This window comes from Nonomuraea sp. NPDC051941, assembly GCF_044593615.1.
The window spans coordinates 1-98,693 of record NZ_JBIUCF010000054.1 but is presented as its reverse complement, the minus strand read 5'-3'; the positions used below and the strand labels follow the sequence as shown (position 1 = coordinate 98,693).

Below are 98,693 nucleotides of genomic sequence, written 5' to 3'. Positions count from 1 at the left end.
CCGCCTGACGCCTGCCTCGCCACTAAACCCTGACCGACGATCACCGGCCAGGGTTCGCTGCCGCCTGCTTGGCTGAGGTGGATTCACGTGTCAGCACCACCCGGCGCCGGGCTCGCGGACGTTAATCCCGGGCGAGTCCGGGCATGCGCGAGCCATGCCAGAACGACCGGACAGTATGCCACCCGCACAGAAACAGCCATACCCGGGACACACCGGACGCATGGAGCCCGAGCCGCGTGACGAGATGCGTCACTACACCGGCAGCGGACTGCTGGCAGGCAAGCGCGCCCTGATCACCGGAGGTGACTCCGGGATCGGCCGGGCGGTGGCCGTGGCCTTCGCCAAGGAGGGCGCCGACGTCGCGATCGCGTACCTGAGCGAGCACGAGGACGCCGCGCACACGCTGAAGCTGGTCGAGGCGGAGGACCGGCGATGTGTGCTGATCCCGGGCGACCTCGCCGACCGCGACCACTGCGCCTCCGTCGTCGAACGGGCGGTCTCGGACCTCGGCGGCCTGGACATCGTGGTGAACAACGTCGCCTACCAGCAGCCCGTCGAATCGCTGGAAGTGCTGTCCGAGGAGCAGTGGCAGCACACCTTCGACGTCAACATCCACAGCTACTTCCGCATCACCAAAGCGGCGCTGCCGCATCTGCGCAAGGGCTCGGCGATCATCAACACGTCATCGGTGAACGGGCTGCGCGGCAACAAGGCGCTCATCGACTACGCCACCACCAAGGGTGCGATCAACGCTTTCACCTATTCGATGGCGCAGAGCCTCGTGGAGCGCGGCATCAGGGTCAACGCGGTGGCTCCGGGCCCTGTCTGGACTCCTCTCATCCCGGCGACCATGCCGGAGGAGAAGGTGGAGCAGTTCGGCCGGCAGGTCCCGATGCGGCGGGCCGCCGACCCCGACGAGATCGCCCCGTCGTACGTGTTCTTCGCGGCCGGTCGCCTCTCGTCGTACTACACGGGCGAGGTCCTGGCCCCCATCGGCGGGGAGACCCTGCCCGGCTGAGCGGGTTACCGGGTCTGACGGAGGGCAGGCGAAACGTGAGTCGTCGACCGAAGGAGGGGGCATCATGGTCGTCGAGCCCACCAAGAGCGAGCCCACCAAGAGCGAGCCCACCAAGAACGGGCACGGCAGGCGGATCGCCTTGCCCGTGGTCGGTACGGTGCCCCTGCCGGGCCCCCAGCACCTCGTCTTCTACGCGGTCCTGGTCTCTCTGGGGATATTGGAGATCGTGGAGTGGCCCGTCGTGGGCATCGTCGCCATCGGCCATCTGCTGGCAGGCCAGCACCGCCACCCCAGCCTGCAGCAAATCGGAGAGGCCGCGGAAGCAGCGTAAACCGTGGTCACCAGGTCCACATCCCCACCCGTACCGGCACTCCAGGGGAGGCATGCAGGACGGGAGGCTCCTCGCGGGTGGGTAGCCCCGCCGCCTGGATCAGGTCCTGATCCAGGCCGATGAGGTGAGAGTGGTGCAGCGGCCACGGCGGATGCTCCACCTGCGCGGTGGCCGGCCGACCGGCCACGACGGTGAACAGGCGGTAGCGGGCGGTCAGGAAGTGCGCGAGTTCGTCGCGTTCGCGTTCCGCCAGGGGCGCGCCTCGCTCCGCCTCCGCGTCGCACCGCGCGCCGGCCGGGCCGGGCCAGCGCCGGCGGCAGCGGTAGCGGGTGCGGCCGTCCCTGGTGTCCACCGACATGTCCGACCAGAAGTAGGGCAGCCTGTAGCCGCCGCGGCCACCGATGGCCGCGAGCAGGCGTCCGGCGTCCAAGGACAGGAACCAGATCCCGGTACGGCCACGAGGGTCGCGGACGTACGTGCGCAGGTTCGTCTCGGGGAAGGTGGACAGCCACGGGAGGGCGGGCAGGCCGGGAAACCGGACGCCACGCATGAGAAAGGGCGTGAGCCCGACCCACGCCGCCCCGTCGAAGGTCTCCACCGTGAGGCCGCCCGGCACCAGAGCCTGCACGCACGCGGGCGGATAGCGCCAGTGGATGAAGGTGATCTCCGACCAACGGTGGTACATCACCGGCCGATGGACGCGGGGCGACGGTGGAGCTCGCACCCTGGACCTCTGCCCTCGTCGTGCGGGCGGGAACAGGCTGTCAGGCGCGCGCGCCCGGGGCGAGCGGCCGGACGTCGATCCGCCCGGAGTCGCACGCCATCGCCGTGAACGGGATCTCCAGGTGGGCCACCTCGTCCGGAGGGATGATCATCAGGCGGGCCGAGGTCGGGCATCGCTTCTCGGCTCCGGTCTGCACCATCACCCAGTGCAGCCTGGCGTGGGCGGAGGCCTTCGGCTTCAGCACCACCCGTTGGGGCCGGACGTTCTCCCTGCGCACCCGCGTCCGCATGGCGTCGCCGTTGCCGTCGAACATGACCAGCCCGACGAAGCCGTACACCCAGCAGGTCTGGGCGGAGGTGTTGGTCAGCACCAGCGGCGCGTACACGTTTCCCGCCCCCGGGTCCTGCCGCCCGAGGTGCGCCGAGAGGGCTTCGGTGCGGCAGCGCCCCGGCGCCGACCCTTCTCCGCGGGCGGAGGCCGCCGCGAGGCCGATGTTCGTGGTCGCCGGGCCCTGCGCACTGACCGCGGTGGCCTCACCGGATGCCGGAAGGCCGCACACGGCCAAGGTCAGCAGTGCGCTCGCCGTCATCGCCGATCCGGCACGTTTGAATCGCTGCATGCTCTGTTGGATGAGCGTCACGCGTGTTTTGTTGGCAGGCCGTCACGGTGGTCGTGGCGCCGTCCCCAGGTCGGCCTCGGTCGACCTGGGGACGGCGCGCCCGTTCGCTCAGCCCTTCGACCGGCCCTGGAGGTCGGCGCCGGCGCTGGTGGCGGCGCGCTTGGTGGTGGCCGCCGCGCGGGTGTCGGGGCCGGGCAGGTCGGAGGTGAAGCCGTAGACGACGGTCGCCGTGGCGATGGCGCCGGTGTTCAGCGCGAGCGCCTTGTCGTTGATGTTGGCGATGGTGTCGCAGGCCTGGTGGTAGCAGGGGTCGTACGGTTCGCCGGCGGTGCCGCCGAACAGCGCGGCCTCTTCGGCGGTCTTGATGCCCTCGGCGCCGGTGAACAGGCCGCCCGCCGGGATGCCGGTCGCGATGAACGGTCCGTAGTCGGAGCGGCCGTCGAAGTCGGTCCCGTTGTGGCCCTGGCGCAGCGTGTCGAAGTACTTCTCGAAGAGCTTCTCGATCTCGTCGGATCCGGGCGGGCCGGCGGGGGAGCCGACGGCGTCGCTGTTGTCACCGTCATAGATCTTGAACGCGTAGTTGGTGGAGCCGATCATGTCGTAGTTGAGGTACAGCTTGATCTTGGCCAGGTCGGCGGCCGGCAGGGTGTCCACGTATTCGGTGGAGCCGAGCAGGCCCAGCTCTTCGGCGCTCCACCAGGCGAAGCGCAGCTTGTTGCGGGTGGGGACCTTGCCGAGCGCCTCGGCCACCGCGAGCGTGGCGGCGCTGCCGGAGCCGTCGTCGTTGATGCCCGGCCCGGCCGGTACGGAGTCGAGGTGGGCGCCGGACATGACGACCTTGTTCGGGTCGCCCCACTTGGAGTCGGCGATCACGTTGTGGGTGGTGCGGATCTCGCTGATGGTGTCGGTCTTGAGGTGCACCACGCTGGTGGCCGAGGCCAGTTCCTGGCCGACGGCGAAGCTGGCGCCCAGGACGGGGATCGACACGGGCTCGCCGAGGTTGCCGAGCAGGGTGTCGGTACGGCCGGGCTGGCCCTCGTTGAAGATGATCGCGGCGGCGGCTCCGGCGGCCTGGGCGTTCTGCGCCTTGACGACGAAGTTGCAGGTGCCGCGCTGGAGCAGGGCGATGTTGCCGGGCGTGAAGCCGGCGAAGTCGGAGGCCTCGCAGCCGGAGCTCGAGCTGCTGGGCGTCGGGCCGGGCGGCAGGACCAGGTCGACGTTCTGCAGGGTCCCGGTCACCTCACCGGAGCCGGAGTAGCTCATGGTGGCGAACTCGCCGACGGAGGAGCCGTCGGGCGGCGTCGGGGCGAAGACCCGCGGGTTGGGGGAGGTCCGCTCCAGCAGAGCGGTCGACTTCTCCTCGAAGAAGGCGAAATCGAACGGCTGCACCGTCACGGTGTAGCCGGCCTTCTTGAGCTTGCTGACGACGTAGTCGCGCGAGGCCGCGTGCCCGCTCGTGCCGGCCGCCCGGTTGCCGCCGTTGGCGTTGGCGATCGTCTGCAGGGCCTGCAGGTGCTTCTTGACCGCGGGCGCGGTGATGGATTCGATCAGCTTCCTCTGCGCCGTGTTCGGTCCCGGGTCCGCCTGCGCCGCGGCGGGGACGAGCGAGAGAGGTAAGGCGAGCGCCGCTGCCATGGTGAGGACGCGGTACGCACCTCGGCGCGAGGTGATGCGCATGTGAGCTCCTTTGACTCGCAGGAATCGGTGCATTCTGCCCGAATCGGCGGCATAGGAGAACGTAGACCGCCATACCCGCCCTCGGGAAGGCCCGAATCGCACAGCCGCCGGTCTCCGACTGTTCTTCTCGAGGCCGAGGATCCGTTGGTGGCGCGTCACGTGTGATGGATGGACTCGTGCGGACATATAGCGCCCTTTTGAGAGGAACTATCCTCGATGTCCGCTTCTCCAGAGAACGAGCTCGTGACACGACGGCGGTTGCTCGCCGTCACCGGCGGACTGGTCGGCGCGGTCGCCGTCGGCGGCCTGACCGGTCCGGCCTGGGCCGACGACCGGCGCCCCGGCGGGAGCCGCCGGCGCTGGCTGCCCGGCGACCACCATGTGCACAGCGAGTTCAGCGTGGGGTACGACAACTCCACCACCCCGCCCAAGCCGATCATCGGCGGGGACGCGATCTACCCGTTGTCGGTCAACGCCACGCACGCGCAGCAGTTCGGGCTCGCCTGGATCGTGTCGACCGACCACGGTGGCCCGCTGCACTCCAAGCTGGACGCGGAGCAGAGGTACCCGAGCCTGCTGGAGGCGCGCCGGTCGGTGCCGCGGGTGCTGCAGTTCTACGGCATGGAGCTGGACACGCCCGCGGCCGACCACTCCAGCCTGATCATCCCGAAGGTGTCTTCCGAGCGCGACATCCTGTTCCAGCTGGAGAGCCGCTTCTCCAAGCGTGACCCGTTCCCCGCGGACCCGTCGTTCGACACCGAGCAGAAGATGCTGGAGGCGCTGCGCGTGATGCGGCAGCTCCCGCACAAGCCGCTGCTGTTCGCGAACCACCCCGCCCGCTCCGCCTCCGGGCTGGGCGTCTACGGCCAGGACACCCCGGCGGAGTTCCGCAACTGGAACGACACCGCGCCGGAGATCGCGCACGGCTTCGAGGGCGCCCCTGGCCACCAGGCCGGCACGCTCAGGAAGGACGGCAGCATCGACCCGGACGGCGAGCGCGGCGGCTACGGCAACTACCCCACGATGGGTGGTTTCGACCAGATGACCGCCCGGCTCGGCGGCCTGTGGGACTCGCTGCTCGGTGAGGGGCGCCGCTGGTGGATCACCTCCACGTCCGATTCCCACCGGCACTACAGCGACGGCGGCAGCGACTTCTGGCCGGGCGAGTACTCCAAGACGTATGTGCACGCCGGCTGGGACTACGCCGACATCCTTGACGGGCTGCGCAGCGGCCGGATCTTCGTCGTCATCGGCGACCTGATCGACCAGCTCGACCTCACGGTCTCCCGCGCCGGCCAGGCGCAGGGCCAGGCCGAGGGCAACACCGTCAGTGTCGGCGAGACCCTCACGCTGCGCGGCAACGACCGTGACGCCGAGGTCGAGGTCCGCTTCCGCGTGCCGCGTACCGCCAACGCCAAGGGCGAGCGCCCGCAGGTGAAGCGGGTCGACATCATCACCGGCCGGGTCACCGGCCCGGCCAAGGACCGCTCCTCCGACACCAACCCCACCACCAAGGTCGAGGCCCGCTACGGCGCCGGCCAGTGGCGGCGCGACGGTGACGAGATCGTCGTCCGTCACACGGTGCGCGACATCGACGGCCCCATGTACGTCCGCGTCCGCGGCACCAACACCGACGAGCTCGAGCCCCAGCCCGACCCGAAGGGTTCCGACCCGTGGGCCGACCTGTGGTTCTACTCCAACCCGGTGTTCATCGAGCGCTGACGCCAAGCTGGGATGACCGGGCGCGGCGCGGCGCCCGGTCATCCCGCCACCGGCCTCGACCCCGTCGTCAGAGGGTGACGCGGACCGGTCAGACGATCACGGCGCGGATCCGTCCCGCTCGCCCAGCGCCTCCCGCAAGGCGGCGGCCACCTCCGGCGTCACCGTGCCGACGAAGCGCTGCACGGCCGCCGCGACGTCGCCCGCCTCGTCCAGCGCGGCCCGCATGGCCTCGGCGACGAACGCGTCCTTGCCGTCGGTGGCCTTGTAGAGGTGTGCCCGGCCGACGCGCTCGCGGGAGACCATGCCCTTGTGGGAAAGCCGCCCCCCTGCTGTGTCCTGCTCCCGGCTGGCAGATTACCGCCCCTATGCCGCCTGTGGCCGGTCGCCGAGCACGGCGGTCCGGCAGGCGGGGGAGAGCCGGCCGCGCCGGTCCAGCCGCCGGACGGCCGCGGCGGAGGCCAGCCCCGCGACGGCCAGGAGCAGCCACGGCAGGCCGGCCCACCCCGTTGAGCGGGCCGTGTCGACCAGAGCGCCGGCCATGAGGTTGCCGGCCAGGATCCCCAGCCCGGACAGCAGGTTGTACAGCCCGTAATAGGTGCCGATCAGCCGATCTCCCGCCATGTCGGCGATGGTGGCCATCTCGAACGGGAAGGCCACCAGCGTGCCCAGGGTGAGCAGGAGCACGCACATCACGACGGGCACCATCGCCCACACCGGCGCGAGAGCCGGCTGGGCGAGCGCCGCGGGCGGCAGGAAGGCGACCCCCATGAGCGCCAGGCCGCGGCTGATCGCCTGGCCGCGCGTCCACCGGGCCGAGCTCCAGGCGGTCAGGCGGACCTGGCCGGCGATGCCGAGCAGCGCCGAGAGGGCGTACAGGGCCATCACCCCCGCCTCGCCGCCGCCGAGGCGCTGCACCTCGAGCGGCAGGGCCAGATACATCTGGTACGACAGCGCGTACGAGGCGATCATCGCCGCGGCGAAGGACACGAACGCCCGGTCTCCGAACGCCCGCCGCCACTCCCGCAGCACCGGCTGCCGCTCCTCCGGCACGGGAGCACGCCGGGCCGGAAGGCACAGCCCCTGCAGGACGGTCAGCACCGCGAAGATCGCCGCGGCGGACAGGCACACGGCGGTGAACCCCGTGTGCAGCAGGGCGAGGCCGGCCAGCGGGCCCAGCAGGATGCCGCCCTGGTAGAAGACGTTGAACACGGCGAAGGCGGCGACCTTGCGCTCCCCGGCCGCGCAGGCCAGATAGGCCCGCGCGGCGGGGTTGAACAGCGCGCCCGCGAAGCCCGTCACGGCGGCGGCCAGGACCAGCAGGGGCAGCGAGGTGGTCAGCCCGAACAGGGCGAATCCGACGGTCCGCAGCGCGCACCCGAGCATGATCATCGGCTTGTGGCCGAGCCGGTCGGCCAGGGTGCCGCCGATCAGGAACATGCCTTGCTGGCTCATGTTCCGCAGGCCCAGGATCAGCCCGATCGTCCAGGCGGCCAGGCCGGCGCCGGCCGAGAGGTGCTGGGCGAGGTAGGGCATGAGCATGTAGAAGCCGAGGTTGATGCCCGCCTGGTTGATCTGCAGGAGCTGGATCGGCCGGTCGAAGGAGCGGAACTGCCGCAGCGTGTCCCTCATCGCCGGCCTGCCAGGGGGTCCGTCACGGTGGCGCAGCGCGTCCAGCGGTGCACCTCCCGCTCGGCCGGCTCGCGCAGGAGGTCGGGCTCCTCGGCCGGGACCGTGCCGAGCAGGCCGTTGGCGTGGCAGTAGTCGTCGTCGAAGATGCTGTTCCAGTAGCGCCACGGCCCGTCGGGGAAGACCGCCACGACGGTCTGGTCAGGCGCGGTGCGGGCCAGCCAGCGCGCCACCAGGGTGACCGCGCCCGTGCTCCAGCCGCCCGAGACGTAGTGACCGGCGGCCAGGGCTCGGCAGGCCCAGACCGCTTCGGCCGGGCTGACCCAGTGCACCTCGCTGAAGGCGTCGTAGGCGACGTTGCGAGGATGGATGCTGGAGCCGAGCCCGCGCATCAGGCGGGGCCGGGCGGGCTGGCCGAAGATGGTCGAGCCGACGGTGTCGACGCCGACCAGCTTCAGCCGGGGGAAGTGGCGGCGGAGCACGGCGTGGATGCCGGCGCTGTGCCCGCCGGTGCCGACGGAGCACACTAGCGTGTCGATGTGCGGCAACCGGCCCAGCAGCTCGTGGGCGAGCCCCGCGTAGGCGTCGGCGTTGTCCGGGTTGTTGTACTGGTCAGGGCAGTAGGAGCCGGGAATGTCGGCCAGCAGGCGCCGCACCCGTTCCCGGCGGGCCTCCTGCCAGCCGCCGGCCGGGTGCGGCTCGCGGACGATCTCGAGGCGTACGCCGTAGGAGGAGAGCAGCCGGCACATGAGCGGCTCCATGCCGGGGTCGCCCACCAGCACGACCGGATGGCCGAAGACGATCCCGGCCAGGGCCAGGCCGAGCCCCAGGGTGCCGCTGGTGGACTCGATGATCGTCGCCCCCGGCCGGAGGTCCCCTCGGGCCCGGGCCTGGCGCACCATGTGCAGCGCCGGCCGGTCCTTGATGCCGCCCGGATTGAACCCTTCCAGCTTGGCCCAGAACCCTCCTCCCGGTACGAACGGCTCGGAGATGAATGCCAGCGGCGTATTGCCGACGGCGAGGGAAAGCGACGAGAAACCGGTGGGCGGCGTCTTCTGCGGACGCGCGAAAGTAGCTTGTGATGACATTGGTGAAATCCCCGAAGTGAATGGCGCAATTCGCGGCATGACCGAATGGCCGCGAATCCGGACGGACATGGACGGCTGATGGACGTCGCGGTCCTATATGCGCATCACGCAGAGATTTTCCAGATACGGCGCGGCGGTCCCGGCGGCGCGCGCCGGGACTGTCGTGGCCGCCGCGGCGGCCTGCGCCGACGGGACGGACGAGGCCGTGGACATCGCCGCGAAGATCGGCGTGTCGGCCGGGTTGGTCGCCGAGCAGTCCTGCTCGGTGCCGTGCTGGTGGCGCGGCGGCAGCTCGCGGTGCAGGCATCGCGCGCTGTAGATGGCGGTGTTCTTCAGATCGACGCTGTGGGCGACCGGCTCCGACAGCTCCACGGCCGCGCACGCGCCGCCATGGGCGAACACCACGCCGATGAGCAGCACGAGCGCGAGCACCGCATGCGCCGCCGGCCGGCCGGGCGGACGGCGGGAACGGGTGGTTCGTGTCGTGAGCATCACCGGTGATAATGCCCGCGAGGCCGCCGGCCGCGCCCGGAGAATTCAAAGATTCCGGTAAAGCCGGTAGGCGCTTTATGGAGAGTGCGGGGCAATCCGCCGCACCTGCTGCCGACACGGGGAAATGAACCCGCGGTTTGCCGCGACCGACGCCACACTGGGGATTCGCGTGTCCCATTGATGTCAGGTGGTGAAGCCGTCCATGACCGTCTCGAGACGCCGGGTCGTCGCCGGACTCGGTGCGCTGGCCGCCGCTCCGGTCGCCGCCGGACCGCCGGCCGTCCGGCACGGCGTCACCGCCGAGCGGCTGGCCCGGGACGAGGATTTCTGGGCCGCCGTCGCCCGCCGGTTCCGGGTGAGCCCGGACTTCGTCAACCTGGAGAACGGCTACTACGGCGTCATGCCGGAGCCCGTACGGCAGGCGTACCACCGCAATGTGGACCTGCTCAACGAGCAGAACTCGCACCTGCTGCGCACCACGTACAAGGCCGGCGCCGACAGGATCCGCGATCGCCTCGCGGGCATGCTCGGCGTCACCAGGGACGAGATCGCGCTCACCCGGGGCGGCACCGAGGCCCTGCAGAACCTGATCTCCGGCTACCGCCGCCTGCGCCCCGGAGACCAGGTGATGTACGCCGACCTGGACTATCACAGCGGCCAGTACGCCATGAACTGGCTGAAGGACCGGCGTGGAGCCGAGGTCGCGCGGATCGTCATGCCCGAGCCCGCGACCTGCCAGGCGGTGCTGGACACCTACGAGCGCGCCCTGCGCGAGCACCCGAAGACGAAGCTGCTCCTGCTCAGCCACATGAACAACCGCACCGGCCTGGTCACGCCGGTACGCCGGATCGTCTCCATGGCCCGCGACCGGGGCGTCGACGTGATCGTGGACGCCGCGCACTCCTGGGGGCAGCTCGACTTCACCCTCCCCGACCTCGACGCCGACTTCGCCGTCTTCTCGCTGCACAAGTGGATGGGCGCGCCGCTGGGCGCCGGGTTCCTCTACGTCCGCGCGCAGCGCCTGGGCGACATCGACCCGCTCTACGCCGACGAGACCTACACCGCCACCGACATCCGCTCGCGCGTCCACTCCGGCACCATGAACGTCGCGCCCTTCCTCACCGTCGACGCCGCCCTGGACTTCCACGACGCACTCGGGGCGCAGGTGAAGCAGGCCCGGCTGCGGTTCCTGCGCGATCGCTGGGTGCGCCCGCTCCGCGACGTCCCGAACGTGGAGATCCTCACCCCGGACGAGCCCGGCATGTACGGCGCCATCACCGCCTTCCGCCTGCGCGGGCTCACCACGGAGGCCGACAACACCGCCATCGCCGACCGCCTGATGCGCGACCATCGGATCTTCACCGTCGCCCGGACGGGCATGGCGGGCGGTGGCGGCGTCCGCGTCACGCCCGCCCTGTTCACGTCCGCGGCTGACATCGACCGGCTCGCGGCCGCACTGCGCGACCTCCGCGCACCCTGACCTGCCGGCCCCCCGGACGGCGGGCTGTGCGACGGCCGGAGGCGTCGGAGCCGCCGTTACGAGGAGCGGCCTTACGGCTTCTTCCGGCCCTGGGCGAGGATCAGGCCGGCCACGCCGGCGGGGTCGTCGGACATGGGGACATGCCCGCTGCCGGCCAGCCTGACGTGGCGGGCGGCGGGGAGCAGCCTCCGCGCCCGGCGGGCCTGGCCGCCGATGAGCAGCAGGTCCCGGGTGCCCCAGGCGATCGTGATCTCCTCCTGATCGATGCCGCGGCCGCTGCCGAAGAAGTAGCGCCGGCTGTACGGCAGGATCGCCCGCACTCCCGGGGCGTCGGCGAAGGCGCGCATGGTGCGCAGGGCCTCGTCCGCGGTGAGCCGGAGCGGGTGGGCGAAGTACAGGCCCATCGTCGTGGCGCGTACCACGCTGCGGCGCACCAGCGCGGGCAGCAGCGGGGCGAGCAGGCGGGCCAGGCCGCGGGAGCCGCGCAGCGCCGCCACGACGTAGGCGACCTCCAGGCGCGACCAGAAGCCGATCGGCGCCAGCGCGACCACGCCTCGGGCCCTGCCCCGGCGCGCCAGTTCCAGCGCGATCGCGCCGCCCAGGGAATTGCCGGCGATCAGCGGGGAATCGAGGTGGAGCTCGTCCAGCAGGTGTTCCACGCGATCGGTCAGCTCGATGACCCCGAGGGGACCGCCGCCGTGGGAAAGCGGGGAGCCGCCGTGGCCGGGAAGGTCGGCCAGCACGAGCTCATGGTGGGGCGTCAGCCGATCCGTCACCGGATCCCAGCCGTGGCGGTCGTGCCCGATGCCGTGCAACAGCACGACCGGCGGCCCTTCCCCTCGCCGTTCGAAGGCGAGCTGTCCTGCGTGGCCGGTCGTCATGGCGCCCCTCCTGGAATGCGTTCGGCACCGTTCGAGATCATAACCTGAACATCGATGTACAAGTTAGCGGGCGCGCCGCCGGGAAGAGTAGCCGGACCGGGCACGACAAGAGAGAAAGGTGACCTCATGACCGACAACCTCACCGTGAGCGTTCTGGGCACCGGGATCATGGGGGCCGCGATGGCCCGCAACCTCGCCCGCGCGGGCCACGCCGTCCGCGCCTGGAACCGCTCCAGGGACAAGGCCGAACCGCTGGCCGCCGAGGGGGTGCACGTCGCCGGCACCCCCGCCGACGCCGTGCGCGACGCCGACGTCGTCCTCACCATGCTCTACGACGGTGCCGCCGTGCTGGAGGTGATGCGGCAGGCCGCGCCCGCCCTGCGCCCCGGCGCCGCCTGGGTGCAGTCGACCACCGCGGGCCTCGACGCGATCGGCGAGATGGCCGCCTTCGCCCGCGAGCACGGGCTGGTCTTCTACGACGCGCCCGTCCTCGGCACCCGCCAGCCCGCGGAGGCCGGGCAGCTGCTCGTCCTGGCGGCGGGACCCGGCGAGGGCCGGCAGAGCGTGACGCCGGTGTTCGACGCCGTCGGCGCCCGCACCGTGTGGACCGGCGAGGACGGCGCGGCCGCCGGCGCCACCCGGCTCAAGCTCGTGGCCAACAGCTGGGTCCTCGCCGCCACCAACGCGGCCGGCGAGGTCCTGGCCCTGGCCAAGGCGCTCGGCGTGGACCCGCAGAGCTTCTTCGACGCCATCGAGGGCGGCCCTCTGGACATGGGCTACCTGCGCGTCAAGACCGGCCTGGTGCTGGAGGGCCGCCTCACGCCGCCCAGCTTCGCGGTCACCACCGCTGCCAAGGACGCCCACCTGATCGTCGAGGCGGGGGAGCAGCACGGCGTCCGCCTCGACGTCGCCGCCGCGGGGGCCGCGCGCTTCGACCGCGCCGCCGCCCAGGGCCACGGCGACGAGGACATGGCCGCCGCCTACTACGCCAGCTTCGACGACGATCCCGCTACCGCCTGAGCGTCCCCGACCACTGGCCCCGTGCGTCGGGCCCGTGCGTCGGGCCCCGGCGTCCCTGGGCAAAGATCCACACGCTCACCCCTCTCGGCGCGGACCTGCTCAGGGCCGATTCGGGCCGTCGGCCGCCGCGACAGGCTGGAGGAGCCGGTCGATCGTGATGGGCAGCGAGCGGATGCGCCTGCCGGTGGCGTGGTGGACCGCGTTGGCGATGGCGGCGCCCATGCCGACGAGGCCGATCTCGCCGACGCCTTTGACCCCGACGGGATTGAACCGGTCGGGCCGGCCGACGAAGCTCACCTGCATGTCGGGGATGTCGGCGTTGACCGGGATCAGGTAGTCGCCGAAGGTGGCGTTGGCGATGCGCCCGGATCCCGGATCGGTGACCGTCTCCTCGAACATGGCCATGCCGATGCCGCCGACCGTACCGCCGATGATCTGGCTGGTGGCTGTCTTCTCGTTCAGGATGCGGCCTGCGTCGATCACCGAGACGACCCTGGCCACCCGCAGCAGTCCGAGATCCGGGTCGACCCGCACCTCCACGAACTTCGCGCCGAAGGGTCCCGCGGGCGCCAGGCCCAGCTCCCGCGAGTCGGCCGGGGCGCTGGCGCCGTGGGCGCTGAGCTCCGTCAGCCCGTGCGCGACGAGGATGTCGGTGTAGGCCTCGCCGCGCTCGGGCGATCCCGTCCGGTGGATGCGACCGCGGCCGACCCCGACCTCGTCGACGGCGCACCCCGCCAGCGGCGAGGTGGGATCGTCGCGGACGGTGTCCAGGAAGGCCTGCACGAGATTGCGGCAGGCGGCGTGGATCGCGCTGCCGAGGCTGGCCGTCAGGCCCGAGCCGCCCGCCACGGCCCCCGGCGGCAGGTCGGTGTCGCCGAGCTCGAAGGTGACGCGCGGCAGGTCCAGCCCGAGCAGCTCGGCCGACAGCTGGGCCATCACCGTGTAGGTGCCGGTTCCGATGTCGGTCACCGCGCTGCGCACCAGCGCCGTCCCGTCCGCGCGCAGGGTCGCGGTCGCCTGGCACGGCTTCTGGAACCAGAAGAACGAGACGCCGGCCAGGCCGTACCCGATCAGCCAGTCGCCGTCGCGCATCGAGCGGGGCTCGGGTAGGCGGCGCGACCAGCCGAACCGTTCGGCACCGACCTCGTAGCACTCGCGCAGGGCCTTGCTCGACCACGGGAGGCCGAGTTGCGGTTGGCTCTCGGCATAGTTGCGCAGCCGGAGCTCGAGCGGGTCGATGCCGAGCTCGTAGGACAGCTCGTCCATGGCCGACTCCAGCGCGAAGTTGCCCTGTGCCTCGCCGGGAGCGCGCATCGAGTTGCACCAGGTGACGTTCAGCCGGACCTGCCGGTCACGCGTGGAGACGTTGGGGCAGGCGTAGGCGTAAGCCGTGCCGGAGGCGCACGGTTCGAAGTTGTCCCCCTCCATCTGCAGCGTCGTGGTGCTCTCGTGGTCGATCGCGACCAGCCGCCCGTCGCGGGTGGCGCCGATCTTGATACGCTGCTCCGTGGCCGTGCGGTGACCGACCCCGGTGAACATCTCCGGGCGGGTCAGCACAAGCTTGACCGGCCGGCCCACCGTGCGCGCGGCCAGGGCCGCGAGCATGACATGCGGCCACACGCGCAGCCCCGCCCCGAAGCCGCCGCCGACGAACGGGACCAGCACCCGCACGCCGCTCTCCGGGACGCCGAACACCTGCGCGAGCGCCGTGCGCAGAGCGTCGGGCCACTGGGTGGAGTCGTGGACGGTGAGGGCCTCGCCGTCCCAGGCGGCCACGGTGGTGAAGAGGCCCAGCGGGTTGTTGGTGTTGTCGACCGTGGTGTACGTCGCCTCGAACGTCACCTCGGCCGAGGCCAGGGCGGCCCCGACGTCGCCGCGACTGGAGTCCAACTCGAACGGGTCGGTGAGCACCTCCGCCCTGGGGTCATGAAGGTCGAGGAGCGGCTCGGTCGCCTCGTACTCCGCCTCGACCCGGCGGGCCGCGGCCGTCGCCTCCTCGGCGGTGCCCGCCACGACCACGGCCACGTACTGGCCGTAGTGCAGGATCCGGTCCCCCTGCAACGGCGGCGGCGGGGCCGACAGGATCACCGTGTCGGACGCGCGCCCCAGCGAGGGCGCGTTCTGGTGGGTGATGACCGCCAGCACGCCGGGCGAGGCCTGAGCGGCGCTCGTGTCGAGCCGGCTGATCCGCCCGGCGGCCACGGTGCTGCGCACGAGCGCGGCGTGCGCCAGGTCGGGGAAGCTGAAGTCGTTGGGGTAGTGCGCGGCGCCGGTGACCTTCAAGGGGCCGTCGACCCTGTCCACTCCCTCGCCGACCAGGTCGATCTGCTCGACGATCGTCATGACGCACCTCCGGCGGCGGTTCGCAGGGCGCGCACCAGGGTGCGCTTGGCCAGCTCGACCTTGAAGGCGGTGCCCTCCACGGTGAACGGGTCCCGGACGGCGGCCTCGGCCGCCGCGGTGAAGACCTCCAGACTCGGGGGCAGCCCCCGCAGGGCCTGCTCGGCCTCGGGCGCGTGCCAGGGAATCGTCCCGACGCCGCCCAGGGCGACGTGTGCCTCCCCGATCACGCCGCCGTCGAACCGCAGGGCCACCGCGGCGGAGGTGAGCGCGAACTCGTAGGAGACCCGGTCGCGGATCTTGAGGTACGTGGAGTGCGCGTCCGGCGGGAGCAGCGGGATGTCCACAGCGGTGATCAGCTCACCGTGGGTGAGCACGTTCTCCACGTCGGGCGTGTCCCCCGGCACGCGGTAGAACTCCGTCAGCGGGACCGAGCGCTCCCCGCCCGTCCCGCGCAGGTGCACGACCGCGTGCAGCGCCACGAGCGGCACCGCCATGTCCGAGGCGTGCACGGCGATGCAGTGCTCGCTCGCGCCCAGGATCGCGTGCATCCTGGCGGCCCCCCGCACCGCGGCGCACCCGGAACCACGGTGCCGCTTGTTGCACGCGAGGACGGTGGGGTCGCGGAAGTAGCGGCAGCGGGTGCGCTGCAACAGGTTCCCGCCGATCGTCGCCATGTTCCGCAGCTGGACGGACGCACCCAGCAGCAGCGCCTCACGCAGGAATGGCAGGCGCTCGGTCACCGTGGGCTCGGCGGCCAGCTCCTCCATCGTGGTCAGCGCACCCACGCGCAGCACATCGCCGTCGCGGGTGACGCCGGCGAGCGGCAACCGGGTGATGTCGACCAGCCGGTCCGGCTCCAGGACGCCGTCCTTCATCAGGTCGATCTGAGTCGTGCCGCCGGCCAGATAGGACGCGTCGGGATCGGCGGTCACCGTTGCCACGGCCTGGCCCACCTCGCCCGCCCTGACGTACTCGAACTCACGCATCGCGGTCACCCGTCCCCATCCGGTCGCGGACCTCGCGGATCGCCTTGACGATGTTGGGGTAGGCGCCGCACCGGCACAGGTTGCCGCTCATGAACTCGCGGATCTCCGCATCCGAACCCGCGCGCCCCTCCGCCAGCAGGCACACCGCCGACATGATCTGCCCGGAGGTGCAGTAGCCGCACTGGAAGGCGTCGTGACGGACGAACGCCTCCTGCACCGGATGCAGGACGCCGTCGGCTGCGAGGCCTTCGACGGTGGTGATCGCCCGGCCCTCGCACTGCGCGGCCAATGTCAGGCAGGACAGGACCCGCTTGCCGTCCGCCATCACGGTGCACGCGCCGCAGGCGCCCTGGTCGCAGCCCTTCTTGGTGCCGGTCAGCCCCAGCCCGTCGCGCAAGGCGTCCAGCAGGGTCACGCGAGGGTCCAGGTCGAGCCGATGATCGACGCCGTTGACGGTCAAGGTCACCGCGACCCGCGCGATCGTCGGCGCGGGACTCCGGTGAGTCGTGTCATGAGCCATAACCCCTCGATTCCGGCACGGCACGAGCCGCGCCCTCACGGGGGGAGGTCCTCACCGACTATACGCCATTGAGGAATGAGTACGAACGATCGTACTATTTGTTTGGTGACCACTTGCGTAGAAGAGTCCGATCCCTACTGCCTGCCTGCCCGCCGCGCGCGCCGCGGACCTGCTCGCCCGCGCACCCTGGCGCCGCTTCGCCACCGTCGGCGACAGCCTGGCGGCGGGCACCGGCGACCCGAGCCCCGGATACGCCGGCCTGGGATGGCCCGATCGCGTCGTGGACGTGCTGCGCCGGATCCATCCCGATCTGGCCTACCTGAAGGCCGCCGAAGCCGGCGCGACCGCCTCCCGGACGGTGCGGACGCAGCTGGACCGGCTCGGCGAGTTCGGCCCCGACCTGGTCCACGTGTCCTGCGGGGCGAACGACCTGTTCCGGCCCGACCCCAACTACGCGGCCGTCGAGGCCTCGATGGGGCGGGTGTTCGACCCGGGCAGGCGGTGCTGGCCACCGAGATCGTCAAGGGCCTCGCCCGCCTGCTCGGAGCGCAGGCGCCGTCCCTCAGAGCCTGGCGCTGATGATCGGCGCCAGGCGATCGGCGATGACCACGTGGCCGCTGTCGTTCGGGTGGACGTTGTCGGACATGTTGGCGCTGGTCAGCCAGCCCTCGGTGGGGACGTAGTAGACCTTGGCGTCGCCCGCGGAGTTGCGGGCGGTGACCGCGGCCCGGGTCTGCGTGGCGTACCGCTTCGTGAAGGTCTCCAGCGCGAAGATCGACGCCCCGGGGTAGGCCGCCCGCACCTCCTGCAGCAGGTGGGTGTAGGACGCCTGGAAGGTGGTGGTGCTCACGCCGTGCCCCACGTCGTTGGTGCCCAAGTTGATCACGACCGCGTTGGCCTGGTAGCGGGAGAAGTTCCAGTCCGGGGTTGCGGCGTTGGGGTTGAGCTTGGGGAAGCGCGCCTCCAGGCCGACGCAGCCGTCCGCGGTCGCCACCAGGCAGGCGCCGCCCTGGGCGATCTGGGTGTGCCGGGCCCCGAGGCGCTCGCCGATGAGCCAGCCGTACGCGGTCAGGGCGTTCTTGGAGGTGGTCGTTCCGACGGTGATGGAGTCGCCGACGAACTCGATCAGCTTGGACGGGGGCGCGATCGCGTACGTCGTGGCCCCCGGGTCGAGCACGAGGCCCTGGAAGACGGCGTCACCGTGGTAGGACCCGGCGACGACCCGGTAGGAGACGCGTAAGGTGTGGTTCCCCGCGGCCAGGGGCGTGGGGGTGAGGTTGACCGAGCCGCGTACGTTCTGGATGTAGACCCACGCGCCGCCGTCGACGCTGTAGAACAGGTCGATGGTGTTGCGCTGGTTCAGCCTGACCGTCCTGCCGGTGAAACCGGTGGTGAGGTAGGCGCCCGCCCAGTACGGCACGTACGCGGTGGAGGCGGTGGTGTCCCACCGCCCGGTGAAGGAGATGTTGGTGTCGGTGGGGGAGCCGTCGCCCGCCGCCGCCTCGGCCCGCGGCGTGACCGCTGTGACCAGGGCGATGACGAGCGTGCTGAGCAGCAGCCGTGTCCTCATCAGAGTCCGATCCTGGGGGCGACGATGGGTGCGGGCCGGTCGGCGACCGTGATGGCCGGCAGAGGGCTTGCGCACCAGTGGACTCTCGGTCATGAACGACCGTCAACGAGATCGTTCGCGCGGCGCGTTTCCGGGCAGGTCAGTGACGCGTACCCGGTGAAAGGTTCATGCCTTCAGAGAGGCTGGCAAACCGGGCACCAGACGGTCGTACGGCCGGCGATCCGGCAGCGCGACAGGGGCTTGCCGCAGCGCGGGCAGGGACCGCCGGGCTCGTCGCGCGCGCCGGTCAGCCAGGTGTCACGTGCGGGCACGCATCCGGCCTTGATCGACACGCGCAGGACCCGGCGCATCGCCCCGTACAAAGCGGAGCGTGCGGCCTCGTCCAGATCTGCCACGGCACGCCGGGGATCGACGCCGGCGTGCCAGCAGATCTCGTCGGCGAGCAGGTTGCCCAGGCCGGCGAGGAACGCCTGGTCGATCAGCGCCGGCTTGAGCCGTCCCCGGCGACCCGACAGCAGTCTGGCGAAGCACGCGTACGACACCTCGCGCGCGTCCGGGCCGAGGCCGCCGAGCACCCGCTCGGCCTGGGCCTCGTCGGCGGCGAGGCGGATGCCCTGGAGTTTGCGCATGTCCCGGTAGCGCAGCTCCCCGTCGTCGAACTGCCAGACGACCCGGTCATGCCGGTGCCACGGCTCCTCGGGGGAGTGCCAGGACAGCGAGCCGGTCATGCCGAAGTGCAGCATCAGCACCGGCCCGCCGGCGGGCGCGATCAGCCACTTGCCGTGCCGCCGCGGCCGCTCGAACCGGTGTCCGCGCAGCGCGGCGGCCAGCCGCCGGGCGCCGATGCCGCGCAGGACCCCCGGGTCGCGAACGCGCACGGCCCTGATCGGCTCGCCGGTGTGCTCCGACAGCACCTGGCGGAAGCCCTCCACGTCGGGGAGTTCCGGCATGGGGAAACCCTGCCCACCAGGGCCGCCTACTTGCTCAGATCGTGACGGCGAGCTTGCCGACGGTGCCGGCGGTGAAGTCGGAGACCGCGCGCGGCGCCTCGGCCAGCGGGTAGGCGCGGGCCACCGGCACGCGCAGGCGTCCCGCGGCCGCGTCGGCGGCGAGCCGGGCCAGGGTGTCCGGGTTCGGGTCGGCCATCACCGCCGTGGCCTTGAGGTCGCGGCCGGGTTCGTCGGGCACGTAGTGCAGGGTGGAGGCCAGCCGCCCGCCGTCGGCCAGCAGGGCGGCGACCGCCGGGCCGTCGCCCGCCAGGTGCAGCGCGGCGTCCACCCCGCCCGGCGCGATCGCGCCCACCTGCGCCGGCAGATCGGCGTGGTCGACGGCCCAGGTGGCGCCCAGCCCGGTGACGAAGGCGGCTTCGGCTCCGGGCCTGGCGGTGGCGATCACCCTGGCGCCGCGCGCGGCGGCCAGCTGGATGGCGAACGCGCCCACGCCGCCGGTCGCGCCCGAGATCAGGACGGTCTCGCCCGGTGCCGGGGCGACGGCGTCGACGGCGTCCATCGCGGCGGTCCCGGCCAGCCCCAGCACGCCCGCGCGGGTGTGGCCGAGCCCTTCGGGGATCCTGGCCAGGCCGTACTGCTCGCTCACCACCACATATTCGGCGAAGCCGCCCTGGCCCAGGGTCGGGCGCATGACCACGCCGAACACGTCCGCACCCGGCGACAGGCCGGTCACGCCCTCGCCGACGGCCGCCACGGTGCCGGCGAAGTCCTTGCCGAGCACGACCGGGAACTCGTAGTCGTACACGCCCTTGAGGTAGCCGCCCAGCACGCCCAGGTCGAAACCGTTGACCGAGGAGGCCAGCACCCGGACCAGCACCTCGCCGGGACCCGGTTCCGGCACGGGCAGGTCGGCGGCGGCCAGGTCGGCGCCGAAGCCGGTGAAAGCCATGGCACGCATGATGATCACTCCGTTTCCGTGGAAGCTGTGGTGGCCTGCCGCCAGGAGGCGCGCAGGACGGCGCGGGCGACGGCCAGTTCGGCCTCGTCGCGCGGGGCGTAAAGCATCACGATCGTGTCGGGCCACTCGGGGCGCCGGCTGATCGGATGCGGCTCGATCCACCCGGCCCGTTCGAGCGGATCGATGAGCGGCGCGGGCACCGTGAGGTGCAGGAAACCCGAGCGGTGGATGTGGCCGAACTCGTCACGGCTGGGGTGCAGGAACGCCGCCCACGGACCGGCGGGCTCGCGCAGCCGCAGCGCGAGTGAAGCGGGCTCGGACACCTGGCTGGGGCCGGTGAACACGCCCGCCAGCGCCTGCGCCTCCGCCACCAGGGCGGCCCTGATGCGCGGCGGGGAGAACTGGTCGAGCTGGTCGTGCGGGATCTCCAGACCCGTGGTCCGCGGGCGAGGGCCGGGCCGGGGTGGGGGATCGGTCAAGTCGATGCTCATCACAACAGCACTTTCTGTGCGCTGGTTACTTCTTGTGCGCGCATCGAGTCTGATCCAGAATGCCGTCATGACGGAAGAAGGCACTTTGACCCGCGTTAGGCACACCGATGTGCGTGAGACGGTCGGCGAGCATCACCCGTCCTGCCAGTTGCGCGACATCCTCGACCGCGTCGGGGACAAATGGAGCGTGCTGGTGATGGACCTGCTCGGCGGCGGCCCCAAGCGCTACTCCGAGCTGCAGCGCGCCATCGAGGGCATCTCCCAGCGCATGCTCACCCTCACCCTGCGCAGCCTGGAGCGCGACGGCCTGGTGGAGCGCACCGTCACCCCCACCTCGCCGCCCCGGGTGGACTACGACCTGACCCCGGTCGGCCGGACGCTGTCGTCCCAGGTGGCCGGGCTCATCGAATGGGCCGAGCGGCACCGCGAGTACGTGGCCGCCGCCCGCGGGCGCTACGACGCGTCCTGACCGGGCCCTGCGCCGCGCGCTGACGGGTGCCGCGGCCGGACTGCCGGGTCACCTGATGGCAGCGATCGCTCATCCGCGTTATCATCGCTATATGGCGATTGATAACGACGGTGGCCGCTGTGTCAGTACCGACATCGCCGCCGGGGTCCCTCCGGCGGCGGCGCTGTTCCACTCGCTGGCCGACGAGACCCGGCTGCGCATCGTGCAGCGCCTGGCCAGGGGCGAGGCGCGAGTGGTGGACCTGACGGCCGAGCTCGGGCTGGCCCAGTCCACGGTCTCCAAGCACCTGGCCTGCCTGCGCGACTGCGACCTGGTGGACTACCGGGCCGAAGGCCGCCAGTCGTTCTACTCCCTGACCCGGCCCGAGCTGATGGACCTGCTGGCCTCCGCCGAGCAGCTGCTGGCCGCCACGGGCCACGCGGTCACCCTGCGCCCCGCCCCGGTGGGGGAGGCCGGGTCGTGACCGCACAGAACCTGGGCCCGGCGCCGGCCCGGCGCGCCGTGCTCCGGCGCCGGATCCGGCTGCTGGTCGCCGCCACCATCACCTACAACGTGATCGAGGCCGTCGTCGCCATCACCGCGGGGACCATCGCCTCCTCCACGGCGCTCATCGGCTTCGGGCTGGACTCGGTCGTCGAGGTCGCCTCCGCCGCCGCGGTGGCCTGGCAGTTCTCCGCCGCCGACCACGAACGCCGCGAGCGGGCCGCGCTGCGCGTCATCGCGATCTCCTTCCTCGCCCTGGCCGCCTACGTCACCGTCGACGCCGTACGCGCCCTGCTCGGCGCGGGAGAGGCCGGACACTCCACCCCGGGTCTGATCCTGGCCGCCCTGTCCCTGGCCGTCATGCCGTTCCTGTCGTACGCCCAGCGCCGCGCCGGTCGTGAGCTGGGCTCGGCCTCGGCGGTGGCCGACTCCAAGCAGACCCTGCTGTGCACCTACCTGTCGGGGGTGCTCCTGGCCGGGCTCGCGCTCAACAGCGCCTTCGGCTGGTCCTGGGCCGACCCGATCGCCGCCCTGGTCATCGCCGCGGTCGCGGTCAAGGAAGGGCGCGACGCCTGGCGCGGAGACGCCTGCTGCGCCGTGCCCGCCGGCGCCGAGCCGGACGGCTGCGCCGACGGTTGCTGCTCGCCGTCATAGGCGCGGCAAGCGATTTGGAGAAATGTTGACCCTGGTGGGCGCGTTGGCGTGACCGTGGGGGAAGGGGTTACGTATTCAAACCTCCACGCGGTATGGGGAAGGTGGTGTGGGACATGGCTGATAGTCCACTCCATCCGAAACTCGACATGGGTCAGCACCCGGACATAGCGGCCCTGCGAGCTCAATACGACATGGCTGCGCAGAGCCCGTCGGGGCAGTCCGTCAGCGGACTGACATTCCTGAGCGGTCTCTATCTCGCCATCTCACCATGGGTGGTGGGATTCTTCGGGCGCTCGACCCTGACCGTCAACAATCTGATCACCGGTATCGCCCTGGCGCTGCTGGCGGCCGGGATAGCCTCGGCGTACGGCAGGATCCACGGGCTGGCATTTGTCGTACCGGTCATCGGAGTGTGGACGATCATCGCCCCGTGGGTGCTGCCGCCGCACACAGCCAGCGCCGGCACGATCATCAACAACGTCATCACGGGGATCGTCATCGTCGCATGCGGCCTGGCCTGCGTCATGCTGGGCTCGATGTCCCTACGCCGGCGTTGACGCCTCCGGGCGGACCGCCGGTCCGCACCGAGAAGCGGCACGCCGCCGACTGCGTCCCGTCTCCTGGAGGAGAAGGGGACGCAGTCGACTGTCCGGCGCCTGTGAGTTATCCGAAAAGTGTGGATCCGACGCTTGAGCATGATCCATCCTTGGCCGTGCAAGACGGCCCCGCCGAGGCGGGGCCGTACCGTAAGGCAAGGGAGTTTCATGGCCAACCGATATCGGACGTTATTGGGGGCGGCGGCGGGCGTCGCCATGCTGGCGACAGCCGCTGTGGCCCCTGCGCAGGCGTCCGCCGTCGCCCCCGTCAGCGTGACGTTCGCCGCGGCGGAGGACGTGTTCGTCAGCCAGGCCGAGCCGGCCAAGAGCTTCGCGACCGCGACCTGGGTGAGCGTCTGCGGCACCGCGTGCGGCAGCGCCACCGCGGGGCAGCGCGCCGCCCTGACCCGCTTCAAGGTGACCGGCATCCCGCAGGACGCCGAGGACGTCAAGGTCACGCTGGACGTGGTCTCGGCCAGAACGACGGACACCACCGTCTCCGTCCGCCCGGTGACGGGCGCCTGGACGGAGGCCGCCACCACCTGGAACACCCGTCCGGCGCTGAGCGCGCCGGTCATCGGCTCGCACACCGGCTTCACCACCGGCGCGACGGCCAAGCTGGACGTCTCGTCGGCCGTCAAGGGTGATGGCACGTACGCGTTCGCCCTCACCGGGACCGACGCCACCACGACCGTCCTGATGTCCTCACGTGAGAGCGGGGATCGGGGGCCGAAACTCACGGTCACCTATACCGAAGGCGCCGGGGACGAGCAGACCGACGGGCCGCTGCCCTTCACCCTGGCGGGCACCGCGGCGCTGCGGGCCTCGGCCAAGAAGGTGTTCGCGCACTACTTCAGCCCCTATCCGATCTCCCTCGACAACCAGGCTCCGGCCGGCGACTACTACGCCAGGAACTACCTCAAGCCGGACGGCGAGAGCGGCAAGCACGCCGCCTACGGCGGGCTGCTGCGCGACCGGCCGCTGGGACGCGACCCGATCACGGGCGACTACGCGCTGGCCGACCTCAAGACGGAGGTGCGGCAGGCCATCGCCGCGGGCCTGGACGGCTTCACCGTCGACGTCCTCTCCGTGACCAGCGCGCAGTGGACGCGGGTGCAGAACCTCGTCAAGGCGGCCGAGGCCGTGGACCCCGGCTTCAAGATCGTGCTCATGCCGGACATGAACGGCCTGTCCTCGGTGGACAGCGCCGCCTTCGCCACCGCCATGGCCAAGCTGGCCGCGTCGAAGTCGGTCTACCGGCTCGCCGACGACCGCCTTGTCGTCGCGCCGTTCAAGGCCGAAGGCCGCACCCCCGCCTGGTGGTCGGACTGGATGAAGACCATGGAGACGCAGCACGGCATCAAGGTCGCCCTGGTGCCCACGTTCGTCGACTTCAACAAGTACCGCGACGCCTTCGCCTCCATCAGCTACGGCTTCTCGAACTGGGGCAGCCGCAGCCCCGCGGCCAACGCCGCTCTGACGACGAACATCGACCGCGCGCACGGCATGGGCAAGATCTGGATGCAGCCGGTGTCCGTCCAGGACGAGCGCCCCAACCAGAGCATCTTCGACGAGGCGGGCAACACCGAGAACCTGCGGGCCACCTGGAAGGGGGCCATCGACGGCAAGGCGGAGTGGGTGCAGCTCACCACCTGGAACGACTACTCGGAGAACACCCAGTTCGCCCCTTCCAGGAACGCCGGCTGGACTTATCTCGACATCAGCGCCTATTACCTGACCTGCTACAAGCTCGGCTGCCCGAAGATCACCAACGACACGGCGTACCTGACCCACCGGGTCCAGCCGGTCGCGGCCGATCCGTCGTACGCGCAGACCAAGCTCATGAAGCTGCGCGCGGGCAGCACCGCGGCCCGCGACACCGTCGAGGTGCTCACCATGCTGACCGCGGCGGGCAAGGTGTCGGTCACGATCGGCGGCACGACGCAGACCTACGACGCGCCCGCCGGGGTGTCCGCCAAGACGTTCCCGCTGAAGGCGGGCACCGCTTCGGCCTCGGTCACCAGGAGCTCGGCCGTGGTGGCGAAGGTGGTCTCGCCGTACGCGATCAGCGCGACGCCGTACGTGCAGGACCTGCACTACCGCGCGGCCTCCAGCGAACGCTGACGCGGCGCGCCGGATCCCCGGGCCGGGTTGCCCGGGGATCCGGCGGTTCCACGGCCGGCGCCTCTCTCAGGCGCGCAGCCTCTCCAGGCGGAGCGTGTCGCGCAGCAGCGGGCGTGCCGCCAGGGCCACGAGCACCGCGGTGAGAACCCCGATGCCCGCCATGGCCACGGCCCTGCCGACCGCCCAGCTGAGCCACCCCACCTGGTAGACGTCGGCGAGGGGCAGGATCACCACCACGGTTCCCCCGACCGCCGCCACGACGCAGATCGGCAGCGCGGCGATGACCGCCTGCCGTACGAGGACCCCGCCCAGCGCCCGCTCCGGCACCCCGGAGGCGGCCAGCGCGGCGAACGAGCGGCGGTGATCGAGCAGCTCCTCGGCTTGGTGCACCACGAGGGCGGCCGCCGACGTCACCAGGGCCACCAGGAGCGCGGCGTCGACGAGCGCATGGGCGTGGTGGTAGCCGATGCCCGCCTGCTGGGCCCCGGCGGCCGCGCCGAAGAACACCGTCAGGCCCACCACGGACAGGGCTCTGGCCCGGGCCCTCGGGTCCGCCTCGACCAGCCGCGCGGCCAGCAGCATCTCGGGCGAGCCGGCCCGCCGGGCGGCGCGGCGCGCGTACACCCTGATCACCCAGGTCGTGGCCAGCGTCACCCCGAACAGCATGAGCACCATCCCGGCCGTGATGGCCACGGTCGCCCCGTACACCCCACCGGGCAGAGAGCGCCCTTTCGTCACGTATCCGAGAAAGAAGAGGCAGGAACCGGCCACGAAGCGGTACAGGTCCGCCGCTCTCGGCCCCCGCAGGCGTGAACGGCGAACCAGGCCCAGCGGTGAGGCGATGACGTTCCGGCCGGCGCGCGCCCCTGACAGGGCTCCGCCCAGTGCCATCACGGCCACGACCACCGGCACCTGGGTCAGCGGCCCGGAGAGATGGGTGACCACGTAGACCGCTGCGCCGGCCAGCGAGCCGGTCAGCGCCTGCCCGCCGCCTTCCAGGGCGCCGAGCAGGCGCACGTCGCCCGGCGTGGCGCCGGCCAGCCGCAGACCGGCCAGCCGTCGTTCCCTGGTGGCCGTGCCCAGCCGGTTGGACTGGTGCACCAGGCCGGCGACCGGCAGCGCCAGCAGGGCCAGGGCCAGCCCGGTCAGCGAGCCGCCGTCGTCGTTGAAATCGGCCAGGCTGACGGCCGTGCAGACCAGGAACGTCGCCAGCCCCGTGCCGGCGGCGACCAGCCAGGCGCGGGCTCGCTCGGCTCGCGACCGTCCCCTGTTCAGCATGCGCAGGACGATGATCATTGGCTGATCCCCGTCAGCAGGGCCCCGTCGCGCAGGGCGAGTTCGCGGTCGGCGTAGGCCGCCACCCGGTTGTCGTGGGTGACCAGGACCACGGCGGTGCCGCCGGCGCGGGCCGCGTCCAGCAGCGCGCTCATCACCTGCTCGCCGCCGAGGGTGTCCAGCGCTCCGGTGGGTTCGTCGGCGAAGACCACGCGCGGGCCGGTCACCAGCGCCCGCGCGACGGCCACCCGCTGCAGCTGGCCCCCGGACAGCTCGCCGGGCCGCTGGTCGGCGCAGTCGGACACCTCCAGCCGGGCCAGCAGGTCGGCCGCGGCGGTCATCGACTCCTGCCGGCCGTGCCGGTTGAACAGCATCGGTAACGCGACGTTCTCCGCCGCGGTGAGCTCGGGCACCAGCTCCCCGAACTGGAAGACCACGCCGAAGCTCTCGCGGCGCAGCTTGGTCAGCGCCGCCTCGGCCAGCGTGTCGATCCGCCTGCCGTCCAGGACGACCTCGCCGGACTCCGGGCGGATGATCCCGGCCAGGCAGTGCAGCAGCGTCGACTTGCCCGATCCGCTCGGCCCGGTGACCGCGAGGATCTCGCCCTCCGCGAGCCGGAGGGAGACGCCTGTCAGCGCCCTGGTCCTGCCGTACGACTTCACCAGGCCTCTGGCCTCAAGCATCGTTGTCCCCCTTCAGCCGCGACAGTGCGGTCTCGATCCAGCGCAGGTCGGCGTCGAGGTGCTGGAGCGCGAAGTCGGCCGCCAGCACCTGGGCGGGCGGGCCGGCCGCCTTCTCGGCGGTCAGCTCCCGCATGCGGGCCAGATGCGCCTCGCGTTGCCGCAGCAGATAGCCGTCGGCGTCTCGTCCCGCGACGGCGACCCGGGCGAACAGCGAGCTGGCGACATACGGCGCCGGCGGCTCCACGGTGTCCAGCCACCGGGCCAGCTCCTCCCGGCCGCTGCCGGTGATCGCGTATATGGTCCGCTCGGGGCCGCCCTCCTGCTGCGTCTCCGCCACCTCCGCGAAGCCGTCGCGTTCCAGCCGCTGCAACGCGGCGTAGACCTGCCCGTAGGCCAGCGGCTTGGCGCCGGCCAGGCGATGATCGTGCTCCTTCTTGAGCTCGTAGCCGTGTTTCGGGCGCTCCGCGAGCAGCCCGAGCATCACATGAGCCGTGGACATGATCGCAACTATACATTCAATGAATAGTCGGGCGAACGACGGACTTCGAGGAGGCGGACGGCTAGCCCGCGAGGCCGTCGAGCAGGTCGTCCAGGGCGGACTTCACCCGTTCTATGCCCGTCTCCCCGAGCCGGTGGGCCAGCAGCGGGGCGGCAAGGGGCGCGAGGAGGGCGTCGGCGAGGCAGTGGGCGTCCGCGCCGGGGCGGAGCCGGCCGATCAGCATCGACAGGTGGCCGTGGTAGGCGTCGTACGCGCCGCCGAAGCGGGCCAGCGGGCTGGCCGTCTCGGCCATGAGCAGCAGGTCGAGCTGCTCGGCCGTCCTGTCCGCCAGGGCCCGCAGGAACGCCTTGGCGCGCGCGGCCGGCTCCGTGCCGGGGCCGAGCGGCGGCGGCCCCTCGATGAACGCCGCCTGGAACTCCCGCTCCCGCCGGTCGATCAGCGCGTACGCCAGCCCGGACCGGTCGCCGAAGCGCCGGTAGAGCGTGCCGACGCCGACCCCGGCGGCCGCGGCCACGTCCGCCATCTGGAGGCCCTGCACGCCGCGGGTGGCCACGATGCCCTCGGCGGCGGCGAGGATCTTCGCGCGATTGCGGGCCGCGTCGGTGCGCTCGCGTGTCACGGCTCCCATCCTGGCACCCCTTGTCAACCGGAACTGATTCCGGTTACGTTGAACCGGAATTGATTCCGCTTCAACGGGATGGAGGACGCATGGCACGGAAGGTAGCCCTGGTCACCGGGGGCAGCAGGGGGATCGGCGCGGCCGTCGCGCGGCGGCTGGCGGGTGACGGGTTCGACGTGGCTCTCACGTACCGGAGCGCGGGCGACCGGGCGGCGGCGATCGTCAAGGAGGTCGAGGCGGCCGGCGCGCGGGCGCTCGGGCTGCGGGCGGAGGCCGCCGACGCCGGGACGCTGGTCGCGGCCGTGGAGCGGACGGTCCGCGAGCTGGGCCGGCTGGACGTCCTGGTCAGCAACGCGGGCATCGCGCCGTACGGGGCGCTGGAGGAGGTGACGCTGGAGGAGGTCGACCGGCTGCTGGCCGTGCACCCCAGGGCCTCGTTCGTGCTGGCGCAGGCGGCGGCGCGGCACATGCGGGACGGCGGCAGGATCGTCCTCATCGGCAGCAGTCTGGCCGAACGCGTGCCCTACCCCGGCTGGACGGCATACGCGATGAGCAAGTCGGCGCTGACCGGGCTCGCCAAGGGGCTGGCCAGGGACCTCGGGCCGCGCGGCATCACCGCGAACGTGGTTCACCCCGGATCCACCGACACCGAGATGAACCCGGCGGACGGGCCGGGCGCGGACGAGGAGCGGCGTTACACGGCGCTCGGCCGCTACTGCTCGCCCGACGACATCGCCGCCACCGTCGCCCACCTGGCGGGGGACGGGGGTCGCGCCATCACGGGCGCGGCCGTCTCCGTCGACGCGGGTGTCACCGCCTGAGGCGTTACGTCACCTTCCGGTCATCGCCGGAAACCTCCGCGTAACCCTTGACATGTCCGCACGCCTCCCAGCACGCTTGTCATGAAATGGAAAGACTTTTCACTGTGTGAAAAGACTGGAAGGCGGCTACACCCCCATGAGCCATGAACAGGCGTTCGCCGAGCATGCCCCCGCCCCCGACGACCAGGCCGCGGCCGCGGCGGCGCGGGCTTCCGACGCGAGGCTGAGAGCGGGCGCGCAAGTGGTTCTTGTCGCGCTCGCGTTCTCCATCGCCGTCGAATCCCTGGGGCTCGGCCTGTGGACCTCGTTCGGTCCCGGGCCGGGGTTCTTCCCGTTCGTGCTGGCCATCGCGCTCGGGCTGCTCGCGCTGGCCTGGGCCGCCCAGACGAGGCGGGCGCGTGCGGACGAGGACGGCCCGGCCGAGCGCACCGACGTGGGCCACGCCGCCGCCGTGCTCGGCAGCCTGGTGGTGCTCGCGGCCGCCATGGACCTGGCCGGCTACCAGATCAGCGTGTTCGCGTTCCTCATGTTCCACCTCAAGTGGCGCGCGGGCCGGAGCTGGGCGCTGTCGCTCGTGCTCTCCCTCGCCGGCAGCGTGGGCATCTACCACGGCTTCGACCAGGGGCTGATGGTGCAGCTGCCGCCGTCGGCGATCCCGCTCCTGGCCGGCTGGGGCCTGTGATGGACGTCCTGGCCGACCTGCTCGGCGGGCTCGCCACGGCCCTGTCGCCGCAGAACCTCCTGTACGCGTTCATCGGCTGCCTGCTCGGCACCCTGATCGGGGTGCTGCCGGGCATCGGGCCCGTCGCCGGGGTGGCGCTGCTCATCCCGCTCACCCTCAACCTGGACCCGACCAGCGCCATCATCATGCTGGCCGCCATCTTCTACGGCACCCAGTACGGCGGCACCATCACCAGCGTCCTGCTCAACACCCCGGGCGAGGCCGCCTCCGCGATCACCACGATCGACGGCTACGCCATGACCAAGCAGGGCCGCGCGGGAGTGGCGCTCACCATCGCGGCGCTCGGCTCGTTCGTCGGCGGCACCGTCGCCACCGTCGGGCTCGTCGTCGCCGCCAAGCCGCTCGGCGACCTGGGCCTGCGGATCGGGCCGCCGGAGTTCTTCGCGCTCATGGTGCTCGGCATCTCCCTGCTCGTCGCGCTCGCCGGCCGCTCGATGACCAAGGCGCTCATCTCCGGCGTGCTCGGCCTGCTGATCTCGATGGTCGGCATCGACCCGGTGGCCGGGGCGCCGAGGTTCACCTTCGGCAGCGAACGCCTGCTCGACGGCATCAGCTTCGTCGCCGTCATCATCGGGCTCTTCGGCCTGTCGGAGATCCTCGTGGCGGCCAGGGGCGGCACCGCCCAGGCGGTGGCCCCAGGGCTGCGGGCGCTCCTGCCGGGCCGTGCCGACCTGCGGCGCAGCGTTCCGGCGATCGCCAGGGGCACCGGGATCGGGTTCGCGCTCGGGCTCGTCCCCGGGATGACCGGCTCGGTCTCCTCGCTGCTCGCCTACGGCGCGGAGCGCAGGTTCAGCAGGCACCGCGCCGAGCTGGGGTCGGGCGCGGTGGAGGGCGTCGCGGGGCCGGAGACGGCCAACAACGCGCACGCGAACGGCGCGCTCGTGCCCCTGTTCACCCTCGGCATCCCGGCCTCACCGACGATCGCCGTGCTCATGGGCGCGTTCCTGCAGCAGGGGCTGACGCCGGGGCCGACCCTGTTCGCCGAGCACGCCGACGTCGCCTGGGGGATCATCGCCAGCCTGTTCGTCGGCAACGTCATCCTGCTGGTGCTCAACGTGCCGCTGGTGCGGGTGTGGACGTCGATCCTGCGCATCCCGTACCCGGTGCTGACCGCGCTGATCCTCACGTTCATGGTCGTGGGGGCGTACACGATCAACTTCTCCGTCTTCGACGTGTTCGTCATGGTCGCCTTCGGGCTGCTCGGCCTCGTGCTGCGCCGCCTGGACATCCCCCTGGCGCCCCTGGTGCTCACCCTCGTGCTCGGGCCCCTCATGGAGCGTTCCCTGCGCGAGTCGCTGGAGCTGTCGCAAGGCGACCTCACCGTCTTCCTGACTCGTCCGATCTGCGTCGTCCTGCTGGTGATCGCGCTCGCCATCGCCGTGAGCCCGCTGCTGAGCCGGCTGCTGGGGCTGCGCAAACCCGCCGTCCTGGCCGAGGACCCCGAGGCCTGAGGCCACCACCCCCCTAGAAGGAGCCATCGTGAAAGTCAAGATCGCAGCCAGGGCCACAGTCACAGTCGTGGCCGTGGCGACGGCGCTCGCCGCGTGCGGCGCCCAGCAGTCCGGCGGCCCGGAGTCAAACACGGCGGGCGCCTGGCCGCGCAAGGGGAAGCCGGTCACGCTGATCGTCTCGTTCGCGCCCGGGGCGGCCGTCGACGCGGCGGCCCGCGTGGTCGCACCCGTCCTGGAGAAGGAGCTGGGTACGAACGTCGAAGTGCTCAACAAGCCGGGCGCCGGGGGACAGATCGGCTACACCGCGCTCACCAAGGCCAAGCCCGACGGCTACACCATCGGAGCCACCGGCTCGCCGTCCGTCGTCGTCTCGCCCCTCGACCCGAGCCGGGGCGCCACCTACACCCGGCAGAGCTTCCTGCCGCTGGGCATGCAGGTGCTCGACCCGATGCTGGTCGGGGTCGCGCCCGGCAGCCCGTACAAGGACCTGAAAGCCCTGATCGAGGCGGTCAAGGCCAAGCCGAAGAGCGTCACCGCGACCACGACCGGGGTGCAGACCGGAGAGCACTTCGCCCTGGCCGACATCCAGCAGAAGACCGGGGCGGAGTTCGCCCCCGTGCACTTCTCGGAGGGTGCGTCGTCGGCCATCGCGGCCTTCCTCGGCAAGCACGTCGAGGCGTACGTCGGCAACGTCAGCGACGTCAAGGACCTCGTCGCCCAGGGCAAGATCCAGGTGCTCGGCGTCATGTCGGCCGAGCGGAGCCCGTTCCTGCCGGACGCGCCCACCTTCGCCGAGCAGGGCTACCAGGTCGAGGGGGCGACCGCCCGCGGCTACTCGGCGCCCGCCGGGCTGCCGGACGAGGTCCGCGTCAAGCTCGAAGGCGCCCTGAAGAAGGCGATCGAGGACCCGGCGGTCGTCGCCAAGATGAAGGACCTCGGCCTGGCCACCGCGTACAAGTCCGGCCAGGACTACGGCACGTACTGGGCCGACCAGGAGACCACGGTCAAGCAGGCCCTCCCCCTCGTCCGCAACACCAAGAGCTGAAAGGCGCCTTCAATGAGCGAGACCTCCCAGGACGCGCTGGCCCGGCTGGCCGCCCTGCCCACCGCCAACATCGGCGACGCCATGGACCGCCTCGGCGTCCTCGACTCCCGGATCCGCCCCATCTGGCCGGGCGCCCGCGTGGCCGGGCGCGCCTTCACCATCTGGACCCGATCGGGTGACAACGCGCTCATCCACCAGGCGCTCGACGTCGTCGAACCCGGCGACGTCATCGTGGTCAACGGCGGCGGCGACGAGTCCCGGGCGCTGATCGGCGAGCTGATCGGGCAGCGCGCCAAGAACAAGGGCGTGGCCGGGTTCGTCATCGACGGGGCCGTCAGGGACGCCGACGGGCTCGGGGAGATGGGCATGCCCGTCTTCGCCCGTGCGGTGACGCCCGCGGGGCCGTACAAGAACGGGCCCGGCCACCTCGGCCGCACCGTCGCGGTCGGCGGCGTCGCCGTCGCGCCGGGCGACCTGATCCTCGGTGACGCCGACGGCGTGGTCGTCGTCCCGCTCGCCGAGGCCGAGCGGGTCGCGCAGGCGGCCGAGGCCGTCTTCGTGACCGAGGAGGGCAAACGGGCTGCCATCCTTGAATCCGCGTGACGACAGGTTCATCCGCGTGCGAGAAAGGGTTCCGCCGATGACCGCCGGACAGCCGCAGCCGTCCATGCGCTCGGTCGAGCGCGCGTTCGACGTGATCGAGGTGCTGGAGCGCAGCGACAAGCCGCTGCGGCTGTCGGAGGTCGCGCGGCGGGCCGGGCTGTCCCCGGCCACGACGCTGCGCCTGCTCGGGGTGCTGCAGCGGCGCGGGTTCGTGGTCGCCGGGCAGCAGGCCTACCACCTCGGCCCGGCCGCCCTCGCCATCGCGCACGGCTTCCTCGTCACCGACGGCCTCAGCCGCGCGGCCACCCCCGTGCTCCAGGAGCTGGCCGCCACCACCGGCCTGACCACGACGCTGCACATCAGGTCGGGCCTGGAGCGCATCGTCATCGCCCGCGTCGACGGCGCCGACCCGCTGCGCTACCAGCTCCCCATCGGCCGCCGGCTGCCGCTGCACCTGGGCGCGGGCAAGGTGCTCGCGGCGGCCATGCCGGACGACGAGCTCGACGCCCTGATGGCCGCGGTCCGCGACCTGGGCACCGCGGGCGGCAAGCCGGTCAGCGAGGCCGACCTGCGGGCCGAGCTGGAGCAGATCAGGGAACGCGGCTACCACTTCTCCATGAACGAACGCGTGCTCGGGAGCTCGGGCATCAGCGCGCCCGTGCCGGCCCCGGACGGCCACTCCATGGCGTCCGTGGGCATCTCCGGCCCCGCCGAGCGCCACCCCGAGAGCGAGATGCTCGGCTGGGTGCCCGAGCTGCGCCGCGCCGCCGCCGCGCTCGGCCGGGCGCGCGACCTTTAGCCATGGTTCACATATAAGAGGACTGAAGAGATTGATCATGCGTTGCGCCGTCATCGGACTGGGCGAGGCGGGCGGCGTCTATGCCGCCGCGCTCGCCGCCGCCGGGCACGAAGTGCTCGGGTACGACCCCGGCGACACCCCCACCCCCGAAGGCGTCACCAGGACGGCGACCCTGCGGGAGGCCGTCGAACAGGCCGCGTACGTGCTCGTCCTGACGGGGGCCGCCGCGGCTCCCTCCGTGGCCGAGCAGTGCCTGCCCCACCTGGCGCGGGGCGCCTGCTACGCCGACTTCACCTCGGCCTCCCCGGAGGTCATGGAGCGGCTCGGCCGGATGGTCGGCGACCGCGCCGACTTCGCCGACGTGGCGATCCTGGGCCCGGTGCCGTTGCACGGGCATCTGGTCCCGCTGCTGGCCAGCGGGCCGGGGGCGGATGCGATCGCCCGGCTCGTCCGCCCGCTCGGCGGCCCGCGCGAGGTCTCCGTGGAGGTCCTCGACGGGCCTCCCGGGGCGGCCATGGGCCGCAAGCTGCTGCGCAGCGTGTTCATGAAGGGGCTGGCCTCCGTGGTCTGCGAGGCCGTCGCGGCGGGGCAGGCGGCCGGGGACGAGGACTGGATCAGGGGCGAGATCGCCAAGCAGCTCGCGGGTGACGGCCAGGCCGTCATCGACCGGTTCCTGACGGGCACCCGTACGCATGCCGTACGGCGGGCCATGGAGATGCGCGACACCGGCGCCTACCTGGACGCCCTCGGCGTGCCCGCCGAGATGACCCGCGCGGCCGAGCAGACCCTCCGCCGCCTGTCCACCGGCTGACGCGGCTTTTGTCGGTGGGCGATGACATGATCCGGCCATGACGACCTTCGCGCCACTGCCCGGCACCGCGGCCTGGCGGCACCTTGACGCGCGCATCGGCTTCGAGGTGGTCTACTTCCGGCCGCTGCCGGACGGGCACCGCGTCGAGGGGTGCACGACCGCGGTCGAGGAAGGCCGCACCTGGGTCGTCGACTATGTCATCGAGCTCGACGCGAGCTGGGCCACCCGCTCGGCCCGGCTCGCGAGCCGTTCCGCCGGGGGCAGGTGCCAGATCCTCCTGGAGACCGACGGCGCGGGCCGCTGGCGGGTGGACGGCGCGCCGGCGTCCTGGCTGGACGGCTGCCTCGACGTCGACCTCGAGTCGTCGGCCCTGACCAACGCGTTCCCCGTGCACCGGATGCGCCTCGGCGTGGGCGCCGCCGCACCGGCTCCGGCGGCCTTCGTCCGGGCCGCCGACCTGGCCGTCGAGCGGCTCGAGCAGCGCTATGCCCGGCTGGCCGACGAGGAGGGGCGGCAGCGCTACGACTACGCGGCGCCGGTCTTCGACGTCGCCTGCCACCTGGTCTACGACGCGTCGGGCCTCGTCCTCGACTACCCGGGCCTCGCCGTCCGAGCCGCCTGAGCCGCCTGCTTCGGCTCACCCTTCGGGCTTCGGCTCACACCCCGGGCGCACCGGCTGACGGCGGCGACGGGGTGGCGGTCTGACGGTGGCGCTCTAACGGCGGCGGTCTACGGCGGCGACGGGCGGCGCGGTCTTCTCGGCCGCGACCGGCCCCGCTGACTCCTCCCGCGCCGGCGAGCCCTGCGCGCCGCGGTCGAAGAAGCGCAGCACCTCCACCGGCAGCGGCATCACCAGCGTGGACGTCTTCTCGGCCGCCACCTCGACGACCGTCTGCAGGAGCCGCAGCTGCAGGGCGCTCGGCGTCTGAGCCATGATCGCGGAGGCGTCGGCGAGCTTCTGGGCGGCCTGGAATTCCCCGTCCGCGGTGATCACGCGGGCGCGGCGCTCCCGCTCGGCCTCGGCCTGGCGGGCCACGGAGCGCTTCATGGACTCGGGCAGCTGCACGTCCTTGATCTCCACCCGGTCGATGTGGATGCCCCAGCCGAGCGCCGGGCTGTCGATCATGAGTGCGAGGCCCTTGTTCAGCTCCTCGCGGTTGGAGAGCAGATCGTCCAGCTCGCTCTTGCCGATGATGGAGCGCAGCGACGTCTGCGCCACCTGCTCCACCGCGAAGAGATAGTTCTGCACCTCGACGGCCGCCCGCAGCGGGTCCTGCACCCGGAAGTAGGCGACGGCGTCGACCTGGACCGACACGTTGTCACGGGTGATGCCCTCCTGCGTGGGCACCGGCATCGTGACGATCTGTACGTTCACCTTCTTCAACCGGTCGACTCCCGGGATGAGAAAGGCGACTCCCGGCCGGCGGATCTCCTTCTGTGCCCGGCCGAAGCGGAACACGATGCCGCGCTCGACCTGATTGACGATCCTGACGCCCCCGAACCCGGTCAATATGGCGATGGCCGCGAGGAAACCCAGGATGATCTCGGTAACCATAATGGCCTCCCTCCCATACTTCGAGAGTAGGCCTGCTCGAACGGAAGGGCGTACCGAGCCGGCCGGACCTCCCGGGCGCCGGGGTCCGCCGCTTCCGGCGCAACGGCCACGGTGCAGTCAACCGTCAACCGCGATCGTGCGGGGCGCGGTGGCCTGAAACAGTTGGAAATCTACTTTGTAAAGGGCGGATCCTGCTGAGCCGGCGGATGCGTATCTGGTAAACGTCAGTGCGGTGCGTCAGGATCGAGTTGCGGTTCTTGGCCAATACCTGATATGGCCCGGCAAACCTTTGAATCGAACTTCAACATAGCGGATTCATAGCTATTGACCGCGGGGCGGACGCACTTGCGACTAGGTTGCTGACAGCGGAGCCGGGGCGCAGGATCGGCGCGGGTGCGGGCGGTCCGGGGCAAGGGCGTCCCGCGCTCGCGAGAGCGCGCTGCGCGCGAGAGGAGGCGGGAGGGCGGCCGTGGTCTTGCCATGCCGGGGATGTCGCCGGTTGTTGATGGCTTATCACTGGTGAGAAGGGCAGAAGGGATCTCGTGCAGGTCTTTGGGCGAGCCTCGCGCAGGTCGGGTCCTGGTATGTTCCCCGCCCGGCCATGGGCCGGGGCGGCGTCGAGGAATGCCGGGCACGAGAAGCGCGAAAACCGCGTCACAACAGCGAAAGGCGTTGTAGTGCGAGACGCGATCGTGAAGTTCGATTGTGTCAGCACGGCGCCGCAAGGAGGTGCGTGATCTGCTGAAGGGGGCTACAGTACCTGCAACCATAACGTAATCGGAGCAGCATCATGGCGAAACGCATTGTTGAGTCCTTTGTCGATGACATCGACGGCAGTGACGCCGAGGGGACCACAAGGTTCGCTCTCGACGGCACCAGCTACGAGATCGACCTGTCGGGCTCTAACCGGGAGAAGCTGGAGAAGGCTCTCGCTCCCTTTATCACCAAGGCTCGCGCGGTCCGCGCCGAGCGGGGTGTTCGCGGCCGACGCGGTGGCGCCGGCACTTCGCGGGCCGTCACCCGTGAGAAGTCCACTGAGATCAGGCGGTGGGCGAAGGCCCAGGGGCTGCCGGTGAGCGAGCGTGGCCGCATCGCCGCCACTGTCGTGGAGCAGTACGAGGCGGCCCACTGAGGGAGCGATCCGGCTTCCGGTAGGTCTTTTCAGGACAAGAGCACGGGCGGTCGGGTCCTGGCCGGCCGCCCGGCTCGGTCATCGAATGTCGTCCAGGGCCGCGTACAGTGCCTCGACCAGGGAGCGGACGCGGAAGTCGCCGCCTTCCAGCAGTTCGGAGCCGCGGTTGGGGACGTAGCCGAAGGCGAGGCCGCGGTCCGGGTCGGCGAAGGCGAACGAGCCGGTGGCGCCGCCCTGGCCGAACAGCCCGGTGATGTGCCCGGGCGCGGGCCAGAAGGGGCCGCCGGGCACGGCGAAGCCGATGCCCCAGGCGGTGTGGACCCGCAGGGTCTGGTCGATCCCGTCGGCCTGCGGGGTGCGGATCCGGTCGACGAGTTCGGGCCCGAGCAGGCGGATGCCGTCGACCTCGCCGCTCAGGGCGGCGAAATAGCGGGCCAGGGAGTGGGCGGAGGCGACGCCGTCCATCGACGGGCTCTCCACCTGGTACGTACGGGGATCGTTGGTGCTGTCCCAGCCGATGGCGACGCTGCCGTAGAAGGCGCGGTAGGACAAGGTGGCTGGGTCGTTGAGCGCTTCGGCGAAGTCGGCGAGTTCGGGGACCTCCATGCCGAGCCGCATGGTCTCGGCGTCGGGGACGACCATGGTGGCCATGCGCGGCATGGCGCTGTCGGGGACGCGGACGTGGCAGTCGAGGCCGAGCGGGCCGGTGATCTCGCGTTCCAGGAATTCGCTCAGCGTGAGCCCGGAGACGCGGCGGACGATCTCCCCGGCGAGGTGGCCGATGCTGACGCCGTGGTAGCCGTGCGCGGTGCCCGGGGGCCATTCGGGGGTGGCGGCCGCGAGGGCGTCGGTGATGGGGGTCCAGTCGCGCAGGTCCTCCCAGGTGATGGGGTGGGTGTCCAGGGTGGGCAGGCCGGCGCGGTGGCCGAGCAGCGTCCGTATGGTGATCTCGCCCTTGCCGTTCTGGGCGAACTTGGGCCAGTAGCGGGCCACGGGGGTCTCCAGGTCCACCTCGCCGCGTCCGGCCAGCACCAGCGCGGCGCCCGTGGCGAACGTCTTGCAGGTGGAGGCGATGGGGGCGATGGTGTCGCGCCGCCAGGGCCGGCGTGTCTCCGGGTCGGCGTGGCCGCCCCATAGGTCCACGATCGGGGTGCCGTGCCGGTAGACGGTGAGCCCGGCGCCGACCTCGCCTCCGTGTGTGAAGTTCCGTTCGAACGACTCGCGCACCGCCTGGAATCCGTCGGCGGTGGTTCCTTCGATCTGCGCCATCGTCGCGCTCCTCGCGTCAGAGCCGACCTACCGGTCGGTCGGGTGGCTGGACGCTAGCCTACCGACCGGACGGTTGGCAACCGGGGTATGCTTTCAGCCTGAACCGAGAGAGGGACGGCGATTGGCACCGAACGAAACCTCCGACACCCGGCTGCGCATCATCGAGGCGGCGCGGGAGCTGTTCACCGCACAGACCTACCGTGCGGCCAGCATGCGGGACGTCGCCGAACGGGTCGGCATCAGCAAACCCTCCCTCTACCACCACTTCCGCAGCAAGGGCGAGATACTCGACTGCCTGGTGCGGCCCCCGATCGACCGGCTCGACGCGACGATCCGGGACGCCGCCGCCGCGCCCACCCTCGCCGAGGTGCGGCAGCGCGTGCTCGGCGGCTGCGTCGACGTCATGCTCGGCCACCGCGAGACCATGGTGCTGCTGCTGCGCGACGCCTCCGTCTACGGCGACGAGACCACCGAGCTCATGTCGCGCGTGGTGGGCATCACCAGCCGGGCCGTCGAGCTGCTGGCCGGCCCCGATCCTGACTGGCGCCGGCGCGTGCGGGCCGCCCAGGCCTTCGCCGCGGCCACCGACCCGATCGGCCATCTTCCGGACGTTCCGGACGACGAACTCCGGGACGAGCTGCTGCGTGGTGCGACCGCGATCCTGTCGCCGTGACGACAGCGGCGGCCACCGGCTACGGCCGGTCGCCCGGCTTGTCGACGATCCCGGCCTCCAGGTGCGCGGTCCGGCCGCGTCTAAGGGAGCAGGGAGCGTCCCAGGTCGACGACGAACCGGGCGAGCCGGGCCCGCTTGCGGAACAGGTCGTGCAGCTCGGGGGTGGGCGCCTGGCCCAGGCGTTCGAAGGGGATCGCGGTCCAGGCGCTGCGCAGCACGAGGGTGGCGGCGTAGCCGAAGGAGACCTCGGCGGGGTCCGCGAGACCGGCCACCGCGGCGGTGTACGCGGCCTCGATCGTCTCATGGACGGCGGGCAGGTCCGCGGGGTCGAGTTCGCCGGTGTGGGCCCGGCCGACGAGGAGCTGGCCGAGATCGAAGCCGACGGCCGCCGGGTACGGCCAGCTCCAGTCGATGGCCACGAAGTCCGCCGAGCCGTCGGCCGGGATCAGCAGGTTCGAGGGGCTGGCGTCGCCGTGGACGAGGGTGTGGGGGAGGCGGTCGAGGGCGTCCAGCAGCGGGTCGATGTGGTCGGCGAGGGCCAGCAGGTCGGCCTGCAGCAGGGGATCGGCGTTCGCGGCGATCAGCGGGTGCCGCCACGTGGCGGGGTCGCGCAGGGTGGGCAGGAACAGGTTGGCGAGCGGGCCTTCGCAGTAGTAGCGCAGGCCGTGGTTGAGCGGCTCGCGCGGCGCGGACGTACGGCCCGCGACGGGCTGCGCGGTGGCCAGGTCGCCGAGCCGGCGGGCGGCGGCGCGGTAGCGGTCCAGGTCCCAGGCGGCGGGCGCGACCCGCACGTCCTCCAGCCACATGACGAGCCGGTCGTCGCCCAGGTCGTCCAGCCGGTACATCCGGGGCAGCCGCAGCCCGCCGGGGAGCCGGGGGCGGGCCAGGTAGACGTCCGCGTCGGCCCGCCAGGGGAAGTGCGCGAGCGCGGTGGCGCGCAGCGGCTCGGGGATGTCCGCGTACCAGGGCGAGTGCCGGATCTCGTGGATCGCCTTGACGAAGAACGACCAGGTCACGCCGCCGGTCGTGGTGCCGCGCACGCGGTGCAGCGAGGTCGTCGACAACGCCCCGGGGCCGGAGTCGAGGAGGTCGATGTGCTGGTCCGCGATCTCGGCGAGGGGGTCGCCGAGGCTCTCCCGTACGAGGTCTGTCAGGCCGGTGGTCAGCGCCATGGTCATGGGCCCCAGCATGGCGGGCGGGACAACTCGCTCGCATGAGCATGGCCTACTCAAATACGCTTTCGCCGTGGCAGGCTCCTGGCCGTTCATCGGGCGTGTGGCGCAATTGTCGGAGATCAGGTCCGCCTCCAGGGGCGTGGTCGTGGCCGGTCCGCCGGGCACGGGCAAGAGCCGGCTGGCGGCGCAGGCCGTGCACGGTCTCGACGGGGTCGCCTGGGCGCGGGCCACGGCGGCCGCCGCGGAGGTCCCGCTGGGCGCCTTCGCCCCGCTGCTCCCCGCCACGCCGCCCGCCGGCAACCCGCTGGGCTGGGCGGCCGCCGCGGTGCGCGTGCCGGTGCTGGTGGTGGACGACGCCCACCTGCTCGATCCGGTCTCGGCCGCGCTCGTCCACCATCTCGTGACGCGGGACGGCACCCGGGTGATCGCGACGCTGCGCAGCCGGACGCCGGTGCCGGACGCGGTGCTCGCGCTGTGGAAGGACGACCTGGTGCCGCGGCTGGAGCTGGAGCCGTTCTCCCTGGAGGAGACGGCGGCCGTCCTGGAGGCCGCGCTGGGCGGCCGGGTGGAGTCGGCGACCGTGGCCCGGCTGTGGCGCGTCAGCCAGGGTAACGCCCTCTACCTGCGCGAACTCGTGCTGTCCGGGATGCTCGCCGCCGACGGTGGCGTGTGGCGGTGGAGCGGGCCGCTGACGATCACGCCCACGCTGCGCGAGACCATCGCGGGCCGCATCGGCGAGGTGACCGCTCGGGAGCGGGAGGCGCTGGAGCTGTTGGCGTACGGCGAGCCGCTCGGCGCCGACCTGCTGGCCGCCTTCGGGTCGCTCGACGCCGTCCAGCAGTTGGAGGACCGGCAGCTCGTCACGGTGCAGCCGGACGGCCGGCGGCTCCAGGTGCGGCTCGCGCATCCCCTGTACGGCGAGGTCATCAGGGACGGCTGCGGCGTGCTGCGCGCCCGCACGATGGTGCGCCGACTGGCGCAGGCGGTCTCGGAGGCCGGGCTGCGGCGGCACGAGGACGTGCTCAGGGTGGCGGTCTGGCGGCTGGACGGCGGCCTGACCGGCGATCCCGGGCTGCTGCTGGCCGGCTGCGAGCGCGCCAGGGTCATCCGGGACCTGGAGCTGGCCGTACGGCTGGGGCGCGCGGCCGTGGCCGCGGGCGGCGGGACTCCCGCGCTGGCCGCGCTGGGCACGGTGCTGTTCTACACCGACCGGTACGCCGAGGCCGAGGAGGTGTTCGCCACCGCCTGGGCGGCGGAGATGGGCGAGGCGGCCCGGACCGACCTCGGCGTGCAGCGGGCCATGAACCTGGCGGTCGGGCTCGGGGACGTCGCACGGGCGCGAGCCGTCCTGGAGGAGACCGGCGGGCTCGTCCACGAGGTTCAGCCGCGGCAGGCGACGCTCATCATGCGGGCCGTCCTGGCCGCCCTGACCGGCGACATCGCCGCGGCCGAGGACCTGATGGCGCGGGCGCGGGACATGGGCCCGTTCAGCCCGCACGGCGCGCGGATGATCAGCGGGGCGGAGGCGGCCGTCCTGGTGGCGCAGGGGCGGGCCGCGGAATGCCTGGCCCACGTGGCGGAGATCGGCGCGGGCCTGGCGAAGGAGCCGGTCGCCATGCGCAGCCTCTCGGCCGCCTTGACCGGCCATGCCACGCACGCCGCGCTGCTGCTCGGCGATCTGGACACCGCCGAGCGGTTCGCCGGGCAGGGGTACGGCCTGGAGGGGCCTTTCCACACCTGGACGCGGGCGAACCTGGAGTTCGGCACGTGGACGGCCCGCGTGCTGCGGTTGCGCGGCCGGCTCGCCGACGCTCTCGCGTGGGCCCGCGACACCGCCGCGCGGCTGCCCGATCGCAGCGTGCTGGCGGGGTCGTGCCTGGGCGAGCTGGCGCACGCGTACGCGCTGCTCGGCGAGGTCGCGGCGGCCGAGCAGGCGGTGGAGCGGGCGGAGGCGACGGGGACGCCGATCGGCCCGTCCGTCGTCGTGCCGCTGCGCCTGGCCCGCGCGTGGACCCTGGCCGGTCGCGGCGACGCGGCCGGGGCCGTCGAGCTCTGCCTGGAGACCGCCGAGGACGCGCTGCCGTGCGACGTGCCGTTCCTGCTGCACGACGTCGTCCGGCTGGGCCGCGCCGACCTGGTGTCCGCGCGGCTGGCCGCGCTCGACGTGGAGGGCCCGCTGGTGGCGCTGTTCGCGCGGCACGCCGCCGCCCGCGACGGCGCGGAGCTCGACGCGGTCTCGGAGGGCTTCGAGCGGCTCGGCCTGCTGCTGTACGCGGCCGAGGCGGCGGCGCGGGCGGCGGCCCGCTACCGCGAGTCCGGGCTGGTACGCGGGGCGCGGGCGGCGCAGACCCGGGCCTGGCGGCTCTCGCAGCGCTGCCAGGGCGCCCGTACGCTCGCGCTGATGGACCTCGACGTGCCCAGCCTGACGCCGAGGCAGCGCGAGATCGCGGTGCTGGCCGCGCAGGGGCTGACCAACCGCGAGATCGCCGCGCGGCTCGTCGTGTCCGTCCGCACCGTGGCCAACACCCTGTACGCCGTCTACGACAAGACCGGCGTCAACGACCGCGCCGCCCTGGCCGCGCTCCTGAACCGGCTGGCCGGTTGACCGGTGGTCAGCGCAGGATCGTCGTCACGACCTGGAGGACGAGCACGACCAGCAGCACCGCGGCCAGGACGAGCCAGCGGGGATCGAGCCAGGCGGACCTGACGGCCTCGGCGGGGGCGTCGGGGTCCAGCAGGTCGCGCAGGATCGGGTTGACCTCGTCGTCGGGCAGCAGCCGTTCCAGCTCGGGCACCAGTGCGTGCAGCCGGGAGCGTACGTCGGCCGGCGGGCGCGTCCGCGCCCAGGCGTGGACGTCCCTCAGGATGCCCCGGGCCGCGCCTTCGGTGGTCGCCTCCGCCAGTTCCGTCAGGAAGTAGTCGAAGGCGTCGCGCACCGCGACGGGCTGCGGGTCGGGGCGGGCCTGCGGTGTGACCGGTGCGCGGGGCTCCGGCGCGGGCGTGGGGCGGGGCCGTTCCGCGGGCGCCCGCCTCCGCGGGCCCGATGTCACCGCGGGCGCCGGTTCTGAAGGCGCTGAAGGCTTGGGAGGCTCCGGCGGAGGAGGCGTCCGGGGCTCGTCCGGTACGGGCTTCGGCGGCTCGCGCAGCGCGGCCCCGAGCAGCTCGACCCGCTCCTCCAGCGCCGTCCCGTCGTTGATCCGCAGCCGCTTGACCAGCTCCGGCAGCCGTCGGCCCGCGTACGCGTCGACGACCATGGCCGCGATCTCGCCGTACAGGTCGCTCTGGTCGGGCGCCCGCAGATCCACGCGCCGCCGGTGCGAGGCCCGCGACGACGGCCCCGGCCACTGCTGCAGGAAGATGACCTCGGCCCCCTGCTTGAGGTCGTCGCTCTCGTAGGTGGAGAACGTCTCCGGATAGCGCCCGAGCACCAGGTCCAGGATGTCCACCAGCCCCCACAGCTGCACGACGGCCTCCCCCTGGGCCACCACCGAGAGCGACTCCCGGTGCCCGCGCAGCGCTTCCGAGACGATCGGCGCGAGCGTCGCCGCCTCGGCGCGGGCCCGGCGGTCGAGTGCCGCGCTCGCGTCGGCATAGGGGCGCAGCAGCACGGCCAGGTCGAGCGGCTCCGGGTCGGCGGGCAGCAGCGAGCTCCAGCCGGGGGCGAGCGCGAGCGCCTGGCGGACGTTCGGCATCGCCGAGGCGTTGGCGGCCGAGCCGCCCAGGTACGCCTGGACCCGGATGGTCCGCCTGCTGTCCGAGCCGCCGGTGCGCGTGCGCGAGAGCACCACCACGCGACCGTCCACCATGAGCCGGCAGACGCTGACCCCGGGCGCGGGACCAGGGTCGAGCCAGGGTCCGAGCTGGTGGTACCAGCCCCGGGTGTCCTCCAGGGAGGAGCGCACGGGGCCGAGGCCGGTGCGGCGCTCGTCCCACTCGAACAGGATCCAGTCGACGCTGGAGTAACGCCCCATCAGATCCCCACCTCCGGATAGCCGCGCAGGACACCGGTCATCGCGAGGAGCGAGATCAGGGGCGCCAGGACGCGTCGCGGCCGCACGCCCCTGGGGAAGCGCCCGTCGGTCGGGGCGCAGCCCGTCGCCGAGACGAAATGCAGGGTGCACTTGCGGCATTTGTCGTAGGGGCTGAGCCACGCCTGCGCGCCGCGCCCGTGCAGGAAGGCGTAGACGTCGCGGCTCTCCCGCAGGACGTCCACCTGGTCCAGCCGGTCGGGCTCGTCGTACAGCCAGGTGTCGACCGGCGACTCGAAGCGCACCGAGTCGCTCTTGGTGACCGCGATGACGGCGGGGATGTCCAGCCGCCCGCCGCTCTTGGGCAGCCGGTCGAGCACGGCGCGGAAGGACTCGTCGCCCATCCTGGCCGACCTGGTGGCGGCGTCGATCACGAAGAGCAGCCCGCCGACGGCCGGCACGAACCTGGTCGCCTCGTGGGTGGAGCTGCGCAGCAGCTCGCCGGCGATGTCGAAGAACGCCACCGCGGTGGTGTGCCGGCCGTCGTTGACGAGCAGCGCGTCGGCCGGCTCGGCGGTGGCCCGGTGGGTGGTGCGCGAGAGCGCGGTCCGCTCCACCATCAGCGGATGCACGTACGTGTTGACGTACTCGGCGTGCCGCTCGATGTCCACCGCGTCCGCGGTCAGCCCGTACGGCCGCAGGCCGCCCTGCTCGATGGCGCCGATCATCGAGGCCAGCAGGTGGGTCTTGCCCGTCTCCGGCCCGCCGACCAGCCCGATCACCAGCGGGCGGCCGTGCCGTACGTAGGTGTAGGGCAGGTGGTGTTCGAGGCTCGGGTCCGCCACCGGCGCCGGGCAGCGGACGTGGGCGGCGCGCAGCAGGTCCTCGCGGCGGGCCCCGGTCGCGTTCTCCAGGGAGAGCGGCTGGTAGTGGCCCGCGGGGGTGCGTTCGTAGAGCTCGTCCTCGCTCCAGGCGAACTCGTGCAGGCAGATCGGGCAGAGGATCACCGGATCACCATCCAGACGACCACGACGAGGGCGGCCAGCACGGCCAGCGGAAGCCAGCGGGCCCACCACTTCTGCGGCTGCTCCTGCTGCACCTGCTCGATCCGGGTGACGGGCGGAGGTTGCTCCACCTCCTGCTCACGTTTGGCTTCGTGGGCCCGGTCGAAGGCGACGCGGCCCTCCTCGAGCCGGAGGTCCGGTTCGGCGGGGATGGACCGCATGGGGTCCGGCTCCCGCAGCCGGTCGAGCACCTCCAGCGCCGACGGCGGCTGACCGGAGAAGACGTCGTGGATCGGCTGCAGCGCCGGGGCGGCGGTGAGGTCGGGGCGGTCGGCGACCTCGCGGGCGGTGACCGTGCGGTAGATCACCATTCCGGCGCTCCAGAGGTCGTCGGCGGTGGAGGCGCGGCCGGTGCCCGCGCGCTGATCCGGGGCGGCGTAGGGGGCCTCACCCAGCCGCAGCCGGCGGCTGCCGGCCAGCGTGGCGTGGCTGAGGTCGGTGAGCTGTACGGCGGTCCCGTCCCAGCGCACGGTGCCCGGGTCGATGCGCCGGTGGACGATGTCGCAGGCCGACAGGATGCGTACGGCGCGGAAGAGGCTCGCCTGCAGGGCCCGCTGCTCGGCGATCAGGAGCGAGCCGGCGAAGCGGGTGACCGGCTCGCCCCGGTGGTCGGAGAGCAGCACGAACGGCTCCTCCTCGTCCAGGCTGTAGCCCATCAGCCGGGGCAGCTCGACGGGGTAGGCCCGCCGCAGCCGGGTGAGCAGCCGGGCGCCCATCCGGGCCTCGTTCTCCAGCAGGTCGTAGAGGTGGTCGCGGTCGCGCCCCTCCGCTCGGGGCACCCGCCGCTGCACGATCGTGGTGCCCGGGACGACGAGGGTCAGCCGGCGCTCGAAGGGGTCGTGGTCCGGCTCCGCCTCCACCTCCCAGGTCACGAGGTCGCCGTCGGGAGTGAAGAAGGTCAGCGGCTCAGGTTCCATCCTCGCTCCAGTTCTCCTCGACCGTCCCGGGGCGCAGCGGCACCAGGCGCAGGGTGCCGGCGTACTGTCCTGACCGGGTCCACACGACGTCGGGCGGGTTGCCCTGCCCCCGCACGGCCCTGGGCGCGAAGCGCACCGCGTACGCCTGCCGCAGCAGCATCGCCAGGTCACGGTCGCCGCACAGTTGCAGCATCTGGCCGTTCGCCTGGGCCCGCAGCGCGCGCACGACCTGCTGGGACTGCCGCCAGACCGCGTCGACGAGCTCCTGGCGGCCCGTGTCGCCGGTGCCGAAGTCGGGGCGTTCCTGGACGCCCCGGTGGGTCAGGTGGTAGCGGTACTGCCGCAGCGTCTCGTCGACCCGGCGTTCCAGCCCCACCTGCGCGTCCCGGTAGGCGCCCTGTTCGAGGGAGGTCCAGGCGGGCTCCAGCCAGCTCGTGACCGCGTCGACGAGGTCGCCGGTGATGACCTCGCGCAGCTGGCCGCCGCGGTCGCGCAGCCGCACGGTGACCTCCTCGTCGAGCGCCGGGCTCGCGGCGGCCTGGCCGGTCTCGGCCTTGCTCCAGTCGGTCAGCGTCCAGGACACCTGCGCGCAGATCTCGTTCAGCGCCGCCGCCAGCGTGCGGGACGCGTCGGAGGTGTGCATGCGGGCCTGACCGAGCATCCACTCGCTGGCCGCGACCCGTTCGAGCATCGAGCGCAGGTCGTCGAGGGCGGTCCTGGCCGGTCCGAGCGAGAGCTGCTCGCGCCACCACGCCCGCGAGCGCCGCCAGAAGACGAAGCGGGGCAGGAACGTGGCGGGGAACTCGGCGGGCGCGTGCAGCGCGTTGAGCAGCTCGTCCGGGCAGGCCCGCCAGAGGTCGCCGACGAAGGCGCGGCTGCCGATAGGCGCGCTGTGGTCGGCCAGCAGGCGGTAGCGCGAGACCATCCGCTGCACGCTCTTGCGCTCGGCCAGGGCCGCCTCCAGGTCGGCGCGCAGCTCGCCGACGATCTGGGCGTGGCCCATGTCGGCGGGGACGGCGAACCTGATCCCGTGCGCGGCCAGCCGTTCGGCGGCGTTGTCGTCGGTGTGGTCGATCTCCTCGAAGAGCCGCGCGACGGTGTCGCGGAACTCGGCGAGCGCCCGCCCCGCGGCGATCACCTTGTCGACGACCGCGGCCCGGGCGCGGGCGTTGTGGACGTAGCCGAGGTCGTCCAGGGCGCGGACCGCCTGGTCGATCCGTTCGGCGGCGCTCCGGTGGAGCCGGTGCAGCGGGCCCTCCGGGACGAGCGCGTCGAGGAGGTCGGAGGGCAGGTCGACGGTGCCGCTGAGCACGGGCAGCGCGGTGGCCAGCGGCGAGCTGAAGGTGGCCGTGTCCTGCTGGACGGGCCCGTCGAAGCGTTCGGCCACCTCGCGGAAGGCCTGGCCGAGCACCTCGGGATCGATCCGGCCGGCCACGATGCGCCAGCCGGGCGAGGCGGTGCCGTACGGGATGTCGCCCAGGCTGTTGACCACCTCGTCGAAGACCTCCGGCTGGGTGAGCAGGTCGATCAGGATGGCCTCCGCGCTCACCCCGGGCCCGTGGGCCGCCTCGCCGGTGTCGGCGTTCCACAGGATGCCGCAGGGGTCGCTCACCCAGAGCACCCTGCGGCTCTCCCCGTCCAGGACGGGGGGCAGGCGCAGGTCGGGTCCCACCGCCAGGACGAGCACCGACCTGACCAGGCGCGAGCTGAAGACGTCCTGGAGCACCCGCTGGGCGCCGGCCAGGCGTTCGGTGTCGGCCACCACCAGGACCTGGGCGCCGAGCCGCTCCAGCTCACCCTCGCGCAGGTCGAGCACGACGACCATGCTCACTCCCCGAGGAGCGCGTCCAGGTCGCGCAGGTTGTAGGCGACCGCCTCGGCGACCCGCTCGAACGGCAGGTCCAGGGCGGCGGGCAGGGTGTGCGCCCAGAAGGCGATCAGCTGGTCGGCCCGGTTGCGCGCGCCCGACGGCAGCTTGGGCACCATGATCTCCAGCAGGCCGAGCTGGTCGGCGGACATGCCGGTGACGAGGTGGTAGAGCGGGTCCGGCACGGTGGGGGCGCCCGCCAGGCCTTTCGGGGTGGCGTTCATGAGCTGCTCGCTGACCAGGCTGCGGAACTCCTCGTCGCCGCCGATCACCCACTGCTCGTAGGCGCGCAGCATGCTCGGCCAGGAGGAGGCCTTGCCGTACCCGGTCAGCGGGAGCGTCATCGAGCCGCCCTCGACGTCGATCCGGATCCGCGCCGGCGAGCTCAGCTCGCCCTCCACCACGCTGACCCGGCCGTTCCAGAGCAGGCAGAGCAGCCGGTGCAGGATCCGGACCCGGTGCTCCTCGGTCGTGGCCAGGTAGCCGAAGTCGTAGCCGAGCCGCTGGCGCCACTTCAGGTGGTCCTGCGGCCTTTCGTCGCGCAGCGCGTCGGCCCAGCTGTGCAGCACTTCGCGCAGCTCGCGGACCTGGGTGACGCTCATCGAGGTACGCAGTTGCACCACGGTCACAGAGTCGGCGTCGATGTTGCGGTAGTCGGGCACGCCCGGCAGGTCGATCCGGTCCTTGAGGAACCGTTCGAGGGCCGGGTCCTTGGCCGGCGCCGGATAGGAGACCAGCACCTTCAGGTCGCCGGTGCCGTCGGGGGTGAAGCCGCCCGGCACCAGGTCGGCCAGCTTGAGCTGGAACTGCCGCACGTGCGGGTCGTCGCCGCCGCCCGAGGCGGCCTGGGCGAGGATGTCGGCCAGCGAGGGCAGCAGCGGCTGTTCGCCCAGCGCGGCGGCCTCGTCCTGGTCCTTGAAGAGCTTCTTCACCTCCAGCTTGATCCGGTCGCGCACCCAGGTGAGCGCGTCGGCCGGCTTGCCCGTGCGCCAGGCCAGGTCGTAGGCGTGCCGCCAGCCGTCCGGGCCGATCAGCGCGTTGGCCACGGCGGCCTCCCCGTCGGTGGGCCGCAGCAGCTGCCGGGAGACGAAGACGTCGACGAAGCGGCGGACGACCGCGTCGTAGAAGGACTCCGCGCCCGCGGGCGGCAGCAGGTGGTAGACGCCCACGCGGGTCTCGTAGAGCTCGCCGGCCCGGCGCGCGAAGCGCTCGGCGTCGGCCTCGGCGTGCTCGACGAAGACCTGCGTGAACTCGCGCACCTCGCGGATGAGCTGCTTGCGGCGCGGCTCCCAGCGGGGCATCTGGTCGGCCCACGCCCGGTGCCAGAGCCCCTGGCTGCGCCACAGGTACCAGGTGTCCTGGTCGGCGATCGAGGCCTGGACCTCGGGGTCGGTCCACTGCACCTTGCGCAGCAGCCGGTCGCGCATCGGCCGGGGCTGCGGCGGGGCCTCGGTCATGTTGTCGTACGGCTTGCGCGGCTGCGCCCTGCGGTGGTCCAGGAGCCCGGCGAAGCCCAGCCGGTCGGCCTCGTGCACGTCGCCGGGCAGGCCGACCACCACCCGCCGCAGCCGGAACGGGTCGACCTGGCCGAGCGCCTCGAGCGCGCCGCGGCGCACGTCCAGCTCCTGGGCCAGGGTCGGCACGACGCGGTTGAGCTGCCGTTCGAGCGAGGCCAGGTTGTCCTCCATCGCCCGCATCCGGTTGGCCAGCGACTTCTGGATCTCGGCCGCGCCGGTGGCGGGGCGGACGTCCGGCAGCGGCAGCGGCTCGCGGGTGTTGAGCGGCTCGAGGTTGGTGGTGGTGAACATGCGCCGGATCTCGTCGATGTTGCTCTCGGCGGCGCCCGGCGGCACGGCTTCGAGCTGCGTCACCGCGCGGGCCAGCAGCCGGGAGCTGACGAGGTCGGCCAGCTCCTCCACGGGGACGGTCATGGAGGAGACGAAGGCCGTCGAGACGCCCCGGTTGCCGATGCCGGAGGCCGCCGCCACCTCGCGTTCCACGGCCCGGTTGATGAAGTCGTCGGCGAAGGAGGACTCGCCGCGGTCCTCCATGCCGCCGCCGTCGCCCGTGGTGTGCGGCTGGGTGCCGGCCAGCGAGACGATCAGGGAGGCGATCGAGCGGTGCAGGTCGTCCCGCTCGACGCCGGGCGGCATGGTGAACAGGAACGCCGTCTGCACGGTGCCGGTGGCCAGCCGCACCTCGCCCCTGCCCGGGTAGCGCACGCCGAGCTCGCCGGCGATGCCCTGCTCGTCGATCTGCGTGCCGGCGTGCGGCGCGTTCTGGTCGTCGACCAGCCGGAACAGGTCCAGCAGGCCGGCGCCGGCGTTCAGGCGGGCCCGGCGGCCGCCGCCCTTGCCCTCGGCGAAGGCCGACGGCATGACGACCAGCGGGTAGATCCGCGCCCTGATCTGGTTGCGGGCGAAGGCGTCGCCGATCAGGTGCAGATAGTCGTAGAAGATGCCGCTGCCGGTGCCGCCCGCCACCGAGTAGGCCACGAAGACGTCGCAGGTGCGTCTGAGCCGGCCGCCCAGCCCGGCGAGTTCGCCGCCCGAGTTGCTGATCGCGCCGATGGCGTCGTCGATGCCCTGCACCACCGGCCCGGGGCCGTGCCGCATCCGCTCGAACAGCGCCGCCCTGGCCACGGTGGGCAGCTGCCCGGCGCCGCGCATCAGCGGGGCGACCAGCGGCTCCTGCTCACGCGGCGGCAGCCAGTCCTTGACATGGTCGCTCAACGTCGCCCGCAGGCTGCGGGCCACCTCCGGGTAGGAGTCGAACTTCGGCACCACGTCGTGGATCAGGTGGGCGGTCCGGGCGGCCGCCGGGAACTCCCGCTCGGTCGGCACCACCCGGCGCCGGGTGCGGGTCAGCTCGGCCTCGTTGAGGTCCACGTAGACGAACTGCAGGCAGGAGGGCAATTCGTAGGGTTGGTAGTTCTGCCAGCTGAAGTTTCTGATCAGGTCCATGCCGTCCGGACCGCACAGCTCGTCCCGCAGCCGCCGTTCCAGTTCCACTCCGACCCGGCAGCCGGTGCCGCCGAGCCCCACGAACATCATCGGATCGAAGATCCTCATGCGCCCCTCACATCAGGTCGTCGCCTGGCATCGGTCTGTGGGTCCTGCTCTGGGACGGCTCCCGCGAGCCGTACACGGGTTGTTCCGCGCCCTTGCCCCGGTCGTCGTCGACGCCGAGGAACATGCCGCCGGTCAGCGGGATCGGGCGTCCCGGGCGTAGCGGCTCCAGCTCCTGTCCGGACGGGTCGCGGACCAGGACGGTCTGGCCGCCGCCCCGGCGGGCCGTGTAGCCGGTGCCGAACGTGCGCACCAGGCGGCCGGCGGAGATCTCGAAGGTGAACTCGGGCCCCTCGCCGAGCGGCGCCTGCATCTTGCTGACGTACGGCTCGCCCGGCCGGTCGAAGAGGTAGAAGGTCAGCTCGCTCGGATCGGCCGCCCGCATCCGCGCGCGCCTCCTGAGGAGCAGCAGCGGCAGGGCCACCGCCAGGATCAGCAGGAGGACCAGGAGGGCCTGGAGCAGCCGCTGCCACAGCGGCGTGGGCGGCTGCACGTCCACGTCGACGAACTCCTCGGCCACCACCTGCCCGGACGCGTCGACGACCTGGACCGAGCCGCCGACCGGGCCCTTGGGCGCCTCCGCGCCGATCCGCAGCTTGAGGGCGTGTTCGGAGGCGCCCGCCGGCGCTTGGAGCCGCTGGACGGACAGGCTCACCGTGCCCGGGACGTCGACGAGCCGCAGGGCGAGCTGGGCGGGTTCGGCGTCGTTGGTCACGCGTACGGTGCCGGAGACCTCCCCGCCCGGCTCGACGGTGGCCGCGTCGAGCTGCACCTGGGCGCGGAGCCGGTCGGCGGGCCCGGCGACGCGGGTCGCGTAGGGGCGCTCGTCGCCGGCGACGCCCGGGCCGGTGACCTTGCCCAGGAAGGACAGGGCGCCGGTGGCCGTGGCCGGGATGGTGACCTGGCCGGAGTATTCGCCGTCGCTCTGGGCGCGGTCCGGGCCGTCGCCCGTGTCGCGCAGGTCGACGGGGAGCTCCTGGAAGCCGTCGCCGGACATCCGGGCGGTGAAGCGCAGGCCCTCCAGCGCCGCCGGGTCGGTGATCGTGCCGGTCCTGGTCTGCAGGCGCAGCCGGACGGCCACCTGCTCGCCCGGACGCGGCCGGGGGTTGCTCAGGGAGATCGAGGCGCGCAGCGCGCCCTGCCAGACGACGGTCGCGCTGACGTCCTGGCGGCTGACGCCCGGCGGGGACGTCAGCTGGACCCGCCACTTGCCGGGCAGCGGGTTGCGGATGCGCAGCGACTCGACCGGGCCGGCCTCGCCGGCGACCTGGAAGGTCGAGTCGTTCTGCTCGCCCTGTTTGGGCACCTGGTTGCCGTCGGGGTCGAAGTAGGTCACCCGGATGCGCCGGTCGCGCTTGACCACCACGATCGAGCCGTCGGTCGCGATGATCGGGATGTTGACCTGGAGGTCGACGGTGGCGTTCGGCTCGAGGGAGTCGGTGACCGACTGCTCGATGCCCGCGCACCGGGCGTAGGCGAACGCCTCCAGCAGCGATCGCTCCACGTCCGCCGAGGTAGCGACCACCCTCGCGCGGGGCGTGGCCGTCCCCTGGTCGCCGCAGGGCTGCCGCCAGCCGCCCGCGGCGAAGGCGTCGAGGCTCGTCTTGTCGGCCGAGCCGAAGCCCAGCGGCCAGATCTGCACGCGCGCCTTCTCGGCGTCCCGCAGGCTCCGGTCGATCTGTGCCCGGGCGTTGCGGTTGCGCGCCTGGGCGTCGGCGCCGTACTGCGGGCTGTTCCTGACGTCGAGGACGCCGTCGGTCAGCAAGAAGACGATCTTCGCCCGCTGCTGGTCGTCGGGCGCGTTCATGATGTCGAGGGCCTGCTCCAGGGCGGCGGCGTGGTCGGTGTCGCCGCCCTCGTCGCTGTTACGGCGGCGCAGCTTCTCCACGCACCGGCTCAGCGACTCGCGGTCCTGGGCCGTCTCCACTCCGGTCAGGGGGCAGGCGATGTCCACGGCCGCCTGGCCCGGGCCGTTGGAGCTGCCGAAGCCGACCACGGCCACCTGCGACTGGGGCGAGAGCTCGCTGAGGGCGATGAGCTGGGAGGCGGCCCGTTCACGGGCGACGTCCTGGCCGGACAGGCTGCCCGACTCGTCGACCAGGACGACCACGCGGACGGGTTTGACGTCGGAGGGCTGCGAAGCGCTCGCGGCCGTAGGTAAGAGCGCCACAGCAGCGGTCACGGCCAGGGCGAGAAGGGACCTGAGGGATGAAGTGACGCGCACATTTCCTCACAGTTGCCGTTTTACCTATCCGCAGAACGGAGAGAGGCCACCAGAAGTTTCTGCCGCAGTTATGGACGCAATGGAAGTCTGATTAATGGGGTCCGAAATTTAGCCTCGACGCAGACATATGGCAATCCTAAGGGGAGAAATGGCGGGTCAGGCGGCAGATGAGCGATCTGTGAATCCGCTGGTCACATTAGCCACATTGGTCACTTGACTCACAAAGCCGACATAAGGGGCATTTCCTGTCAGGGGCGGTGGGCGCGGATGATGAGGTCGGCGGCGTCGGCGGCGATGGCGTGCCGCCGTTCGGGCCGCAGCGGCAGCATCCCGTACGCCGTCTCGACCCGCCCCTCGGTGATCACCAGGTACGAGAACTGGCGTGCCGCCCTGGCCGGGTCCGGGACCCGCAGCCGGCCGTCGGCGTCGCAGTCGCGCAGGTAGTCGACCACCGTGCGGTCCGCCGACGCCGAGCTGCCTCGCCAGGTGCGCTGGAGCTCCGGATGGTGCGCCACCTCCGCGATGGTCAGCCGGTGCAGCGCGGACACGCGGGGTGAGAGCGCGATGTCGAGGATCCGCCCGCCGAGCGCGGTGAGGCCCTCGCGCGGATCCCCGCTCAGGACGATGTCCGCCGTGCCGTCCGCGTCGCCTGCGCTCACCGCCGACCTGGCCTCCTGGATCGCGGCCAGGAACAGCTGCTCCTTGTCCCCGAAATGGCCGTACACCGTCTGCTTGCCCACCCCCGCCACCGCGGCAATGGCGTCCACGCTCGTCCGGGCGTACCCCTGGTCGGTGAACACCTTGATCGCGGCGTCGAGGATGGCCCGGCGCTTGGCCGGGGAGCGTCGCGGGCCGTGCTCGGCCATGGTCTGTACCCACTTTCTCCGGATGGGGGCTAGTCTACGAGACGAGACGGTCTAGTCTAGTTTAGGGAGCGACGATGGACGCCGATGTCATCGTGGTCGGAGCCGGGCCCGTGGGGCTGCTGCTCGCCGCCGAGTTACGGCTCGCCGGAGCCAGGCCGCTGGTGCTGGAACGGCTCGCCGAGCCGAGCGCCGAGCCCAAGGCGCGGGGGATCGGCCCGCTGGCCGCCGAGGCGCTGCGCCGCCGGGGGCTGGGCGGGGCCCTGGAGGCGTACCGGGAGCAGGGGCTCGCCGACAAGGCGCGCGACCACGGCAGCGAGAAGGGGCACTTCGCGCAGATCTTCAAGATCGACCCCGCGTTGCAGGAGGAGCCGGACCGGGTCGGCGCGCCGATCTGGCAACGGGACCTCGAACGGGTCCTCGCTTCGCTCGTTGGAGACGAGGGTGTCGTGATGCGTGAGTGCGAGGTCATCGCCCTGGCGCAGGACGACTCCGGCGTCACCGTCACCGTCGCCACCCCGGCCGGGGAGCGGCGGTTCTCCGCGCCGTACCTGGTCGGCTGCGACGGGGGACGCTCGACGGTGCGCAAGCGGGCCGGGTTCGATTTCCCCGGCACCGAGCCCACGAGCGTCGTACGGCGGGTCCTGACCGACGCCCCCGGCCTCGACCGGCTCCCCGCGTCGGGCTGGACCTCCACGGGCAGGCTGATGCGGGCGCCCGGGATGGTGGCCACGATCGAGTTCGACGGGTTCCCCGAGGATCGCGGGCTGCCGCTGACCGCCGAGGAGATGCGCCAGAGCCTGCTCAGGGTGACGGGAGTGGACGTCGAGCTCGCGCGGGTGCGCGGTCCGCTGCGGTTCACCGACGGCGCGCGCCAGGCGGCCACGTACCGGATCGGCCGGGTCCTGCTGGCCGGCGACGCCGCCCACGTCCACTCGCCGAACGGCGGCCAGGGGCTCAACCTCGGCCTCATGGACGCCGTCAACCTGGGCTGGAAGCTCGCCGCCACCGTCGCCGGGCGCGCCCCCGAGGGGCTGCTCGACACCTACACGGCGGAACGCCACCCCGTCGGAGCCGCCGTCCTGCACAACACGCGCGCCCAGTCCGCTCTGTCGTTGCCGGGAGAGCACGTGGCGGCCATGCGCGACATCGTGTCGGACCTGCTCGACCTCCCGGACGTCAACCGCTACTTCGGCCGGATGCTGAACGGGCTCGGCACCCGGTACGCGTTCCCGTACCCGGCCACGCACCCGCTGACCGGCCGCGCCTGCCCGGACCTGCGGCTGGTGACGACTCCGGGGGAGACCCGCACGATCTCGGAGCTGTGCGGGGGCGGGCGGGCGCTGCTCGTCCACGCGCCGTCGCAGCCGGAGGTCGAGCGGGCGGCGGGGCCGTGGCGCGGGGCGCTGGACGTGGTCGAGGCGACCGTGAAGGATCGCGACGATCTGGCGGCGGCGCTCGTCCGGCCGGACGGAGCGGTCGCGTGGGCGTCCGGCCCCGGTCCCGCCGACACGGTCACGCTGACGGCCGCCCTCGGCACGTGGCTGAGGCCCTGACCGCCACCGCGGCCTTGACTGGGCTTGTCTGGCGGTTTTGGGATCAATGTCAAGAATGCCCTAGTTTCTCTAGTTCGCTCCCTGTCACTACGATTTCCGCGTGCCTCCTGAGCAACAGAACACGACAGCCGTCTTCGTCAACCAGAGTGGACGGCGTCGAAGGCTGATCATGATCGGCTCGATCGCCGCGAGCGTCCTGGCTCTCGCGCTGCTCGCTGTCGTGCTCGCCGGAATGTTCTCCAGCACCACCCTCTCGGTGAACGGCTGGCCGGGCGACCGCTCAGGAGCCGCGGACGGCACGGCTTCGCCGGACCGCACGCCGACGCCTTCGCCGAAGCGGTCCGAGCAGCCGACCTCCTCCGCGACCCGCCCGGAGACGACACGCCCGCCGTCGCGCCGGCCGACCCCCAGAGCCACCGGCCAGGTCCGGCCGTCGGCGACGTCCGGGCAGACCTCGTCGCAGCAGGCACGGCCCACGCCACGGCCCAGCACGGATCCGGCGCCGAGCGGCGACCCCACCACGGATCCCGCGGCCGATCCCACCGCCGTACCCACGGACAACGAGGCGCCCGGCCAGACCAGGATGCCGCCGGGACTCGATCCGGACCGGACGAAGGGCCCGAAGAAGTGAACGGCCCACAGGAGCACGACAAGCTGGTCTGGCCGGCCGCGCCGCTCCCCGCCTGGCAGGACCACACCGCCCGGCAAGGCGACGATCGGCCGCACGACCCGCCCGCGCCGACCGCGAGACCCCCGGCCGACCCCAAGGGCCACTGGTTCCCGCTCGCCGTCTGCATGCTGCTGGCCGCCGCAGCGCTGGTGCTCAACGGGTACGTGACCAACGTCGGCGGCGAGACGCAGGCGCCCCCGCCCTCCACGGACTCCCCGACTCCGGAGCTGGAGAAGGTCCGGCGCGGCGGCCCCGTCCTCAACATCACGGCGAACGGGCCCGCCAGCGCCCGCCTGCCGGCCAGGACCATCGCGCTGACGTTCGACGACGGCCCCGACCCGGCGTGGACCCCGCAGGTGCTCGACATGCTGAAGAAGTACGGTGCCAAGGCCACCTTCTTCACCGTCGGCTCTAAGGTGGCGCAATACCCCGAGCTGGCGCGGCGCATCGTCGCCGAGGGGCACGAGCTGGGCAACCACACCTACTCGCACGCCGACCTCGCGGCGCTGCCCGCCTGGCGGCTCAAGCTGGAGCTGTCGCTGACGCAGCGGGCGCTGGCCGGGGCGACCGGGCTGCACACGACGCTGGCCCGCCCGCCGTACTCCTCGACCCCCGCGGCGATCTCCGGGCCGCAGTGGGCCGGCATGAAGGCCCTGGCGGCCGAGGGCTACCTCGTCACGCTGACGGACCTCGACACCAAGGACTGGAGCCGCCCCGGGACGGCGAACATCGTGGCGTCCTCGCTGCCGGCCAGAGGCCGGGGCGCCGTCGTCATGATGCACGACTCGGGTGGCGACCGGCGGCAGACCGTCGAGGCCGTCGGGGCCGTCCTGCGGGAGCTGACCGGCAAGGGCTACCGCGCCGTCACGGTGACCAAGGCGCTCGGCATGCCCTCGGCGCACCAGCCGGCCGGCGGCGCGGAACGGTTCGCCGGCTCCGCGCTCAACCTGGCCCAGCGGGCTTCGGGGACGTTCGCCGGCGTGCTGGCATGGGTGCTGCTGGCCGCGGGAGCGCTCACGGTGGGGCGGCTCGGCTTCTTCGCCGTGCTCGCCTGGGTGCACGCGGCCCGCAACAGGGGCGGCAGGCGGCGCAAGGGCCGCGCGCCCGTGTGGTCCGCGCCCCCGCCGGTGACCGTGATCGTGCCCGCCTACAACGAGGCGGCCGGGATCCAGGCGACGGTGCGGTCGCTGGTCGAGACCACCTACCAGGGCCCGCTCGAGATCCTCGTCGTCGACGACGGCTCGACCGACGGCACCGCCGAGCTGGCGCAGGCGCTGGGGCTGCCCGGCGTACGGGTGATCCGCCGGCCCAACGGCGGCAAGCCGGCCGCGCTCAACACCGGCATCGCCCAGGCCGCCCATGAGCTGCTCGTCATGGTGGACGGCGACACCGTCTTCGAACCCGCCACGATCGGCCACCTGGTCCGCCAGCTCGCCGACCCCGCGGTCGGCGCGGTGAGCGGCAACACCAAGGTCGGCAACCGGCGCGGCATGATCGGGCGCTGGCAGCACATCGAGTACGTCATCGGCTTCAACCTCGATCGGCGCGCCTTCGAGCTGCTCGACTGCATGGCCACCGTGCCCGGCGCGATCGGGGCGTTCCGGCGTTCGGCGCTCGTGGCCCTGGGCGGGGTGAGCACGGAGACGCTGGCGGAGGACACCGACCTCACCATGGCACTGTGCCGGGCCGGATGGCGCGTGGTCTACGAGGAGAAGGCCCTGGCCTGGACCGAGGCCCCGACCTCGCTCGGCCAGCTGTGGAAGCAGCGCTACCGCTGGTGCTACGGCACCGTGCAGGCGATGTGGAAGCATCGGCGAGCCGTCCTCGAACCAGGCCCGTTCGGCCGCCGCTGCCTCGGCTACCTGACGCTGTTCCAGGTGCTGCTGCCCTTGCTGGCCCCCGTCGTCGACCTCATGGCGATCTACAACACGGTTCTGGGCGATCCGCTCCCGGTCGTCGCGGTATGGGCCGGTTTCGTGGTGGTGCAGGCGCTGACTGGCTGGTACGCGCTCCGCCTGGACGGAGAACGCGCCTCCGCGCTCTGGGTGCTGCCGCTCCAGCAGTTCGTCTACCGCCAGCTCATGTACCTCGTGGTCATCCAGTCCCTGGCGACGGCCCTGCTGGGCGTGCGGCTGCGCTGGCACACCGTACGGCGGGAGGGCACGTTCAGCGACTCCGGGCCCGCGGCGCCCGCCCCGCACGGGATCGACGGCGCCGAGCGGTTCGCGGACGCGAGGTGAGACACGTCAGGCGGTGTGCGGCAGGGGTTCGAGCATGCGGTGCGGGCGCCGTAGGGCGCGGCTGACGGGGTCGTCCCGGAGGAGGTCGGCGTCGGGGCCGGGGCGTACCTCGATCTCGGTCAGCTCGGGACGGACGCCGCAGGCCGGGCACATGCCGTAGCCGTCGATCCTGGTGTCGCAGGGCACGTGGCAGAAGATCCGCCGCGGCTTGCCCGACAGGTGGCGTTCGCCCCAGCTGCTCAGGGCGAGGGCGGCCGGCCAGAGCTCCTGCCCCATCTCGGTCAGGACGTACTCCTCGCGCGGCGGCGACTCCTGGTAGCGGTGGCGGCGCAGGACCCCGGCGTCCACGAGCGTGGTGAGGCGCTGGGACAGCACGGCCCGCGGGATGTCCAGGTGGGCCAGGAAGTCGCCGTAGCGGCGCACGCCGTACAGGGCGTCGCGGACGACGAGCATCGTCCAGCGCTCGCCGACCAGCTCCAGGGAGCGGGCGAGCGAGCAGTCCTGGCCGTCGTAGTTCTTGCCGAGCGCCATGACCCCCAGGGTAATTCATTCATTGAACCTTGGCGTGTTAGCGTGTGCCTCCATAGTTCAATGAATGAACCAAGGAGACGCCGTGACACTCACCCGATCGGCTCCCGCCCCGACGACCCCGCACGCGGCGGGCACGGTGGCCGTGGCGGCCTGCGCCGCCGCGCTGCTCGCATTGGTCAACTACACGGTGCCGATGGTCACGCTGTCCCAGGCCGCCGCCGACCTCGGCTCGGGCCCCACCGGTCCCGCCTGGATGCTGAACTCGATCTCGCTCGGCCTGTCCGCGCTCCTGCTGGTCGCGGGCGGGCTCGCCGACGACCACGGGCGCAGGCGCGCCTACGTCGCCGGCACCTGGGCGCTGGCCGCCGGAGCCCTGCTTTCGGCGCTCTCCGTGAACACCGCGATGTTCGTCGTGGCCAGGCTGGTGCAGGGCGGAGCGAGCGCGGCCATGCTGGCGGGCAGCCTGGGCATGCTCGGCCACGCCTACCCGGGCGGCCCGGACCGCGTCCGGGTGACCGGCCGCTACGGCGCGATGCTGGGGCTGGGCATCGCCCTGGGGCCGCTGCTGTCCGGCTCGATCGCCGCCGCCTGGAGCTGGCGCGGCGTGCACGTCCTGATCGCCGTCGCCGGCGCGGTCCTGGCCGTGGCGGCCGGCCGGGTGCTGCCGGAGTCGCGCAGCGATCGCCGCCGCCCGCACGACCTGCCCGGCGCGATCACCCTGGCGCTCGGCACCGCCGCGCTGCTCGCCGGGGTCACCGAGGGCCGGCTGGGCTGGAACCGGCCCGTCGTGTACGCGTCGTTCGCCGCGGCGGTCGTGCTGCTGGCCGCGTTCACACTGATCGAGAACCGCCGCCGCGAGCCCCTCATCGAGCTCGGCCTGCTGCGCCGCCCGCTCTTCCTGGTGGCCACCTCGGGCGCGTTCGTCACCGGGATCGCCGTCATCGGGATGATGAGCTACCTGCCGACCGTGCTCCAGGTGACCCGCTCGCTCACCCCGCTCACCAGCGCCGTGCTGTTCTCGCTGTGGTCGGGCATGTCGTTCCTGGCCTCCCTGCTGGCCCGGCACCTGCGCGTCCACTCGGGCGTCCGCCTCGCGCTCGGCCTGCTCCTGTCCGCCGCCGGAGCCCTGCTCACGCTCGGGGTCGCGGACGCCGCCCCCTGGACGCGGGTCGTCGCCGGCCTGGTGGTGGGCGGCGTCGGCAGCGGGCTCATCAACGCCTCGCTGACCCATCTGGCCATCGAGAGCGTTCCGCTCGCCCGGGCGAGCATGGGGTCGGGCGCCAACAACACCGCCCGGTACGTCGGCTCCTCCCTGGGCGTGGCCGCCATGGCCACCACGATCGGCTCGCTCGGCTGGCAGCACGGCACCGACGTCACCACGATCGCCTACGCCGCCATCGCCGCCCTCGCCGCCGCCCTCACCCTCGGCCGCTCCCGCACATGAGCGCGTCGCGCCGTCAGACCGTGGTGGGCTCAGGGGAGGTCGCGCCGTCGGATCGTGGCGGGCTCAGGGGACGAGGACCAGGCGGCCGCGCAGGCCGCCCTTGGCCAGGCGGCGGTGGGCGGCGGCGACCTGGTCCAAGGGCAGCGCCTCGGCCACGCGGAGGGTGAGGGAGCCGGCCTCGACCAGCGCGACCAGGTCCGCGAGGCGGGCGCCGTCGGCGCGGATCCAGTGGTCGAACACCTGGGTGCCGCGCAACGGCAGCGGCGCCCCGCCCGCGACCAGCGCGGCGAAGAGGCCGCCCGAGCGGACGGCGTCCAGGGCCGCCGCCCCGGTCACCGCGGCGTCGAGCGCCCCGTCCACGCCGCCCGGCACGAGAGCGCGTACGGCCTCGCCCAGCCGCGCCGTACGCGGCACGAACCACTCGGCGCCGAGCCCGCGCACCAGCGGCTCGTCCTCGGCGCCGGCCACCGCGACCACCCGCAGCCCGCGCGCGGCGGCCAGCTGCACGGCGAACCCGCCCACGGCCCCGGCCGCGCCGGTGACTAGCAGCGTCCGCCCGGCGGCCGGCTCCAGCCGGTCGAGCGCCTGCACCGCGGTGAGCCCGTTGAGCGGCAACGTCGCGGCCTCCACCGCCGAATGTCCCGACGGCGCGCGGGTGACCGCGTCCGCGTCGAGGACCACGTACTCGGCCTGGGCGCCGAGCGGCACGTCGAGGCGGTCCGACAGGCCGATCACCCGCTCGCCCGGCACGACACCGGTCACGCCGGGGCCCACCGCGTCCACGATTCCGGCCACGTCCCAGCCGATGCCGATCACGTCCCGGGCCGGCAGCAGGCCCGCCTCGCTGAGAGCCCCGGACCGGGTGGCCAGGTCGACGGGATTGACCGTCGCCGCCTCGACCCGGACGCGGACCTGCCGCTCCCGGACCGCGGGCACCGGCACGTCCGCGATCTCCAGCACCTCGGGCCCGCCGAAAGCGTGAATGACGACTGCTCGCATCGATAACTCCCTCATCAGGTTTCGCTGCGACAAACCTACGGAGAGCTGCTCTCCATCGGGAAGTACGCACTTCGAGGTGCGTACCGCACGCGGACGAGCGCGGCTCGGATGGCTGCTACGGCCGAGCCGGTACCCTCCAGCACCTGCTGATCATGGTCTGTCCCGGACGCGGCGCGCGATGGCCGGTCACCGCTGAACACGGAGAGTATTCGCCACCGACCCGGTACCCGTATATCCGCAGATCAGCCATCATGTTGGGAAGGGGGTACACGGGTGAGCGTCACCCGTGGTGATACGGGGAGGCCGGAATGAGATGGTGAAACGGCTGTTTCCACGCTCGATCCGGGCGCGGCTGACCACGGTCGCGACACTGGCGGCGGCGGTCGTCTTCACCATCACGGCCGCCATCACGCTCGCCACCGCGCCCGCCAATCTGCGCGGGGCCGTGCAGACCAGACTGGAGCTGGCCGTCCGCCGGGTGGCCGGCGAGCTGGAGTCGGGAGAGTTCCACACGGTGCTGCAGACCCCGTCGCGGGTCCAGCTCCTGCAGGTGGTCTCGGCCCGCGGCAACGTGATCGCGACCAGTCCCGGCGTGAGCAACATCCCGACCCTGATGAGGTTCCGGGCGGACCAGCCCAAAAAGATCTACATGACCGAGCTCACGCTGTCCCCCCATCTCACCGAGCCCGAGGCTCACTACCTGGTCATGGCCCTGAAGGTGAGCTCGCCGATCGGCGTCACCACGGTGTACGGGGCGGCCTCGCTGACCGACGTGGACAAGGCCATCAAGTGGGTGGAAGTCCTGATGTTCCTCGGCATCCCGCTCATCCTGCTGAGCGTGGCCGGCATCGCGTGGGCCGTGGTCGGGGCCGCCCTGCGCCCGGTCGAACGCGTACGGGCCGAGATGGCCGAGATCACCGGCCAGGACCTCAGCAGGCGCGTGCCCGTGCCCGACACCGGCGATGAGATCACCGACCTGGCCACCACCACCAATCACACCCTCGACCGCCTCGAACGCACGGTCGAGACCCAGCGCCGCTTCGTCGCCGACGCCTCCCACGAGCTCCGCAGCCCCATCTCGGCCCTGCGAGCCCAGCTGGAGGTGGCCGGCGCCTATCCCGACGAGACGGACTGGAGGGCCACCGGCGAGCAGGCGCTGGCCGCCGCCGACCGCCTGACCGGCATCATCGACGAGCTGCTGATGCTGGCCCGGCTGGACGCCGGCGCGGTCGGCGAGCGCCGCGTGGTGGACCTGGTCCGCGTGGCTGAGGAGCAGGTCAACCGCCGCGCGGGCGGCCGGGTGCCGATCGTCGCCGACCTGTGCGTCTCGGCGCCGGTCTACGGCTCGCCCCTGCAGCTCGACCGCCTGCTGACCAACCTGCTCGACAACGCCACCCGCCACGCCGCCACCCGGATCGACCTGGAGGTGGCCGTGGACGGCGACAAGGTAACCGTCACGGTGACCGACGACGGTGACGGCATCCCGCCACAGGACCGGGAGCGGGTCTTCGAACGCTTCACCCGCCTGGCCCCCGCCAGGGCCAAGGACAAGGGCGGCAGCGGCCTCGGCCTGGCCCTGTGCCGCGACATCGCCGCGGCCCACGACGGCACGCTCAGCCTCGCCGACCACTCACCCGGCGCCCGCTTCGTGGCCGTCTTCCCGGTGCCCAAGCGCTCCTGACATCGCTGTTCGGAACTTTTCGGAACATGGCGTATTCCTTGTTGGGCCCGGGCACCCGGGCCAAGGTGAAGGTCATCCAGGTTCCCGTACCTCCAGCCATCCGTGCAGAGCACAGGGAAGGAATCACCCCGATGACCGCGACGATCGCAAGACTCGCCGACAACCTGCTCCAGCGCCTGGTCCCGCGCGCCGAGGCCGCGGCGGCCTGCCCCGGGTGCGGCTCCGACTGCCAGACCCGCTGCTGCACCACGGGGGCGCGCGTCATGTACATCACGTGCTGCCCGAGGATCGGCAGCACCGGCTGCAACTGCTACTCCCGAGGCGACTGCTGACCGACGAGGGCGCCTGCCGTCACCCGTGCCCGGCACGCGGTGACGGCCGGGTGAGCCCCGGGCACGCCGGCTCGCCATGATCGTCTCCCGTCTCGACGAGCTCGTGGAGCTCTTCTCGCCCACCCGCAACGAAGGGGAACAGCATGACCGTGCTCGTCGTCGCCGTGGTCCTCGTGGCAGCGCTCTGCCTGCTGGATCTGCTGCTGACGTTCGGGGTGATCAGGCGGCTCAAACAGCACACCGTTCACCTCGAGGACCTGCTGCAGCGCCGCTACCTCGGCCAGGACATGCTGCCGGTCGGCTCGCGGATCGGTGAGTTCGAGGCGGTGACGGCCGACGGGCGGATCGTGTCCGGCGGCACGCTGACCGGCAACACCGTGGTGGCGTTCTTCTCGACGGAGTGCGGGCCGTGCAAGGAGGCGCTGCCGGGCTTCGTGGAGGCGGCGCGGGAGACGCCGGGGCAGGTCCTCGCCGTCGTCGCCGGTGACGCGGAGCGCGCGACCGAGATGGTCGAGCGGCTGGCGCCCGTGTCGCTGGTGGTGGTGGAGGAGATGGGCGGGCCGGTCAGCCGGGCGTTCGAGGCCAACGCCTTCCCCGGGTACTGCGTCGTGGACGCCGAGGGGTACGTGATCGCGACCGGGCCCGACATCATGCGGTCGCCGGTCGTGGCGATCGGGTGAGGTCGACCGCCGGACAGGCCCTGGCGCTGGTGTGGCGGGCCGCCTCCGGCACCCTCCTCGCCTACCTGGCGAGCGTGCTGCTCGCCTCGGCTGTGCCCGTGGTCATGGCATGGCTGACCAAGCTGATCCTGGACGGCCTCGTCACGGGCGGCGTACTCCTGCCGCTCGCGGCGGGCCTGGCCGCGAGCGGGCTGGCGGGGGCGCTCGCCCTGCAGGCGGGGCAGTATCTGCGGGCCGAGCTGGACCGGCGGGCCGGGCTGAGCGCGCGGGCCGGGCTGTTCGCGGCGGTCGAGCGCTGGCGGGGGTTGGCCAGGTTCGAGGACCCGGCCATGCTCGACCGGCTGCGGCTGGCCGAGCAGAGCGCCGCCGCGCCGGGCCGCGTGGTGGACGCGCTGTTCGGCCTCGGACGCGGGGCTGTGACGCTGGCCGGGTTCGTCGGCTCGCTCCTGGTGATCAGTCCCGCGTTCACCGCCGTCGTGATCGGCTCGGCGCTGCCCGCGCTCGTCGCGGAGCTGCGCCTGGCGCGGGGGAGGGCGCGGGTGCAGTGGGAGATCGGCCCGGCCGAACGCCGCGAGCTGTTCTACGGCACCCTGCTCGGCAGCGTGGACGCCGCCAAGGAGATCCGCCTGTTCGGCCTCGGTGGCTTCCTGCGCGGCCGGATGATCGCGGAGCGGCGGTCGGTGGACGCCGTCAAACGCGGCCTGGACCGGCGGGAGCTGGCCGTGCAGAGCGCGCTCGCGGCGCTGTCCACGCTCACCGCCGGAGGAGGGCTGATCTGGGCCGTCGGGAGCGGGATGTCGGTCGGCGACGTGTCGATGTTCATCGCCGCGGTGGCCGGGATCCAGGGCGCGATCGAGGGGCTCGTCGGCTCCACCGGCCAGGCGCACCACCAGCTGCTGATGTTCGGGCACCACGCCGCCGTGCTGCGCGCCGAGCCCGACCTGCCCTCACCTTCGCCGGAGGCGGGCGGGCCGTCGCCGCTGCGGCGCGGCATCGAGCTGCGTGACGTGTGGTTCCGCTACAGCGAGGAGCATCCGTGGGTGCTGAGCGGGGTCAGCCTGTTCATCCCGTACGGCCGGTCCGTCGCGCTGGTCGGCCGGAACGGCGCCGGCAAGAGCACACTGGTCAAGCTGCTGTGCCGGTTCTACGACCCGCAGCGGGGCGCGATCCTGTGGGACGGCGTGGACCTGCGCGACCTCCCCGTCGAGGAGCTGCGCGCCCGGACCGGCGCGGTCTTCCAGGACTTCATGGCGTACGACTTCAGCGCCGCCGACAACATCGCCGTGGGCGACCTGGCGGTGCTGGGCCGGGCGGCCCCGGTCGAGGAGGCGGCGCGGCGGGCCGGGGTCCATGACGTCCTGGCCCGGCTGCCCCGTGGCTACGACACGGCCCTGACCCGCATGTTCTTCGGCGAGAGCGAGGACGGCGAGCAGGAGACGGGCGTGCTGCTGTCGGGCGGGCAGTGGCAGCGGGTGGCCCTGGCCCGCGCCTTCCTGCGCGGCGACCGGGACCTGATGATCCTGGACGAGCCGAGCGCCGGGCTGGACGCCGAGGCCGAGTACGAGGTGCACAGCCGGCTGCGGGAGATCAGGGCGGGCCGCACCAGCGTGCTCGTCTCGCACCGGCTCGGCTCGATCCGGGACGCGGACCTGATCGCGGTGCTGGTCGAGGGGCGGGTGGGGGAGCTGGGGCGGCACGACGAGCTGCTCGCCCGTGGAGGTCTGTACGCGAGCTTGTGGGCGAAGCAGGCCTCGGGATACATCGACGCGGAGGAGCAGCGCATCCCATGATCTTCATTGTCGTCGCGGCCCTCGCGGCCGTGCTCTGGGTGCTCAGGAAGCGGTACCTGGTGGTGACGGTGCGGGGGTACAGCATGCGGCCCTCCTACCTGCCCGGGGAGAAGGTGCTGGTACGGCGGACCGCCGCGGCGAAGGTCCGGCGCGGCCAGACCGTCGTCTTCGAGGCGCCGGGCCGTACGGGGGAGGGGGCGGTGGCGGAGGCCGCGCCGCCGCCTGGCTCCTTTGTCGTGGACGTGGGTCTGCTGATCAAGCGGGTGGTGGCCACGGGCGGCGATCGCGTGGACTTTCCCGTTCCCGGGGCGGGGCCGGTCGTGCCGGAGGGGCATCTGGCCGTGCGGGGCGACAACGTTGACGAATCCTTCGACTCCCGAGATTTCGGATATGTCCCACCAGAGCGGGTGGTGGGCGTCGTGGTGCGCCGCCTCGGACCACCTTAGCCACGCGGGTCGCCTTTGCGCCGGTCACTGCCCGCGCGGGTCGCCGCCTGCGCGGGCCAGGTCGGCGAGCTCGGCGATGACCTGGCGGGCCGCGGCCTCGGTGATCGGGTCGGGGGTCCGGCTCGCCGCCGCCACGATGAGCCGGTAGCCGAGGACGGCCAGCTCCTCTCCCAGCGGCCAGACCGGGTCGTCGGGCCGTGAGGCGGCCGGGGTGCGTACGGACCGGGCGGCGACGCGGCGGTGCGCGTCCAGCCAGGCCGCCGTCTCCTCCGCACGGCAGCCGCAGGCCCTGGTGAAGGCCACGACCAGCTCCCGGCGGGGCAGCCGGTTACGGCCGAACGCCGAGGCCAGCGTGCTGTACGGCAGGAAGTCCCCGGCAGCCGCCGCACGGGCTTCGAGCTGCCGGTACGTCAGCCCCGACCACGCCTTGAGGCTGCGCAGCCCCGCGACGAACTCGGCGGGCGTGCGTAATCCGATGGACGGGATGGCGGCGGCATGGTCGGTCACGGGTGAAAGAGTCGATCAAGGAATGTTGAGCCCGCGTTGAGCATGCGTCGAGCGCCCTCAGTCCGGCCGGTAGTCGCGCATGTAGCGGGAGACCTTCTCGGTGTAGTCGCGCCACCGTTCGGGGATGCCGCCCGCCCGCTTCAGCGGGTCGACGCCGCTGCGGTAGAGGGCGGCGAGCTTCAGCGCCGGGTCGCCGGGCAGGTCCGCGACCCTGGGGCCCAGCGTGCACAGGAACCGGCCCATCGACAGGATCGACAGCTCCGGGCTGAACGGCGGCACGGGCTTCGGACTCTGCAGGCCGCCCGGCTGCCAGTACCAGAGCACCGAGGGGGTCCACCTGGAGATGCCGTACTCGTCCTTCACCGGATCTGACAGGCCGGGGTCGTAGCCGGATTCCGCCTTGAGCATCGCGGCGATCAGGGCCGGGCTGAGTCCGGGCTCCTGGCAGTACGTGCCCGCCTGCACGATCAGCTCGCGGTACTGGCCGGGGATGTCGGAGCCATTCCGCAGCCACCGGCTGGTCGAGCCGCTCGCGGGCGGCGTGCTCGCGGCCGCGCGGGTGCCGCCGGGCTGGTCCGGGCTCTGAGCGAGGTTGACGGCCACGACGGTGACGGCCGCCGCGGCCACGACGGCCGCCGCACCCCCGGCGATCACCCTGCGCCGGCCCTTTTCGGACGGCCGCATATGCGCTTCCCCGCCCGACGAAAGCCCCTGCGCTTCCCCGCCCGACAGCTGCACCTGCGGTTTCCAGCTCGCCGACGGCACGGCGGTGGACGACGACAGGGCCGCGGCGTAGGCGGCGGCGTCGGGCCAGCGGGCCTCCCTGCCGGGATCCAGGGCGCGCATCACGGCGGCGTCGACCGCCTCCGGCACCTCGGGACGCAGCGCGCTCGGCGGCACCCGCTGCTCCGGCTTGGCGGGCACCCTGCCGGTGAGCATGTGGTAGGTCAGCGCGCCCAGGCCGTGGACGTCGGCGCGCGCGTCCGGCGCGCCGTCGAAGTAGAGCTGCTCCGGAGCCTGGTAGCCGGGCGAACCCGCGGGCAGCGTCAGCCCGCTCAGGTGGTCGGTGGACCGCGCGATGCCGAGGTCGGCCACCATCACCCGCTCACCGCCCTCGGGACGCGAGCAGAACAGCACGTTCGACGGCTTCAGGTCGCGGTGGACGACCCCGATGCTGTGCAACACGGACACGCCCTGGCAGATGTCGCGCATCAGGCCGAGCGCCTCGTCGACGGTGAGCGCCCCGCCGGACAGGCGGTCCTCCAGCGTGCCGCGGTCGGCGTAGGTCATCACGAAGTACGGGCGGCCGTCGTCGAGCTCGCCCACGTCGAAGACCTGTACGAGCAGGTGGGAGTCGGCCCTGCGCAGCAGCCGCGCCTCCTGGAGGAAACGCCCGCGCACGTCGGGCTGGCGGGCCCAGTTGTCGGCGAGGATCTTGACGGCCACCGGCGAGCGCAACTCGTCGTCATGGGCCAGATAGACGGAGGCGAACCCCCCGACACCGATGAGCTGCTCGATCCGGTAGCGACCTGCTTGGGACGGAGCCGTCATTCAGCTCATCATCGCCGATCATCGTGGATCCGTCCACGCGCCCTGGTAGCTACCAGGTTACGGAAATGGCCCCGCGCCCCGCAGGATCGACGCGGATACCGACATCGGGAGGAAAAGCATGATGAGTATCCGACGGGCCGCGCTCGCCGCGGCCTTCGGGCTGGCGATCGCGGGGGTCGCCGGCCCGGCTGCGGGGACCGCCACGGCCGCCGCGGGCGACGCCAGCCCGTGCGGGAAGCCGTTCCGGCATGGTAACGACACGGTCCAGAACTGCCCCGACTGGTCGCCGAGCGGGAGCATCCCGGTCTACGAGTCGCCGGCCAAGGGCAAGATCGTCGGCTACATCGATCCGGCGGGGGACGACTGGTACCTGTGCGAGAAGGCCGGGGCGAGCTACACGCTGGGCTCGTACCGGAACTACTGGTGGGCGGCCACCATGGCCGACAACGACAGGTGGGGGTACGTCAGCGAGGTCTACTTCCGCGGGGGCGGCAACGACGAGTCCGACGGCGGCCTGCGGGAGTGCAGGCGCCCGGGTGGCAAGCCGTTGCCCGTATGACCTGGACACCTTCACCGGCACGCGAGTAGGGTCCCGCGGATGCACAGCACCATCTTGATCCAGATGGCGGCGGCGCCTACCGACGACCGGCCGTACTCGCTGGAGCTCGCGCCCGGGGAGCAGGCGCTCTTCGGGCGCGGGGCTCCCGGCTCTCCCGTGGATCTCCGGCTGGACGACGCCGCGGTCTCCCGGCGCGCCGGCGAGATCGTCGCGGTGGGGGACTACTGGTTGCTGTCCAACCTCAGCACGTCGAAGACGTACGTCGTGGAGAACCCGGAAGGGGGCGGGGAGTTCGTCAAGGTGCCGCCGGGGCGGATGGGGGCGCCGATCCCGTTCGAGTTCTCCAGGGTGAGCCTGCCGGCGGTCGACGGCACGGTCTCGTTCCTGGTGTTCGCGCCGCAGCACGTACATGTGCCGCCGCACCGCGCCGACGAGGGCGCGGCCACGCAGGTCGCCTACCCGCTCGACCAGAACGCCAAGTACTTCCGCATCCTGGTGGCGTTGTGCGAGCCGCGCCTGCGCGACCCCTCGACGTCGCGCATACCGACGATCCCCGAGATCGCCGAGAGGCTCCCCGACCTGGAGCTGAGCCGCACCGCCATCGGCTTCCACATCGGCTACCTGGCCGAGAAGAAGCTGCACGTGAAAAGCCCGCAGGGCGGTGAGGGCAAGGCCGACTGGCAGCGTCACGCGCTGGTGTCGCTGGCGCTGAGGTTCGACCTCGTGACCAGCGAGCACCTGGCCCTGCTGCCGGTGCCCGGCTGCTGAGCGTCAGCCCGGCCGGAACGCCCTGACGGCCAGGACGGACGGTACGGGGCGCTCCTGCGGCTCGTACACGCGCCCGACGGCCAGCCCGGCGTCGACGAAGGCGTTCATCAGGTCGGACAGCGGCACGTGGCTCATCCCGACCCGGTCCCGGACCCCGCCCTTGCGCCACCACGGCGAGCGCTTGTGCCACCCCTTGATCCGGTACGTGGGATGGATGATCACCGCGCCGTCCTCGCGGGATTCGATGTGGGGGCCGTTGAAGCACGGGTGCACCCCGTAGAACAGCAACTGGCCGCCCGGGCGCAGGACCCTGGCCGCCTCCCGCAGCAGCCCGGCGAAGTCGGGGATGTCGGTCGAGACCCAGATCGCGGTGACGGTGCCGAACGTGCCCGTGGCGAACGGCAGGGCCGTGGCGTCGCCCTGGAGGAGGGGTGCGGGGTCCCGGCGGCGGGCCAGGCGCAGCTGGTCGGCGGAGCGGTCGAGGCCGATGACGGTCCGGCCGGTGGAGCGGATGGCGTCGAGATAGAGGCCGGTGCCGCAGCCGACGTCCAGGCACGGCCCCTCGCCGGGGCCGAGGAGGTCGACGATGTCCTGCGTGGTGACGTGGGCACTGGAGCCGATGTACTCGTCGTACCAGTCGGCCTGGCCGTCATAACGCGCGGTCATGATCTATTCATACCTGCCGTGGCGGGGCATCAGGGGCGTCCTTGCAAGGGCGGTCAAGGAAAATTACTCGCCAAAGCTATACAAATCGGACTAAAGGCCATAATCTCGACATGCCCCAGCCCGGGGAGCTGGCTGGGGCACCAAAACCTCATGGCGCGTCGGGAAGTACGGCGGGCCGACGTCAGCTATCGCAACACCCTGCCTTGGGGCGCTCGTGCCGCCTGGTTCCCGGCCGGCACGGCGTGTCATGGCGTCGCACCTCCTCGTGAACTGCGGTCAGAAGGTGGCGATCGGGTTGACCGGACTGCCGGACGTGCCGGCGAAGCGGACCGGCGCGACTGCGAGGTGGAAGTCCCACTGGCCGAGCTCGGCGGCCGTCGTCGCGCACGCCTCCAGGTCGCAGTTGTCGAGCATCCACAGACCCATGGCGACGAGGCTCACGGCGTGGACCGGCATCAACACGTCTTCGTACCCCGACGGCTGGACGTCCTGGGGGGTGTCGGCGCCGATCAGCGCGACCTGCCGTTCATGCAGCCACGGCAGGCAGGACGCGTGCCACCCGGCCTGCGTGAAACCGCTGAGGGCACCGCTCTCGTGCCGGGCGCGGCCATGGCCGGTCCGCAGGAGTACCGCGTCGCCGGGTCGCACCCGCACGCCCTGGCGACGCTCGGCCTCCTCGAGATCGTCGGGAAACACACCCTGCCCGGGTTCCAGCCACGGCACATCCCGCACGCTCGCGATGTCCAGCAGGACACCACGCGTGATGATCCCGTTCGCCGCCGCCGTGACGGACGCCCACGCCGATCCGGTTGCGGTGTCGACCAGCGCGTGTGACCGCCCGTTGTACATCGTGCCGTCCCAGAAGATGTGGCACGGCGAGTCGATGTGGGTGAGGGTGTTGCCGTGGAAGGTGATGCCGAGCCGCTCGGAGGAAAAGCCCCAGCGCCGGTCGTTGTGGAATGCGGCCACCGGCATGTTCTCGGCACCCGGCATGTCGGCGGCGCACGGGCACGTCGTCGTCGACCGCTCCATGTCTTGCGGTACGGCGACCTCCCATGCGCACGACACGCTCCTGCCGTGGCGTACGGCCCGTGCCGCCGCCAGGCGGACGTCGTCGGTGATGTGGTTCAGAGTGCCGAGCTCGTCGTCGTCGCCCCACCGTCCCCAGTTCGACAGCGTGTCGAAGTATCCGAGCACGTCGTCCTGTGTGGGCATCGGTCGCTCTGCCGTCATCCCAGCATCGACTCCTCCGGTCACGTGGTTCGAGGCACCGCAGGCAGGGTATCCCGCCCTATGGCCTCGCCGGGGCCGGAGAGACGGTGTGACCTCGATTTGCGTCTGAGGGCGACCCCGACCTCCGAAAGAACCCAGCAGGAAAGATCATCCAGGCGCCGTGACCTCCTCCGCCATGGTGCTCGGCGTCGCCCTCCTCGCGGGTCCGGGCTTCGGATGAAGGGTTACCTTGCCGGAGTGGCTGACAGTCGCTGTGAAGACGGCCAGAAGCCCCCACCAGCCCCGCCCGTCTCAGCACGGAGAGTCCACATCTCGGCTGAAGATCGGCGCTCAGCGGATAGAGCTTGATGAACCCGGCCATCTCACCGCTCCGCCGCCAGGTGCTGGGGGGGACATGACGGCGATGTCGTCACCGAACGAGACGACCAGCCGGCCGCCCGACGCGACGGCGACATGCGACACCGCGCCGGGCAGATCCGCCTGTCGCAGCCGGCGCCCGCTGCCCAGATCCCACATCCGGACGGTTCGATCCGCGCCGCCGGTCACCACGGCGGGGCGGCCGTCCAGTTCGGTCACGGCCACGGCCAGGACCGGTGCCGTGTGCCCGGTCAGGGGGTCTCTGACCAGTTTTCCGCTGTTCAGGTCCCACACCCGGACTGTCTGATCCGCACCGGCGGTCACCGCGACCGGGGCGCCGTCCAGGTCACTGATCGCGACGGCGTTCACGGTTCCACTGTGACCTGCCTCCGGCTGACAGACCGGGCGGCCGCTGGACAGCCACCACACCCGGATCTCGGGTGTGTCGGATCCGTGTCCGGCGGTGACCGCCACGGCGCGGCCTCGAAGCGAGCCGACGGCTGCGGCGGTGACATGGGTGTACCCGCCGCCGCGTCCGGCGACGGCCGTACACATGGAGCCGCTGTCCAGGTACCACACGCGCGCCTGGTTGTGCCGTCCGCCGGTCACCACCACGGGGCGGTCGGTCAGCCGGCCGGTGGCGAGCGCGGTGATCCGGCCGTTGTGGTCCTGTCGGTAGTCCGAGGTGGTGAACGTGATGTCCAGCTCCTGACCCGCAGGCAATCGCAGCAGCCGCGGCACGAACCGCTGATTACAGGTGATCACCGCTACGGGGCCCCCGTGGAAGTCGGCCAGGGCGAGCTGTGTCCGTCCTTCTCCGGTGGGGATGGCGGGGGTCACCGCAGTGCCGTCGGCCAGGTCGGTGACGCACACGTACCCCTCGCCCCACCTGGGGTCGTCGGCGGGGCCGTCGTGGTGGGCCGTGACGATGACCTCGCGGCCGTCGACCTCGCAGACCGTCAGGGCGGTGATGTCGCCCGGCAGGCCGCGCGGCGCTCCGGCGGCTGGTGCGGAGCACGCGGCGGTCAGGTCCCACGCCTGCACCACGGACGAGAGCATGCCGCTGGTGACGGCGATCGGACGGCCGCCGGCCTCGGCCACGCGGATCGCATCAGGTTTTCCGCGCCCTGGAGGCAGGGGAGCGCACAGTGGCTCGCCTGTGGCGAGGTCCAGCATTCGTACGCGCCCGTCGCGGTCGAGGGCGACCACGATCGAGCGGCCGTCGAGTTCGGCGGCGGCGAGCGAACTGCTGCCACGCGCCAGCACGTCCTCGGGCAGCAGTTCGCGAACGAGAGTCCCCTCGCGCAGATCCCGCACTTCGACCGGGCCGTCGTAGCCGCCGGTGACCACGACGGGGCGGCCGTCGAGAGACAAGGCGAGCAGGCTTTCCGGCCGGCCGGAAGTCTCTGTCGGCGCTGCAACCTCCGTCCCGTCGAGGGGATCCCACACACGCACGAAGCCGTCGTAATCACCGGTGACCGCGACCGCGCGGCCGTCCAGGGTCGTCGTGGCGATCGAGACCACCCTCGTGTCGCCGTGCGCCTTGTACGGCGTGCCGAGAGGGCGCTGCGCGAGCAGGTCCCAGACTTTCACCGCCGATCCGCCGGAGATCGCCACCGGACGGCCCGCCACCGTGGTGACGGCCAGCGGATCGCTTACGTGACCTTCGGTGACGAACGGCGAACCGACGCGCTCCCCGGAGCCGACGTCCATCACCCACACGCTCGCCCGTACGAGGTCGTCGACGATGCTGTACCCGCTGACGACCAGCGATCGACGACCGTCGAGCACCACGCTCTCCAGGGCTTCGACTCCTCCGTCGTCGAACACGGGCCTGCCGACGCAGCTGCCCGACGCCAGGTCCCAGGTCCAGCCGTCACGGCCGAAGGCCGCGACCGTCACCACGGCCTGGCCCGGCGACCCGTCGGCCGCCATCGCCCAGACTGCGGCCGGCCCGAGTCTTTCGTGGTCCGGCAGATCGGCCGACCACAGCAGCGCGCCCTTCAGTGACGTGCCAGTCGCCCACTCCACCCGGTACGGAGCGGCCGCGCCGTGCTCGTCCGGCGCCTCGGCGAGCCGCCGCCCCAGATCACCGGCTTGCCACCGGGCGGCGTCCACGGTCAGGACCTGACGGCGCGCGGCGGGAGGCAGGTCACGATGCCGGCCGGCGGACGTGCGGTAGACCGCCGCGGCCAGCCGCGCCTCGGCGCCGTCTGCTCGCGACGCGAGCGCCATCACCTCGTCGGGGTCGGCGTGGATCAGGAAACGCGGATCGTCCAGCGTCTCGTCGGCCGACGCCTGGCCCGAGGCATGTGCCTGGCCGGGGCCGGGTAAGTCATGATCGCCAGTAGACACGACGAGCAGGCTAACACCGGCCCGCGCCGCTGGTGCCCGGATGCGGCGACCACCCCTCGTCCACGACCTCGACGATCGACTCGCCCGGCACCGCGCGCAGCCGAATCACGATCCCTCGCCTTGCCCGTGGCGCGCTTACACCGTCAAGACCCCCTGCGCCCGTGCTGTGCGAGCCGGTCAGCGCACCTTACGCGCCAGAAAAGATCGTCTCGCTTTGACCTGCAAGGAGGTCGTGTCCTCATCAAGGCCGCCGACCCAAGCCGCGACACCCGCTGTACGGCGGTGCCGGAGAACCTCAGGGAGACGATCACCATCGCGATCAAGACCTGCGCCTGCAAGGGGCAGCAATGTCGCGACGAAATCATCTCGCGCTGACGCGCCGACCGATGCCGGGTGAAGGCTGCCCCGAGAGTGAGGGTCAGCCCGCTATGCCCTCCTCCTCACCCGTGGGCTCGGTGCCCGTCATGAGCCCGGCGTTCGTGGTGCCGAACTCGTACAGATAGACCGGCTTCTCCTCGCGCAGCAACTGCAGGATCCCGGTGAGCTGCGACAGGTTGAGATGGATGAAGATCTGGCCCGCGGCCGCGTCGATCACCGGCGGCGCCAGCGGGGTGCCGTCGGGGTAGAAGTAGGCGTAACCCCGGTAGGCGCCGCCCTCGTACAGGTAGATCCCGGTGACGGCGACGCCGGGGCTGAGGTTCGTGGTCGGCCTGGAGGACCAGGCTCGCACGCTGTAGCTGTCGATCGTGTAAGTGGCCATCGTCTCGCTCCTTTCCGCTCCTTAGGAGGGACGCCCACGACGGCTGATACGTGATGCGTGTCCGCATGCGGCCAGGACACGCGGCGCTGGACATCTGTGGCGGTAGCGGCGGCGCGGCGCAGGGCGACCTCGAAGATGCCGACCGCGATGACCTGCCAGCCACGGTGGGCCAGCCACGGCGGGCAGGCTGTGGTGGGCAGGCTGCGGTGAGGCGGCCACGGTGGGCCGGCTCCAGTGGGTTGGGTGCGGTGGGTTGGCTGCGGTGGGCCGCCGGAGCGCGTCGACGCCCTCGCCGCATCCCACGTCGAGTGCCTGGCCCGGCAGGAGATCCTCGGCCCCGGCTACGAGCACGCCGTTGGGTTGGCACTGAGCACCTGGTCACGGCTGCGGTGCATCGTGTCCGACTGCTGGGCGTCCGTGCCGCGTGGACCTTGCGAGGGACGTCGGGGGTGCTCGCGCATTGTGCCCGCTACCGTCCCGACGACCCTCGTTTCCCCTGAACAGGCCCCGCAGACGCATGCGACAAGGGCACCCGAACCCCGGACGTCCCCCTGCCAAGGGGAGCTTCCCGCCGAGCGCCTGATAGAGGCCTTCCTCGGGCCTGCTTCCCTGGACACCACCGCCCCGTACTTCCGCGCCGGTACCGCCGAACAGGCCACCGTCGCCGACCGCATCTCGGGCAACAACAGCCCTTCGGGCCGTACCGCCAGTTCCTGCGCGGTTCCTCCTCGATCCCGAGCCAGGTCACAGGCGATGTGTCAACGTCCCCGGCAGGTGCGGAGCATGTTGAGCAGAGCCTTCTTCTCCTTTCTTGTCACGAAGAGCCGGTAGTGGTGCTTCACGGTGATCCATGAGGTCGCGTAGCGGCACCAGTAGGCGCGGCGCGCCGGACGCCAGCTCTGCGGCCCCTGGCCACCCTTGGCGATGTTGGCGGAGTGGCTGACGACGACCAGTTCTGGTCGGGTGAGGTCGTTGGCGAAAGCGCGCCTGCGTGCCTGGCTCCACCTGCTGGCGCCGGAACGCCAGGCGTACGACAGCGGCACGACGTGGTCGACGTCCACATGCTTCTCGCTCTTCAGCCACTTGCCGTCGTACGGGCTGTACCAGAGGCCCTTGACGGGGTAGCACGTGGCGTTCTTGCGCACGCGTCGCCCGTCGCGGGCCAGCACCGTCTCCCGGGTGTCGCACTTACCCCTGTGGTGCGCCCATCGGGGCAGGAAACGCCGGTGTGCATAGCCGCGGATCGATAACGCCCTGGAGACCTTCAACTGGGACAACATGCGGCGGGCGAGCGCGGCGCCGGCTTCGGCCTGCGGCCGCTTGCGGGTGTCGGCCGAAGCCGGCGGGATGGCGATGATCGGGAGGACCAAGAGGGCAGCGAGCACGGTCACGTGGATTGTCCGCCTCAAAAGGATCATGGTTCCATCCATACCCGCTAACTCCCCGTTGCGGGCGGCGCTACTCAGTGCGTCACGTTCATGTGGCGCGGCGGCACGCTGTGGCCTGCGAGGCTGATCAGTACGGCCCGGTGAGACGGCTTCCAGGACACCTGCGCAGCCCATCACCGCTGAGCGTGCGACTTTCCGGCTGCCGCCCGCCACCGTGCCCAGCACCCCCACGCCGCCCCGAGCGCTCCAGCCAAGGAGGTGCCAGTAGCGCATCAGCCTGGCACGGCGGCTGGTGGAGATCACCAAAGTTCATATCCGTATTCGGGCACTTCTGCGTTGACGGGCACAAGATGGGCAGCCGGGTTCGGGGCGGCCCAGGTGAGGTCCACGGGGGTGTGCCCTCGGTGAGGGCGACGCCGACGCTCCAGCTCGCCCCGCCGAGGACCGGGCTGCGCTGGGTGCTCATCCAGTCAGTTGTAGCCGCGGCGCGAAGAGCCGCACGGCCCTGGAGCCGGCCAGCCGGGACACCGCGTCCCGGCGTGGCGCCAGGGTGCTCACAGGAAGGCGCTGACCTGGGTGGCGAACTCCTCCGGATCGACGATCCGCACGCCCAGGCTCTCGGCCTTGGCCCGCTTGGACCCGGCCTTGTCGCCCGCCACCAGCAGTGATGTCTTGGCCGACACGCTGGAGGACGCCTTGCCGCCCGCGCGCTCGATCAGCTCGTTCATCTGGTTGCGGCTCAGCGCCTCCAGCGCTCCGCTCATCGCGCCGGTCACCACGACGGACATCCCAGCCAGCGGCAGCTCGGACGCGCCGTCGGCCTCCGCGTCACCAGGCTCGGCGGGTGGTGTCCAGCCCGGCTCCGTCATGGAGACGCCGGCCTTGACCAGCTTGTCGATCAGCGGGGCCAGCTCGATCAGCTCGGCCACCACGACCGGGGCCTTCTCCGGGCCGATGCCGTCCACCTGCTGGATCGCCTCGGCGTCGGCGGCGCGAATGGCCTGCATGCTGCCGAAGTGCCTGCCGATGCGGCGGCTCATGGACCGGCCGGTGCCACGCACGCCGAGCGCGCAGAACACCCGGCTGAGCGGCTGGCCCTTGGCCCGATCGAAGGCGGCCAGCAGGTTGTCGGTGCTGGTCTCGCCCATGCGCTCCAGGCCGAGTAACTGATCGCGGGTCAGGAAGAACAGGTCCGCGAAATCGGCGATGAGGCCCGCGTCCAGCATCTGCTTGATGCGGTTCTCGGCCAGGCCCTCGATGTCGAGCTGGTCGCGGCCCACGGCGTAGACGATGGAGGCGATTGCGCGGCACTGGCGCCCGCGCACGCACCGCCACCGCTCCTGCGAGTTGTCGATGGCGTCGCCACAGGACGGGCAGGCCGCCGGGATCTCGATCGGCTGCTCCTCACCCGTGCGCAGATGCACGACCGGCGCTTCGACCCTCGGGATGACGTCGCCCGCCTTGTAGACGGTCACGCTGTCACCGAGCATGAGGCCACGCCGGGCGATGTCGGCGGGATTGTGCAGGGTGGCGTAGGTGACGACGCTGCCATCGAGCTCGACCGGCTCCAGCACGGCGCGTGGGGCGATGATGCCGGTGCGGCCGGTGTTCCACTCTACGGCGAGCAGCTTGGTGATCTTCTCTGTGGCGGGTAGCTTGTAGGCGATGGCCCAGCGGGGCGCTCGGGAGCTGAATCCGGCCTCGGCCTGGTCGGCGGCCAGGTCGCACTTGATCACGATGCCGTCGATGCCGAACGGCAGCTCGGCGCGGACCGCCGCGATCTCCTCCACCCGCTCCTGCACGCGCTCAACGCTGTCGGCCACTATCCCGGCGACCGGCGTGGCGGCGGTGGTCTGCACACCCTGCGCGGCCACCCAGCCCATGATCTGGCTGTGCGGCAGCTCCCGCAGCCGCACCGCCAGTTCAGAGCCGTCGTCGGAAGGTGGCAACACCCCATAAGCGAAGAATGTCAGCTCGCAGACGTACGGCCTGTCCTGGGCACGCAGCGTGCCCGCCGCCGCGCTGCGCGGGTTGGCGAACGTGGTGCCGTCGTGGGCTTGCCGCTTGGCGCAGGCCTCCTCGAACTGGGAGGCGGTCATCATGACCTCGCCGCGCAGCTCCACCGTGACCGGCTCGGCCAGCCGATCGGGCAGTCCGACGATGGTGCCGATGGCGTGCGAGACATCCTCGCCCGCGCTGCCGTCGCCCCGCGTGACCAGCTGGGCCAGGCGGCCATGCCGGTAGCGGGCCGAGATCGCCAGCCCGTCGAGCTTGGGCTCCACGCTCCACGCCGTCACCGGACGGCCCAGCCGGCGCTCCAGCGAGGCCGCCCAGTCGGCGAGCTGCTCGGCGCCGAACACGTTGTCCAGGCTCAGCATCGGCACCGTGTGCGGCACGTCGCCCACCACGGCCCCGCCGGCCACCTTGCCGGTCGGCGAGGACGGCAGCACCGCCTCGGGGTGGGCCTCTTCGTACGCCTGGATGCCCCGCACCAGCCGGTCGTAGGCGTCGTCGTCAAGCGTGGAGGTGCCGTCGGCGTAGTAGGCGGCGGCGGAGTCAACGGCGAGCTGAACGGCCTCGGCGTAGGCCGTGTCATCGGCGAGGACGGTGAAGGGCGGCGTCTCGGTCATGGCACCACCATGCCGGTAGCCACCGACAATTCCGAGACCCAGATCCCTTCCAAACCGGCGATCGGACTGCGGCGCCTCGGACACTGCCCCGACACGGGTCGGCGGCCATGACGACGCAGCGTCCGCCAGGCTACCCCGCCCCCTACACCAGCCCGAAAAAGTCTCCTCATGCACCATGAAGTGGTTTGCGATGGTGACACGGCGCGAGGTCCATCGGTGCTGCGTGGCGACAGGTTCGCGCCCGCCTTGATCGTCGGTTCCATCGACTCACCCGACATGGTGATGGTGAACGTGCCGACAACTCCGCAAAGCCAGTAAGAGGAAGAGGGATAACGCGGTTGTACGTACGCGAATCACCGGGGCATTGCGATTTTCGCATTCAACGCCTGATATCCGGGGCACGGCTCGGCAGATCCGCGCGGCACGACAGCGATCATGGGAGCGAACAGGTCGGCTGCGACGGCGGCCTCGCGGTGCTCGGCCGCAGGTACCGGGGCGCAGGGTGACGGCGGTGATCAAGCCGGTCACGAATTCAACGGCTGGGCGGGCTGCTCGTGACCGTGCATGAGCCTGCCACCGACAGGATCGACCAGCCTGTATCTGGTGCTCGAGTGCGATCTGCCGATGAAGGACTCCGCGTTCACCAGGACGTGATCAAGAAACGGCAGAATCTGCGATCTCCATGGAAAGGAATTGAATATCCGGACCGGACCGGGAAGACCACCGTAAGGCCGCTGCCAGCGGCAATACACCCGCCGTGACTCAACCGGTATGACCCGTCACGTAGTGGGGTGCGTCAATCGGCGGTGACTGGCACTCACGTCCGCGACCACCCACCTGCCGACAGGAGCACCTTGTGTCCACGACCATCCTCAACCTGATCGGCGGCATCGCCGCCGCCCTCGCCGCTGCTGCGTGTCTTCCCCGCGCCGCCACCCACCTCATCAAGGCCTGCGTCCCGCTCGTCGCCGCACTCACCGAACTGCGCGCCGCGATCATCCACGCGACCCGTCAGGACGCTTCCACCGCCTCCAACAGCCGGGCCGACCTGCTGGCAGGCGGTAAGCCTCAAGGCCCCAAGGTGTGAACGTCTGCGCACCCGGGCTCGTCAGCCCGCAACGCCACCTCGAGAGCCTGGCCTCCCGTGGGTCCATAGCGGCCACCACAGGTGGGCGTCACACGGCGTACGCGCGAGTCTCGACGCATGACCAGAACCCACTGCTCCAACTCGACGCTCTGCGACGGACTCAGGCGTGCGGTATCACGGCGGAGGGCTTGCCATGCGCTGTCCCCGGATCGCACTCTGTAGCAATGACGTCGCCCTCTGAAGACGAGCCGCCGGCCGACAATCCGTCCAGCGGCCAGCCCGGCGCTTCTGCCGAGAAAGCGCAGGATGGATCCGCGGCTGATGACGACACCAAAGTCGGCCTCTGGCTTGTGGGCGGCCTCATCGCATGGGGGGTGGTGGGCACGCCGTTCGTCATCAGCCTGGTCGGGTCGCTGGCAGGCGTTGACATGGAGGCACCGGCGGGGCAGGCGCTGCTCGACAGGTTCTACTGGTGGGTCGCGCTCGGCGTGCCAGGAGCGATCGCCGCGGTCGGCGGTTCCTTCTGGGGGGTGACCACGCTGCTGACCCGTCGCCGGGAACGGGTGGCGCGGCGGGAACTTATCCTGACCGAGCGCGTCAAAAGGCTGCAGGACATGGTCAAAGAGGCGCAGGCGGTCTCGCGCGAACTCGAGCGCTACCTGCAGGAGCGGCTGGTCGCGCTTCAGCAGCTCAGCGCGCAGGTGGACAGTACCGAACGGCTGGCGGCGCTGACGCCCGAACAGGTCAAGGCGCTCGACGACGTCTTACGACGCCAGTTCACCGGACAGAACCGCAAGGGGTTCGTCACTCAAATCGTCTTCTTCCTCTTGGGCATCCTGGTCGCATTCGTCGTCAATTGGCTGTCCAACCCGATGCTCGCCCTCGTGCGAAACTGGCTGTCCTGATAGCTGATGCAGGCGTTGCGCCGCCGCGCTGTTCGGGCTGCAGATCGCCGATGCGTACGGCGCGTTGCCGCGCGGCCGCGACATGCCTTGAAGGCCGGTCCACGTGTTTGCGTACCTGAAAAGATCATCTCGCTCTGACCTGCGAGAAGGGACCTCAAGGCCGAGGAGGAGCAGCTGAGCCGGGCTGCCCACTTGTGCGCTGGAGACCTCTACAATGCCGCAGGTGGATCGTGACCGCATTCTCCTGACCCATCCAGGTGCCTCGAAGCCGAAGTACCTGGAACTCCGGGTCGACGGGGCTGAGCTGCACCGGAACTGGTGGGCCGGTACTGGGAAGCCTCAGGGGCGCACGAAGTCGTTCGATCACGGAGACGCGGCGCGCGAGGCCCTGGAGAAGGCCGTCACCGAGAAGATGCGTGACGGGTACGCCCTGATCCGCGACGTCGCGGCAAGCGAACCGGGCGACGTCGTCGTACAGTGCGCGACACAGGCGAAGAACGGCGTCGTGGCGATCGCTCTGCACCCGGACGGCCACACCGTCGCGGTCGCCCGCGGCATCCCTGACAGGATCGGGGCGGCCGGCTCCGATGTGCAGACAGTCGACCTACGGACCGGCGCGCGCCACGTTGTGTACACCGATGCGTACCAGTACTCAATGATCCATACCGTGATGTTCGAACCGGACGGATCGAACCTGACGTTCACCGTCCGCGACACGATCTCCATGGCGGAGGTGAGCTACACGGTGGCGCTCGCCACCGGTCATGTCCAACGCCTGCCCTACACCCGGCCAGGGTGGGACGCTGCCCGCCGGCGGATGCTGGTGGTCGACAACGATCACGCGCTGCGAGTGCTGGGCCCGGACGGCGATTCGTGCCTCGATCTTCCGGCAGGCAAGCGCTTCCAGACCACCGCCGCGCTGTCGCCGTCGGGCCGGCTCCTCGGCCTCGCCCACGACCCGGACAACCGCGATACGGAGTACGACTTCGAGATCTGGGATGTCGACGCAGGTCAGCGAGTGCTCGCCGCCCCGTTCCCCTTCCCGGCGGGATTCCAGGGGATCAGTCACCGGTTCGACAAGCTGGCGTTCGACGAGACCGAGCAGATCCTTGTCGCGAGCGGCGCGACGTCAGGATGCTTTGGCGTCTCGGTGGAATCCGGTGCCCTGTGCTGGGCGATCGAGGACGAGTGGGAGGGGTGCGAGCGGTTGGGTGACTTCGCGCTGTCACCCAACGGCACCCTGCTCGCCGGCGTTCTCCATAGTGGCCCGGTCATCGTTTATGACGTTGCGACCGGACAACCACTGGAGCCGCACTTCGCCGTACCCGGCGAGCGGTCAGGCTGGTACCAGGAGGTTGGTTTCTCCGCCGACGGCCGACTTCTGGCGGTCAGCGACTACCCCGGCCGCACCACGGTGTTCCGGTTCGACGGCGTGGAGTTCACCAAGCCCGGCGGCTGACCGCCGGCACCCGGGCGACGGCGGTCGTAACCGCATCCGTTGACTGTGCGATTGCCGTTTTTGGCGGGCGCGATCGCGTTCTGGCACGACGGCTGAGCGGACAACTCGGGAAACCGGCCTTTAGACCGCGAGCTTCCTGAACTGTCCCGTCACGACGAGTACGGCGAGCAGGATGGCCATGACGAGCCAGCCCGGCCAGCCGGAAAGCGATGCGTGGAAGGCGGCGTCGGCGACGTTGACGGGCCTTCCCAGGATCGCAGGAAACGCGGAGGCGATCAGGTTAGCCGCCGCGTGAGCGGCGACCGCCGGCCAGATGCTCCCGGCGGCGAGGCGCAGCCAGCCCAGCAGTGCGCCGAGCAGCACCGACGCGGTGGTGAAGGCAAGCACGGCCAGGCCGCCCGGCAGGCCGGGATAGTGGTACCCCTGCAAGGTGAACGGGGTGTGGAACACTCCCCAGATCACCCCGCTGATCAGCAGGCCACGCCAGAGCCCGAGCGGGAGCAGCTTGGGCAGCAGGTAGCTCCACCCGAACTCCTCACCGAACGTCAGGACCATCCCGAGCGGAAAGATCAGGAGCTGGGAGGCCAGCATGCTCGCCAGACCCCCGAGGGGCAGGGGATCGTGGAAGGCGAAGCCGCCGGCGGCGGAGCTGACGCCCAGGGCGGCGAGTGCCAGGAGCGGCGGGAGGAGCAGGCCGACTGCGCTGTAGCCGGCCACTCCGGGCAGCGACCGCGATGGCAGGACGCCCGTCTGCTTCAGCAGGTCGCGTGGGCGGCGCAGCTCTCCTGTCAGCGCCGCCGTGACGAGTACTCCCAACGTCGGCGTGTACATCGCGATCATGAGGATGGGCGCGGCCGCGTCCCCGTGGAGGTCGCCGCCGTTGAACCAGGCAGCGGCGCCGGCGGCCCAGATGCCGCTGAAGGTGACGGCGAGGAACGCCGCGATCCTGGACCATGGCACGGCGGGGCGGTGGAGGGTTTTCGTGGTCATGGCCACGGACGGTAGGTCTCACCCCGATCCGCTGACGATGGGGCAGGCGGCCCGGCCGGTATTACAGTCCGCTGTAGTGCGTCCCCCGGTTGCAGTGGCCAGACTGGATGCCGTGCGTGAACGATGGCGGAAGATGTGGCGGGGTAGCCGATACCTCCTGCTCGGGTTGCCGACCGCGATGGCCACGATGATGGTGCCGCCGCTTCTGGCGGCCGCGGTGCTGTCGACCGGGCTGGGCGGCGTCGGGCTCGTACTGTTTCCACGGGCGATGGCCAGGTTGCGGCGGTGGGCGGAGTGGCACCGCCGTCGCGCCGCCGCGCTCTTGGACAGGCAGGTGTCTGCCCGGCCTATGACGCTGGGCGAGGGGATTCGCGTGCGGTGGCGTCAGGTGCTCGACGACCCGGAGACCAGGCGTGATGTCCGCTGGGTGTTCAGGCACATTGTGACGGGTGTTCCGGCGGGGATGGCGGCGTTGTTCTGTGTCGGCACGGTGGTGTTCACCGTGTTCGCGGCTCCTCTGTGGTGGTTGTTCCCACCGGATCTACCGCTGCGGCTGCTGGGCGTCTTCCCGGTGACCGGGTGGGGCAGCGCGTTGGCCCTGGGACTCGCCCAGGTCGGAGGCTTCGCAGCCCTGGCGTACTGGGCGGTGCCCAGGCTGGCGGGCTTCCACGCGAGCAGGTGCCTGGCTGCGCTGGAGCCCTCGGCGGAGGACCAGCTCGCCCGGCGGGTCGGCGAACTGGCCGAAAGCCGCGCGGGAGTGCTGGATGCCCATGGCGCGGAGCTGCGCCGTATCGAGCGGGACCTGCACGACGGCACGCAGGCCCGGCTGGTCGCCATCGCCATGCGGCTGGGGGTGGCCAGGGAGTCGCTTCCCGACGACACCGGCGACCTGGCCGACCTGCTACGGGAGGCCCACGAAGGAGCGGAGGAGGCCATGACGGAGTTGCGCGACGTGATCCGTACCATGTATCCGCCGATCCTCGCCGACCGAGGACTCCTCGGTGCGCTGGCGGCGCTCACCGTGCGCTCAGGCGTGCCCGCCGAGACCGACCTCGACGATCTCGGCCACTTGCCTGCGGCGGTTGAGGCCGCCGCCTACTTCGTCGTGGCGGAGTCGCTCACCAACGCCGCCAAGCACAGCGGCGCCACCCAGGTGCGGGTGCGGATCACCCGGGAGGGCGGCAGGCTGCTGGTCGAGGTCACCGACAACGGCATCGGCGGCGTCGACGAGGACCGGGGCACCGGCATCACGGGCATCCGTCGCCGGGTCGCCGCGCTCGACGGCACCATGATCGTCACCAGCCCGCCAGGCGGCCCGACCGCCATAGCAGTGGGGTTGCCGTGCGAGTCGTGATCGCCGAGGACAACGTCCTGCTCTCCGCGGGTCTCGAACTCCTCCTGGGCACCAAGAGCATCGAGGTAGCCGCCGTCGTCACCGACCATCCCGGCCTGGTCGAAGCGGTGGACCGGCACCGGCCGGACGCGCTGATCGTCGACGTCCGGCTCCCTCCGTCCTTCCGCGACGAGGGCATCAGGGCCGCGCTGGAGATCCGGCGCGCGCATCCCGGCCTGCCGGTGCTCGTGTTGTCGCAGTACGTCGAGAAGGTCTACGCGCGAGAGCTGCTCTCCGACGGCCACGGGGGTGTCGGCTACCTCCTCAAGGACCGGGTGAGCCGGGTCAGCGAGTTCGTCGACGGCCTGCGCCGGGTGGCCGAAGGCGGCACCGTCATGGATCCCGAGGTCATCGCCCAGCTGCTGGCCGGAGGCGGCACGAGCGCCATCGACGCGCTCACCAAGCGGGAACGCGAGGTGCTCACCCTGATGGCCCAGGGCCTCGGCAACAACGACATCGGCAAGCGGCTTTTCATCACCGACAACGCCGTTCACAAGCACATCGGCAACATCTTCACCAAGCTCGGCCTCCCACCCGCCGAAGGAGGCCACCGCCGAGTGCTCGCCGTACTCGCCTACCTGGACAGCACCTGAAACCGCCCACCACGAGCCGGGCGCGCGGCCGGGTCGCCGACCGCGGCTTTCCGCGGAGCAGGCCGCCCTCGCCCAGGAGCTTCCGCGAGCGGATCACGACCGGAGCACGGTCCACACGCAAGTCGTCCCGCCGCCGCGGCAGAGAACCGGGTGCCCGTATCCGGCCCGATCACCGCTTTCCGGAAGCCCCGGTTTGCGGCAGCATGAGGCGAATCGTCGAGGCCGCTGGAGGGCATTTGGTCATTTTCGCCTGCGCAGGATGCGATGCCGTACTGACCGCGCGGGTGTCGCGGGTCGAGCTGCCCGATCACGCACGCCAGTCGTGGGGCGATCGCAAGCTCCCTTCGCTGCTGGAGCCGGGAACGTACGCGGTGGACCCCAAGCCGTCCTTTCCGCCGTACCGGTTGTGGGACGAGGTCGGCGCGGAGGAGGCGGAGGCCCGCGGCGTTTACGCGCCCGTGTATTCGCTGCCGTACGGCCCTTCGGGCCGGATCGGGGTTGCGCCGGGCGATCTGCGTGGAACCGTCCACATCTTGCGGCGGGATGACAACGCCTGTTGTGGCCTGAGCGGCAGCGCCGGTCCCAACCTGGCGTGCGCGGAGTGCGGGCGCGCGGTGGCCACCCTCGTCGACGACTGCTACCGCTGGTACGTGGCGTGGCTGGATCCGGACGCCGTGCGCCCCGTCAGCGTGTCGGGCCCCGCCTGCCGGGTGATCGGCTGGGAGTCGCTGCGGGAGGAGTATCCCGGCATACCACCCGTTGCGGAGCCCGGATGGTGGAGCCTCGAGTGGCGTGCGGCGGTCGCGGTGTCGCTGGCCCACCTGCTGGCGGCCTCGGGCGGGAAGCCGGTGGTCGTGCCCGATGGGCTTGCCGGGCAGGTGTTCGGCGGGGCGCTCGACAGGATGCTTCCGGCAGGCCCGCCGGAACGGCGTCTGGTCCTGGCCGGGCCGGGGCTGGCCGTCGCGTCCGGGGACGTTCTCCTGGTGCCGCGGCATCCGCAGACCGGCCGGGTATGGCCGTCCGGCGCGGAGGCGGTGGTGCCGCTGGCCGCCGAGGTGTGGACGTACCTGGCCTTCCATGACGACCGGCGGCTTCTCCCCGCGGCGAACCGGATACCCGCCGACGTACGCCGAGACGATCCGCCGCCGCTGTTGCCGTACGACCGTTTCAGTCCCGACTGGCAGGTGTTCCGCGACACGCTTGTACGACTGCCGGCGGTTCGCCGGCCGTGGTTACGCGCGATCTATGACCGGGCGGCGGCCCTCTGATTCAAGCACCCGCTCTCCTGGCCCATCTAGGCGACGAAGAGGAGTCGCAGCAGGAGGCGAACATACCGCCGAGGGTACGTTGGCAGGCAATCCCATGGCGGAGCCTTACGCAGCGGGTGCGACCGGGCCGGTCATCCGGCCCGGTCGCGGAGGAAGATCAGCCGGGCGGCACGATTCCGTTCTTGGAGACGGGGACGCCCAGTTGCGTGGCGCCGGTGAGCCTGAGCTCCTCGGGGGGCAGGCTCCCCAGCACCGGGTTCAGGTGTCTCAGGGTCAGCGGCACCGGGGAGATGGCCGGGCTGCTGATGTCGAACTTCTCCAGGTCGATCCAGCGTACGACGTTGAGCACGTCCGCCGGGATGTCGTCACGGGCCTTCTGCACCGGGACGCAGAGTTGGCGGGCGGCGGTGACCTGGACGGTCTGGGTGGGGATCTGGTTGACCAGCACGGGGTTGAGCTGGGTGAGGGTCAGGGGCAGGTTCATGGACGGGTTCGGCTGGTGCGCGTAACACAGCAGGTCGATGTGCGAGATGACCCGCAGGATGTCCGGGGCGGGGACCACGCCGTTCTTGGCGACCGGCACGCACAGATGCTGGGGCACGTTCAGCGTGACACTGATGCCCGGTACGTTCTGCAGGACCGGGTTCAGGTGGCGCAGCCCCAGATTCTGGTTGATCGAGGGCCCGGTCACCCGGTAGCACGACAGGTCGACGAACCTGACGTAGTCGAGGACATTCGGCGGTGGGATGACGTTGTTCTTGGCCACCGGGACGCAGAGCTGCTCGCGCTGGCCCAGCGTGACCTGAACGGTCGGCAGGTTGCCGAGCACGGGGTTGAGGTGGCGCAGCACCAATGTGGTGGCCGGCGGCTGGTACGTGGTGGTCTTGAAGCACTCCAGGTCGAGGTTCGACACGAATTCCTTCGGCGTCGGCAGGGCCAGGGCCGCTGCGGGCGGCGCGACGAGGAAGGCGGCGGCGAATATCGCGAGGCCAGCGGATAAGAGACGTCTTATTGCGATTCTGCCGCGGGGATTTGGTGCGCCCTTTTTGTTCATGTACCCTCCAGGGCCGGATTGTTTGCTTCGACTGTGCGCTTGTGAATCCGGCTTGACAAGGCTGGTGTCCGCAATGTGCCACGGGTTTGTAAGCATGCATATTCGGCAATTTAGAGCGACCTAAAATTGCAGCCGTGCATCCCCTCAATTCCTCATTCAGCCTGCCATTGTTTACTGCTCGGACATGGCAGCCGCGGCCCGGCTGAACCCGACCGCCGCCCGGGGGCCGTCGGCTGTCACGAAGTGCCCGGAGATCCATCCGAGCACCACGGTGGCCGGAGTCAGGGCCGCGCAGGCACGGTGCGGCACGCGTGACCGGCCGCAGCCGAGCAGGACGGGCAGCCCAGAAAGGCGAACACACCGATCAGACGTCCGGCGATTCGGGCCTGACCGGCTCGGGTCAGCCCGACACGATCGAAGCAGTCGCGTCCACCAGGCGCCGCGCGGGCCGGGCTACCGCTGCCGGATCGGAGGATCTCGATCGGAGGCGTTGTACGGGCTGACTCCACTGTATGCGTCGGCTGTCATCGCCCAGTTTTCAGGGGAGGTGACTCCGACAATCAGATCCACTGTATGAAGCGAGTTTGTGAGGACATCTTTTTCGAAGTCGATGCCACTCGCGATTGCTGCCATTACCAGGTCATCCTGATCTATCACGGTCAGCCCTCCTTCGAAGTAAGCGCTGCCGCCGGCGGTCAGCGTGCTGTCGGTCGTGAAGCTGCCCGTGTTGTGCGTGGTGCTCGCTTCGAGGTTGTTCGCGACGGTGAGGTCGCTGAGGGTCGGGTTGGTGATGGTGATGGTGGCGCACGGGCGCACCGTACGGAAACCGGATTCCTGCGTGCCGGAGGTCTGGGACGCCTGAAGGGTGAACGTAGTGTCGCTGACGATTCTGTAATTCTTGTCTTCGTCTTTCGGGATGACGCAGTAAGTGTCGGCTCCAGCCAGACGCGCCACGACAAGGTCACCTGACGCTATAGAAATGCGGTGGTATGAGACATCGCCAAGGCCGACAATGATCGTATGCCTGACGCTGCCATCGCTGAGCGCAAACCTCGGCTTGCGGTCCTCACGGGAGCCGGAATCTCCGCCCCCTCGGGGCTGCCCGTGTACCGAGGCGGCAACGGCATGTGGGATCGCAACCCTGACATCGCGAAGCTCACGACCGCCTCCCGCTGGCACGGCAAGGCCCAGCAGGCATGGGAGCACTGGAACGAACTACGCCACGCCGCATCCATCGCCCGACCAAACCCGGCGCATGAGGCGTTGGTCGCCGCCGAAGCCCATTTCGACGTGCACATCGCCACCCAGAACATAGACGGGCTCCACACCCGGGCCGGATCCGCGAACGTCACCGAACTCCACGGCAACGCATTCGCCACTCGCTGCTCCCGGAAGGCATGCCACGCTCGCAACGGCGCCTGGTTCGACGACGACATCCACGAAACCGTGCCCACCTGCCCGCACTGCGGACGCATCGCGCGCCTCGATGTCGTCCTTTTCGGAGAGCAACTCTCCGCCAAGAAGATGCGTGCCTCGATCGAGGCTTCCCGCCACGCCGATGTGTGGATCGCCATCGGCACTTCCGGCACGGTGTTCCCTGCCGCCGGGCTCATCGAGTTCTGCCGACCCGGCACGGTCCGGGTGCTCGTCAACGCCCAACCATGGAGCGACAGCGCTTCGACGTTCGAGAAAGAAGTGCTCGGCGACGCCGCCGCCGTTCTCGGTGATGTGCTCCGCGAACTGCACGTCGCAGCCCTGAGGTGACTGGCTGGTCGGCGTGCGCCCGCTCCCGGCACCGAGCCGGTGCGGCGGTCGGCGGACCGGGGCCCGCCACAACAGCGAACAGCGGGGAACCTCGCCGATCAGGGAGCCGGAGTGTCCCGGTCGATCGCGGAACGCAGCACTCCGACCATGGCGGCGAGCTCGGCCAGCAGGCCCGACACGGTGGTCCGGTCGCTGCCGTTGATCGACACCATGCGCAGCTCCTCCGGCTTGGGGAGCTGCGCCATGATCTCGGGCAGCAAGCCGATCAGCTTGGCCTGAAGGCTGGCCGGGGACTGCTGGTTGTCGATGTCGGCCCGCATCCGCAGCCGCTCCACGTCCAGCAGCGCCCGCTCATGGTCGGCCAGCGCCCGGGAACGCGCCAGCTCCAGCTCGCCGGCGAGCTCCAGGCTCTTGAGCTCCTGTTCCCGCTCGATCCGGAGCCTGCCGGTCTCGGCCTCCTCGGTGTGCCGTTCGCGCTCCATCCGCAGCGCGTGCAGGGTCGTCTGGGTCTCCAACTCCGCCACCGCCCTGGAGTCGTCGTGCCGGCGCTGGGTGCGCCGCAGCCGCTCGACCACCTCGGTGTCGAACTGCCACGCCTCGTTACGGGCCCGCAGCCCGGCGAGCTCCCGCTCGTTCTCCAGGCGCTGGGTCTCCTTGAGGCGTTCGGCCGCCATCTCGCGCTGGGTGATCGCCTCTTCGGACTGCAGCTCGGCCAGGCGGGCGAGCTGCCCCTGCTCGGCCCGGTAGGGCTTCTGTAAGTTCTCCCAGAGCCGCGACGAGCTGACCACGGCCTCCTTGATCTGGACGGTGACGATGCGCAGACCGAGCCCCTGGTCGCTGTCGTCCTCGCCCTCGGCCACCGCGCGCAGGCGGGCGGTCAGCTCCTCGATGATGGGCTGCTTGTCGCTGAGCACGTCGCGCACGCCCATGGTCGCGACCTTGTCCTTGATGGCCGCCTCCGCCTGCTCCCGTAGCTGGAGGTTGACCAGCCGCATCGGGTCCTGCGGATCGCTGAAGTCCAGTTTGCGGTAGGCGACGGGGAAGGTCTGGATGATCCACTGCACGTACCCCTGCACCAGCACACCCTGGAGCTCGCGGCAGACGCAGTAGGCGTTGATCAGGATGGTCTGGGTGGCCCCCGGCACGACCAGGAAAGAGTCGGTGGACGGGTTGAAGCGGAACGACACGCCCAGGCCGACGTGCAGGGGCTTCTCGCGGCCACGCCGCGTGTGCACCACGAAGGCGTTGGGCGGGACGAGCACGTTCTTCCAGCGCCAGAACCCGGTGATCCGTACGTCCACCGGGCCCGCGGCCGCCGTGTCGGGCGCAGCCCCGCCGATGGCCCGCTCGCGCTTGGCCAGCGGCCCCGCCGGCGGCGCCGGCTCGCCGGGGGCGGCGCGGCGTGCCCTGAGGTCGTCCTCGAGCACCGCTTGCTGCGCGACGACCCGTTCCAGATAGGCGTTGCCCTTGTCAGCGGTGCTCATCGTCCCCTCCGCCCACCTCACGACTGCCGCCGAGTCTTGCCTACGCCGCCGAACCACCGCAACCCGCGATCCGCTTGCGATGCCCTACGCCGTTGCGGGCGGTGTGAGACCCGAGGGCCGCGCGGACGCGGCGACGGCCGTGATCAGCTGGGCCGGTTGCCCGTCGGAATCACGATCTTGGTCTGTGCCCCCTTGGTGAGGTAGTACGTGGTCCACTTCTTGACCGCCTCGTCGAGGAGCCAGGCGGCGGCGGGCACCAGCGGCAGCCCGATCAGACCCTCCCGGAACTGCACCAGCAGCGGCCAGGCGGTCTTGACCACCGGGTCCCACAGCGGCTCGCGTCGGATGCCGTTCCAGTCGGCCACCTGGTTGCCGGTGAGGTACCTGGAGAACGCGTTGACGAGAGGCTTGTCGACGCCGCCGGGGCTGGTCAGCTCCGCGAGCATGTCCCGCAGGATGGCGTTGAGTTCCACCCCCTCGGTGGTCGGCCCCATGTTCCTGGGCAGGACCAGGTCCGACTGGGTGTAGGAGGTGTCCCAGGTGGCGGGGAGGAACTCGTCCCTGATACCGAGCATGTGCCCCAGCATCTGCACCGAGTGCAGGTACCCCGCGGCCTCGGTGGAGGAGATGCGCACCTTCCACTCCCGCATCCCGCGCATGGAGTAGGTCGCCAGGGTGTGCCACGTGACGAGCATGTCCTCCTGGCTGATCGGGATGGGGCCGGACCAGTGGGGAGACGACTTCAGCAGGTGCCGCACCGCCGCGTGCACCAGCCGGGTCTTCACGGCCTCGACCACGGCCGTGCCGCCGGCACCCCAGGCGTTCTGGGGTCTGACCGCGTACGCCAGGATGTTCGTCTTGGCGATCCGGTCCTTCAGATCCGCACCACCCGCGGAGTAATAGACGGCGCGTGCCTCCTTGGGGATGGCGGTGGCCAGCATCCCGGCGCCGACGATGGTGAGGACGACGATGTAGTTCCCCTTGAGCGCGTGGAACCGCGCCCCGGCATCCAGCAGGGCGGGGTCGGCCCACGACGGCAGCTGACGCGCCTGCTCGATGAAGGCCCGCAGATCCTCCGGCAGTCCCGCGGGCAGGGGCTGGTCGTTGCGGTTCCAGTCGTACAGCAGCCGGTTGACCTCGGGTATGACGCCGCGGTCGAACAGTGAGGCGAGGAGGGGATCGGCCACGTCGTCCCACACCCATCGGGGGTCGGCGCCGCTGCCGGAGCCCGCGATCGAACCACTGGCCGGCCAGGTCCAGTCGCCGGCCAGGGAGTCCGCCTGGGCCGGGGAGATCATCCCTAACGCGCCGAGCGCTCCCATGGCGGTGCCCGAGATCAGCACCTTGCGCCTGCTCAACTCTGCCATGCTCTGCACTCCTTCGAGGTGGGGGGTTCCGCTCCGGGCATGCGAGAAATGGATGATACTGAGAAACAAATCATGAGTCTGTGTATCATCATCAGAGCACAGTGTGACGAGCATCACAAGACCCGCGTTTGAGGCAGAATCCCTACAGGAGGTGATCGTGGAATCGGTGCTGTCCGGATTCATGGCGCTGTCGGACTCGGATTCGTTGCTCCAGCGCGCCTATGTCGATGCCGTCGAGCGCGTCGACGACAGCGACGAGCTACGGACGCGCATCCTTGACGCGGCGTACGAGCAGTTCTGCCGGATGGGCATCAGGCGCTCCACCATGGAGGACGTCGCCCGGCTGGCGAAGGTGTCGCGGATCACGGTCTACCGGCGGTTCGACACAAAGGACACGCTGATCGAACACGTGGTGCGCCGGGAGTTCCGCCGCTATTTCGACCAGTTCCTCATCGACATCGAACAAGCCGGCACCGCTGCCGACAGGGTGGTGCTGGGCTTCGTGAGCTCATTGCGGGCAATTCGCGGTAACCCGCTGATCGGCGGACTCATCGCCACGGAACCGGACCTGCTCGTCCCCTCCATGACGGCCGACGGGGGGCAGACCCTCGCCACCGTGCGGCATTTCGTCGCCGGCCAGCTCCGCAGCGAGCAACGCGCGGGTAACGTGTCGAGCGGCCTCGACGTCGACCTCGTGGCCGAGATGATGGTGCGGATCTCCACCTCTTTCCTGACGATCCCCAGTGCCGTCGTCAACCTGGATGACGACGAGCAACTGGCCGCGGTGGCCCGGCGGTTCCTCGTGCCCATGCTGGAGCCATCGGCCTGAGCTTCAGTCCCGCGCCGGCTTCGACGCGACGGCGGGTCCGACGCGGCTGAACGGCCCGCCCGTCGGGCATCTGCCGGAAACATTCGCAGGGTTGAGGTCGTCGTGTCGATCGGGCAGGGGGTCGTTCGTGTAGAGGGCGGGAAGCCGGGCTGCGGTCGGTGCAGTCGGGCGAAGTGAGGAGGCGTCATGTCCAAGCCGAAGGTTCTGCTGACGGGCCTGGGGATTCCCGAGTCGCCGCGGTGGCACGAGGACCGGCTGTGGTTCTGCAACTGGATCGACAGGGAAGTCGTGGTCGTCGACCTTGACGGCAAGTCAGAGGTCGCATCCGTGCAGGGCCCGGTGCCGATGGGGTACTCCATCGACTGGCTGCCCGACGGCAGGCTGCTGATGACCGGGGACAAGTTGCGCCGTCAGGAGCCGGACGGGTCGACGGTCGTTGTCGCCGAGCAGGGTGGCAACGAGATCGTCGTGGACGGGCGCGGCAACATCTACATCAACGGGGCGGACTTCGACTTCGCCGGTGGCGGCGCGCCCAAGCCCGGCTACATCAAGCTCGTCACGCCAGACGGCGAACTGCGCCAGGTCGCCGGCGACATCCAGTTTCCCAACGGCATGGTCATCACGCCCGACGACCGGACGCTGATCGTTTCCGAGTCGTTCGCCGGGCGGCTCACCGCGTTCGACATCGATGCGGACGGAGGGCTGTCCAACCGGCGGATCTTCGCCGACGGCGTCGCCCCGGACGGCATCTGCCTGGACGCCGAAGGCGCGGTATGGGTTTCCACCGGCGGGTCCTCGATCGCCCGCGTCGCCGAGGGCGGCCACATCCTCGAGCGCATCGAACTGCCGGAGGAGCGGGCACCGTTCGCGTTGATGCTCGGCGGTCCGGACCGGCGTACATTGTTCGTCCTGACCGCCGAGTGGCGCCATTCCGATGGCGTCACGGACAACCTCCAGCGGCTGACCACCGGACCTCGTACCGGACAGATCCTGACCTTCTCCGTTTCTGTGCCTGGTGCCGGCAGGCCCTGATCAAGATCACGGCACGGCCCGAAGCAGCCGGTCTTCGGGTTGTGGTGGGCCATAACGCCCGCGTTGGCACGCTCTTCGTCGAAGGACGCTGAGGGCGCAGCGCCAATCGCGCTGGATGCGCTACTCCGGCAGGGAGCAGTAGCCGATCCTCGCTCAAGGTGCTCTCCCGGCGTCACACGCGACACCGTCCGCGTTTCCCGCTTTACCGATCATCCCAGCAGGTGCCACGGCAGGACGATCGGCGAGGCCGGGAGGTCCCCGACCGCGAGCCGCGCCACCAATGGGCCGAGATCCCGGGGCACGACCTCCTCGCCATCCGGGGGCGGCCCGGCCAACTCGGCCTGGGTCCACCAGTGGAAGCGGTCGGTCACCGCCCGCTCCTCCTCATCCATGCCGGAGGTATCCACGTCCAGCCCATTCACACGCAGCACGAAGTAGAAGTCGCGGGAGAAGAAGCGCCGCCTGCCCTCGGACCACGGGCCCTCGCTCGTCGCCACCACCGGGCCGAGTGCCTCCGGGGCCACGACATGCCCGAGTTCCTCTCGCAGTTCCCGGGCGGCGGCCTGCTGCGCGCTCTCGCCAGGATCCACGCCTCCTCCCGGCGTGAACCAGGCGTAGCGCAGACCCTCTACCTGCAGAAACCTGCCCCGGTAGAGCAGGATCCGGCCGGCAGGATCGATCAGCAGAACCCGGGCTGACGCCCGAGAGATCACTTCGCTCATCGCGTCATCTCCACACGGATGCTCAGGATGGGGATCAGCGTATTGCGCTCATGGCGCGTTCGATCTTCTCGCTCGGGTACGGCGTTGTCCTGCGGGTGCCTTACAGGTCCCAGTAGAAGTCGTTCATGGCCGCCGCCACGGGTGCGTACCGGCGGATCGCTGCGGCTACAGCCGGCGGGGCACCAGCGGGGTCCGTGCCGTCCGCGCACGCGCGGATGTATTCGTTACGTTCTGCCGGTATGCCGTTCTGCGGCACCTTCACCCCGCAGATATTGGTGACGAGCCAGTTGACCAGCCGCATCAGCGCGTAACCGATGTCGTGGGTACGGTTGCGCTCCAGGAATTCGATCTCCTGCGTGGACAGGTCGAACCGAGGGGAGGTCGCCAGCCCGAGGTCGGCGATGTACAGGCGTTCACCGTCGGTGAGGATGTTGCCGAAGTGGCCGTCGAAGTGCATCAACTCCTGGCCGTTCATGAAGGCTACGTCGGTGCGCAGGCACGACTCGACGTGATACTCGCACGGCATACCGGCACCCGCCAGCACGCCGCGCATGCTAAGGCCAATCAGACAGCGATCATCGTCGCCGAGTTCCCGACGCCGACCTTGCTGAGATGGTTTCGGGCCAGCGACGCCGGGCTGGTGCCAGGACGGCAGGGGTTGGGATATCGAAGGATGATCATTACCATCGATCAGGGCGGAGTGACATCCAGCCGAGTCCGTACTGTCAGAACTCTCCAGCCCTCAAGTATGAGGATCCGTACCGACGCGCAATTGAAAGGAAGACTGTGGACTACGAAACTCTTCAGGCCGTCCGCTTTTTCATCAAGGATCGCTATTTCCGCACGCTTGATAACAATTTACCGGACGTCGGAAGACTGTTCAGGGAGAGCACTGTTATAACCTTTGATGGTGGGACGTTCGTAGGCGAAGACGCCCTCCCAGATTACCTGGCCAGCCTCGCCGAATCTAACTCGAGCTATTCCGCCCGCACTATGACCGTCGACGCGCATCTCCTGGCGGACGGCACTGTACTCGCTTTGGCGAGAGGACGCTGCATGCAGAATGGCGAGATAGGGCATTTCGTTCAGACGTTCATCCTCGTACAGGATGGCGACTCATACTACGTCGCCCATGGCATCTACCAAGATATTGGTGATGAGTAACGGTGAAACCTGTGGGTCGGCCGGGAAAGAGTGCACCTTCCCGGATCATCCGATGGCGCTTTCGACATAAGGCGGATCTTGCGGCGTCCGCCGGCTCTTCGCTGATCAATCAGATCGTCGGTGAGGGCGCCCCCGGGAAGTGCGCCGACCGCTACCGCGCCGGGCTCCAGTACTACACCGGCATAGCCGAGGCATACGCACTCTGGGGCAAGACCGACCGCGCAATACGAGCCTTGCCCATCGCCAAAAAATAGCGCCTTCTGAAGTACGACGCTCCGGTACCCGCCAGGTCATCACCGAGCTACTTCGCCGGGATCCCCACAGCAAGCTATCCGGCCTGCGAGGACTCGCCCGGCGCGTCGGCGTCACCCTCTAAGTTACTCCAGTGACACTTCGCGATCATAGCTCGGACCTGCGCTGGTAGCGGCAGAGCGCGGCCCTTCGCCTTGGGAGGGTTGCACCTTCAGCAAGAAGAGTCGCTGGGTCATCGATTGAGCACTCCTTGCAATCCTCGATCAGACCAGACACGATCATGTAAGCCCTTGGGCATAGGAGAGAACGGCTCTTGCCGTTCGCGGAGCCTGGGGGTTGGCTTCATCGGCATCGTCAGACCTGTCTGGCACGGTCCAACGCCAGATGGGCCACTGGATGCCGGCCGTAGGACGCGCTTCAGACGATTTCCTGATAGGAGAAACTCATGGCAGAGTCGAACGACAGGCAGAAACGTGTCACCATCACGCTGGAATACGTGGCCACCGAGGACACCGATGACGACTATGGCAGCGCGTTCTACGTCGCGGGCGGAGCGGCCACCGGCCCCCGGTCCGGCTCCAAGCGTAAGGCACTTCTGACCTATCCGGTCACGCTTGACGACGTCGGTCGTGACACTGCGGGTTCTGGCCGTTTCGAACGTGGAGATTGTATAATCTTCGACGACAACGTATATGTCGATGACTTCGTCGAATTTGGCCTCCAATTCTGCACGTACACCAGCGACTTTGGTGACGAAGACACGCTGCGGTCGTTGACTTCTACGCTTACTGCACACATCGAAACTGCGGTCGAATCCCTGCCCTCCGTCGCCAACGGCGCGGTTGCCGGGGCTATTCTTGCCGCCACGCCACCGGCGCTGGCCATTCGGCCGACCCTCGGTGAGGGTGGCACCATCTTTGGGACGGTGCAAAAGAGAGTGAACGTAGCCGACTGGCCGGATGGGGACAACGAATATATGTGGACGCTCGCAGATCAGAGTTGGAAGCACGATAAAGAAAGAGGGGAATTCGCGAGCCGTCAGTGGACCTACCACATCACCTACAAAGTCGATGTGCAACCTGTGCTGACGTGAGCCTCGGACGGTTTCGGAACTGCTCGCAATGACCGCGTAACAGATGGCGGTATCGGTTGAGCAGCTTAGTACTCCAGTGACAGGATCACCAGCGTCCTACGCGGGTCACACTGGTACCGCGACCATTAAATAGCACGGCACAGCCACTACAGTATCAGCGCGGTCCCTACCATGATCGCGAAGTGTCACTGGAGCACTAAGCCCACAAACGTAAACTTAAAAGCGTTTTTGGAAACCCCCTCGGGCTGGCCGCCGCACTGCGTGCCTCTGGCCCACTGGACTCGTCATAGCCCTATGCAGACCATTAGGACCCGCCTCCGGCGGGGGCTCCGACTCCGGGATGGCCATGACATGCTTCCTAGCGGTGGGCGACGACAGACGGGAAGGCTAGGAGGAGGGCCCTTGTCGCCGGGAAAACCCCTGCACACCACCCGAATAGCTTGGCCCGTGTATGGCCCGCGAATAGTCAGCGACAGTGAGCATCCGTGAGACTCTGTGGGACGCCCTGATTTCGCCCTTCCCGCCTTTTCCCAGGTCAGACAGCCAACAACCCCCTGATCAGGGCCGCAACGCTCTCTTTCCAGCGTCCACAGACGACCTATGTTCTTCTGTGGACACGCTTACTTTGCGACATGTCCAGCCGTGTGGCTTGCAGGTCCAATGGCAGGCACCCTTCGTGATCAACTTCGCGCGTCAGACGCTATACCCGTCGGGATGGGCCTTGCCGGATTCATTCCGCGGCGATCTTGAGTGGCCGGGATCCGCTTGAGTTTCTGGTACGTCTTCGGGCCGTCACCGCGCGGACGGGTTGACCTTCACGTATGGGTCAACCCCTACCGTCGTCGGCATGGACGCACCTTCGAAAAGCACGACATTCTCCCGCACCGGACTGGAGATCCGGCTTGCCGCACGCCCGGAGGGCCTGCCCGATCCCGGCGACTTCGAGATCGCCGAGGTCGCTGTCCCTGATCCCGCAGTGGGTCAGGTACTGGTCCGCAATCTGTTCATGTCGCTCGAGCCCGGCATGCTCATGTTGATCGCGGGGATCTCTGGCCTGCCGATGCCCCGCTATGAGATCGGTGAGGTGATGTACGGAGCCGCCATCGGTGAGGTGGTGGCCTCTGCCGACCCGTCACTTGGCGCAGGCGA

General features: G+C 71.1%; 88 protein-coding genes and 3 pseudogenes. 45 read left to right on the top strand and 46 right to left on the bottom strand.

The genetic code is table 11. The annotated features are described in order from the left end of the window. Positions 1-175 precede the first annotated feature (175 nt). Both ACIHFD_RS55570 and ACIHFD_RS55565 read left to right on the top strand, forming a co-directional pair. Positions 176-1,018: an SDR family oxidoreductase gene (locus tag ACIHFD_RS55570; protein ID WP_397373801.1), complete on the top strand. Its 843-nt coding sequence runs from the start codon at positions 176-178 to the stop codon at positions 1,016-1,018. Between the two features lie 64 nt (positions 1,019-1,082). Further along, complete coding sequence (locus ACIHFD_RS55565; protein WP_397373800.1) at positions 1,083-1,349, top strand: hypothetical protein; 267 nt, start codon at positions 1,083-1,085, stop codon at positions 1,347-1,349. Positions 1,350-1,356: 7 nt separating this feature from the next. Here ACIHFD_RS55565 and ACIHFD_RS55560 read toward each other — a convergent pair whose 3' ends face one another. The 3 genes from ACIHFD_RS55560 to ACIHFD_RS55550 all read right to left on the bottom strand — a co-directional run bounded on the left by ACIHFD_RS55560 (position 1,357) and on the right by ACIHFD_RS55550 (position 4,369). Continuing rightward, positions 1,357-2,034 (bottom strand): YqjF family protein, encoded by a 678-nt coding sequence (locus ACIHFD_RS55560; protein WP_397373803.1) that lies wholly within the window; start codon positions 2,032-2,034, stop codon positions 1,357-1,359. A gap of 79 nt (positions 2,035-2,113) precedes the next feature. Further along, entirely contained in the window at positions 2,114-2,692 is a 579-nt protein-coding gene (locus ACIHFD_RS55555; protein WP_364250201.1) for a DUF4232 domain-containing protein, read from the bottom strand. 108 nt (positions 2,693-2,800) lie between these two features. Further along, positions 2,801-4,369 carry a M28 family metallopeptidase gene (locus ACIHFD_RS55550; RefSeq protein ID WP_397373799.1) on the bottom strand — a complete coding sequence of 523 codons (1,569 nt, stop codon included), beginning with the start codon at positions 4,367-4,369 and terminating at the stop codon, positions 2,801-2,803. 216 nt (positions 4,370-4,585) lie between these two features. On the opposite strand from ACIHFD_RS55550, the gene ACIHFD_RS55545 reads away from it, so the two are divergent. Next, positions 4,586-6,091, top strand: coding sequence for a phosphoesterase (locus tag ACIHFD_RS55545; protein WP_350739507.1), 1,506 nt, complete (start codon positions 4,586-4,588; stop codon positions 6,089-6,091). 96 nt (positions 6,092-6,187) lie between these two features. Here the strand turns inward: ACIHFD_RS55545 and ACIHFD_RS55540 are convergent. The 4 genes and pseudogenes from ACIHFD_RS55540 to ACIHFD_RS55525 form a co-directional block, all read right to left on the bottom strand. Further along, a pseudogene (locus tag ACIHFD_RS55540) lies at positions 6,188-6,403 on the bottom strand (BlaI/MecI/CopY family transcriptional regulator); the annotation flags it as partial. A 51-nt stretch (positions 6,404-6,454) separates the two neighbouring features. Next, positions 6,455-7,720, bottom strand: a complete 1,266-nt coding sequence (locus ACIHFD_RS55535; protein ID WP_397373798.1) for an MFS transporter — start codon at positions 7,718-7,720, stop codon at positions 6,455-6,457. After that, entirely contained in the window at positions 7,717-8,805 is a 1,089-nt protein-coding gene (locus ACIHFD_RS55530; protein ID WP_397373797.1) for a PLP-dependent cysteine synthase family protein, read from the bottom strand. Before ACIHFD_RS55530 ends, ACIHFD_RS55535 begins: the two co-directional genes overlap by 4 nt. Before the next feature lie 93 nt (positions 8,806-8,898). Further along, the gene (locus ACIHFD_RS55525; protein ID WP_397373796.1) at positions 8,899-9,297 is read right to left on the bottom strand and encodes a hypothetical protein; all 399 of its coding nucleotides are present in this window, start codon (positions 9,295-9,297) and stop codon (positions 8,899-8,901) included. Positions 9,298-9,499: 202 nt separating this feature from the next. Here ACIHFD_RS55525 and ACIHFD_RS55520 point away from each other — a divergent pair, with 202 nt between their 5' ends. Further along, positions 9,500-10,777, top strand: a complete 1,278-nt coding sequence (locus tag ACIHFD_RS55520) for an aminotransferase class V-fold PLP-dependent enzyme (RefSeq protein WP_397373795.1) — start codon at positions 9,500-9,502, stop codon at positions 10,775-10,777. A gap of 71 nt (positions 10,778-10,848) precedes the next feature. Here ACIHFD_RS55520 and ACIHFD_RS55515 read toward each other — a convergent pair whose 3' ends face one another. Further along, complete coding sequence (locus ACIHFD_RS55515; RefSeq protein ID WP_397373794.1) at positions 10,849-11,658, bottom strand: alpha/beta fold hydrolase; 810 nt, start codon at positions 11,656-11,658, stop codon at positions 10,849-10,851. 126 nt (positions 11,659-11,784) lie between these two features. Here ACIHFD_RS55515 and ACIHFD_RS55510 point away from each other — a divergent pair, with 126 nt between their 5' ends. Further along, positions 11,785-12,678, top strand: a complete 894-nt coding sequence (locus tag ACIHFD_RS55510) for an NAD(P)-dependent oxidoreductase (RefSeq protein WP_397373793.1) — start codon at positions 11,785-11,787, stop codon at positions 12,676-12,678. Between the two features lie 99 nt (positions 12,679-12,777). Here ACIHFD_RS55510 and ACIHFD_RS55505 read toward each other — a convergent pair whose 3' ends face one another. From ACIHFD_RS55505 to ACIHFD_RS55495, 3 genes are read right to left on the bottom strand one after another with little or no spacing between them, the layout of a single operon-like run. Then, the gene (locus tag ACIHFD_RS55505; RefSeq protein WP_397373792.1) at positions 12,778-15,021 is read right to left on the bottom strand and encodes a xanthine dehydrogenase family protein molybdopterin-binding subunit; all 2,244 of its coding nucleotides are present in this window, start codon (positions 15,019-15,021) and stop codon (positions 12,778-12,780) included. Next, positions 15,018-16,007, bottom strand: a complete 990-nt coding sequence (locus tag ACIHFD_RS55500) for an FAD binding domain-containing protein (protein ID WP_397373791.1) — start codon at positions 16,005-16,007, stop codon at positions 15,018-15,020. The genes ACIHFD_RS55505 and ACIHFD_RS55500 overlap by 4 nt, the downstream gene beginning before the upstream one ends. Beyond that, positions 16,000-16,527, bottom strand: coding sequence for a (2Fe-2S)-binding protein (locus ACIHFD_RS55495; protein WP_397373790.1), 528 nt, complete (start codon positions 16,525-16,527; stop codon positions 16,000-16,002). Before ACIHFD_RS55495 ends, ACIHFD_RS55500 begins: the two co-directional genes overlap by 8 nt. 130 nt (positions 16,528-16,657) lie before the next feature. Between ACIHFD_RS55495 and ACIHFD_RS55490 the strand changes: the two are divergent. Next, positions 16,658-16,990, top strand: a pseudogene (locus ACIHFD_RS55490) (GDSL-type esterase/lipase family protein); the annotation flags it as partial. Between the two features lie 99 nt (positions 16,991-17,089). On the opposite strand, the gene ACIHFD_RS55485 reads toward ACIHFD_RS55490, so the two are convergent. The 4 genes from ACIHFD_RS55485 to ACIHFD_RS55470 all read right to left on the bottom strand — a co-directional run bounded on the left by ACIHFD_RS55485 (position 17,090) and on the right by ACIHFD_RS55470 (position 20,496). Then, a complete protein-coding gene (locus ACIHFD_RS55485) occupies positions 17,090-18,097 on the bottom strand; it encodes a GDSL-type esterase/lipase family protein (protein WP_397373789.1) in 1,008 nt (335 codons plus the stop codon). Positions 18,098-18,270: 173 nt separating this feature from the next. Further along, positions 18,271-19,047 carry an Fpg/Nei family DNA glycosylase gene (locus tag ACIHFD_RS55480; protein ID WP_397373788.1) on the bottom strand — a complete coding sequence of 259 codons (777 nt, stop codon included), beginning with the start codon at positions 19,045-19,047 and terminating at the stop codon, positions 18,271-18,273. Positions 19,048-19,081: 34 nt separating this feature from the next. Then, positions 19,082-20,005, bottom strand: a complete 924-nt coding sequence (locus ACIHFD_RS55475) for an NADP-dependent oxidoreductase (protein ID WP_397373787.1) — start codon at positions 20,003-20,005, stop codon at positions 19,082-19,084. Positions 20,006-20,010: 5 nt separating this feature from the next. Continuing rightward, positions 20,011-20,496, bottom strand: coding sequence for a luciferase family protein (locus tag ACIHFD_RS55470; RefSeq protein ID WP_397373786.1), 486 nt, complete (start codon positions 20,494-20,496; stop codon positions 20,011-20,013). Positions 20,497-20,605: 109 nt separating this feature from the next. Between ACIHFD_RS55470 and ACIHFD_RS55465 the strand changes: the two genes are divergently transcribed. The 5 genes from ACIHFD_RS55465 (at position 20,606) to ACIHFD_RS55445 (ending at position 24,822) form a co-directional block, all read left to right on the top strand. Beyond that, complete coding sequence (locus ACIHFD_RS55465) at positions 20,606-20,965, top strand: winged helix-turn-helix transcriptional regulator (RefSeq protein ID WP_397373785.1); 360 nt, start codon at positions 20,606-20,608, stop codon at positions 20,963-20,965. Positions 20,966-21,056: 91 nt separating this feature from the next. Then, entirely contained in the window at positions 21,057-21,428 is a 372-nt protein-coding gene (locus tag ACIHFD_RS55460; RefSeq protein ID WP_397373784.1) for an ArsR/SmtB family transcription factor, read from the top strand. After that, positions 21,425-22,102, top strand: a complete 678-nt coding sequence (locus ACIHFD_RS55455) for a cation transporter (protein WP_397373783.1) — start codon at positions 21,425-21,427, stop codon at positions 22,100-22,102. The genes ACIHFD_RS55460 and ACIHFD_RS55455 overlap by 4 nt, the downstream gene beginning before the upstream one ends. A 92-nt stretch (positions 22,103-22,194) precedes the next feature. Next, positions 22,195-22,659: an SPW repeat protein gene (locus ACIHFD_RS55450; protein WP_350739461.1), complete on the top strand. Its 465-nt coding sequence runs from the start codon at positions 22,195-22,197 to the stop codon at positions 22,657-22,659. Positions 22,660-22,866: 207 nt separating this feature from the next. Further along, positions 22,867-24,822 (top strand): endo-1,3-alpha-glucanase family glycosylhydrolase, encoded by a 1,956-nt coding sequence (locus ACIHFD_RS55445; protein WP_397373782.1) that lies wholly within the window; start codon positions 22,867-22,869, stop codon positions 24,820-24,822. A 66-nt stretch (positions 24,823-24,888) separates the two neighbouring features. On the opposite strand, the gene ACIHFD_RS55440 is transcribed toward ACIHFD_RS55445, so the two are convergent. The 4 genes from ACIHFD_RS55440 to ACIHFD_RS55425 all read right to left on the bottom strand — a co-directional run bounded on the left by ACIHFD_RS55440 (position 24,889) and on the right by ACIHFD_RS55425 (position 27,907). Next, the gene (locus ACIHFD_RS55440; RefSeq protein WP_397373781.1) at positions 24,889-26,118 is read right to left on the bottom strand and encodes a hypothetical protein; all 1,230 of its coding nucleotides are present in this window, start codon (positions 26,116-26,118) and stop codon (positions 24,889-24,891) included. Then, positions 26,115-26,780 (bottom strand): ABC transporter ATP-binding protein, encoded by a 666-nt coding sequence (locus ACIHFD_RS55435; protein ID WP_397373780.1) that lies wholly within the window; start codon positions 26,778-26,780, stop codon positions 26,115-26,117. The genes ACIHFD_RS55440 and ACIHFD_RS55435 overlap by 4 nt, the downstream gene beginning before the upstream one ends. Continuing rightward, positions 26,773-27,279 (bottom strand): PadR family transcriptional regulator, encoded by a 507-nt coding sequence (locus ACIHFD_RS55430; protein WP_397373779.1) that lies wholly within the window; start codon positions 27,277-27,279, stop codon positions 26,773-26,775. Before ACIHFD_RS55430 ends, ACIHFD_RS55435 begins: the two co-directional genes overlap by 8 nt. A gap of 61 nt (positions 27,280-27,340) precedes the next feature. Next, positions 27,341-27,907: a TetR/AcrR family transcriptional regulator gene (locus tag ACIHFD_RS55425; protein ID WP_397373778.1), complete on the bottom strand. Its 567-nt coding sequence runs from the start codon at positions 27,905-27,907 to the stop codon at positions 27,341-27,343. Between the two features lie 80 nt (positions 27,908-27,987). Here ACIHFD_RS55425 and ACIHFD_RS55420 point away from each other — a divergent pair, with 80 nt between their 5' ends. The 8 genes from ACIHFD_RS55420 (at position 27,988) to ACIHFD_RS55385 (ending at position 34,792) form a co-directional block, all read left to right on the top strand. Beyond that, a complete protein-coding gene (locus tag ACIHFD_RS55420; protein WP_397373777.1) occupies positions 27,988-28,719 on the top strand; it encodes an SDR family NAD(P)-dependent oxidoreductase in 732 nt (243 codons plus the stop codon). A gap of 106 nt (positions 28,720-28,825) precedes the next feature. Continuing rightward, complete coding sequence (locus ACIHFD_RS55415) at positions 28,826-29,401, top strand: tripartite tricarboxylate transporter TctB family protein (RefSeq protein WP_397373776.1); 576 nt, start codon at positions 28,826-28,828, stop codon at positions 29,399-29,401. Beyond that, the gene (locus tag ACIHFD_RS55410; RefSeq protein ID WP_364250136.1) at positions 29,401-30,912 is read left to right on the top strand and encodes a tripartite tricarboxylate transporter permease; all 1,512 of its coding nucleotides are present in this window, start codon (positions 29,401-29,403) and stop codon (positions 30,910-30,912) included. Before ACIHFD_RS55415 ends, ACIHFD_RS55410 begins: the two co-directional genes overlap by 1 nt. A gap of 28 nt (positions 30,913-30,940) precedes the next feature. After that, positions 30,941-31,957, top strand: coding sequence for a tripartite tricarboxylate transporter substrate binding protein (locus tag ACIHFD_RS55405; RefSeq protein WP_397373775.1), 1,017 nt, complete (start codon positions 30,941-30,943; stop codon positions 31,955-31,957). A 12-nt stretch (positions 31,958-31,969) separates the two neighbouring features. After that, positions 31,970-32,560, top strand: a complete 591-nt coding sequence (locus ACIHFD_RS55400) for an RraA family protein (protein WP_350739434.1) — start codon at positions 31,970-31,972, stop codon at positions 32,558-32,560. A gap of 37 nt (positions 32,561-32,597) precedes the next feature. Then, on the top strand, positions 32,598-33,359 hold the full coding sequence (locus tag ACIHFD_RS55395) for an IclR family transcriptional regulator (protein ID WP_363972768.1): 762 nt from the start codon (positions 32,598-32,600) through the stop codon (positions 33,357-33,359). 37 nt (positions 33,360-33,396) lie between these two features. Then, complete coding sequence (locus tag ACIHFD_RS55390; RefSeq protein WP_397373774.1) at positions 33,397-34,170, top strand: DUF1932 domain-containing protein; 774 nt, start codon at positions 33,397-33,399, stop codon at positions 34,168-34,170. 37 nt (positions 34,171-34,207) lie between these two features. Then, positions 34,208-34,792: a putative glycolipid-binding domain-containing protein gene (locus tag ACIHFD_RS55385; RefSeq protein ID WP_397373773.1), complete on the top strand. Its 585-nt coding sequence runs from the start codon at positions 34,208-34,210 to the stop codon at positions 34,790-34,792. Positions 34,793-34,885: 93 nt separating this feature from the next. Here the strand turns inward: ACIHFD_RS55385 and ACIHFD_RS55380 are convergent, their stop codons facing one another. Beyond that, positions 34,886-35,725, bottom strand: a complete 840-nt coding sequence (locus tag ACIHFD_RS55380) for an SPFH domain-containing protein (protein ID WP_397373772.1) — start codon at positions 35,723-35,725, stop codon at positions 34,886-34,888. A 790-nt stretch (positions 35,726-36,515) separates the two neighbouring features. Between ACIHFD_RS55380 and ACIHFD_RS55375 the strand changes: the two genes are divergently transcribed. Beyond that, entirely contained in the window at positions 36,516-36,857 is a 342-nt protein-coding gene (locus ACIHFD_RS55375; protein WP_185077364.1) for an Lsr2 family protein, read from the top strand. 78 nt (positions 36,858-36,935) lie between these two features. On the opposite strand, the gene ACIHFD_RS55370 is transcribed toward ACIHFD_RS55375, so the two are convergent. Then, entirely contained in the window at positions 36,936-38,126 is a 1,191-nt protein-coding gene (locus tag ACIHFD_RS55370; RefSeq protein WP_397373771.1) for a serine hydrolase domain-containing protein, read from the bottom strand. Between the two features lie 121 nt (positions 38,127-38,247). Here ACIHFD_RS55370 and ACIHFD_RS55365 point away from each other — a divergent pair, with 121 nt between their 5' ends. After that, the gene (locus ACIHFD_RS55365) at positions 38,248-38,799 is read left to right on the top strand and encodes a TetR/AcrR family transcriptional regulator (RefSeq protein WP_397373770.1); all 552 of its coding nucleotides are present in this window, start codon (positions 38,248-38,250) and stop codon (positions 38,797-38,799) included. Positions 38,800-38,879: 80 nt separating this feature from the next. Here ACIHFD_RS55365 and ACIHFD_RS55360 read toward each other — a convergent pair whose 3' ends face one another. After that, complete coding sequence (locus ACIHFD_RS55360; protein ID WP_397373769.1) at positions 38,880-39,977, bottom strand: hypothetical protein; 1,098 nt, start codon at positions 39,975-39,977, stop codon at positions 38,880-38,882. Positions 39,978-40,044: 67 nt separating this feature from the next. Here ACIHFD_RS55360 and ACIHFD_RS55355 point away from each other — a divergent pair, with 67 nt between their 5' ends. Continuing rightward, positions 40,045-42,579 carry a LuxR C-terminal-related transcriptional regulator gene (locus tag ACIHFD_RS55355; RefSeq protein WP_397373768.1) on the top strand — a complete coding sequence of 845 codons (2,535 nt, stop codon included), beginning with the start codon at positions 40,045-40,047 and terminating at the stop codon, positions 42,577-42,579. 7 nt (positions 42,580-42,586) lie between these two features. Here the strand turns inward: ACIHFD_RS55355 and ACIHFD_RS55350 are convergent, their stop codons facing one another. The 7 genes from ACIHFD_RS55350 to ACIHFD_RS55320 all read right to left on the bottom strand — a co-directional run bounded on the left by ACIHFD_RS55350 (position 42,587) and on the right by ACIHFD_RS55320 (position 53,948). Beyond that, positions 42,587-43,945, bottom strand: coding sequence for a hypothetical protein (locus tag ACIHFD_RS55350; protein WP_397373767.1), 1,359 nt, complete (start codon positions 43,943-43,945; stop codon positions 42,587-42,589). Continuing rightward, positions 43,945-44,949: a hypothetical protein gene (locus ACIHFD_RS55345; protein WP_397373766.1), complete on the bottom strand. Its 1,005-nt coding sequence runs from the start codon at positions 44,947-44,949 to the stop codon at positions 43,945-43,947. Before ACIHFD_RS55345 ends, ACIHFD_RS55350 begins: the two co-directional genes overlap by 1 nt. Beyond that, on the bottom strand, positions 44,946-45,923 hold the full coding sequence (locus tag ACIHFD_RS55340; RefSeq protein WP_397373765.1) for a hypothetical protein: 978 nt from the start codon (positions 45,921-45,923) through the stop codon (positions 44,946-44,948). The genes ACIHFD_RS55345 and ACIHFD_RS55340 overlap by 4 nt, the downstream gene beginning before the upstream one ends. Continuing rightward, positions 45,913-47,748, bottom strand: a complete 1,836-nt coding sequence (locus ACIHFD_RS55335; RefSeq protein ID WP_397373764.1) for a hypothetical protein — start codon at positions 47,746-47,748, stop codon at positions 45,913-45,915. The genes ACIHFD_RS55340 and ACIHFD_RS55335 overlap by 11 nt, the downstream gene beginning before the upstream one ends. Before the next feature lie 2 nt (positions 47,749-47,750). Beyond that, positions 47,751-50,861 carry a tubulin-like doman-containing protein gene (locus ACIHFD_RS55330; protein WP_397373763.1) on the bottom strand — a complete coding sequence of 1,037 codons (3,111 nt, stop codon included), beginning with the start codon at positions 50,859-50,861 and terminating at the stop codon, positions 47,751-47,753. 7 nt (positions 50,862-50,868) lie between these two features. Further along, a complete protein-coding gene (locus ACIHFD_RS55325) occupies positions 50,869-53,040 on the bottom strand; it encodes a VWA domain-containing protein (protein ID WP_397373762.1) in 2,172 nt (723 codons plus the stop codon). A 290-nt stretch (positions 53,041-53,330) separates the two neighbouring features. Next, positions 53,331-53,948 carry a TetR/AcrR family transcriptional regulator gene (locus ACIHFD_RS55320; protein WP_397373761.1) on the bottom strand — a complete coding sequence of 206 codons (618 nt, stop codon included), beginning with the start codon at positions 53,946-53,948 and terminating at the stop codon, positions 53,331-53,333. 74 nt (positions 53,949-54,022) lie between these two features. Between ACIHFD_RS55320 and ACIHFD_RS55315 the strand changes: the two genes are divergently transcribed. From ACIHFD_RS55315 to ACIHFD_RS55305, 3 genes are all read left to right on the top strand, one after another. Next, positions 54,023-55,501, top strand: coding sequence for an FAD-dependent monooxygenase (locus ACIHFD_RS55315; protein WP_397373760.1), 1,479 nt, complete (start codon positions 54,023-54,025; stop codon positions 55,499-55,501). Between the two features lie 100 nt (positions 55,502-55,601). Further along, positions 55,602-56,132 carry a hypothetical protein gene (locus tag ACIHFD_RS55310; RefSeq protein ID WP_397373759.1) on the top strand — a complete coding sequence of 177 codons (531 nt, stop codon included), beginning with the start codon at positions 55,602-55,604 and terminating at the stop codon, positions 56,130-56,132. Next, complete coding sequence (locus ACIHFD_RS55305; protein ID WP_397373758.1) at positions 56,129-58,411, top strand: bifunctional polysaccharide deacetylase/glycosyltransferase family 2 protein; 2,283 nt, start codon at positions 56,129-56,131, stop codon at positions 58,409-58,411. The genes ACIHFD_RS55310 and ACIHFD_RS55305 overlap by 4 nt, the downstream gene beginning before the upstream one ends. Positions 58,412-58,417: 6 nt before the next feature. Here the strand turns inward: ACIHFD_RS55305 and ACIHFD_RS55300 are convergent, their stop codons facing one another. Continuing rightward, positions 58,418-58,942 carry a helix-turn-helix domain-containing protein gene (locus ACIHFD_RS55300; protein ID WP_350739386.1) on the bottom strand — a complete coding sequence of 175 codons (525 nt, stop codon included), beginning with the start codon at positions 58,940-58,942 and terminating at the stop codon, positions 58,418-58,420. 82 nt (positions 58,943-59,024) lie between these two features. Between ACIHFD_RS55300 and ACIHFD_RS55295 the strand changes: the two genes are divergently transcribed. Further along, positions 59,025-60,386, top strand: coding sequence for an MFS transporter (locus tag ACIHFD_RS55295; protein WP_397373757.1), 1,362 nt, complete (start codon positions 59,025-59,027; stop codon positions 60,384-60,386). A 63-nt stretch (positions 60,387-60,449) separates the two neighbouring features. On the opposite strand, the gene ACIHFD_RS55290 is transcribed toward ACIHFD_RS55295, so the two are convergent. Then, complete coding sequence (locus tag ACIHFD_RS55290; protein ID WP_397373756.1) at positions 60,450-61,385, bottom strand: NADP-dependent oxidoreductase; 936 nt, start codon at positions 61,383-61,385, stop codon at positions 60,450-60,452. A 313-nt stretch (positions 61,386-61,698) separates the two neighbouring features. On the opposite strand from ACIHFD_RS55290, the gene ACIHFD_RS55285 reads away from it, so the two are divergent. The 5 genes from ACIHFD_RS55285 to ACIHFD_RS55265 all read left to right on the top strand — a co-directional run bounded on the left by ACIHFD_RS55285 (position 61,699) and on the right by ACIHFD_RS55265 (position 66,314). After that, positions 61,699-63,066 (top strand): sensor histidine kinase, encoded by a 1,368-nt coding sequence (locus tag ACIHFD_RS55285; RefSeq protein WP_397373755.1) that lies wholly within the window; start codon positions 61,699-61,701, stop codon positions 63,064-63,066. A gap of 131 nt (positions 63,067-63,197) precedes the next feature. Continuing rightward, positions 63,198-63,398, top strand: a complete 201-nt coding sequence (locus ACIHFD_RS55280; RefSeq protein WP_350739375.1) for a hypothetical protein — start codon at positions 63,198-63,200, stop codon at positions 63,396-63,398. Positions 63,399-63,541: 143 nt separating this feature from the next. Continuing rightward, entirely contained in the window at positions 63,542-64,078 is a 537-nt protein-coding gene (locus ACIHFD_RS55275; RefSeq protein ID WP_397373754.1) for a TlpA family protein disulfide reductase, read from the top strand. Continuing rightward, a complete protein-coding gene (locus ACIHFD_RS55270; RefSeq protein ID WP_397373753.1) occupies positions 64,075-65,868 on the top strand; it encodes an ABC transporter ATP-binding protein in 1,794 nt (597 codons plus the stop codon). The genes ACIHFD_RS55275 and ACIHFD_RS55270 overlap by 4 nt, the downstream gene beginning before the upstream one ends. Next, positions 65,865-66,314, top strand: coding sequence for a S26 family signal peptidase (locus ACIHFD_RS55265; RefSeq protein WP_397373752.1), 450 nt, complete (start codon positions 65,865-65,867; stop codon positions 66,312-66,314). The genes ACIHFD_RS55270 and ACIHFD_RS55265 overlap by 4 nt, the downstream gene beginning before the upstream one ends. A 24-nt stretch (positions 66,315-66,338) precedes the next feature. Here ACIHFD_RS55265 and ACIHFD_RS55260 read toward each other — a convergent pair whose 3' ends face one another. Continuing rightward, positions 66,339-66,821: a hypothetical protein gene (locus ACIHFD_RS55260; RefSeq protein WP_397373751.1), complete on the bottom strand. Its 483-nt coding sequence runs from the start codon at positions 66,819-66,821 to the stop codon at positions 66,339-66,341. Between the two features lie 57 nt (positions 66,822-66,878). After that, positions 66,879-68,372, bottom strand: a complete 1,494-nt coding sequence (locus tag ACIHFD_RS55255; RefSeq protein ID WP_397373750.1) for a serine/threonine-protein kinase — start codon at positions 68,370-68,372, stop codon at positions 66,879-66,881. 118 nt (positions 68,373-68,490) lie between these two features. On the opposite strand from ACIHFD_RS55255, the gene ACIHFD_RS55250 reads away from it, so the two are divergent. After that, positions 68,491-68,931: a hypothetical protein gene (locus ACIHFD_RS55250; RefSeq protein ID WP_355198021.1), complete on the top strand. Its 441-nt coding sequence runs from the start codon at positions 68,491-68,493 to the stop codon at positions 68,929-68,931. 39 nt (positions 68,932-68,970) lie between these two features. Next, positions 68,971-69,699 (top strand): winged helix-turn-helix domain-containing protein, encoded by a 729-nt coding sequence (locus ACIHFD_RS55245; protein WP_397373749.1) that lies wholly within the window; start codon positions 68,971-68,973, stop codon positions 69,697-69,699. 3 nt (positions 69,700-69,702) lie between these two features. Here the strand turns inward: ACIHFD_RS55245 and ACIHFD_RS55240 are convergent, their stop codons facing one another. The 6 genes from ACIHFD_RS55240 to ligA all read right to left on the bottom strand — a co-directional run bounded on the left by ACIHFD_RS55240 (position 69,703) and on the right by ligA (position 79,088). Then, complete coding sequence (locus ACIHFD_RS55240) at positions 69,703-70,365, bottom strand: class I SAM-dependent methyltransferase (protein ID WP_363972680.1); 663 nt, start codon at positions 70,363-70,365, stop codon at positions 69,703-69,705. Between the two features lie 276 nt (positions 70,366-70,641). Then, entirely contained in the window at positions 70,642-71,598 is a 957-nt protein-coding gene (locus tag ACIHFD_RS55235) for a cyclase family protein (protein WP_397373748.1), read from the bottom strand. A gap of 330 nt (positions 71,599-71,928) precedes the next feature. Beyond that, complete coding sequence (locus ACIHFD_RS55230) at positions 71,929-74,310, bottom strand: WD40 repeat domain-containing protein (protein WP_397373747.1); 2,382 nt, start codon at positions 74,308-74,310, stop codon at positions 71,929-71,931. 418 nt (positions 74,311-74,728) lie between these two features. Next, positions 74,729-75,070 carry a hypothetical protein gene (locus ACIHFD_RS55225; RefSeq protein WP_397373746.1) on the bottom strand — a complete coding sequence of 114 codons (342 nt, stop codon included), beginning with the start codon at positions 75,068-75,070 and terminating at the stop codon, positions 74,729-74,731. A 758-nt stretch (positions 75,071-75,828) separates the two neighbouring features. Beyond that, complete coding sequence (locus tag ACIHFD_RS55220) at positions 75,829-76,488, bottom strand: HNH endonuclease family protein (RefSeq protein ID WP_397373745.1); 660 nt, start codon at positions 76,486-76,488, stop codon at positions 75,829-75,831. Positions 76,489-77,012: 524 nt separating this feature from the next. Beyond that, on the bottom strand, positions 77,013-79,088 hold the full coding sequence (ligA, locus tag ACIHFD_RS55215) for an NAD-dependent DNA ligase LigA (RefSeq protein ID WP_397373744.1): 2,076 nt from the start codon (positions 79,086-79,088) through the stop codon (positions 77,013-77,015). An 856-nt stretch (positions 79,089-79,944) separates the two neighbouring features. Between ligA and ACIHFD_RS55210 the strand changes: the two genes are divergently transcribed. From ACIHFD_RS55210 to ACIHFD_RS55200, 3 genes are all read left to right on the top strand, one after another. Next, complete coding sequence (locus tag ACIHFD_RS55210; RefSeq protein ID WP_397373743.1) at positions 79,945-80,175, top strand: hypothetical protein; 231 nt, start codon at positions 79,945-79,947, stop codon at positions 80,173-80,175. Between the two features lie 224 nt (positions 80,176-80,399). Next, positions 80,400-81,080 carry a hypothetical protein gene (locus tag ACIHFD_RS55205; RefSeq protein WP_397373742.1) on the top strand — a complete coding sequence of 227 codons (681 nt, stop codon included), beginning with the start codon at positions 80,400-80,402 and terminating at the stop codon, positions 81,078-81,080. A 223-nt stretch (positions 81,081-81,303) separates the two neighbouring features. Further along, positions 81,304-82,539: a hypothetical protein gene (locus ACIHFD_RS55200; RefSeq protein ID WP_397373741.1), complete on the top strand. Its 1,236-nt coding sequence runs from the start codon at positions 81,304-81,306 to the stop codon at positions 82,537-82,539. A 120-nt stretch (positions 82,540-82,659) separates the two neighbouring features. Here ACIHFD_RS55200 and ACIHFD_RS55195 read toward each other — a convergent pair whose 3' ends face one another. After that, a complete protein-coding gene (locus ACIHFD_RS55195) occupies positions 82,660-83,529 on the bottom strand; it encodes a type II CAAX prenyl endopeptidase Rce1 family protein (protein ID WP_397373740.1) in 870 nt (289 codons plus the stop codon). Between the two features lie 112 nt (positions 83,530-83,641). Here ACIHFD_RS55195 and ACIHFD_RS55190 point away from each other — a divergent pair, with 112 nt between their 5' ends. The 3 genes from ACIHFD_RS55190 (at position 83,642) to ACIHFD_RS55180 (ending at position 86,783) form a co-directional block, all read left to right on the top strand. Then, a complete protein-coding gene (locus ACIHFD_RS55190; RefSeq protein ID WP_397373739.1) occupies positions 83,642-84,883 on the top strand; it encodes a sensor histidine kinase in 1,242 nt (413 codons plus the stop codon). After that, complete coding sequence (locus ACIHFD_RS55185) at positions 84,871-85,515, top strand: LuxR C-terminal-related transcriptional regulator (RefSeq protein WP_397373738.1); 645 nt, start codon at positions 84,871-84,873, stop codon at positions 85,513-85,515. Before ACIHFD_RS55190 ends, ACIHFD_RS55185 begins: the two co-directional genes overlap by 13 nt. Positions 85,516-85,751: 236 nt before the next feature. Next, a complete protein-coding gene (locus ACIHFD_RS55180) occupies positions 85,752-86,783 on the top strand; it encodes a hypothetical protein (RefSeq protein WP_397373737.1) in 1,032 nt (343 codons plus the stop codon). Between the two features lie 157 nt (positions 86,784-86,940). Here the strand turns inward: ACIHFD_RS55180 and ACIHFD_RS55175 are convergent, their stop codons facing one another. Then, positions 86,941-87,696 carry a hypothetical protein gene (locus ACIHFD_RS55175; protein WP_397373736.1) on the bottom strand — a complete coding sequence of 252 codons (756 nt, stop codon included), beginning with the start codon at positions 87,694-87,696 and terminating at the stop codon, positions 86,941-86,943. A 594-nt stretch (positions 87,697-88,290) separates the two neighbouring features. Beyond that, positions 88,291-88,791, bottom strand: coding sequence for a hypothetical protein (locus ACIHFD_RS55170; protein WP_397373735.1), 501 nt, complete (start codon positions 88,789-88,791; stop codon positions 88,291-88,293). Positions 88,792-88,857: 66 nt separating this feature from the next. Between ACIHFD_RS55170 and ACIHFD_RS55165 the strand changes: the two genes are divergently transcribed. Next, a complete protein-coding gene (locus tag ACIHFD_RS55165; protein ID WP_355198056.1) occupies positions 88,858-89,601 on the top strand; it encodes a Sir2 family NAD-dependent protein deacetylase in 744 nt (247 codons plus the stop codon). A 98-nt stretch (positions 89,602-89,699) separates the two neighbouring features. Here ACIHFD_RS55165 and ACIHFD_RS55160 read toward each other — a convergent pair whose 3' ends face one another. Together ACIHFD_RS55160 and ACIHFD_RS55155 are read right to left on the bottom strand one after the other, a co-directional pair. Continuing rightward, entirely contained in the window at positions 89,700-91,085 is a 1,386-nt protein-coding gene (locus ACIHFD_RS55160) for an SPFH domain-containing protein (protein WP_397373734.1), read from the bottom strand. 143 nt (positions 91,086-91,228) lie between these two features. Further along, entirely contained in the window at positions 91,229-92,452 is a 1,224-nt protein-coding gene (locus ACIHFD_RS55155) for an oxygenase MpaB family protein (protein ID WP_350726923.1), read from the bottom strand. 181 nt (positions 92,453-92,633) lie between these two features. Here ACIHFD_RS55155 and ACIHFD_RS55150 point away from each other — a divergent pair, with 181 nt between their 5' ends. Both ACIHFD_RS55150 and ACIHFD_RS55145 read left to right on the top strand, forming a co-directional pair. Continuing rightward, on the top strand, positions 92,634-93,281 hold the full coding sequence (locus ACIHFD_RS55150) for a TetR/AcrR family transcriptional regulator (RefSeq protein ID WP_397373802.1): 648 nt from the start codon (positions 92,634-92,636) through the stop codon (positions 93,279-93,281). 186 nt (positions 93,282-93,467) lie between these two features. Then, positions 93,468-94,313: an SMP-30/gluconolactonase/LRE family protein gene (locus ACIHFD_RS55145; RefSeq protein WP_397373733.1), complete on the top strand. Its 846-nt coding sequence runs from the start codon at positions 93,468-93,470 to the stop codon at positions 94,311-94,313. A 209-nt stretch (positions 94,314-94,522) separates the two neighbouring features. On the opposite strand, the gene ACIHFD_RS55140 is transcribed toward ACIHFD_RS55145, so the two are convergent. Both ACIHFD_RS55140 and ACIHFD_RS55135 read right to left on the bottom strand, forming a co-directional pair. Next, positions 94,523-95,035, bottom strand: coding sequence for an NUDIX hydrolase (locus ACIHFD_RS55140; protein ID WP_397373732.1), 513 nt, complete (start codon positions 95,033-95,035; stop codon positions 94,523-94,525). A 100-nt stretch (positions 95,036-95,135) separates the two neighbouring features. Further along, on the bottom strand, positions 95,136-95,588 hold the full coding sequence (locus ACIHFD_RS55135) for a hypothetical protein (protein WP_397373731.1): 453 nt from the start codon (positions 95,586-95,588) through the stop codon (positions 95,136-95,138). A 233-nt stretch (positions 95,589-95,821) separates the two neighbouring features. Here ACIHFD_RS55135 and ACIHFD_RS55130 point away from each other — a divergent pair, with 233 nt between their 5' ends. The 3 genes and pseudogenes from ACIHFD_RS55130 to ACIHFD_RS55120 all read left to right on the top strand — a co-directional run. Continuing rightward, positions 95,822-96,199: a ketosteroid isomerase family protein gene (locus ACIHFD_RS55130; RefSeq protein WP_397373730.1), complete on the top strand. Its 378-nt coding sequence runs from the start codon at positions 95,822-95,824 to the stop codon at positions 96,197-96,199. A gap of 697 nt (positions 96,200-96,896) precedes the next feature. Beyond that, positions 96,897-97,544 carry a hypothetical protein gene (locus ACIHFD_RS55125; protein ID WP_397373729.1) on the top strand — a complete coding sequence of 216 codons (648 nt, stop codon included), beginning with the start codon at positions 96,897-96,899 and terminating at the stop codon, positions 97,542-97,544. Positions 97,545-98,391: 847 nt separating this feature from the next. Beyond that, a pseudogene (locus tag ACIHFD_RS55120) lies at positions 98,392-98,693 on the top strand (NADP-dependent oxidoreductase); the annotation flags it as partial.

Coding starts and splice junctions, on each gene's coding strand:
- ACIHFD_RS55290 (WP_397373756.1), bottom strand. CDS start 61,385: ATGCGAGCAGTCGTCATTCACGCTTTCGGCGGGCCCGAGGTGCTGGAG.
- ACIHFD_RS55515 (WP_397373794.1), bottom strand. CDS start 11,658: ATGACGACCGGCCACGCAGGACAGCTCGCCTTCGAACGGCGAGGGGAA.
- ACIHFD_RS55520 (WP_397373795.1), top strand. CDS start 9,500: ATGACCGTCTCGAGACGCCGGGTCGTCGCCGGACTCGGTGCGCTGGCC.
- ACIHFD_RS55440 (WP_397373781.1), bottom strand. CDS start 26,118: ATGATCATCGTCCTGCGCATGCTGAACAGGGGACGGTCGCGAGCCGAG.
- ACIHFD_RS55510 (WP_397373793.1), top strand. CDS start 11,785: ATGACCGACAACCTCACCGTGAGCGTTCTGGGCACCGGGATCATGGGG.
- ACIHFD_RS55280 (WP_350739375.1), top strand. CDS start 63,198: ATGACCGCGACGATCGCAAGACTCGCCGACAACCTGCTCCAGCGCCTG.
- ACIHFD_RS55235 (WP_397373748.1), bottom strand. CDS start 71,598: ATGACGGCAGAGCGACCGATGCCCACACAGGACGACGTGCTCGGATAC.
- ACIHFD_RS55475 (WP_397373787.1), bottom strand. CDS start 20,005: ATGCGTGCCATGGCTTTCACCGGCTTCGGCGCCGACCTGGCCGCCGCC.
- ACIHFD_RS55550 (WP_397373799.1), bottom strand. CDS start 4,369: ATGCGCATCACCTCGCGCCGAGGTGCGTACCGCGTCCTCACCATGGCA.
- ACIHFD_RS55150 (WP_397373802.1), top strand. CDS start 92,634: ATGGCGCTGTCGGACTCGGATTCGTTGCTCCAGCGCGCCTATGTCGAT.
- ACIHFD_RS55385 (WP_397373773.1), top strand. CDS start 34,208: ATGACGACCTTCGCGCCACTGCCCGGCACCGCGGCCTGGCGGCACCTT.
- ACIHFD_RS55480 (WP_397373788.1), bottom strand. CDS start 19,047: ATGCCGGAACTCCCCGACGTGGAGGGCTTCCGCCAGGTGCTGTCGGAG.
- ACIHFD_RS55410 (WP_364250136.1), top strand. CDS start 29,401: ATGGACGTCCTGGCCGACCTGCTCGGCGGGCTCGCCACGGCCCTGTCG.
- ACIHFD_RS55250 (WP_355198021.1), top strand. CDS start 68,491: ATGATGAGTATCCGACGGGCCGCGCTCGCCGCGGCCTTCGGGCTGGCG.
- ACIHFD_RS55285 (WP_397373755.1), top strand. CDS start 61,699: ATGGTGAAACGGCTGTTTCCACGCTCGATCCGGGCGCGGCTGACCACG.
- ACIHFD_RS55495 (WP_397373790.1), bottom strand. CDS start 16,527: ATGGCTCATGACACGACTCACCGGAGTCCCGCGCCGACGATCGCGCGG.
- ACIHFD_RS55265 (WP_397373752.1), top strand. CDS start 65,865: ATGATCTTCATTGTCGTCGCGGCCCTCGCGGCCGTGCTCTGGGTGCTC.
- ACIHFD_RS55205 (WP_397373742.1), top strand. CDS start 80,400: ATGACGTCGCCCTCTGAAGACGAGCCGCCGGCCGACAATCCGTCCAGC.
- ACIHFD_RS55225 (WP_397373746.1), bottom strand. CDS start 75,070: ATGGCCACTTACACGATCGACAGCTACAGCGTGCGAGCCTGGTCCTCC.
- ACIHFD_RS55570 (WP_397373801.1), top strand. CDS start 176: ATGCCACCCGCACAGAAACAGCCATACCCGGGACACACCGGACGCATG.
- ACIHFD_RS55315 (WP_397373760.1), top strand. CDS start 54,023: ATGGACGCCGATGTCATCGTGGTCGGAGCCGGGCCCGTGGGGCTGCTG.
- ACIHFD_RS55535 (WP_397373798.1), bottom strand. CDS start 7,720: ATGAGGGACACGCTGCGGCAGTTCCGCTCCTTCGACCGGCCGATCCAG.
- ACIHFD_RS55505 (WP_397373792.1), bottom strand. CDS start 15,021: ATGACGATCGTCGAGCAGATCGACCTGGTCGGCGAGGGAGTGGACAGG.
- ACIHFD_RS55300 (WP_350739386.1), bottom strand. CDS start 58,942: ATGGCGCTCGGCAAGAACTACGACGGCCAGGACTGCTCGCTCGCCCGC.
- ACIHFD_RS55555 (WP_364250201.1), bottom strand. CDS start 2,692: ATGCAGCGATTCAAACGTGCCGGATCGGCGATGACGGCGAGCGCACTG.
- ACIHFD_RS55335 (WP_397373764.1), bottom strand. CDS start 47,748: ATGGTCGTCGTGCTCGACCTGCGCGAGGGTGAGCTGGAGCGGCTCGGC.
- ACIHFD_RS55545 (WP_350739507.1), top strand. CDS start 4,586: ATGTCCGCTTCTCCAGAGAACGAGCTCGTGACACGACGGCGGTTGCTC.
- ACIHFD_RS55485 (WP_397373789.1), bottom strand. CDS start 18,097: ATGAGGACACGGCTGCTGCTCAGCACGCTCGTCATCGCCCTGGTCACA.
- ACIHFD_RS55125 (WP_397373729.1), top strand. CDS start 96,897: ATGGCAGAGTCGAACGACAGGCAGAAACGTGTCACCATCACGCTGGAA.
- ACIHFD_RS55420 (WP_397373777.1), top strand. CDS start 27,988: ATGGCACGGAAGGTAGCCCTGGTCACCGGGGGCAGCAGGGGGATCGGC.
- ligA (WP_397373744.1), bottom strand. CDS start 79,088: ATGACCGAGACGCCGCCCTTCACCGTCCTCGCCGATGACACGGCCTAC.
- ACIHFD_RS55320 (WP_397373761.1), bottom strand. CDS start 53,948: ATGGCCGAGCACGGCCCGCGACGCTCCCCGGCCAAGCGCCGGGCCATC.
- ACIHFD_RS55350 (WP_397373767.1), bottom strand. CDS start 43,945: ATGGGGCGTTACTCCAGCGTCGACTGGATCCTGTTCGAGTGGGACGAG.
- ACIHFD_RS55445 (WP_397373782.1), top strand. CDS start 22,867: ATGGCCAACCGATATCGGACGTTATTGGGGGCGGCGGCGGGCGTCGCC.
- ACIHFD_RS55450 (WP_350739461.1), top strand. CDS start 22,195: ATGGGGAAGGTGGTGTGGGACATGGCTGATAGTCCACTCCATCCGAAA.
- ACIHFD_RS55525 (WP_397373796.1), bottom strand. CDS start 9,297: ATGCTCACGACACGAACCACCCGTTCCCGCCGTCCGCCCGGCCGGCCG.
- ACIHFD_RS55340 (WP_397373765.1), bottom strand. CDS start 45,923: ATGGAACCTGAGCCGCTGACCTTCTTCACTCCCGACGGCGACCTCGTG.
- ACIHFD_RS55400 (WP_350739434.1), top strand. CDS start 31,970: ATGAGCGAGACCTCCCAGGACGCGCTGGCCCGGCTGGCCGCCCTGCCC.
- ACIHFD_RS55155 (WP_350726923.1), bottom strand. CDS start 92,452: ATGGCAGAGTTGAGCAGGCGCAAGGTGCTGATCTCGGGCACCGCCATG.
- ACIHFD_RS55565 (WP_397373800.1), top strand. CDS start 1,083: ATGGTCGTCGAGCCCACCAAGAGCGAGCCCACCAAGAGCGAGCCCACC.
- ACIHFD_RS55140 (WP_397373732.1), bottom strand. CDS start 95,035: ATGAGCGAAGTGATCTCTCGGGCGTCAGCCCGGGTTCTGCTGATCGAT.
- ACIHFD_RS55390 (WP_397373774.1), top strand. CDS start 33,397: ATGCGTTGCGCCGTCATCGGACTGGGCGAGGCGGGCGGCGTCTATGCC.
- ACIHFD_RS55375 (WP_185077364.1), top strand. CDS start 36,516: ATGGCGAAACGCATTGTTGAGTCCTTTGTCGATGACATCGACGGCAGT.
- ACIHFD_RS55560 (WP_397373803.1), bottom strand. CDS start 2,034: ATGTACCACCGTTGGTCGGAGATCACCTTCATCCACTGGCGCTATCCG.
- ACIHFD_RS55360 (WP_397373769.1), bottom strand. CDS start 39,977: ATGACCATGGCGCTGACCACCGGCCTGACAGACCTCGTACGGGAGAGC.
- ACIHFD_RS55530 (WP_397373797.1), bottom strand. CDS start 8,805: ATGTCATCACAAGCTACTTTCGCGCGTCCGCAGAAGACGCCGCCCACC.
- ACIHFD_RS55330 (WP_397373763.1), bottom strand. CDS start 50,861: ATGAGGATCTTCGATCCGATGATGTTCGTGGGGCTCGGCGGCACCGGC.
- ACIHFD_RS55435 (WP_397373780.1), bottom strand. CDS start 26,780: ATGCTTGAGGCCAGAGGCCTGGTGAAGTCGTACGGCAGGACCAGGGCG.
- ACIHFD_RS55145 (WP_397373733.1), top strand. CDS start 93,468: ATGTCCAAGCCGAAGGTTCTGCTGACGGGCCTGGGGATTCCCGAGTCG.
- ACIHFD_RS55245 (WP_397373749.1), top strand. CDS start 68,971: ATGCACAGCACCATCTTGATCCAGATGGCGGCGGCGCCTACCGACGAC.
- ACIHFD_RS55160 (WP_397373734.1), bottom strand. CDS start 91,085: ATGAGCACCGCTGACAAGGGCAACGCCTATCTGGAACGGGTCGTCGCG.
- ACIHFD_RS55195 (WP_397373740.1), bottom strand. CDS start 83,529: ATGACCACGAAAACCCTCCACCGCCCCGCCGTGCCATGGTCCAGGATC.
- ACIHFD_RS55275 (WP_397373754.1), top strand. CDS start 63,542: ATGACCGTGCTCGTCGTCGCCGTGGTCCTCGTGGCAGCGCTCTGCCTG.
- ACIHFD_RS55470 (WP_397373786.1), bottom strand. CDS start 20,496: ATGAGCATCGACTTGACCGATCCCCCACCCCGGCCCGGCCCTCGCCCG.
- ACIHFD_RS55425 (WP_397373778.1), bottom strand. CDS start 27,907: ATGGGAGCCGTGACACGCGAGCGCACCGACGCGGCCCGCAATCGCGCG.
- ACIHFD_RS55500 (WP_397373791.1), bottom strand. CDS start 16,007: ATGCGTGAGTTCGAGTACGTCAGGGCGGGCGAGGTGGGCCAGGCCGTG.
- ACIHFD_RS55380 (WP_397373772.1), bottom strand. CDS start 35,725: ATGGTTACCGAGATCATCCTGGGTTTCCTCGCGGCCATCGCCATATTG.
- ACIHFD_RS55135 (WP_397373731.1), bottom strand. CDS start 95,588: ATGCGCGGCGTGCTGGCGGGTGCCGGTATGCCGTGCGAGTATCACGTC.
- ACIHFD_RS55255 (WP_397373750.1), bottom strand. CDS start 68,372: ATGACGGCTCCGTCCCAAGCAGGTCGCTACCGGATCGAGCAGCTCATC.
- ACIHFD_RS55165 (WP_355198056.1), top strand. CDS start 88,858: ATGCCTGACGCTGCCATCGCTGAGCGCAAACCTCGGCTTGCGGTCCTC.
- ACIHFD_RS55370 (WP_397373771.1), bottom strand. CDS start 38,126: ATGGCGCAGATCGAAGGAACCACCGCCGACGGATTCCAGGCGGTGCGC.
- ACIHFD_RS55220 (WP_397373745.1), bottom strand. CDS start 76,488: ATGATCCTTTTGAGGCGGACAATCCACGTGACCGTGCTCGCTGCCCTC.
- ACIHFD_RS55240 (WP_363972680.1), bottom strand. CDS start 70,365: ATGACCGCGCGTTATGACGGCCAGGCCGACTGGTACGACGAGTACATC.
- ACIHFD_RS55430 (WP_397373779.1), bottom strand. CDS start 27,279: ATGTCCACGGCTCATGTGATGCTCGGGCTGCTCGCGGAGCGCCCGAAA.
- ACIHFD_RS55460 (WP_397373784.1), top strand. CDS start 21,057: ATGGCGATTGATAACGACGGTGGCCGCTGTGTCAGTACCGACATCGCC.
- ACIHFD_RS55395 (WP_363972768.1), top strand. CDS start 32,598: ATGACCGCCGGACAGCCGCAGCCGTCCATGCGCTCGGTCGAGCGCGCG.